We start from the raw sequence: 115,343 nt of genomic DNA on the forward strand, positions 1-115,343 counted from the left end.
GGCCGTGGCGGCAGGCGGCGATCGTTTCAGCCGGCATTCACGGCAACGAAACCGCGCCGATAGAGATGCTGCTGGAGATCGCGCATGCGCTGAGCCAGGGCCAGCAGCCGCTCTCGCAGGCGCTGCTGATCGTCTTCGGCAACCTGCCGGCGATCCGCGCCTCCCGCCGCTATCTGCATAACGACCTCAACCGCCTGTTCGGCGGGCGTCATCTGCGCGCGGCGCCGGGCAACGAGTCCCGGCGCGCGGCGGAGCTGGAGGCGGCGGTCCGGGCGTTCTATACGGCGGCCGATGCCCACGGCCGCGTCGGCAGAGTGCATCTCGATCTGCATACCGCCATCCGCGGCTCGCGCTACCGCCAGTTTGCGCTTCTCCCCGCGCGGGAGGGAGAGTACAGCGCCGGGTTTTATCAGCTGCTCTCTGCCAGCGGTATGGACGCGGTGGTGCGTCATACCGAACCCGGCGGGACCTTTACCCACTTTACCGCCGAGGCGTTCGCCGCCGAAAGCGCGACGCTGGAGCTGGGCAAAGTGATGCCCTTTGGTGAGAACGATTTGCGCCTGTTTGCCCCCGCCGGGGCGGCGCTGCGGGCGACGATCGGCGGCGGCGCGCTGCCGTCGCGCCTCAAGGAGCCGATGCGCCATTTTGTGGTTCAGGAGAGCATCATCAAGGGCGACGATCGCTTCATCTTGCACCTCGATCCGCAAACTGAAAACTTCACCGCGCTTGCCGTCGGGCACGTTATTGCGCGTCAGGCGGAGAAAACGTGGGTTATCGATGCGCAGGCTCCCTACATCCTGTTTCCAAATGCGGGAGTGGCAAACGGGCAACGCGCCGGTTTGCTGCTGAAGTCTGCCGCGCCATGCCTTTCTTTGCCTCTCTGAAGGAATCGACATGACTCAACATCAACGTGAGGGGCAGGAGCATCCTGCCATCGACGGGGAGTGCCCGTCGCAGCTCAAACGCGGCCTTGGCGCCCGGCACATTCAGATGATTGCGCTGGGCGGCGCCATCGGGACCGGCCTGTTTATGGGGGCGGGACGAAATATTGCGGTGGCGGGGACCTCGATCCTGCTGATCTATCTGCTGGTGGGCTTTTTTACCTATATGGTGATGCGGGCGATGGGCGAAGTGCTGCTCACCCGCCTGGATTACCGCTCTTTCGCCGATTTCGTCGGCGATTATCTGGGGCCGCAGGCGAGCTTTTACCTCGGCTGGACCTACTGGCTGAGCTGGGTGGTGACCTGTATTGCCGACGTGGTGGTGTGCGGCAGCTATATGCAGTACTGGTTTCCCGAAATGTCGGCGTGGATGCCGGCCCTGAGCACCCTCGGCATTCTGTTCCTGTTCAATTTGCTGTCGGTGAAGATGTTCGGCGAGGCTGAATTCTGGTTTGCGCTGATCAAGGTGATTACGATTATCGCGCTGATTGTGACCGGCGCGTGGATGATCGCCATCGGCTGGACTTCGCCGGACGGCGTGAAGGCCTCGCTGCACCATATCACCGACCCGGCGGTCTTTATGCCTCACGGCGTCACCGGCTTCCTCGCCGGTTTCCAGATAGCGATTTTCTCCTTCACCGGGATTGAGCTGCTCGGGACGATGACCGCGGAAACCCGCGATCCGCAGAAGATCTTACCTAAGGCGATCAACGCGCTGCCGCTGCGGATTATCATTTTTTATCTGCTGTCGATGGTGGTGATTATTGCCGTGGCCTCGTGGCCGGGCGTGTCGCCCGACGCCAGCCCGTTCGTCACCCTGTTCGCCAAAGCCGGCCTGCCCGCCGCCGCGGCGGTGATTAACTTCGTGGCCCTGACCTCGGCGATGTCGTCGGCCAACAGCGGGGTCTACTCCAGCACCCGCATGCTATACGGCCTGTCGGTTGAGAAACACGCCCACGGGCAGTTTCGCATCCTGTCGCGCCATACCCGCATTCCGGTGCGCAGCCTGCTGTTCTCCTGCTTCTGCATGCTCAGCGGCACGCTGCTGCTGTTCCTCGTGCCGAACGTGATGACTCTGTTCACCATCGTCTCGACGCTGGCGGCCATTATGGTGGTCTTCAGCTGGGGAATGATCCTCGTGGCCTACCTGGTGTATCGGCAAAAGCGCCCGGACCTGCATGAAAGCTCGGCCTTTAAGATGCCGGCGGGCGTGGCGATGAGCTGGCTAAGCCTGCTGTTTTTTGCCTTCTCCATTTTTATTATGATCTTCGACCCCGATACCCTGAAGGCGCTGATCGCCACGCCGCTGTGGTTCATCGCCCTGTGGCTGTGCTGGAAAATAAAGCAGAAGCGAGAAGGGCAAACGCGGCTGGAGAAACTTAACGCCTGACAGGATACAATCGGCCCAATCTGCTGCGCGGCGATAAAGAGGGACGTTGTCGCTGCGCAAACTGAAAAGGAGAAGGTATGTCAGATAATTTCCCGGCGCTCTCCGCCGATACGCTGGCGGCAGCGAACCTCGTCGGCGCCTGGCTGGCGCAGGACGATTTTACAACGCTGGCGCAGAAGCCGCCGTTTGAGGTGGTGGTGCTGGCGGGCAACGCGGTGATCCCGACCATTGATGCCGCCTGCCGGTTGGCGGCTGACGCCGAGGTTCCGCTGCTGATAAGCGGCGGGATTGGGCACTCAACTTCATTTCTCTATGAGGCGGTACGCAACGATCCGCGCTATGGTTCGCTGCCGGTAGAGGGACGCGCCGAAGCGCTTATCCTTGCCGATATCGCCCATCAGTACTGGCACATACCGCGCGAGCGGATCGTGACGGAAGCGCGCTCCACCAACTGCGGCGAGAACGCGCGCTTTACCCGCGACGTGCTCGAGGCCGAGGGGCTGGCGCACCGCGCGGGCGTGGTTATCCAGGACCCGACCATGCAGCGGCGAACGATGGCGACCTTCGCCCGCGTCTGGCAGGGGGCAGATCCGCTGCCGCGCTGGTACAGCACCCCGGGCTTCGTGCCGCAACTGCGCAATACGCCGGAGCAGGGCCTGGCGTTCAGCGGGGCGGCGCACGGGCTGTGGCCGGTGGGGCGCTATCTGGCGCTGATCCTTGGCGAGCTGCCGCGCCTGCAGAATGGCCCGCAGGGATACGGTCCGCTGGGTAAAGATTTTATTGCCCACGTTGATATGCCTCCGCGGATTATCAGCGCGTGGCGCCAGCTGCGTGACGACAGCCTCCTGGCCCACGCCCTCGGCGATCGGACCTTAGGCTGATGATTTTTGCCCGTTTGCGCCAGGTTTGTCGCAAACGGGCAGTTTGTGTTGCCTGAATGTAACGTTTCCCCCCGCTTTCGGGGCCGTTTTTATGAAGTAATTCACATAATCAGGCGTGCGGACTGCTCTTATTGCCTCTTATGGATAGATTTTTAACAAATAAATCACTTGTTAAAAACAATAAATCTACAGGAGCAGGCTATGACAGCACCCGTTCAACACCCGATGTATATTGATGGTCAGTTTGTTGCCGGGCGCGGCGACGCCTGGATTGACGTGCTTAATCCTGCCACCGAAGCGCTGCTCTCCCGCATTCCCGACGGCAGCGCCGAAGACGCGCGGCGGGCCATTGCCGCCGCGGATCGCGCGCAGCCGGCCTGGGAGGCGCTGCCGGCTATCGAGCGCGCCGGCTGGCTGCGTAAAATCGCCATCGGGGTCCGCGAACGCGCCGGCGAGATTGCGGCGCTTATCGTAGCTGAAGGCGGGAAGACTCAGCAGCTGGCGGCAGTGGAGGTCTCCTTTACCGCCGATTATCTCGACTATATGGCCGAGTGGGCGCGGCGCTACGAAGGTGAAATCGTGCAAAGCGACCGTCCCGGCGAAAATATCCTCGTTTTCAAACGCGCCCTCGGCGTGACCACCGGCATCCTGCCGTGGAACTTCCCGTTCTTCCTGATTGCCCGCAAGCTCGCCCCGGCGCTGCTGACCGGCAATACGATTGTGATTAAACCGAGCGAGTTCACGCCCAATAACGCCGTCGCCTTCGCGCAGATTGTCGATGACATCGGCCTGCCGAAGGGGGTGTTTAACCTGGTGTTAGGCCGCGGGGAGACCGTCGGCCAGGAGCTGGCGGCGAACCCGAAAGTGGCGATGGTCAGCATGACCGGCAGCGTAGGCGCGGGTGAAAAAATCATGGCCGCCGCGGCGAAAAATATCACCAAAGTGTGCCTCGAGCTGGGCGGTAAGGCGCCGGCGATTGTGATGGATGACGCCGATCTTGAGCTGGCGGTCAAGGCGGTGGTCGATTCGCGGGTGATCAACAGCGGACAGGTATGCAACTGCGTTGAGCGCGTTTACGTGCAGAAAGGGATCTACGATCGCTTCGTTAACCGCCTCGGCGAAGCGCTGAAAGCGGTACAGTTCGGCGACCCGGCCCTGCGCGATGATATTGCGATGGGGCCGCTGATTAACGCCGCCGCGCTGGAGCGGGTCGAGCAGAAGGTGGCCAAAGCGCTGGCTCAGGGCGCGCGCCTTGCCTTAGGCGGCAAAGCGGTCGCCGGCAGCGGCTATTTTTATCCGCCGACGCTGCTGCTGGACGTGCGCCAGGAGATGGATATCGTCCACGAAGAAACCTTTGGCCCGGTACTGCCGGTGGTGGCGTTTGACACGCTTGAGGAGGCGCTGGCGATGGCCAACGACAGCGACTACGGGCTGACGTCGTCAATCTATACGCGCGACCTGAACGTGGCGATGAAGGCGATTAAGGGGCTGAAGTTCGGCGAAACCTACGTTAACCGCGAGAACTTTGAAGCCATGCAGGGCTTTCATGCGGGCTGGCGCAAATCCGGTATCGGCGGGGCCGACGGCCGCCACGGTCTGAACGAATACCTGCAGACCCAGGTGGTCTATTTGCAGGCCTGAGCCGCGGATGAAAAAGCGGATAGCCAAGGGCTATCCGCTGCGGTTACAACCTATTTAGCAAACTTATCCAGCACGCGGATGAGCTGGGTGACGAAGCCGTATTCGTTGTCGTACCACGCCACGGTTTTGACCAGCTGAACGTCGCCTGCCTCGGCGATTTCAAGCTGGGTGGCGTCGTAAATCGAGCCAAAGTGGCTGCCAATCACGTCGGAAGAGACGATCTCCTCTTCGGTATAGCCGAAGGATTCATTATTCGCCGCCGCGTTCTTCATCGCCTGATTGACCTCTTCGGCGGTCACCTTTTTCTCAAGAATCGAGACCAGTTCGGTGACCGATCCGGTTTTGGTCGGCACGCGCTGGGCGTGGCCTTTCAGCCTGCCGCTGAGCTCAGGAATGACCAGACCAATCGCCTTCGCCGCCCCGGTAGTGTGCGGGATGATGTTTTCCGCCGCCGCGCGCGAGGCGCGTAGATCTTTGCCGCGCGGGCCGTCGACCAGCGACTGGGTGCCGGTGTAGGCGTGAATGGTGGTCATCGTGCCGAGCCTGATCCCGAACGCATCGTGGAGCACTTTGGCCATCGGCGCCAGGCAGTTGGTGGTGCAGGAGGCGACGGAGATAATGGTGTCGTCTGCGGTGAGGGTGTCGTCATTGACGTTGTAGACGATGGTTTTCATCTCCCCGGCGGGGGCGGAGATCAGAACCTTTTTCGCCCCGGCGCTCAGGTGAGCCTGGGCTTTCTCCGTCGAGGTATAGAAACCGGTGCACTCCACGATAAGCTCCGCGCCTGTGCTTTTCCACGGAATGTGCCGGGCCTCTTTCTCGGCGTAGACGGTGATGGTCTTACCGTTAACGATCAGCGCGTCGTCGGTGTAGTCTACGCTCCACGGGAAGGGACCGTAGTTAGAGTCATGTTTTAACAGATAGGCCAGCACTTTAGGCGAGGTGAGATCGTTAATTGCCACCACTTCCAGCGGGCTGTTAACTTCCAACAAACGGCGTAATACCAGACGTCCGATACGACCAAATCCATTAATTCCAAGCTTGCTCATGGAAAATCTCCTGGTGAGTCGGTTAGAGGGTAAAACTCATACAGGCATACTCCAGTCGGCCGGCCTGGGCAACCAGCAAAATCGGCCTCGTGGCTAAGCTTTTGAAAAAACGCTACAGAAAAATTAATGCATTCGTTCATCATCTGGCGGCAGGAAGTCGGGCCGATAAAACGGGACGCGTTCTGTTTCCGCTGTTATAAAAACGGCTTTCTTTTATGGCGCTCAGGAACGCCTTGCCCAATCGTCCACCCCGGCGGTTTAGGAGTTAAATGATGTCAAAAAAACGCAGGATCGGCCGGCTGATCGCGGCAGGAAAAACGCCCCCCGCGCGGTTAACTCTTCAGGCAGAGATTGAGGCGCTGAAGATACCGCCCCGCACCAGAGCGGAAGCAAAGCGGCAGCTGGCAATAAAGCTTCGTCTGCTGAAGAGCGGGGCGCTGAACGAACAATCATTAAGAGAGCTGGAGAAAAGGGCGGCACAGGATTTATCATTAGCCAACGCGCGCAGATTTGAAGCGGGCGTTGTCGATGCGGTTACTACAGAAAAAATCTCCTTAGCGCATAAAAAATGGCGCGGCCGGACGGCAGATTAGCGCGGTACGATCTTTCTGCCGCGGGCGAATTTATGGATAAAAGGTGTTAGCAATGAATCTATCGGGTAGCTGTTTTCTGGCTGTATTGACGCTGGGTAGCGCCTCGTTTGCGGTGACGGCGAAAACAACGTCGGTTAAGTGCTCCTACCCGACCTATAGTGACCAAAGCGGCAATCATGTCGCTAAAAACCCGATGGTGTTGACGTTTATCATCGATAGCGGAACAAGCAAGGCCTATATGGCCGGAAACGCCGGTTCGACCGAGGTAGCCATCGTGCCAAACGGCGTAGACGGCATGTCTTTTATTGAAACGTCAGAGGTCGGTAACGTCACCGTTACTACAATGACGAGGAGCGGTGATTCGGTGCATAGCCGCAATACGGTTATGCCGGGAGGCATTTTCGCCTCTCAGCATTATGGAACCTGCGTGGCGCAGTAACTTTCGCCAGTTCAGATGCGGGAAAATCCCCCGGCGTCGTCGATAACCACGGTGTTACGACCGGAACGTTTGGCTTCATAGAGCGCCAAATCAGCTTTGCGAAGGACGGTGTAAACATCGTTTTCGTTATCGCTGAACCCGGCAACGCCGAGGGAAATGGTCACTTTCCCGGCGTGGGGGAAATCGGCATTTTCGATCCCCACCCGGATGCGTTCAGCCGCCGCCGCCGCCGCTGTCAGGCCGGTATCCGGCAGGAACACCACAAACTCCTCACCGCCAAACCGACAGGCAACCTGCCCGTCGGCGCAGAGGTTGCGCAGCTTCTCACTGAATGTGACCAGCACCGCATCGCCGCCGTCATGCCCGTGCAGATCGTTAATCTTTTTAAAATGGTCTATATCAATCGCGATGATGCAGCGCTCGGCGGAATGGAGGGATTGTTTCAGCAGGGTGCTGAAACCTTTGCGGTTATAGAGTCCGGTCAGCGGGTCCGTCATCGTTTCATCGCTGAGGGCGTTTACCCGCCTGGCCATTATTTGCAGATGCAGGCTGAAAGCCTCTTTAAGACGTTCCGCTTCCTTGTACCAGACGTTAATATTGGCCAGCTTTTTGAGCGTGGACTCATTGTTTTCCGCGCGCGTGAATTCTGCGAGTTTCTCCAGCGGAGCCGAAATGATGGCAGCAAAAATCGTTACGGTCGTCACCGTGAGGATGATGATCGCGAGCGTGAACCAGAACGCGTTCACTACCGTCTGCATTAATATACGGGATACGCTTTCCGATGCCCCCGAGATGATAACCTTCCAGTCGGCCTGCTTCAGGCTGGCGTAGCCAACCAGGTTGCCGCCGCTTTTACCATCGCCAAAAAAGTGCCCGTTTTGCGTTTTGATAATCTGTTCCTGCAGGCCGGGAGCAGATTTAAATCCGCCGCCCACTCGTGTCGGATCGCGATTAAAGATTATTTTACCTTCATTATTAATGACGCTGACGTCCGTTGTATTTTCGTAAAAATGCATGCTTAGAATATCGCTGAGCATGCTCTCTTTTTGCAGATAGATGCTGCCGCCGATATAACCGAGATAGTCGCCGCCGGGGCTAAATAATGGCTGCGAGACAAACACGACGTAATTACCCGCCGCCGATATAAAAGGTTCAGAGATAAAGAGCTTTTTTGAGGCTATGGCCTGCCGGCTGGCGCCAGAGTGCAGCTTTATCCCCACCAGCTTCAGGCTCTCCGGAGAGGCGGCAGCAATAACGGCGTTGGAATTAACAATTACCACCGAGTTGAAAAAGCCGGACTGCAGGCGCAGCCGGTCAGCTTCATTTTGCAGCTGGCCGCGGTCGTTAAGGGCTTTTATCTGCCCGGCGCTGTAGGCCAGCTCCCGCTGCGCCGTCACCAGGTAGCGGTCGGTGGTATCCGCCAGTTTACGGGCGTAGGCGAGGTTGTTCTCGAGTAACCGATCCTCAATGTTGCCCTTCTGGAAAAGCGTCAGGGCGCTGAGCAGCAGCATTGATGTCAGCAGGATCCCTCCGACGGACAACATCAGCATGAGAGTGCGCAGATGCAGTTTTTTCCTTGGCATAAGTTTTCACGTATTTTAAAAATTTTCTGCATTTTATCAGCTTTTTAGCGCAGAACATAAGCAGCTTCTGCTGCTCTATCGCTTGATCGCAAGTTCCGGCTAGCGGGCGGCGGCCGGGATTATGGCGCGCCGTGCTACTGGGCGTCGATCGATTTTGTCCATGCCATATCAGCGATACCGAATCGACGACGCCCTTAGAGACTTACCGTGGGGAACGATACGTTACCCGGCTCCAGTAGCCTGAGCCGGTACCCGCAATTTTTATCCAGCCCAGACGCGTTAATTCCAGCGCAATAAAGTTGTTTAAGAGGCCGTGGCCCATGCTGACAACGTGCCCGTGCTGCGCCGCCGTGTCGATCAGCTCCCGCGCCATTTTTGCTGCTCGCGCCCGGACTTCAGCTTTTGATTCAGATCCCGCCGCAAGATCAAAAAACCAGAGCAGGCGGAACAGCATCAGCCAGATACCCGCGGGGAATTTTATTAGCGCTACGTTGATAACGGGCAGCGGCGCTTCGCTGAGGTCGCGGAGTATGGCATCCGGGTTCACCCCCAGCGCAGATAGAGACGAAAGCGCGCGCGGCAGGGGGCTGCAGACAAAATAATCGCCGGCCTCGCAGGCGGATTTTGTCTTCGGAGAGGGCATTTCAGCTACCGTGGCAGCGTTATAATCCGCTATCCAGGCAGGCATTTCGCTGGCTTTAAGCCACAACAAACCCCGGTTCTTTACGCCGTCAGGCTTCCCGTGCCGTATTAAGGTAATGTCCATATTGGCATCGTCTGGTAATGAAATGAGTGGAGGCAATATAACATTGATGATAGTTTTCATATGCCGGTTTCTATCGTAATAAATTATTCTTTTAATATGCTCGGCTGAATAAAAAGACATCAGATGAAATACCTTATCTTCTTCTTTGCCGCGATCGTCATTTTTTGTGCTTTCTTCGTTATTCGCCTGTCAGATTTTGATCTTTCTGGTTATGGAAAACAGAGAGAAATATCATTTCAGCACCATCAGGATATTTTACACGGGACGTTAATTCTTCCTCCTGGTAAAGTTAATCCACCGGTGGTGCTTATCGTTCACGGCGACGGTGCCCAGGATCGCTGGTCCGCAGACGGGTATATTCCGCTTGTTAAGTTCCTGGTGGCCCAGGGAATAGCCGTTTTTTCATGGGATAAACCCGGCGTAGGAACAAGCACCGGGAACTGGCTGGCGCAGACAATGGCGGATCGCGCAGAAGAAGCGGCAATGGCATTACAAAAAATGAAACAACAGCCTGAGTTGAAAGACAGTCGTGCGGGATTTCTCGGATTTTCGCAGGCCGGATGGGTCGTGCCGCAGGCTAGCCAGCTGGCTCTCCCCGATTTTGCCGTGCTGGTCGGTGCGGCGATAAACTGGCGAAATCAGGGCGTATACTATCTGGAGCAACGGCTCAAATTTGCCGGGCGTTCGGCCGTTGAAATTGACCAGACTAAAAAACTTGAAGAAGAGACCTTTGACAGACAGTTTACGGAGGAAGCTGCTGCACATCCTTGCCTGTCTCGCTGTACCCGGCAGGACTTCGAGCGCAGAAATTCCCGCGCGGATGCAACCAAAGAGATCTCCGGGATGCATACTCCCGCGTTAATCATGATGGGAGAGAACGATCGAAATGTGGACCCGAATGAAACAGTCGAGGTCTGGGCCAGGAAGTTACCAGAGAGCACTCCCCGGTGCATCCAACTGGTTGCCGGTGCGACTCACGGGCTCCTGCGCAGTAGATGGTTTGATTACCAGCTTCCCTCACAGCTGCCGCTGTGGAAACAAGGCCTGTTTCTGTTGTTGGGGCAATATGCGTATTCACCCGCAGCACTCACTGCTGTTTCGCACTGGGTCCTTAACCAGAAATGCGGTTAATGAACTTCACGCTGACGGCTGACTAAATGGTTAACACTTTATGTAAGGGGGATTTGTGCGCACTCGCCCATCATCTCGATTAATAGTTCTTTCGCCTGAAAATCACGTCTTGCTCTTTTGCTTCTGCCATACAGATGACGCTTTGAGCGGCAGGACATATTGGGCAACGCCGGGTGGAGGGCTTGAACACAATGAATCCTTCGAGCAGGCTGCTTTACGCGAATTACTTGAAGAAACGGGTCTGATAAGAACAGCTGCAGGACCGCAGATCGCATCCAGATCCTTCACCATGATGCTAGCTGATGGGGAGACGGTTGTTGCTGATGAGCGTTTCTTCATTATTAATACAAATACATCAGATATCGACCACTCAAGGTGGAGTAGCAACGAAAAAAAAGTCATTCGCGATCACTACTGGTGGACAATAGAAGAGCTCAGACATACCGATGAAATCATCTTCCCACTCGATTTGATCATCAACATTCTTGAAAGCAGGTTAACCGACTCCCCGGTATTTAACGTGTCGAAATGACCTTGATGTTCGCTTCTGGCATGCAATGAACATCTGAACTTAGCCCATCACTCCCATAGCAAATGTCGCTTTTACATATTGCGAGCGGATGCTTAGGGCAAACGGCACGTCCCTGACTTTTTTCACCACTAAGCGCCCGGCTGAACTGGACCACAGGGCGATCGGTGACACCAGGCGACGGGGACGCGCCTACGGGCGAGCTGATATTTCCTTAACTGCTCGCCAGCTCGAACAGCCGACGCGTCGCGGGAGTCAATCCTGACATATGAATGCAGGCGTGCACCATGCCCGGCAGTCGCTCGCAGCGTACCGCTACGCCAGCTTCCTGCAGCCGAAGCGCATACCGTTCGGCCTCATCGCGCAGCGGATCGTATTCGCAGCTCAGGATGGTTGCCGGCGGCAAACCGCACAGTGAAGTCGCGTGCAGCGGTTCGGCATGAGGATGACGGCGTTCTCCCAGATAGCTGTGCCAGCAAAATGCCATCGCATCACGCGTTAAATAATAGCCCTCAGCAAACTCGCGATAGCTCCCGGTTGCCATATCGCGACTTAACGCCGGATACAGCAGCAGCTGATGCTCAATGCGAGGACCGCCGCGATCCCGCGCCAGTAGCGCGGTTGCCGCCGCGAGATTCCCGCCGGCGCTATCGCCGCCCACCGCCAGGCGGTTGCTATCGATGCCCAAACGCTGCGCCTGTGCGTAAACCCAGCATAGCGCCTGATAAACATCCTCTAACGGTCGCGGAAATGGGTGCTCTGGCGCCAGCCGGTAATCCACTGACACTATTATCCGCCCGGTGGCATTGGCCAATGCCTGACAAGGCCGATCGTACAGCGCCAGCGATCCCAGACACCAACCGCCGCCGTGAGCAAACAGCATCGCTGGCTGCGCGGTTTCAGTATTTAAGCCAACGGGCGTATAGGCGCGAAGGGCAATACCGTAGCCATCATCAACGATGGCGACATAATCTTTGAAGCCATCGTTGATTTCCATCTCTCCCTGTAGCTGAAGCAAATCGGCTTCAGCGGCCGCGCGCATCTCGCCCAGCGACGCTGGCGGCAATGCGCTCCTTTGCGATGAAGCGGCGAGGAAGCCGGCAATATGCGGATCAAGCGGCATAGTGAGTCTCCTCTGAAAGAAAGGGGACGATCAGCCCGATAAAATCCTCATGACACTCTTCGGTAATAAAATGACCACACCCGGCCACCGTCTCGCCGCGCAGATCGTGAGCATTGCCGTGCAGCGTTGCCAGCGGCGCATCAGCCGTTGCATATTCTGCTCCCACCGTAAGCACCGGCATTGTTAAAGGCACTTGCTTGCGGAGCTGGTTCTGCCGAATGGTCTCCGGGATCGCGCGATAGTAATCGAAGCCCGCGCGCAGCCCGCCCGGAGCAGAATAGGCGGCGATATAAACCTCTGCGGCTACCCGATCGCGGCGATGAGACCAGCGGTTGAAAATATAGCTGAGATATTGTGATTCACGGCCGTAGGTCAGGGTTTCCGGTAAATCGGCCAGCTGATTGAACATGAAGTGCCAAAGGAAAATATTCTCTTCCGGCGCGACAAAAATCGACGGGGCAGGGGCCAGCCCCGGGATCACCGCTTCTGTCAGCACAAGTCGCTCAATCGCCTGCGGAAAATCGCTCGCTATGGCGTAGCCAATCCACATGCCAATATCGTGGCCCACCAGGCTGTAGCGCGTATGCCCCAGCTGCGCCATGACTGCGTGCAGCACGGCGCCAACGCTTCCGGTATCGTAGCCGCCATGGGGCTTATCGGAATCGCCGATGCCGGGAGGGTCAACGGCGATCGCCTGAAAACCGGCGTCGGCAAGCGCGCGGATGACGTAGCGCCAGGTATACCAGGTCTGGGGCCAGCCGGGTATCAGCAGTACCGGCTGCCCTTTTCCCGCCACGGCGCAGTGGATGCGCTGCCCGTTGACCTTAGGATAGACGTGTTGCACCTCAAGATCCGCGTAGAGGATCTCGCCGTATTGTTGTTCCATGAGGGATTCCTTGAAATATTCTGGCCTAGCGTATGCCGAGTAATTTTTTGATTTGATGAGGATTTACCGGCGCGCCGGCGAAGTCGTCGAACACCTTATCGGTGATATGAATAATGTGGTTGCTGATGAACTCTGCCCCCTCCCGGGCACCGTCCAGCGGATTCTTCAGGCAGCACTCCCACTCCAGCGTTGCCCAGCCGGCGTAATCGTATTGCGCAAGCTTCGCGAAAATGGCTTTGAAATCAACCTGACCGTCACCCAATGAGCGGAAGCGGCCCGCGCGATCGATCCATGATTGATAGCCGCCGTAGATCCCCTGACGGCCGGTGGGATTAAATTCGGCGTCTTTAACGTGGAACATATTGATGACGTCCTTATAAATATCAATAAATTCCAGGTAGTTGAGCTGCTGTAGCACCATATGACTCGGGTCAAAAAGTACCCGGCAGCGGGGATGTTCGCCCACCCGCTGGTGGAACATTTCGAACGTCACGCCATCGTGTAGATCTTCGCTCGGATGGATTTCATAGCACAGATTAATACCCTGCTCATCGCAGGCGTTGAGTACCGGCAGCCAGCGCCTGGCAAGCTCGTCGAAGGCGGTTTCGATTAGCCCGGCCGGACGCTGCGGGAACGGAAACAGATAAGGCCAGGCCAGCGAGCCGGAAAAGGTGCCCAGTTCGCTGAGGCCAAGGCGCGCGGAGGCTTTGACGGCCATCAGCAGCTGTTGCCGTGCCCACTCGCCGCGGGCTTGCGGATTGCCGTGTACCTCGGACGGCGCAAAGCTGTCACATAAGCTGTCGTAGGCCGGATGTACCGCCATTAGCTGGCCGAAGATATGGCTGGTTAGTTCGCTGACTACCAAACCGTGTTCCGCCAGCATACCGGTAAGATCGTCGCAGTAGGTCTGGCTTTCCGCCGCGGTTGCCACGTCGAAGAGACGCCGATCCCATGCCGGGATTTGCAATGCCTTAAAACCGGTTTCTGCGGCCCATTGGGTAATCGCAGCCAGGCTGTTGAACGGGGCGACCTCGTCGCTAAACTGAGCGAGATGGAGGCCTGGACCTTTGAGGGTTTTCATCGTAAACTCCTATTGTTTGTCGATTGACAAACAATAGGAGTAAAAACGGATTACCGCAAGCAAAATTATAAATGCGTTGGTAATCTCAACGATTTAAGCGATCCTTGATCGCTAAATATCGGACCAACTGGAGCAACGTAATGGCAGGCAGACCGCGCGAATTCGATCGTGAACTGGCGCTTTTGAAAGCGCGTAATCTATTCTGGCGACAGGGCTATGAAGGGACGTCAATGTCGGATTTGGTGGCGGAACTGGGCATCGCTTCCGCGCGTATTTACAAGGCATTCGGTTCAAAAGAACAGCTTTTCCGGGAAGCGATCGCTGACTACGAAAATCAGGAAGGGGGCTTCGCGGATCGCGCCTTTGCCGCCGAGGGCAACGTGCGGGAGGCAATCAAAACGCTGCTGATGGATGCTGTGCGCCTCTACTGCCAACCGGACCTGCCGCAAGGATGTATGGTGGTTGCCTCCGCTGCCAGCGTCAGCGTGGAAAATGACGACATCAAAACCTGGCTGGCTCAGCATCGTCTCCAGCGCACGCAGCAGATTATCGACCGGCTGCGTCAGGCGGTGCATAGCGGCGAGCTGCCTGCCACTACCGATGCTGACAGCCTTGGCGATTATTTCGCCGCCTTTTTGCACGGCCTGTCGGTTCAGGCTCGCGATGGTGTTGCCGAATCGCGATTGCTGGCGGCGGCTAATGTGGCGCTAACCGCACTACCATATACAGATTAAGTTATTTTCGTTGGCAATGGCGTGAAGCAGGCGAACGGCAAAGTTTCCCTCGCGTAGCTGCGCACGCGGATGGATATCTGCGGCCGTGAGTAGATGATCAACATCATTGGTCTTATTTTTGCTGATGTTAATCTCTCCTGTCTGAAGGTTGATATCTTCTCAAGCCGAAGCACCCCATGCCGCAAACCGGTGTGTACCGCGACAATCCATATCAATGCGTGCCTACGAGAATGTTTGGTAATCAGATGTGCCAGGAGGGGAGAAGGGGTTTTTGGGTTACCTTTAAATTTTTAACATTCTCATGGGGAGAGCGTGTATTGAACGGGCTTTGACTGGCTAAATCAGCATCCGAGAGAAAGACCGCGCAGCGTGCGCGGCAGTCCGGCCGCCCGCGAGCGTAAAATTGAACTGGATCTCTACTCATAATTCCCCAGAATGACAGTGAAAGCGCTTTCTGCTCCCCTGGCAGTCCCCATTATGCTAAGTTTTAGGGGCCATCTGTCTTACGAGAGTCTTAACTCAGGAGATAATTCTAAGGAGAGTAAATATGGCCATGTTTGGGAAAGTAACACTTAGCATGTTCTGTCTTGTTTTTGCGAAATTTGCATTCTGTGCAGAAAAAGGGCTCAATTACGAATCAAATAATAAGACATTCACCTTAAAAGAAGAGTGTATTTCATCTTTGGTGATGAATAATTATATGTTTGATTCAAAAGAATATTACTCGCTGAGCGTGCGTTTAAAAAATAGTCGAAATTGTTCTCTGGCGTTAAATGGCATAATAGAAGAAAATATCGGGAATCACTTGCGCATATATTTCAACTCTGATTTGCTGATTGATAGTTATATTGCGGGGAAGCTTAATACTGAAAATGGCTTCAAAATGCCTTTGGACAGTAAGAAGTTGGGCGATAAAATTCTTTCATTTTATCACAAGAATAGTTAAGTGAATGTATCTATGAAATTACAGTCGCCCTGATTTGGGGTGACGGTATGCTTAATCATCTTTTGCGGAAATCTACCGTTACCGTAACGGGAACTGAGTGAGATTTTACTCGTACAGAAGAATGCCCGGCCCAGGTAGCCGTTAACGAGAAATAACCAGGTCCACGGTCCAGATGGTCTTAATCTGATTATGCTCTGGATACTTACATGTGTTCAAACATAAAAATCTTCCCGAAACTCGTGAGTTTGATGGCGAAAATAGGTCGTATTTTAGGGGGGATTGGGGGGCGAAAAGTATCTTAGGGGCGCTTTTGAGGGCGTTAAAAACGCCGCAAACGACCAACAATCTCCTTCAGCCTTACAGCTTAACTTCTTGTATTGCCACTAAATGCATGATTCCTCGCGATTGTTTCTTATAAGTACGTAAAAGTTAATGAATTTTTAATAAAAGGCCGTTATGTTGTCGGCATCACACTTTTGTTAAGGGTTTTCCCATGCGCGATAAATACTCCGGCCTGCAGATAGGCATCCACTGGCTGGTATTTTTATTAGTGGTTGGCGCCTATGCCGCTATGGAGCTGCGGGGCTTTTTCCCTCGCAGCGACCGGCCGCTGATTAACATGATTCATGTATCCTGCGGTATTTCCATCTGCGTACTGATGGTGGTACGACTGCTGGTGCGCCTGAAATCTCCCGTGCCGCCGATTGTGCCGAAGCCATCGCCGATGATGACCGGTTTCGCGCACCTGGGGCATCTGGTTATCTATCTGCTGTTTATCGCCTTACCGATCGTCGGCATGGTCATGATGTATAACCGCGGCAACCCGTGGTATGCGTTTGGCCTGACGATGCCCTTTGCGGCGCAAAGTAATTTTGAGCTGGTGGATACGCTGAAGGGCGTACACAGCCTGCTGGCGAATACCGGCTACTTTGTCGTTGGCCTGCATGCGCTGGCCGCGCTGATGCATCACTATTTGTGGAAAGACAATACGCTGCTGCGCATGATGCCGCGCAAGCGCTAGCTGTGATTAGCTTTCTACGTTCAGACCCCGCCCTGTGCGGGGTTTTTTATTTCTTTTACCGCGGACTGTGATACATCTGATCGCACCAACGGGAAGAGGGGATAAAGATGAGAGTCAGACTTGCCGCGCCGGATGAAGCGCCAGCACTATGGGAAATCCGCAATCAGGCGATACGCCACGGCTGTCGTGAAAGCTATGACGCCGAGGTTCTGCAGGCCTGGACGCCGGATCTGATGCCGGAAGGCTATCGCCATGCGGTGCGCGACAACCCCTTTTATGTGATCGAAGAGGCGAACGGGCGCGCGGCAGCGACCGGCTATCTCGACCTTCGCGCCGGCAGCGTCGAGGCGATTTTTACCCGCCCGGAGTGCTTCGGTAAAGGTTACGCCGGGCTTATCGTGACGACGATAATCGCTGAAGCGCGTCGCCGGGGGCTGACGCGAATCACGCTGGAAGCCACGCCCAACGCCGCCGGTTTCTATCTGCGCCACGGCTTTGTGGCGCTCGGTGAAAAATGGCTGCCATCAAAGCTGGCCAATGCCGATTTACGCTGTGTGGATATGATGCTGGAGCTGAGCTGAGCCCAAAACTGCGCCGCTGTGCTACGGTTAAAGCGGCGTTTCAATTTGCCATACTGCTTAATTAAATATAGTATACCCCCCTATATGATATGGAGGGCGTCACCGTGCCACATTCACCTGAAGATAAAAAACGCGCCCTGAGCCGCGTGCGCCGTATTCGCGGGCAGGTCGAGGCGCTTGAGCGCGCGCTGGAGTCCGGCGAGTCCTGTATGACAATTCTGCAGCAGATCGCCTCAATTCGCGGCGCAACCAACGGTTTGATGGGGGAGATGGTGGAAATTCATCTCCAGGATGAGCTGGTAAGCGGCGAAACCACCCCCGACCAAAGAGCGATACGAATGGCGGAAGTCGGCCATCTGCTACGATCCTACTTAAAATAAATCATGACGAAGGAAGAGACCCTTATGAAATCACGTGCAGCAGTCGCGTTTGGCCCGGGCCAGCCGCTGAAAATCGTTGAGATTGACGTCGCGCCGCCGAAAAAAGGCGAAGTGCTGGTCAAGATCACCCACACCGGCGTCTGCCATACCGATGCCTTTACCCTCTCCGGGGACGATCCGGAAGGCGTGTTCCCGGCGGTGCTGGGGCATGAAGGCGGCGGCATTGTTGTTGAAGTCGGCGAAGGCGTGACCAGCCTGCAGCCGGGCGATCACGTTATTCCGCTGTACACCGCCGAGTGCGGCGAGTGCAAATTCTGTAAATCCGGCAAAACCAACCTCTGCCAGGCGGTTCGCGCCACCCAGGGCAAAGGCCTGATGCCGGATGGCACCACCCGTTTCTCCTACAACGGCGAGCCGATTTATCACTATATGGGCACCAGCACCTTCAGCGAATACACCGTTTGCGCGGAGATTTCGCTGGCGAAAGTTAACCCCCAGGCTCCGCTGGAGAAAGTCTGCCTGCTGGGCTGCGGCGTGACGACCGGGATCGGTGCGGTTCACAACACCGCGAAGGTGAAAGAGGGCGATACGGTAGCGGTATTCGGCCTCGGCGGAATCGGTCTGGCGGTTATTCAGGGCGCGGTACAGGCGAAAGCCGGGCGCATTCTGGCGGTCGATACCAATCCGGAAAAATTCACGCTCGCCAAAGAGATGGGCGCGACCGACTTTGTCAATCCGCGTGATTACGAAAAGCCGGTGCAGGACGTCATTGTTGAGCTCACCGACGGCGGCGTGGACTTCAGCTTTGAGTGTATCGGCAACGTCAACGTCATGCGTTCGGCGCTGGAGTGCTGTCATAAAGGCTGGGGCGAGAGCGTGATTATCGGCGTTGCCGGTGCGGGCCAGGAGATTAAAACCCGGCCGTTCCAGCTGGTAACCGGCCGCGTATGGCGCGGTTCCGCATTCGGCGGCGTCAAAGGGCGCACCCAGCTGCCGGGCATGGTTGAAGACGCGATGGCGGGGAAAATTCGCCTCGATCCGTTTATCACCCACCGCCTGCCGCTGGATCAGATCAACGAAGCGTTTGACCTGATGCACGAAGGTAAATCAATCCGTACCGTTATTCATTTCGGCGACCAGTAATCACCGGCAGCAGGCACAACGTGCCTGCGAGTGCCGACGCCGATCGTCAGAGGCGCTTCGCTGAGGCAAAAAAATACCTGCCGGTGGCTTCACCGGCAGGTATGAGTGTGACAAGACTCCGTGCTTACTGCTGGTCAGGCAGCGCGTAGGCGATGATATAGTCGCCGCGATCCGGAGACTGACGTGCGCCTCCGGCGTTGATGATGATGTACTGCTTGCCGGTTTTCGGCGAAACGTAGGTCATCGGACCGGACTGGCTGCCGACCGGCAGACGAGATTTCCAGATTTCCTTACCGCTGGCGGTATCAAACGCCCGCAGGTAGAAGTCCTGGGTGCCGGCGAAGAACAGCAGGCCGGACTGAGTAGACAGCGATGCGCCGAGCGTCGGCATGCCGATTGGAATTGGCATATGCATCCGAATCCCCAGCGGGCCGGTATCCTCAACGGTACCGACCGGCACCTGCCACACCAGCTTCCCGCTTTTCAGATCCACTGCCGACATCGTACCGAACGGCGGCTTCTGGCATGGAATGCCCAGCGGCGACAGGAAGCGTTCGCGCATTGCGCCAAACGGCGTGCCTTCCATCGGCACGATACCCATCTCAATCCCGCTGGCATTTTTGGCGACTTTGGCGCGCGGCACCATATAGTTTGCCAGGCCGAGACGCATATCGTTGACGAACATCAGACCGTTATTCGGGTCGACCGACACGCTGCCCCAGTTCATGCCGCCCAGCGAACCCGGATACTGCAATGAACGGTCTTCGCCCGGCGGGGTGAAAATGCCCTGATGGCGCATGGATTTAAAGGCGATACGGCAGATCAGCAGATCGACCGGCGTGGCGCCCCACATATCCGACTCTTTCAGCGTTTCGTTACCGATCATCGGCATGCCGACGGAGTAGGGCTGGGTCGGCGAGTAGCGCTCGCCTTCGACGTTGCCCTGCGGAACCGGGCGCTCCTCCACTTTGGCAACCGGCTCACCGGTTTCGCGGTTGAGCATAAAGATCATGCCCTGCTTGCTGGTCTGTACCAGTACCGGGGTGGTAGCGCCTTTACCATCCGGCAGGTCGTACAGCAGCGGCTGCGACGGCAGGTCAAAGTCCCACAGGTCGTGATGGGTCGTCTGATAGTGCCAGCGCACCTGGCCGGTGGTGGCATCGACGGCAACGATTGACGAGCTGTACTTATCGTCAAGCGCGGTCCGCTCGCCGCCAAAGAAGTCCGGCGTGGCGTTGCCGGTCGGCAGGTAGATCAGGTTCAGCTTCGCATCATAGGACATCGCTGACCAGACGTTAGGCGTACCGCGCGTGTAGGTTTGACCTTCCGGCGGCAGACCGGTCAGGTTTGGATTACCCGGATCCCACGCCCACGCCAGCTTACCGCTGTGGACATCATAGGCGCGTACCACGCCCGGAGGCTCGCCGGTGGAGAAGTTATCCGCCACGCGGCCGCCGACCACCACCACGTTCCCGGCCACCAGAGGCGTCGAGGTCTGCTGGTAGTAGCCCGCTTTGATCTCACCCATTCCAACGCTCAGGTCGACGACACCGTGTTCACCAAATTCTTCACACGGTTTGCCGCTATCGGCGTCGATGGCGATCAGGCGCGCGTCGGTTGTCGGCAGGAACAGACGACGGGAGCAGGCGGCGGGCTGAACGTCAGCCGCCGGAGCGGGCTGAGCCTCGCCGTCCGCGTAATAGCCGAGCCCGCGGCAGCGCTGCCAGTTTGGCGCGGTGGCCTTTGAGTCGTAGCGCCATTTTTCCTTGCCGCTATCAACGTCCAGCGCCAGCACCTTGCTGTAAGGGGTGCAGACATACAGCGTATCGCCGATTTGCAGGGGGGTATTCTGATCTTCGGCGCCGGAGCCGTTGCTCTGCGGAATATCCCCGGTATGGGCGACCCACGCCACCTGCAGCTGATTAACATTGTGCTTGTTAATCTGATCCAGCGCGGCGAAGCGATCGCCGTGGGTAGTATTGCCCCAGTGCTCCCAGTTTTTCTGCTGTTCGCCGGCGGCAACCGGCTTAACCGGTACCTCTTCGGTGGCGCTCACCAGCGGCTGCGCCTTGAACATCCAGCCGAAGCTGACGGCCAGCACGACCGCCAGCGCCGCCGCGAGGCCAAAGGCCGGGCCTTTTTTCGTCGCGTTAACCGAGAAGAACGGCCAGACGAGGGCCGAAAGGAGCGCCAGCGCGCCGAAGACAAACAGGCGCGAGAACAGCGGCCAGAAGGTCCATCCGGCATCGCTGATGGCCCAAACAATGGACGCGACAAACGCCAGCGCGTACAGTAGGATGCCGCTGCGGCGGTTGCGGAAGATGAGTACGGAGGCGATAACCATCGCCAGCCCCATCAGGCTGAAATAGAGGCTGCCGCCGAGCGTGGCGAGCTTTATGCCAGGAATACCGATGGCCAGGCCGATTATCAGCATCAGCCCGGCGAGAAGCCACTTCAGGATCCGGGGGAATCCTCGTGGCGCGTGACCCGTTGTCATGTTGTCTCCTTAACCACCCGTTCTCAGGGGTGAACCAAATGAATCAAAAATTTAATGTTTATCTTTTGAGTGAAGCGATAAATGGCTTCATGAAAGAGGGTTGATCGCTGATTTTGATTTCATATGAACCATATGGTGAAATCGTGGCAATAATAAATCTGTTACCGAAGTTTGCGCAATTGTTAATAAATAATTTCGCACTTATTGATTATGCTGCTAAGCAAACGGCGCTATCTGCGGTCGGTCGCCGCTGGCCTGCCGGGGGGAAACGTAGAGAGGACAGGGCGATGTCTGGTGGGGAGGAATAACCGATTTGCCCGGACAGGCGGCGATCTGTCCGGGACCAGGCTCAGGCCGGCATCGATTTTCGAATCGCGCTGAGCAGGATCTGCGCGCCGGAGGTGAGGGTGGCATCGACCCGGGTCAGAATACCGATCGGTTCACCGGCGCCCTGAGTTGGTACCGGCAGCGCGCTAAGCAGGCCGCGCCGCAGGTCGTCCTTCACCGCCCCGGAGGGGACGAACCAGATATAGTCATAATCGACGGTCAGCTGGCGCGACAGCGACGCCGAGAGCGTCTCTATACAGCCAGCGGGAATTTTACATCCCTGGCTTTGCAGCAGCGTTTCGGCATTCTGGCGGGGGATCGTCCCTTTAGGCGAAACGACGACCGGCCAGTCCATCACCCGGCTGAGCGTCACCGTCTCCTGCAGCAGCGGGTGCCCGGGGCGAACCACCAGCTTCAGGGATTCCAGAAACAGCAGCTCATAGTTCAGACCGCTCATCAGCTCCGGGTCGGACATGCGCCCGATGCCGATATCAATCTCCCCCGATTTAAGCCCCGCCAGCAGCATGGTGTTATTCATAGTGGCGACCTGCAGGGTGATATCTTTCTGCTGCTGGTGAAACTGGCCGATGACCGTCGGCAGAATGCCGAGGGCGGCGGTAGGCAGCGCGCCGATGCGCACCACGTCGGGATTCATTCCCTCTTTGCGGTTGAGCGCCTGGCCCGCGGTATTAAGCGCGTCGAGGACCTTTACCGCGTGGGTGAGAAACTGCTCTCCGACCAGCGTCAGCTGTGCGCCAAGCCGCCCGCGCTCAAAAAGCCGCGTTCCGGTCAGCTGCTCCAGCTCGTTCAGCGTTTTTGATAAAGCGGGTTGGCTAAGATTAAGTGTTTCAGCCGCACGCCCCAGCGTTCCCTGTTGAGCGACGGCCACGAAGGTGTGTAGATGGCGCAAGCGAATGCGCTGACTAAAGAGAACGTTTTTTTCCATAATTGATACTAAAAACAGAGCGGTATGAGTGACAAGCGATATTGTTTAAATTTGATAACCCAATGGCAAAATATTATTAACATTTACTCTTGTTATATTACAAATTCTTTTAGCCGACGCTAAAAAGACGATGCCCCGGGCTGTGCCGGGGCAAACGGGGGAAAAATGACCTCAAAGATCGAAAAAGACGGTTTCGTTCTCGCCCTGCAGATGAATATCGAAACGATAGACGATTTCGCCGCCGCGCGCTTCGCGCCGGGCGATTAGCGTCTGGCGGCGCACCTCCCACTCGATCAGGTTGAGCACCGGATCGGTTTGGTTGGCCTCCTGCTCGTCGGCAAAGTACATCCGCGTATTCAGGCCGATATTGATCCCACGCGCCACCACCCATAAGTTGACGTGCGGCGCCATCACCCGCCCGTCGCGGCCGACAACCGCGCCCGGCTTAATGGTTTCAAAGCGCCAGACGCCGGAGGCGAAGTCGGAGCAGCTGCGGCCCCAGCCGCGAAACGCCGGATCGCGCTTTTTGCCGGTCTGCCGGTCGTCGGGATGCGCGTAGCGCCCGGCGGCGTTGGCCTGCCAGATCTCCAGCAGCACGTCGCGCACCGGAGTGCCGGAACCGTCAATAACCCGGCCCTCAATGGTAATACGCTCGCCCTCGGTATCCGCAGTGGCGAGCTGCGGGCCAAAGTTATTTTCGAAAATGTGGAAGCCCGCGGCCTCTGGCGCAAGCCCGATATGAACATAGGGGCCGGCGGTTTGCGAGGCGGTTTCTGGTAAATAGTCTTTCATCGGGCGGCCCCCTGAGTGCGGTTTTCAAACAGCGTCGCGCGATGGCCGCGCAGCACCAGATCGAAGCGGTACGCCAGACAGTCCAGCGGCACGGCGGCATGGGTATCCAGTTCGGCAATCAAGGTGCGAACGGCATCGTCGTTATTGATGGTTTTGACGATCGGGCACTGCTTAATCAGCGGGTCGCCCTCGAAATACATCTGGGTGATCAGGCGCTGCGCCCACGCATCCCCGGAGAGGGAAAAGTGAATATGCGCCGGGCGCCAGTCGCTGACCTGATTGCGCCACGGATAGGGCCCCGGCTTGATGGTGCGAAAACAGTAGTAGCCGTTTTCGTCGGTCAGTACCCGGCCGCAGCCGCCAAAGTTGGGGTCAATGGGCGCCAGATACTGATCTTTTTTATGCCGGTAGCGGCCGCCGGCGTTGGCCTGCCAGACCTCCACCAGGGTGTTCTTCATCGGGCGGCCAAAGCCGTCGCGAACGTAGCCGTGCACGATAATACGCTCGCCGATCGGCAGGCCTTCTTTGGCATAGTTAAGGATAAGGTCGTTATCCAGCGGCCCGAGGTCATCGTGGCTGAACACCGGGCCGGTAATTTCAGAAAGCGAGTTCTGCAGGGAGATCAGCGCATTGCGCGGCGAGCGCAGGACGCTGGTTTTGTAGCCTGGGGCGTAAGCGGGAGGATGGCTGTTATAGTCGCGATGAAGCACCTCGCGCGGGGACCATTTATCGTTCATAGGGTACGTACTCCGTTTTATTCGGTACAGGGCATCTTGTTTTAATTTCGCCAGAAACAGTGTGTGTAAATGCTTTGTTAATTTAAAGTGAAATTAAAGGGTCTGTTTCATAACCCAGGGTTATGTCCTGCGCCGGGCAAAGGGCAGGGGCAGGTTATCCGCATCACAGTTTGTAAATTCTTCCTGCTGGCGCGAGAGGCCTTCTCTACACTCCAGGAAGTATTCACTGGAGGTAAGACATCATGGCGAACACCATCACGGCTGATGAAATTCGGGAACATTTTTCACAGGCTATGTCGGCGATGTATCAGCAGGAAGTTCCGCAGTACGGGACGCTGCTCGAGCTGGTAGCGGACGTCAATCTGGCGGTGCTGGAGCACAATCCCAGGCTGCACGAGCAGCTGGCGAACGCCGATGAGCTGGCCCGGCTGAACGTTGAGCGCCACGGCGCAATCCGCGTCGGCACCGCGGAAGAGCTGGCGACGCTGCGCCGTATGTTTGCCATCATGGGGATGTTCCCCGTGAGCTATTACGATCTCTCCCAGGCCGGGGTGCCGGTCCATTCCACCGCCTTTCGCCCCGTGGATGACGCCGCGCTGGCGCGTAACCCGTTCCGTATTTTTACCTCGCTGCTGCGCCTGGAGCTGATCGCCAGCGACGAACTGCGTCAGCGGGCGGCGGAGATTCTGGCTAAGCGCGATATTTTTACCCCGCGCTGTCGGGCGCTGATTGCGCAGCACGAAGAGAGCGGCGCTTTCACGCCCGCTGAAGCGCGGGAGTTTGTGCGCGAGGCGCTGGAGACGTTCCGCTGGCATAGCCACGCCACGGTAGATGATGAAACCTATCACGCCCTGCAGAATGAACATCGGCTGATTGCCGACGTGGTCTGTTTCCCGGGCTGCCACATTAATCATCTGACGCCGCGCACGCTGGATATCGACCGGGTTCAGGCCCTGATGCCGGAGTGCGGCATCGTGCCGAAGGCGCTGATTGAAGGCCCGCCGCGCCGCGATGTGCCGATCCTGCTGCGCCAGACCAGCTTTAAAGCGCTGGAGGAGCCGGTGATTTTTGCCGGGGAGCATCGGGGCACCCACAGCGCGCGTTTTGGCGAAATCGAACAGCGCGGGATCGCGCTGACGCCGAAGGGGCGGGCGCTGTACGATCGCCTGCTGAACGAGGCCGGAGTCGGAAAGGACAACCTCCAGCATCAGCGCCACCTGCAGGATGTGTTCAGCCAGTTTCCGGACAGCGAGTTTCTGCTGCGCCAGCAGGGGCTGGCGTGGTTCCGCTATCGGCTGACGCCGGCGGGGGAAGCCCACCGCCATGCCTTCGGTCCCGGCGACGATCCGCAGCCGCTGATTGAGCGCGGCTGGCTGATTGCCCAACCGATTATTTATGAAGACTTTTTGCCGGTGAGCGCGGCGGGGATTTTCCAGTCTAATTTGGGTAACGAAACGCAGGCCCGCAGCCACGGCAACGCCAGCCGCGACGCCTTTGAAGCGGCGCTCGGCTGCCCGGTACTCGACGAGTTTGCGCTCTATCAGCAGGCGGAGGATCGCAGTAAACGGCGTTGCGGTCTGCTCTGAAACCGGTACTCTGCTGGCATAAACCGTAAAAGGAAGCAGGTCATGCAGAATCCGTCTACGCCTCTGGTGAAAACCCGGCAGGGCACTTTATCCGGGATCTCTGAGCAGGGGATTCATATCTGGCGCGGCATCCCCTACGCCGCGCCGCCGGTTGGCGAACTGCGCTGGCGCGCCCCGCGCCCGCCGGAGCGCTGGCAGGGCGTTCGCCGGGCCGACGCCTTCTCCGCCGCCAGCTGGCAGGACATTGAGTACTGCCGCGAGCTGGGAGGCGGCGATCCCGGCCGTTTCTCGGAAGACTGCTTATATCTCAACGTCTGGTCGCCCGCCGTCCGCACCCAGCCGCTGCCGGTAATGGTCTGGCTGCACGGCGGGGGCTTTACCATCGGCGCGGGCAGCCTGCCGCCGTACGATGGGCAGGCGCTGGCGGGCAGGGAGGTTGTGGTGGTGACGGTGAACTACCGGCTGGGGCATCTCGGCTTCTTCGCGCATCCGGCGCTGGAGGGCGAGGAGGGCGAGCCGGTGTATAACTTTGCGCTACTCGATCAAATTGCCGCCCTGCAGTGGGTGCAGGAGAACATCCACGTCTTCGGTGGGGATGCGGCAAACGTCACCCTGTTTGGTGAGTCAGCCGGCGCGCGAAGCGTGCTATCGCTGATGGTCTCGCCAAAGGCCAAGGGGCTGTTCCATAAAGCGATTATCCAAAGCGGCTATACGCTGCCGGACCTCCCGCGCGCCAGGGCGCTGGAGAAGGGGCGGCGGCTGGCGGAGCATTTTTCGCTGCCGGACGCCAGCGCGGAGCAGCTGCGGGCGATCCCCGCCGAGGCCTTCTGGCCGCTTACCGCGCCGCTGAGTATCGGCCCGGCGCCAATCGTCGGCGATGCGGTGCTGCCGCAGCCGATGCTGGAGACCTTCTTCGCCGGTCGTCAGCATCCGCTGCCGGTCATGATCGGCTCGAACAGCGACGAGGCCAGCGTGATGGCGGTCTTCGGCGTTGATATTGCCGGGCAGATCCAGAAGCTGCGCCGCGAGCGGCGCTTCGGCCTCGGGCTGATTAAACTGCTCTATCCCGGCGTTAAGGGCGACGCGGCGCTCGGCCGCGAAGTGTGCCGGGATATGGCGTTCACCACTCTTGGCTATGTGGTGATGCAGGCCCAGCAGCGGGTCGGACAGCCCTGCTGGCGCTATTGGTTCGACTACGTGCCGCAGGCCGCGGATGAAGCCTATCCGCACGGCGCGTGGCACGGGGACGAGGTTCCCTACGTCTTCGATACCCTCGCGCTCGCCGAGCCGGTACGCGGCTATGCCGATGATGGCGATAGGGCCTTTGCGGGGCAGATCGCCGACTACTGGGCCAGCTTCGCCCGCCTTGCCGGCAGCGGCTGCAGCGAGCTGCCGGGCCCGGTGCGCTGGCTGGCCTGCCGGCGCGGTCGCGACCGGCTGCTGCGTATCGGGCTGCATAAAAGGGTGGGGTTCAGGCTGGAGAACCGCTTTATGCGCGCGCGGCTGGCGCTGTTCCGCCGGGTGATGCGCCATCATGTGACTCTGGATTAACCAGCTCCTCGCGAAACCGCGCCAGGCCATCGGCTTTGCTCTGCGATGCCCGCACCAGCAGACGGTAGCTGGCGCCGGTTTTCACGCTGAGGGCGAAAGGGCGCAGCAGGCGGCCAACCCGCAGATCTTCCGCCACCAGCGTCGCATCGGCGATGGCGATCCCCAGCCCCTGCATGGCGGCGGTGATCGCCAGATCCATGGTATCGAAGTGCTGGTTTTTGCGCATCGCCAGCGGCGCATCGGGGGAGAACTGCGTCAGCCACAGCGACCAGTCGGTTTTATCCCGCGTCGGGTGTAAAAAAGTCGCGCCGTCGAGGCGGGCGTCGCACGGGGTGCTGCCGCTGATGACCGGCGTCAGCGCCTCTTCGAACAGCAGATCGCCGGCGCTTTGATGGGTGCCAAAAACGATCGCCGCATCGTAGGGCTCCGTTTTGAAGTTAACGCTATGTTCGGTGGTGGTGGTCAGGGCGATCTGCAGCTCCGGGTGGCGCTGCTCTATCGCCACCAGCTTTGGCACCAGCCAGCGGATGGCGCAGGTCGGCGCCTTCAGGCGCACCACCGTTTGCTGCTGGCGGGCCTGTTCGGCGACGGTCACCAGGCGGCCAAACGCCGACTGGAGCTCCGGGTAGAGGGCGCTGCCCTGGGGCGACAGGCGCAGCCCGCGCGCGTGGCGTTCAAAAAGCGGAAAACCGAACCAACCCTCCAGCGCCGCAATCTGGCGGCTCACCGCGCCCTGGGTCAGGCACAGCTCCCGCGCGGCGTGGGTCAGGTTGAGGTGTCTGGCGGTGACCAGAAAGGTCTCTACGGTATTAAAAGGCAGGGCGCTTCGCGACATGTCGTCTCCAGCTATGCATTTTGATCATAGGCAGTATGCCACGCTTCGTTCCGGGAATGGGACAATGCGTTGCACTTTCGCCGACTAATCAGCGGCCCGCGGTTAAACTACTATCAGCCTTATTGCGCAAGCATCTGCCAGAGCGCCCGCTCTGGCAGGGATCGCCTGATGTTGATATGAGGAAAAGATCATGGCTAAACCGTACGTCCGTCTGGATAAGAGTAATGCAGCAGTGCTGCTGGTCGACCATCAAACCGGGCTGCTATCGCTGGTGCGCGATATCGACCCGGATAAATTCAAGAACAACGTCCTCGCCCTTGGCGACCTGGCAAAATACTTCGGCCTGCCCACGATCCTGACCACCAGTTTTGAAAATGGCCCCAACGGCCCGCTGGTGCCTGAGCTGAAAGCGCAGTTCCCGGATGCGCCCTATATCGCCCGCCCGGGCAATATTAACGCCTGGGATAACGAAGATTTCGTCAACGCGGTGAAAGCGACCGGCAAGAAGCAGCTGATTATCGCCGGGGTGGTCACCGAGGTATGCGTGGCGTTTCCGGCGCTGTCGGCCATCGAAGAGGGCTTTGATGTCTTCGTGATAACCGACGCCTCGGGGACTTTTAATCCGATTACCCGCGATGCCGCATGGGATCGCATGTCGCAGGCCGGCGTGCAGCTGATGTCGTGGTTTGGCGCAGCCTGTGAGCTGCATCGCGACTGGAGAAATGATATTGAAGGGCTGGGGACGCTGTTCTCTAATCACATCCCGGATTATCGCAACCTGATGACCAGCTTTAACACCTTAACCAACAAGTAGTTCCTGCCACGGCCGGCCAGCGGCTGGCCGTTCTTCACCCTCAGCCATGATCAAAGCTCATGGCTACTATGACAACAATTCGTTTGTCGCCGTCAGCACCTTTAGATTGAATGGTTATGCAAATATAATGAGAAAGGATTAACCATGCGTCTCAGTTCTCCGGTGACCACCCGCTCCAAACTACCCGATGTCGGCACGACCATTTTTAGCGTAATCGGCCAGCTCTCCGCGCAGCATAATGCGATCAACCTTTCTCAGGGGGCGCCCAATTTTGCCTGCGATAGCCGGCTGGTTGAGGGGGTGACGCGGGCGATGGCCGCAGGGCATAACCAGTATGCGCCGATGACCGGGCTGCGCGTGCTGAAAGAGCGCATCGCCGAGAAAATCGCCGCGCTCTACGGCACCCGCTACCACGTTGACGACGAAGTGCTGATTACCGCCAGCGCCAGCCAGGGGCTCTACTCCGCCATCGGCGGGCTGGTGCATCCCGGCGATGAGGTTATCTATTTCGAGCCGGCGTTCGACAGCTACGGGCCGATCGTCCGCCTGCAGGGCGCCACGCCGGTGGCGATCAAGCTGACGGTGCCCGATTTTGCCATCGACTGGGACGAAGTCGCCGCCGCCATCACGCCGCGGACGCGGATGATCGTGATCAACACGCCACACAATCCCAGCGGCCAGGTGCTCTCCGCCGACGATTTAGCCCGCCTGGCGGCGCTGACCCGCAATACCGATATCGTTATTTTGTCGGATGAGGTGTATGAGCACGTGGTCTTCGACGGGGCGCAGCACCACGGGATGGCCACCCATCCGCAGCTGGCGGAGCGCAGCGTAATCGTCTCTTCCTTCGGTAAAACCTATCACGTGACCGGCTGGCGGGTGGGCTACTGCGTCGCGCCGGCGGCGCTGATGGATGAAATCTGCAAGGTCCACCAGTTTCTGATGTTTTCGGCCGATACGCCGATGCAGTACGCGTTTGCTGAGCAGATGACCGACCCGCAATCCTGGCTGGGGCTGGCGGCGTTTTATCAGCAAAAGCGCGATCTGCTTCAGCGGCAGCTGGCGGATTCGCCGTTCCGCCTGTTGCCGAGCGCCGGCTCCTTCTTCATGCTGGCGGACTATAGCCACTTCAGCGACGAAAGCGACAGCGAGATGGTGAAGAGGCTGATCGTCGACTACGGCGTCGCCACTATTCCGCTGTCGGCGTTTTACGCAGATGGTACTGATAACAAACTGATTCGCCTCTCTTTTGCTAAAGATGAAGCCACGTTACGGGCCGGCGCGCAGGCGCTGTGTCACGTTAAGCCGCGTTGAGGAGCCACACGATGAAAATAAAATCCCTTACCCTCGCTTTGGGGATGATTTGCACCTTCTCTTCGCTTGCCGCCAGCGAATTACGCTACGGCGTGGAAGCGGAATATCCGCCGTTTGAAAGCCGCAATACGGCCGGGGAGCTGGAAGGTTTCGATATTGATCTCGGAAATGCCATTTGCCAGGCGGCCCAGCTGCAGTGCAGCTGGGTGGAGACCTCGTTTGATGCACTGATCCCGGGGCTGGTGGCGAAGAAATTCGACGCGATTAACTCGGCGATGAACATTACCGAACAGCGGCGCAAGAGCATCGACTTTACCCAGCCGATCTACCGCATCCCGTCGCAGCTGGTAGGGAAAGCCGACAGCGGCATGCAGGCCACTCCTGAAGGGCTGAAGGGGAAAACCATCGGCGTGCTGCAGGGGTCGATTCAGGAAACCTATGCCAAAGAGCATTGGGAAAAACACGGCGTCAGCGTAGTCTCCTATAAAGACCAGAATATGGCGTGGGCCGACCTGCTAAACGGGCGCATCGACGCTTCGCTGGTGATGTCCGCCGCCGGGCAGGCCGGTTTCCTCAGCAAGCCGCAGGGCAAAGGCTTTGGCTTTATCGGCAAACCGGTTGCTGACGATACGATCCTCGGCAGCGGGATTGGCTACGGTCTGCGCAAGGGCGATGAGGCGACGAAAAAGCAGCTCGATGCGGCGATTGATAAAGTGCGCGCCGACGGCACCATCGCCCGGCTGGCGGCGAAATACTTCCCGGGCATCGACGTCAGCGTGAAATAGTGCGTCATTCTCCCGCCGGTTTATCCGGCGGAGAATTCAGTCTGGTCCGGTGGACATATTTTTTTCACGTTTTTTCTGTCGCCAACAATTGGATTATTAATCGTTTTTGTCTAGAGTGAGCGAAATTCACGACGCATCTGTTTGTCGCGTTGCCTTTCAATTGGCACAACAGAAGGACGCTTTCTCAGGCATGAACCGCAGACGTTTTCTTAAATCTTCCATGGCAGTTGCCGCCGTATGCGGGACGTCAGGAGTCGCCTCTCTTTTCTCAAAAGCCGCGCTTGCTGAAGAATCAGGCATCGCCGATGGGCTGACGCGCCGCTTTGACTTCTCCGTGTTACAAGGGATGGCCCACGATCTCTCCCGTCAGCCCTGGGGCGGCGCTCCGCGCGACCTGCCGCCGACGCTGGCGAATCTGACGCCGCAGGCCTATAACAGCATCCAGTACGATGCCGGGCACTCGCTGTGGAACAACATCGAAGATCGCCAGCTGGATATCCAGTTCTTCCACGTCGGAATGGGCTTTCGCCGCCGGGTGCGCATGTTCTCCCTCGATACGCAGAGCCACCAGGCGCGTGAAATTCACTTCCGTCCGGAGCTGTTTAACTACAACGATGCCGGCGTAGACACCAAACAGCTGGTAGGGCAGACCGACCTCGGCTTCGCCGGGTTCCGCGCCTTCAAAGCGCCGGAGCTGGCGCGTCGCGATATCGTGGCGTTCCTCGGCGCAAGCTACTTCCGCGCGGTGGACAGCACTTACCAGTACGGGCTCTCCGCCCGCGGTCTGGCGGTGGATACCTTTACCGACACGCCGGAAGAGTTCCCGGACTTTACCTCGTTCTGGTTTGAAACCGTCAAGCCGGGCGCCACCGTCTTTACCGTTTACGCGCTGCTCGACAGCCCGAGCGTAACCGGCGCATACAAGTTTGTGATCAACTGCCAGGAGACGCAGGTGATCATGGATGTGGAGAACCACATCTACGCCCGCAAGGATATCAAGCAGCTCGGCATCGCGCCGATGACCAGCATGTTCAGCTGCGGCAACAACGAGCGGCGGACCTGCGATACCATCCACCCGCAAATTCACGACTCCGATCGTCTCGCCATGTGGCGCGGCAACGGCGAGTGGGTATGCCGCCCGCTGAACAACCCGCAGAAGCTGCAGTTCAACGCCTTCCAGGATAAAAACCCGCGCGGTTTCGGCCTGCTGCAGCTCGACCGCGATTTCTCGCACTATCAGGACATTATGGGCTGGTACAACAAGCGCCCAAGCCTGTGGGTCGAGCCGCGTAATCAGTGGGGCAAGGGGGCGGTAAGCCTGATGGAGATCCCGACCACCGGCGAGACGCTGGATAATATCGTCTGCTTCTGGCAGCCGGAAAAAGCGATCAAGGCGGGCGATGAGCTGGACTTCAGCTACCGCCTCTACTGGAGCGCGCAGCCGCCGGTCCGTTCGCCGCTGGCCCGCGTGCTGGCCACCCGCACCGGTATGGGCGGCTTCCCGGAAGGCTGGGCGCCGGGCGAGCACTATCCGGACAAGTGGGCCCGCCGCTTCGCGATTGATTTTGTCGGTGGAGACCTGAAGGCCGCGGCGCCGAGAGGCATCGAGCCGGTGATCACCCTCTCTAACGGCGAGGCGAAGCAGGTCGAAATCCTCTACGTCGAACCGTTTGACGGCTACCGCATCCTGTTCGACTGGTATCCGACTAACGACTCCACCGACCCGGTAGAGATGCGCATGTTCCTGCGCTGTCAGGGCGATGCGATCAGCGAAACCTGGCTGTATCAGTATTTCCCGCCCGCTGCGGACGAGCGTCGCTACGTCGATGACCGGGTGATGAAGTAACCGTCCTGCAGGCCAACCTGCCCGAACGCGCGCAGGTCGGCCTGCGCGCAGTGAGTGAGAGAGTGCGATGACCACAGAAAATACCCCCGCCGCGGAAGAGATCGTCGTGAACGACCGGCTGGTGCTGCGCGCCGTCGATGAACGTTACGTCACCGTCCTGCACCAGCTGGTGGAAAAAAACAAACGCTGGCTCCAGCACTCGCTGAGCTGGCCGACAGAGGTGCGCGGCGAAGATGAAACCCGGCGGCACGTGCAGGGCAACGTCATGCTGCATCAGCGCGGCTACGCCAAAATGTTCCTGCTGTTCCTGCAGGATGAGATGGTCGGCGTCCTGTCGTTTAACCAGATTGAACCGATCAATAAGACGGCCTATATCGGCTACTGGATTGACGAAAGCCATCAGGGGCAGGGGCTGCTCTCACAGGCGCTGCAGGCCTTTATAGATTACTATGCGCGCAGCGGCGTTGTTCGCCGCTTCGTGATTAAGTGCCGGGTGGCCAACCACAAAAGTAATCAGGTGGCCCTGCGCAATGGATTCACCCTCGAAGGCTGTCTGCAGCAGGCTGAATACCTGAACGGCTCCTATGACGACCAGAATATCTACGGGCGGATTATCGATTGTCACCCCGGCCAGGATTCACGGTGACAGAAATCCGGCCAACGGCGTGCGGGTAATATGCTCGTCGCCGTTGATCACCTTGCGGCCGCGCAGATGAATCGCATCTCCGCTGCTGGCTTCAATCAGCGCATGATCGGTAATTTCCACCTGATGCTCGATCACCACGTCGCCGCTGATGCAGGCGTGGCCCTGAATTAGCACTTCATCATCCAGCAGAATGGGGCCGCCGCAGAGCCGGGCGTGGCCGCCCACCATCACCCGATGCTTGAGCAGGCAGTTGCCCTCAACCACGGCGTTTTCCGCCACCTGCGAGCTGTAGCGTAGGGTCGGGATGGCATCCTCTTCGCGCCCGGCGATAAGCCGCGCATGGTCATACACTCGCGCATTATCGCAAACCCAGACGTCGTTAATCTCATTGCCCTCCAGCCGGGCGTGGTCGAAAATCTCCGCCCGATGCTCAACAAAGGCCCGTTCGACGAAGGCGTCGCCGTAAATTTGCGCCTGATGGACGATCCGCGAGGCGCTGACCGTGGCCCGCTGGTAAATTTGCAGGATTTTATCACCGTCGCCGGTGAGGCCCTGAGCGGCGATAATCAGGCAGCGGGGAAGGATCCGCGCCTCGTCGGCCAGCCGGCAGTGGCCGCGTATCTCAGAACCGGTCACGGTGACGTTGTCACTAATATGGGCGTGGTGACTGACGCGGGCGTCCTCCAGCCGGGCATTGCCGCCGATGAGGGCGCAGTGGCTGACGGTGCAGGTGCCGCTGAGCCGCGCGTTGCCTTCAACCCGCGCTCCGGCGAAAACGGCGCTGTTGGCGTCGTAGATCCAGCACTCTCCCTCCTGGCTCAGGGCCGCCTCGTCGTCCAGCCAGCCGCCCTCGCTGCCGCTTTTGACGTCGGCGAAATCACGTAAGGCCACAATTTGCCGCAGATTTACGCTATGTTTAACCCCGTCCTGCTGGTAGTGAAACTGGCGAACCTGCGAGCCCAGGCAATATTTATTCATCAGCGGCTCCCTTTACTTTTGCTTAACACAAACATAGCAAAAATCTCCGTAGCGCGTTTTTGAAGGTTCTTTTAAAATGCACCTTAAAGATAAATTGAAAAATTAAATAAAATGAATAAAAAAGAGTCGGAGCAGCGGGTGCTGAATCTACCTGCGGGCTATTTCGGGATGGTTCTGGGCATTATTGGAATGGGTTTCGCGTGGCGCTATGCCAGCACTATCTGGCCGCTAAGCCGCAGCGTTGGCGATGGTCTGGTGCTGCTGGCGGCCGCAATATGGGCGCTGCTGGCGGCCGCTTTTATCACCCGCGCGGTGCGCTTTCCGGGGAGCGTGCGTCAGGAGATGCGCCACCCGGTCGCCAGCAGCTTCGTCAGCCTGTTTCCGGCGACCACCATGCTGGTCTCTATCGGCTTCGTGCCGTGGTGCCGCCCGCTCTCGCTGGGGCTGTTTATCGTCGGCGTGGCGCTGCAGCTCTCCTATTCGGCCTGGCAAAGCGCCGGGCTGTGGCGCGGCAGACACCCCAGCGACGCGACGACGCCGGGTCTGTATCTGCCGACGGTGGCCAATAACTTCATCAGCGCTATGGCCTGCGGCGCGCTGGGCTTTAACGATGCCGGGCTGGTTTTCCTTGGCGCCGGGATTTTCTCCTGGCTGAGCCTGGAGCCGGTCATTTTGCAGCGGCTGCGCAGCGACGGCGAGCTGCCTGCCGCTCTGCGCACTTCGCTGGGCATTCAGCTGGCGCCCGCGCTGGTTGCCTGTAGCGCCTGGCTGAGCGTCAACGGCGGGGAGGCGGACACCTTCGCTAAGCTGCTGTTCGGCTACGGCCTGCTGCAGCTGCTGTTTATGCTGCGTCTGATGCCGTGGTATCTGCAGCAGTCGTTCAACGCCTCGTTCTGGAGCTTCTCGTTCGGTATCTCGGCGCTGGCGACGACCGGGCTGCATCTTGGGCATAGCCAGCCGAACGGCTTTTTCCACTTTTTGGCTATCCCGCTGTTCGTCTTTACCAATCTGATTATCGGGCTGCTGTTGATTCGCACTTTCCTGCTGCTGGTGCGCGGTAAGCTGCTGATCCGCGTTGAGCGCGCCACTCTGTTAAAAAATAAGGATTAAGCATGACTATCCGTGACGAAAACTACTTTACTGAAAAATATGGTATGACCCGCACCCACTCCGAAGTGGTGCACGCCGCGACGCTGATGCAGCCGGGCAAAACGCTGGATCTCGGCTGCGGTAACGGGCGCAACAGCCTCTATCTGGCGGCCAACGGTTTTGAGGTTACCGCCTGGGATAAAAATCCGGCGAGCATCGATAATCTGGAGTCCATCCGGGCGCAGGAGGGGATTGATAACCTGCAGTCGGCGATCAAGGACCTCAATACTCTGAGCTTCGACGGCGAGTACGATTTTATTCTCTCCACCGTGGTGATGATGTTCCTCGAAGCGAAAACCATCCCCGGCCTGATCGCCAATATGCAGCGCTGCACCAGGCCGGGCGGCTATAACCTGATCGTGGCGGCGATGGATACCGAAGATTATCCGTGTACCGTTGGCTTCCCGTTCGCCTTTAAACCGGAAGAACTGCGCAACTATTACGCCGGCTGGACGTTCCTCAGGTACAACGAAGAGGTCGGTGAGCTGCACCGCACCGACGCCAACGGTAATCGTATCAAGCTGCGCTTCGCCACCATGCTGGCGCGGAAACCGGCCTAGCGCGCCGCCAGCAGGCAGAGCTGGAACGCGGTGTGGTAAGAGGCCTCAAAGGCGCGTAGCGGCAGAAACTCGAATTTTGAGTGGAAGTTGTGCGCGCCGGTAAAGAAGTTCGGCGTCAGCAGGCCTTTGGCCGACAGCGCGGCGCCGTCGGTGCCGCCGCGCATCGGCGTCGGCCTGGGCGTAATCCCCAGGCTCTCCATCGCGGTAAACAGCAGGTCGATGGCCCGGCGGTCCTCCCCCAGCGCATTGCTGATATTGCTGTAGGTATCGCTCACCTGGAAGTCAACTTTTGCCGTTGGATACCGCGCGGCGATTTTGGCCGCCACCTCGCCGATCTGCTGCTTGCGGCGGTTAAAGCCGTCGAGGTCAAAATCGCGAATGCTGGCCTGCAGCAGGGCGCTGCTTTGGTCCCCCTGAATACCGTTAAACCACACGTAGCCTTCGCGTCCGGCGGTGTGTTCGGGGGTCTGCTGGCGATCGAAGTGGCTGATGTACTCGGTGGCCATCAGCAGGGGATTGACCAGCACGCCTTTCGCCGACATCGGATGCGCGGTGACGCCGGTAAAGCGGATTTCCGCCGCCGCGGCGTTGAAGTTCTCATAGACAATCTCCCCCAGCTCGCAGCAGTCGATGGTCCACGCGAAATCGACGGCGAAACGGTTAAGGTCGAGCGCCTTGGCGCCGCGCAGGCCGACTTCTTCATCCGGGACGAACGCCACCACGATATCGCCGTGGCGGTCCTGCGGCGTCAGGCTTTCCAGCACCGTCATCACCACCGTCACCGCCGACTTGTTATCGGCCCCCAGCACGCTGGTGCCGTCGCTGAAAATAATCTCTTCCCCAGGATAGGCGAGGATCTCCGGATGTTCGGCAACCCGCAGCCAGATCTCTTTTTCCGCATTCAGGCACAGGTCTTCACCGTTGAAGCGCAGGATCTGCGGGTGAATATCCGGCGACAGCCCGACGTCTACGGTATCGATATGGGTGATAAAACCGATCCTCGGCGCCCCGGGAACGTTGCCTCTCTTCACCGCGGTGACGGTCGCATGCTCATCAATTTCGATATCGTCCAGGCCCAGCTGACGCAGCTCCTGCGCCAGCTCGCGGGCCATCTCGTGCTGTCCTGCGGTGGTCGGTAGCGTGGTGGCACGAGGGTCGCTTTGGCTGCTGATCGCGAGGTAGCGGAAGAAGCGCTGGGTGAGCCGTTCGGCGAGTGGAGATGACATAGTCGTTCCTTATTTATTATTTTTTCAGGTGTTTGCAATCAGGCTTTAGTGTTATGTATGGATAAGAAAACAACAAGCTATTCATTAGCTGACAAATTAAAAAGGAAACCCAATGCAACGCAAACTCACAACGCTTGCCCTGGCATTCGCCGCTTTGACGGTTAGTTCCACCGTCGCGGGCAAAACCCTGGTTTACTGCTCCGAAGGATCGCCGGAGAACTTCAATCCTCAACTCTACACCTCCGGTACCAGCGTCGACGCCAGCGCGGTCCCGGTGTATAACCGGCTGGTGGACTTTAAGGTGGGCACCACCGAGCTGCAGCCGAGCCTCGCCGAAAGCTGGGAGGTCAGCGAAGATGGCAAAACCTACACCTTCCATTTGCGCAAGGGCGTGAAGTTTCAAAGCAACAAGTATTTTACCCCCACGCGCGACTTTAATGCCGATGACGTTATCTTCTCCTTTATGCGGCAAAAGGACGCGAAGCATCCTTACCATAACGTCTCCAACGGCAACTATTCCAATTTTGAAAGCCTCGAATTTGGTCAGCTGATTACGGCGATTGACAAGCCTGATGAATATACGGTGCGCTTTACCTTAGCCCATCCTGAAGCGCCGTTTGTTGCCGATCTTGGCTGGTATTTCGCCTCTATTCTGTCGGCGGAGTATGCCGATGCGATGCTTAAAGCGGGCACTCCGGAGCGCGTCGACAACGATCCAATCGGCACCGGGCCGTTTAAGCTCGCCCAGTATCAAAAAGATTCGCGCATTCTTTATACCGCCTTCCCGGAATATTGGCAGGGCAAAGCGAAGATCGACCGCCTGATATTTAGCATTACTCCGGACGCCTCGGTGCGTTACGCCAAACTGGAAAAGAACGAGTGCCAGGTTATGCCGTTCCCTAACCCGGCGGATCTGCCGAGAATGAAGGAAAATAATAATATTAATTTGCTGAGTAAGGCGGGTCTGAATACCGGATTCCTTGCTTTCAATACCCAAAAGCCGCCGCTGGATAATGTCAAAGTGCGCCAGGCGCTGGCGCTGGCGATTAATAAACCGGCGATTATCGAAGCCGTATTCCACGGCACCGGTACGGTGGCGAAAAATCTGCTGCCGCCGGGCGTCTGGAGCGCGGACGCGGAGCTGAAAGATTATGACTATGACCCGCAAAAAGCCAAAGCGCTGCTGCAGGAAGCGGGGATGGCCAACGGCCTGACTATCGACCTGTGGGCGATGCCGGTCCAGCGCCCGTATAACCCCAACGCTAAGCGCATGGCGGAGATGATTCAGGCGGACTGGGCGAAAATCGGCGTGCAGACCAAAATCACGACCTACGAGTGGGGGGAATACCTCAAGCGCGTTAAGGACGGCGAGCATCAGGCGGCCCTGATGGGCTGGACTACCGCCACCGGCGATCCGGATAACTTCTTCGGGCCGCTGTTTACCTGCCAGTCGGCCAACGGCGGCTCCAACTCGGCGAAGTGGTGCTATCAGCCGTTCGATAAGCTGATTAGCGAGGCGAAATCGATAAGCGATCGTCCCCAGCGCGAGGCGCTCTACAAGCAGGCGCAGCAGATGATGCACGATCAAATGCCGGCGGTCATGATTGCCCACTCGACTATTTTTGAACCGGTGCGCAAAGATGTTTCCGGCTATGAGATTGACCCTTTTGGTAAGCATATTTTTTATCAGGTTGATATAAAATAAACTCCGCCCGGCCTGGAAACAGGCCGGGCGTTTTTTATTGAAACTGTGAGATGGATTGGTTTCACACCGCTGACTTCTTGCTAAAGCCCGTTTAAAGCAACATGGTGCCCATCTGGAATGCCGGGAACTGCGGGTGAAACGATGTCAGCCAAAGAAAATCTTTATCGCAAACTGAATACCCTTTATCGCGATGGCGTATCAGGATTTACCACGCGTGATTGTGAATCCTTTACGTCCGCGAGCCGCAGCGTTATTAGTCTTTATCTCAATCAGCTTTGCGATGAAGGTTATTTGCGCAAAGAGGCCACGCGCCCCGTGCGCTTCTGGCTAACGGACCGCATACCTTCCGTCGCCGATGATGAGCCGCAGAGCCCCGGCGTATTCCAGTCGCTGATTGGCGCCAACGGTAGCCTGAAACATGCCGTTGAGCTGTGCCTCGCCGCGGTCAGCTATCCCGACGGCGGCCTGCCGGTATTGATTACGGGGGAAAGCGGCGTCGGCAAAAGTTACCTGGCGCAATTGCTGCACCAGCACGCGGGAACGGTGGGGATTATCTCATCGCAGGTAAAACTAATAGAACTAAACTGTGCCGATTACGCTAATAACCCGGAACTCTTGTCCGGGACCCTGTTTGGTTATATCAAAGGTGCCTTTACCGGCGCGGAAAAAAACAAATCCGGCCTGCTCGATGAGGCCGACGGCGGTTTTCTTTTTCTCGATGAAATACATCGTCTGTCGGCGGAGAACCAGGAAAAGCTCTTTTTATTTATGGATAAAGGCTATTTTTATCGTTTGGGGGATAACCGCCAGCCCCATCATGCGAAGGTTCGCTTTTTATTTGCGACGACTGAAAATAGTGAAAACGTACTGCTGACCACCTTCCTGCGGCGTATTCCCGTTACCGTTGAGCTACCCGGCTGGAACGCGCGCCCCTATATGGAACGGCTGGCGCTTATCTCACATTTTTTTGCCCGGGAAGCCCGGCGTTTTAAGCAGCGGGTCCATGTTGACGGTGCGCTGATCCGTCAGCTGCTCGCCACCCCGGCAAAAGGTAATATCGGTGAGCTAAAGAATCGCATCAAAGTTCTTTGCGCCTCGGCATGGGCGCAGCGCGGAGCGGAGGAGATAACTATCCGCAGCGCATCCGGCGTTCGCGGCGAGCACGATACGGTAACGTTTAGCGAGGGAGATGACGGGACGCTACCCGTAGATCTTCTGGCAACCTCCTGGATCACCCGCGATGAACAGCTGCTGGAGAATTTTTGTCGCGCCGCCAACGTGCCGCTGTTCGTCAATAAGCTGGAGGAGCATGCGAGCCTGCCCGGAGGCAATCTGTACCACGGGATCGTCTGGCAGCTGGTGCGGGATACGCTGCAGGAGTTTAGCGAGTTAACCGGTATTTCCGTTCCGGCAACGGCGGAGAAAGCGGTCTTTCATAGCCTGCAGTGGTGCCTGAGCAGGGAGGTCGATCCCGACAGCGTCGGGCGGCTCATCGGCGTGACCGGATATGTTCCTCAGCGGGCCCGGCTGCTGGCGGATGAATGTATTACCCTGTTTGCCAAACAGTTTCCCCGCACGCAGCTCGCCCTGATGAAACCACTGCTCAGCGCTATTTTTTATCATCAGATCGAGTCCGCGCCGCTGATTCAGGGCATCGTTGTCGCGCACGGGCGCGCGACGGCCTCAAGTATTGCCGGTACCGCCAACCGTCTGTTAGGCGGGTTCTACCTTAAGGCGTTTGATATGCCGCTGTCGGTGAATACCCGAGGCATTATTTCCCATCTGACCACCTGGATTAATCAGCTGGAAGAGCAGCACGGCATGATTATTCTGGTCGATATGGGATCGCTGCAGGATATTTATAGCGAAATAAAGCTGCATATTCAGGGCGACCTGCTGGTGATGAACAACGTCAGCACCTCAATGGCGCTGGATATTGCGGGAAAAATTCAGCATCAGCTGTCGATGAAGGCCGTTGTCGATAGTATTAAAGGCGCATGGGAGGTGGAGGCTCGCTACTATTCCGGCCTGCTGCAGGGCAATAAGATTATTATCTCCTGTATTTCCGGTGAGGGCGTATCGCGCCAGCTGCAAGAAATCACCCGCCGCTATATTGCTGATGAAACGCTGGAAATTGTGACCATGGAGTATGACGATCTGAAGTGGAAACTCTCGAAAGCCGATAGCGCCTTGTACGGCACGCGTTTACTGATCACCACCACCGAGCTTAATGCCGGCTATATTCCGCAGGTTAATACCCGACAGCTGATAAATGATAAGCCGGAACTGCTATGGAGGAACTATTTTTCAGATTTGCTCACCGCGGATGAGCTGCAAAAGATGATTGATGACATCGTCATTCTTTTTACCCTCGAAGGGGTGGTGAGTCATCTTACTTTTCTCAACCCGAATATCATCATTGAGGAAGTGGAGCAGGTTGTTAAGTATTTCGAGCTGAGCTACAGCATTCATTTTGAAAGCTATCTGAGAATCAATCTTTTTATGCATCTGGCGGCGTTAATTGAACGCCTGCTGACTCATGACGGCCTGACCCACCGCGATGCGTTTGAACTTAACGAACGCCAGCAGCGCTTTATGGCCCTGGTTCCGGATGCATTCCGCACGCTGATTAATAAATATCGTATCTCGCTGACAACCACTGAAGCGTTGATGATTTATGAACTGATGGAGCCGTGGATCGCGCTGCCCGAAGAGGAAGTGTTGAAAACAGGGCTGAATAGTGTTTAACGAAAAATTAACCTTAAACACTACCATTAACTTGTTGATAATATTATTTAAATAAACATGGCACGTTAATTGTATTAGTCATTGCACTGACTCTCAACTGGAGATAATGCAAATGGCATCAACACAGTGGATCGCGCTTGGTCCCAAAGTGGTTATTGTTACCGGCGGCTGTTCAGGAATCGGCGAATGGATCGCCAAAGGGCTTGCCGGCAACGGCGCTCAGGTGGTGGTGGCGGATATTCAGCAGCCGGCGGCGGTTGTTAGCGGCGTTGATTACCGTCAGTGCGATATTACCGACCGGCCATCCGTATGCCGGCTGATCGCCGATGTCGTTGCGCGCTACGGGCGTCTTGATGGGCTGGTGAATAATGCCGCGGTTAATCGCGCGCGTCTGCTCGTCGATTATTACGGCAGCCAGCCTGAATATGAGTTAAGCGATGATGATTTTGACTTTATGGTCAGAATTAACCAAAAAGGCCCTTTTATTTTTACCCAGGAAGCGGCGCGGATCATGATCGGGCAAAAATCCGGGGCGATCGTCAATATCGTTTCTGAAGCCGGCATCGAGGGTTCAAAGGGACAAAGCTGCTATGCCGCAACCAAAGCCGCGCTGCACGGCTTTACGCTCTCGTGGGCAAAAGAGCTTGGGGCCTTTGGCATTCGGGTCGTTGGCGTCGCGCCGGGCATCAATGAACCCACGCCGATGGGGAACGCTGTGCACCGTAAAGCGCTGGCCTATACCCGCGGCATGGCGTTCGCCAGTATAGACGAAGACTACAGCCACAAAATTCCCCTCGGACGACCCGGTCGTCTGGAAGAGATCGCCGATCTGGTGAGCTGGTTACTGTCGGACAGGGCCAGCTATATCACCGGAACGACGATTAATATCACCGGAGGGAAATCCCGCGGTTAATTATCTCTATCAGGATTTCTTTATGGATCAAAAGATTGCAGCACCCTGGATTCTGGTGATTTCTCACGGCGGCTTTGGCCGCGAGTTAGTTAAAAGCTGTGAAATGATTTTAGGCAAAATGGACAATGTTTACTGCTTTTCCCTTGAGCCGGGAATGGCGCCGGAGCAGCTCATGGATGATATTTCAGCATTACTTTCTGCTGCCCCGGAAAATATTATTATCTTCACCGATATCTATGCCGGTACGCCATCTAACGTAGCGGCTATTTTTGCCAAGCTCAGAGGCTATCCGGTTATTTGCGGCATGAATTTACCGATGTTAATTGAAGCGGAAATGCAGCGTGAAGAAGTGACTTTGTCAGAGCTTGTCTCGCGAATTATTGAAGCAGGAAACGGCAGTATCAAGAACATCACCTCTATAACTAATGGTAATGAATATGAATAATATAAAACTGGTCCGGGTCGACTTTCGACTGATCCACGGTCAGGTCATTACAAAATGGCGTAACATCATCGCAGCAACTGAAATTGTTATTGTTGATAATAAACTCTCGCAGGATAGCTTTCTGGCGGATATTTATGTGATGGCGGCGCCTCCGGGTGTTGATGTTCACGTGCTGTCAGAAGAGAGTTTCCTTTCGAGGCTTCACGATGGTTATTTTAGCAATGGCAAAAATAATGTGCTGTTGCTTTTTAAATCGATTGGCAACGTTAAGAGGCTGGTTGAGCGCGAGGTGCTATTTAGCTCCGTGCAGATTGGCGGACTTGGCGGTGGCGTGAACCGGCGCAGCGTCGTAAGCGGTATTTCGATCGATGAGCAGGATTTACAAGACCTGAAATATATACGGCAAGGTGGGGCAGAGGTTTATTTCCAGGTGACTCCGGAAGAAGTCAAATTAAGCCTGGATAAAGCCATTGCCCGGCTGGAGGGTTAATCATGGTTGAAGTCGCAATTTTTACCGGCATCTGGTACTGGATTTGTAAAACGGACGTTGGCTATGCCATCACCCACGCGATCCGCCAGCCGCTGTTCGCCTCGGTACTTATCGGCCTGATTATGGGGGATGTCACCCAGGCGGTTATTATCGGCGCCGCGATCCAAATTCTTTACATCGGCCTGGTGGCCGCGGGCTCGAACCTCCCCGCGGATGACTGCCTGGCGGGGCTGGTGGCTATTCCGCTGGCGCTGAATACGGGGCTGTCGCCGACGCTGGCGATCGCTATCGCCGTCCCGGTCGGCGTCATGGGGGTCTTTTTAGACCAGTTCCGCAAAACGGTCAATGCGGTATTTGTGCATATGGCCGACAGGTATGCCGAAGAGGGAAACGTCAGACAGATAAAAATGTGCGCTATCGTCTGGCCGACGGTCCTCGGTTTCTTTATTCGTTTCCCGGTTCCCTTTTTGGCCAACATGTATGGGAAAGACAGCATTACCGCTTTCCTGAATAGCGTTCCGGAGTGGTTGATTCACGGATTTAGCGTCGCCGGTGGGCTGCTGCCCGCGCTGGGATTTGCCCTGACCATTTTTGTGATTGGTAAAGCTGCGCTCCTGCCCTGGTTTTTTATTGGTTACTTTCTGGTGCAGTTTAGCGGTATTCCGGTATTTGGCGCCGCTATTTTTGGTCTCAGCGCCGTTCTGCTTATCTCCTATTATCAAAACCAAAAAGGTGCCTGAGGATGAACGCTATGGACTCCAAAAAAATCACTGAAAAAGACGTTAAGAACAGCTGGCTTTATTACTACATCGTTGCTGAGATGGGCATCTCATACGAACGCCTGCAGGCCCTGGGATTCGTCACCGCAATTTTGCCGGTTTTGCAAAAACTGTATCCGGAAAAGGAAGATCTGAAGCAGGCGATTAAGCGTCACCTGGTGTTCTACAATACTGAAGCCGTCTACGGCGCACCGATTAACGGTATTGTGATCGCGATGGAGGAGCAGAAGGCCAGGGGGGCCGATATTGATGATGACACTATTACCGGTATTAAAACCGGGCTGATGGGGCCGATGGCGGGAATAGGCGATTCAATTGACTGGGCAACCTTAAAGCCGATTATTTTTGGCCTTGCCGTCACCCTGTCAACCAACGGCAGTATTCTTGGTGCATTTTTCTTACTGATGCTGCCGCTGATCCAGATAATCGTCGGGCGCAATCTCGCCGCCTACGGTTACCGGGCGGGCCAGGCGTCAATTCGCGAAATACTGCAGTCGGGGCATATTCGCACCTTGATAAACGGCGCCAGTACCCTCGGGCTGTTTATGATGGGCGCGCTCTCGTCGACTTATGTGAAGTTAAGCACGCCGCTTCAGTTTAGCTTTGGCGACCAAAATAAGCCGTTTATTTTGCAGCAGGTGATTGACAACATTGTCCCCGGTATTTTACCGCTGCTGGCCGTATTCGGTATTTACTGGTGGCTGCTAAAACGCAATCAAAACTTTACGATTATTATGGTCCTGATTATTGCCGTCTCTATTTTTGGCGCCTTATTCGGCATATTCTGACAGGAGGTAAAGATGCGAGCTTTACATTTTGGCGCCGGCAGCATCGGGCGCGGGTTTATTGGCGATCTGCTGGCAGGATCTGGCTATGACATTACGTTCGTTGAGCGTAATGTCGAGCTTAACGCGCAAATAAACGCACAGCATGGCTACAATTTGTATCTTATAGAGAAAGAATACCAAAAAAAATTTATTCCTACCCTGCGCGCATTATCTCCGGAGAGCGACTTCCCGGCGGTTGTTCAGGCTATGGTTGATGCGGACCTGATTACGACCGCGGTGTGGGCGGATAATCTGCCGAAAATTGCCCCGCTGATACTGGCGGGGCTGCTCGCCAGGCGACGCGCCGGCCGCCCGCGCATCAACGTGCTGGCCTGTGAGAACGCGCTCCTCAACGGCGAGATCCTGCGTCGCGAAATTCAGCGCTGCGCCGGTAGCGAGATGGCTGAAATTGATGAGCTGGCCGCTTTTCCCAATACCGCGGTAGACCGCATGGTCCTGACCACCCGGCGGGAAGGGCTTGATGTCGTTGATATCGGCGTCGATTATGAACTGGTTATTGATAAAAAAGGCCTCGTCGATGAGGGCGCGTTGCCTGTTAATGATGCTATTTATACCCACGATCTGCGTAAATATCTTGAGCGTAAACTCTATATTATTAACGGCGGGCACGCGTGGGCCGGATATATCGGACATCTCAAAGGCTATCAGACGATGCAGGAAATCTTTAGCAATGATGGACTGCGGGGCGAAATACAGCAGAGCATGCGCGAAACGGCGCAATTGCTGCACCTGAAGTATGCTTTTCCGCTTGTCGAACTGGAGGAGTATATCCGCTTTGTTATCAAGCGTTTTAGCACTCCCGGCATCACGGACACCGTTCGCCGGGTATGCCGTTCGCCGATCCGCAAGCTGTCGCCTGAGGATCGACTAACCGCCCCCTGCGTGCAGTGCGAGGCCGCGGGGCTTCCCGCAGATTATTTAGTTAAGGGCCTTGCGGCCGCTCTGCACTATTTCGATCCGCAAGATGAGCAAAGCGTTACTTTGCAAAAATATATCGCTGAACATAATGCGAGTCAGGCAATAACGCACTTTACCGGAGTTCTACAAAATACTCGGCTACATGATGCGATTTTATTTCAATATGCAGCGCTAATGCCGCACTGATATTCTGATTTTTTGAGGTGTTTATGTCTTTTACCAACAAAGACGGGCTTGCTATTGCCAAAAATATGATTGCCGTTATTCAGCAAAATAAAACCTGGCTGAGCGAAATAGACGGCGCCGCGGGCGATGGCGACCACGGCATCAATATGAATAAGGGGTTCACGCTGGCCGGACAGGCGCTAACGCCGGCAATGACCATGACCGAGGCTTTTCAGACTATCGGCGAGAAGTTGCTGAACGACATTGGCGGCTCAATGGGGCCTCTGTATGGCTGCTGGTTTGCCGGGCTCAGTCGCGGCGGCGCAGAGGAGGTGATTGACGCCGTCGTACTTCAGCGGATGTTCACTGGCGCGCTGGCCGATCTGCGTGAGCTCACCCCGGCAGGGCCCGGCGATAAAACGCTGCTCGACGTGCTGATCCCCGCCACCGATGCGCTTAGCTCGCTACTGGCTCGCGGGGAAGGCGAGATACGCGCTCTCGAATCAATGCGGCAAACGGCCAAGGACAGTTTTGCCGCGACGAGCGGCCTGGTTTCCCGGGTCGGCCGCGCCAGCCGTCTCGGAGAACGCAGCCGGGGCTGCCCCGATGCGGGAGCCGGCTCATCGATGCTGCTGCTGAGCGCTTTTGCCGACACAGCGATTGTATTAATCAATAAAGGGGAAAACTGATGCAACGATTTATAGATGACCCTGATGACGTCGTGGACGACATGCTGGCGGGCTTTCTGCTTGCGCACGGGAGCGAGGTGCAGCTGAGCGCTGAAAACCATCGCGTGGTGCACCGTCGTCCTGCTGCCGATATTGCCCCCCGCGTGGGGCTGGTCACCGGCGGCGGCAGCGGGCATGAACCGGCATTCTTGGGCTACCTCGGCGCCGGTATGCTGGATGCCGTTGCCGTTGGCGAGGTGTTCTCATCCCCGGTGGCCAACGCTTTCCTTGATGCGATGCGAATTGCCGATCGCGGCAGGGGCGTGGCCTGCCTGTTTGGCAACTATGCCGGCGACTCGATGAACGTCCAGATGGCGCTGAAACAGGCCCGGGAACTGGGCCACAGCGTCGCCATCGTCAAAGCGCGGGATGATATTGCCTCCGCGCCGCCGGAGCGGGCGGAGCAGCGGCACGGTATCGCCGGCGGCATCTTTATGTGGAAGGCGGCCGGCGCGGTGGCCGCGGCGGGCGGCTCGCTGGAAGAGACCGTCGCTGCCGCCAGCCTGGCGGCGAACAACACGCGCAGCGTCTGCGTCGGGCTGGCTCCATGCGCAATTCCGGCCGTGGGTAAGCCTAACTTTGCCATTGCCGACGGCACCTATGAGTTTGGTATCGGCCACCACGGCGAAGCCGGGAGCCACGTTTCCCCCTTAGCCAAAGCAGAAGAGATCGCCGCCGTGATGGTGGAGGCGTTGCTGGATGATTTTTCCCTGGCGGAGGAGCAAAGGGAGTTCGCCGTCATGGTCTCAGGCCTTGGCGCCACGCCGTTGATGGAACAGTATCTGATGGCGGGCCGTATCGGCCATCTGCTGACTCTGCGCGGCCATCGTCTGTGGCGCAGCTACGTTGGCAACTATGTCACCTCGCTTGAAATGAACGGCCTGTGCCTGACGCTTTTACTGCTCGATGACTCCCTCAAAACCTACCTTGACGCTCCGGCTACGGCCGTGGGCCTGGCATCTTTATAATCAAAAGGACGATACGATGAAACTGCAATTAGCTTTGGATGAATTACCTCTTGCTGAGGCGCTGGCGCTGGCGGAAAAACTCCGTGAGCACGTGGATATCATTGAAATCGGTACGCCGTTTGTTATTGCCCAGGGCATGGCGGCGGTTGAGCGCTTTCACGAACGCTTTCCCGAGAAGGAGCTGCTGTCCGACGAGAAAATTATGGATGGCGGCTACTTCGAAAGTAAGCTGGCTTTTGATGCGGGGGCAAATTACGTAACGACGCTCGGCGTCACCGATATTCTCACGGTGAAGGCCTGCCTGAGGGCGGCGGAAGAGGCCGGCCGCGATGTGGTGGTTGATATGATTTGCGTTGACGATCTGCCAACGCGTATTCGCGAGCTGGAGGACGCTGGCGTCCGACATCTTGCTGTCCATACCGGCGCCGATCAGCAGGCGGCGGGAAGAGAGCCGCTTGAAGACCTGCGGGTTATCAAACGGCACGCCAGGTATTCGCGCATCTCCGTCGCCGGCGGCATCAACAGCCGGACGATTGCGGACTATGTGGCGCTAAAACCGGACGTGGTGATTGTCGGCTCGGCCATTACCCGCGCCGAGGATCCGCTGGAAGAAGCGCGCCTGATTAAAGCGGCGATGGTTAACGCCTAAGGAGATGATGATGAAAAGCTGCGATAACCTGCTCGCTATTATCTCAGAGCTGGCCGACGACGCCCGCCAGGTGGACGGCGATGCGGTGACGCGCCTTGGCGAGATGATCCTCACGGCCGAACGTATCTTTGTCGCCGGCGCCGGGCGTTCCGGATTTGCCGCGCGGGCTTTTTCTAACCGATTAATGCATCTTGGTTTTAGCGTCTGGTTTGTCGGTGAACCGACCACCCCGTCAATTCAGCAAGGTGATTTATTGATTGTCGGGTCGGGGTCGGGAGAAACCGGCAGCCTGGTGACGATGGCGCAGAAAGCCAGCGGGCAGGGCGCGCGAATTGCGACGCTAACCATTTATCCGGACCACACGATAGGCCGGCTGGCGGATGTGGCGATCCGTATTCCCGGCATTACGGCCAAAAGTGCGGAGTCATCGACAAAGGCGGCGACCATTCAACCCACCGGTTCTTCTTTTGAACAATTAAGCTGGCTTATATATGACAGTATAATTATTTATCTCAAAGATAAAACGGCGCAAAGCGATGCCCAGATGTTTAGCCGTCACGCGAATCTGGAATAAATCCGTCAGCTGATGCGCGGCTGCGATCGTGAATAGTATTTTTCTCAAGCCGGAAATAAATCCGCCCACCGTGGCGGATTTATTTTTGCCAACGCCTGGCGTTTCACCCTTTTTGTCACAACACTTACCCTGGTGTTTTGCTATAAACCGTGCCGACAACTGCATTTACAGGGATTCATCATGCGTACTCATTTTATATTTAAAGCCGCTGCTCTTGCTGGCCTGTTAGCCTTAACCGGCTGCGCTGCCAAAATTGCCCAACCGGATCGGTATTCAGGTTTTTTAAAAGATTATTCCAACTTAAAAGAGACGACCTCAGCATCAGGTAAAGCGGAACTGCGCTGGATTTCACCGGATTACAATCCGAAAAACTACGATAACGTGGTCTATAACCCCATCACCTATTACCCAATCCCTAAACCCTCTACCCAGGTTGGGGCCCAGGCGCTGAGCGATATTCTTACCTACGCCAATAAGCAGATGAAGCAGGCGATTGCCGAGCGTAAAACGCTGGCGACAACCGCAGGTCCGCGCAGCCTGATATTCCGCGGCGCCATTACCGGCGTGGATTCCAGCAAAGAGGGGCTGCAGTTCTATGAAGTGGTGCCGGTGGCGCTGGTGGTTGCGGGTACCGAAATGGCAACCGGGCACCGTACGATGGATACCAACCTCTACTTTGAAGGTGAGCTGATCGATGCCGGGACGAACAAGCCGGTGATCAAGATCGTGCGTAAAGGCGAGGGGAAAAAACTGGCCAACGAAAATACGCCGATGACCATTGATACCCTGAAGCAGGTTATCGACGATATGGCTATCGATGCGGTGAAATTCGACCCGACGCAGAAATAATCCCCCCGCGCCGTCCGCCGGCGCGGCTGAACGTCTCCCCGGCGGCATCGCTGCCGGGGAGTGCTGCTGACTCCCGCCAGTTACGCCAGCCTGCGGCGCAGGAACAACTGCTCCGGTCGGGCGAACATCACCAGATTACCCACCAGAATCAACGCCAGCCCGGCGACCGCGTTGCCGTGCCAGACGTAGCCTTCATAAAAGGTGGAGATCGTCAGCGCAACCAGCGGGAACAGCAGGGTGCTGTAGGCGGCCTTGCCGGCGCCGATTCGCCCGACCAGCGTGAAGTAGGCGCCGAAGGCGATAACGGAGCCGAACAGGGCCAGATAGAGCAGCGCGCCCATATAGCTCAGCGTCCACTGGGGCGAGAAATCATCGCCGCGTATCAGGGCGATTGCGCCCATCACCAGGGTTCCGTAGAGCATCGCCCAGCTGTTGGTGGTTAGCGTTTCCAGACCCCGGCGCTGGTGGCGGATGCTGAGCATATTCCCCAGCGAAAAGCCGTAGGTCCCCAGCGCGCTAAGGCCAATCCCCCACAGCAGAGAGGCGTTCAGGCCGTTGCGCGTCAGATCGTCCCAGAACAGCGTCACGATCCCTGCCAGCCCCAGCGCGGCGGCGAGCCAGAAACGACCCGGCGGCTGCTGGCGGAAGAAAATAAAGCCATTGATGGCGTTAAACAGCACCGCCATAGAAAAAATCACCGATTCAAGCCCGGTGTTGATATGCGCCGCAGCGGTATAAAAGCACCAGAAATTAAAACAGAACACGCAGCAGCCCTGCAGGACGCAGAACAGGTGATCGCGCAACGCCAGCGGACGCAGGCGGCGGGTGACCAGCAGAATCGCCAGCATGGTAAGGCTGGCGACGGCGAAGCGCCAAAAAATCGATACCGGCGCGGCAACCGGACCCTGCTGGAGAAAAATGGCAATCCACGTCGTGCCCCAGATAACGACGACCAGCCCATAGAGTAATGCGTTCAAAATATCTCTCCCGTAAGAACACTCGCGGGCAGTGTGGCGGCTTTTCGCCCGCGCCGCTGTCACCATCTTGTTACGGACTTGCAAATTCTTGCGCTTATTTTGTTTTAAGGGGCCGGGAGGTCTGGTATCCGCCGTCGACTCTCCATAGACTACGGGTTTGCGGAATCTGATTTGTGAAGGCTATGGCTTACGGGACTTTCGAAACATTACGTCGACAAAAAGCCGTGCTGCGGGAAACGGTGGAGCTGAACTCCGGCATTCAACTGGCGGCGTGGTACAACAACCTCGATACGGTGACGGTACGCAGCGACCACCACACGCTGAGCCTGTACGTTGCCGACGGTTACGAAAGCTATCAGAAAACGCCGCAGGGCTGGAAAAACGGCGGCGGGCCGGACCGCTTCTGCCTGATGCCAAAGGGCGCTGAAAGTACCTGGGATATCCGGGGAGACCTCTCTTTTGTCCACCTGTACTGCACCGATGCGCATCTCAGACGCATCGGAGAACAGATCTGGGACCGCAGCCCGGCATCGTTTAGCCTGCAGGAACAAACCTTTTCCCAGGATGATAAAATCACCGCGGTCTATCGCCAGTTTCTCCTCGACTACGACTGGCAGCAGCAGGCCAACCAGCTGACCTTAAGCTCCGCCAGCACGCTGCTGCTGACCCACCTGATCCAGCACTATTCGAACGTCCAGTGGCGCCTACCGACGGTCACCGGCGGCCTGGCGCCGCACGTTCTGCGCACGCTGCTGGCGTGGATTGAGGAGAATCTTGACCAGCCGCTGACGCTGGCCGAGCTGGCGCAGGAGACGGCGCTCAGCGAATATCACTTTGCGCGGATGTTCCGCCAGTCGATGAAAATGGCGCCGCATCAGTACGTGATGCAGCGCCGTATGGTTCGCGCGCAGGAGCTTATCTGCCACAGCGCCCGTTCGCTGACCGACATTGCGCTGGCCTGCGGTTTTAGCTCCGCCAGCCATTTCAGCAACCGCGTTAAAAGCGCCACCGGGCTGACGCCGTCGCAGCTACGCACGGCGCAGCGCTGACAGCAGAGCGTAGCTCGCCCCGCCCAGCAGCAGGCCCCAGAAGGCCGAACCAATTCCCGCCAGGGTGATACCGCTGGCGGTGACCAGAAAGGTCACCACCGCCGCATCGCGCTCGCTCTCATGATTCAGAGCCTGAAACAGACTCCCGCCGATGGTACCCAGCAGCGCCAGCCCGGCGAGCATCTGGATCCACGCCGTCGGCAGCGCCGACATCAGCGCGGTAATCGAACCGCCGAAAAGACCGGCAAGCAGATAAAAACCGCCCGCCGCCGCCGCCGCAAGCCAGCGGCGCTGAGGATCGGGATGGGCGTCCGGACTTTGACAAATCGCGGCGGTGATCGCGGCAATGCAAATGGAATAAACGCCAAACGGCGACAGCAGCAGCGCCAGGCCGCCGGTCGCCACGATAAGCGGCGACGCCGGCACCGGATAGCCGGAGGCCTGCAGCGTGGCGAAGCCGGGGGCGTTTTGCGACGCCATAGTGACGAGGAAAAACGGCAGCCCGACGCTGAGCAGCAGAGAAGGGGTAAAGTGCGGCGTGATGAACGTCGGCGCAACGAACGAGAGGCTGAGATGTTCCCCGCTTACCTCGCCGCTGGCCCAGGCGATGGCGCCTCCCACCAGCAGCGCGGCAACGACCGCGAAGCGCGGGAGCAGGGCCTTGCAGATAAGCCAGGCGCCGAGCATGCCGCCGCAGAGGGCAAGATTACCCTGCAGGCTGGAGAAGGCCTGCAGGCCAAAACGCAGTAAAATCCCGGCCAGCATCGCCGCCGCCAGCGAGTGGGGGACGATTTTCATCAGGCGGGCAAACAGGCCGGTCACGCCGCAGAGCACGATTAAGGCGTTGGCAAAAACGAATACTCCCACCGCCTGCTCCAGCGTCACGCCCTGCAGCCCGCTTACCAGCAGCGCCGCGCCGGGAGTGGACCACGCGGTGAGGATTGGCACCTTACGCCACAGCGTCAGCGCGAGGGTGCTGACGCCCATACCTAATCCCAGCGCCGTCATCCAGCCGGCGATTTGCGCCGCATCGGCCCCCGCGGCGGCGGCGGCTTGCCAGATAATGGCCGCAGAGCTGGCGTAGCCGACCAGCACCGCGATAAAGCCGGCGAGCAGCGTCGGCAGCGGAAGGGAAAACGAGCGCATGGTAACCTCTTGTGCGTTATAACATCCGATAAAATGTACCACCGTGCGCTATAGCGCACAAGGGGGCAATCGGTAGCGCCTGCCGTCAGCGGAAAATGTGATCGCTATCGACTCCCGATGGCGATAGCAGATTGCTCTATGTTGCCAGCAGCTAATTTCATCCGCTTCTTAAGATTGTGCGTTATGTTTCCGGTAACAAAGAGGAGCGAGAAATGGAAAAGTTTTGGTACGGCGTAGCTTATTATCGTGAATATTTAGCAGAGGAGCGTTTGCAGGAAGATATTGCCCTAATGAAAGAGGCGGGTATTAATTACGTGCGGATTGCGGAAAGTACCTGGAGTACCTTTGAGCCACAGGAAGGGGAGTTTGATTTCAGTTCAGTGACCACGGTTCTCGACGCCATGCATGAAAATAATATTTCGGTAATTATCGGCACCCCGACCTACGCCATTCCCGCATGGCTGGCGAAAAAACACCCGGAGGTAATGGCGACAACTCCCCAGGGGAAAAATAGCTATGGTCACCGCCAAAAAATGGATATTACCCATCCGGCCTATTTATGGTATGCCGAACGGATTATTCGCCAGCTATTAAAGACGACGGCCGCCCATCCGGCGGTGATCGGTTTTCAGATTGATAACGAAACGAAATATTATGACAGCTGCTCTGAAAACGTGCAGATTGAATTTATCAAGCATCTTAAAAAACGCTTTAATAATAACCTGGCGGAGATGAATCGCGCGTTCGGCCTTGATTACTGGAGCAACCGCATTGACGCCTGGGAGGATTTCCCGTCGCTGACCGGGACGATTAACGCCAGCCTGGGCTGCGCATTCAGGACCTTTCAACGTTCGCTGGTCACCCGCTTCCTTGGCTGGCAGGCCGGGCTGGTGCGTGAATATAAAAACGATCGGCAGTTTATTACCCACAACTTTGACTTTGACTGGCGCAACTGGTCGTTCGGGGTCCGCGCGGAGGTCGACCATTTTAAAACCTCTGCGGTTGTGGATATTACCGGGGTTGATGTGTATCACCCCAGCCAGTTTAACTTAACGGGAGCGGAAATCGCCTTTGCCGGCGATATTGCGCGGGTGACCAAAGATCGCCGCTATCTGGTTCTGGAGACCCAGGCCCAGGCCTTCAAGGAGTGGACGCCGTTCCCGGGACAGCTGCGGCTGCAGGCCTGGAGCCACGTCGCCAGCGGCGCCGGCCTGATTGGCTACTGGCACTGGCATTCGCTGCATAACGCTTACGAAACCTACTGGAAGGGGATTTTAAGCCACGATCTGCAGCCCAACCCGGTTTACCATGAGGTCTGCCAGACCGGCGCTGAACTGCGTGATTTCGCGGCGCAGGCGATGGCATATTCGCGCAAAAGCCGCATCGCCCTGGTGGTGAGCAACGAATGCCTGACGGCAATCGACTGGCATCCGTGGCGCGGGCATCAGTTCTCCCGCGATGCGCAGCACCAGTACAATGACATCTTCCGTCTGTACTATGACACGTTGTACCGGATGAATATTGAAGTGGATATTCTGGCCGTCGACGATCCGCGAATCTTTCAATACGAGATGCTGATCTTTCCGCTGCTTTATACGGTGAGCGATGAAAAGCTGCTGCAGATTAATGATTATATCAGGCAGGGCGGTCATGCTATTTTCTCATTTAAATCCGGATTCGCGGATGAAAATATGAAAGTGCGCTCCTGCGTGCAGCCGGGAATTATCTCGGCGGCCGTCGGCGCCCGCTATCAGCTTTTTGTTGAGCCGCAGCGCACCGGGCTGACATCGAGCTGCCTGCCGTTATCGGGCCTCGATACCACAGTACATGACTGGATCGAGCTGCTGGAGCCGGAAGCAGACTCGACGGTATTAGCCCGCTACGAACATCCTTACTGGCATAAATATGCTGCCGTAACCTTTAATCGGTTTTATCAGGGGAGCGCAACCTATATCGGCTGTCATTTATCTGGCGAGGTTTTAGCCGCAATATTCCGTCACGTAGCGACTGAAACCGCCTTCTCTGGAATATTTGATGACCATATTACCTTCCCGGTAATTATGCGCCGTGGTTTTGATGAACATAACAATCAGCTGATTTATTACTTTAACTATAGCGCCGAGCCGCAGCGCGTTAAATTTAGTCAGCCTGCCGGTCGCATGCTTTTTAGCGGTGAAACGATCCACGCCGGCGATGAGATCGATTTAGGCGATTGGGATGTGCAAATTATTCTACTGGAGAACAAACCATGAGTACCTTATCAATTGCGCGGGAGCAGTCCACTGACGATCGGCCTGGCTTTCGCGAGCGCCTGGCATTTGGTTTAGGGGATTACGGAACGAATCTTACCTATACGATGATGGTGACCTTTCTGGCATGGTTTTATACCGATATCGTCGGGATTTCCGCGGCGCTGATTGGCTCTTTAATGTTTTTTGCCCGGGTGGTGGATGGCGTAATCTGCGTGTTTGTCGGTATTCGTATTGATAAAACGGAGACCCGGCTGGGCAAAGCGCGGCCGTGGGTGCTTTGGACCGCCGTGCCTTTCGGCCTGTCGGCATTCCTGATGGCCACCGTACCCGACATTGGCGACAACGGTAAAATAATCTACGTGTGCGTGACCTACCTGCTGGCGAATATTTTTTTCACTGCCAACAATATCGCCTACGGCTCGCTGCTGGCGCTAATCACCCGCGATACCTGGCAACGCGGCGTCCTTAGCGTCTTTCGCAAAGGGCTCTCTACCTGCGGATCGCTGACCGTCGGCGTCTTTACCCTGCCGATGGTGGCGGCTCTCGGCAATAGCCAGACGGCGTGGATCGTGGTCTTTGCGATATTTGGTTTCTTCACCGCCCTGTGCCTGCTGCTGACCGGCGCCTGGACCCGCGAGCGAATTAAACCGGTGAATAAGGAAAACCGGCATCATATTCAAACGCGGGAAGTGGTGCGTTCGATAATCGGCAACCGCTACTGGCTAATGATCTTCTTTTATCTGCTGATAACCTTCACCAGCCTGACGGCGCTATCCACGATCAGCGTCTATTACTCGCGTTATATCCTGCAGGACGTGTCGCTGATGTCGTGGATCAGCCTCGCGCAATATACCCCCGGGCTGATCACGCTGCTGGTTATTCCCTGGCTTATTAAGCGCCTCGGCAAGCGCAATCTGGCGCTGCTGGGGCTATCGGTGTGCAGCATCGCCTATCTGCTACCGTTATTCGATAAGACCAACTCGCTATTTATCATCCTGGCAACCGCCGTGCGCAGCGTCGGGTTCTGCGGCATCGGCGCGACGATGTTCGCTTTCCTCGCCGATACCATCGATTACGGCGAGTGGAAAACCGGCCTGCGAATTGAAGGCATCCTGTTTAGCGCCGGGACCCTCGGGCAGACGCTGGGAATGGGGCTGGGCAGCGCGAGCGTCGGCTGGATGCTGGGGGCGGCGGGGTTTATCAGCGGCGGCAATGCGGTGCAGTCGCCGCAGGTGGTGTCGATGATTGAATTTTTATTTATCGCGTTCCCCTTTGGCCTGGCGCTTATCAATATGGCGATCATGTATTTCTATCGCCTGGACACGCTCTACGAGCGGGTAGCGACGGACCTTTCGCAGGGGAAACTGGCGGAGTAATCTGCGGGCGCAATCTCGCGGTTGCGCCCTGTTTTAATGCAGGCAGAATAAGCGACATGGGTTAGACAGCGATGTGGTTGCCGACAATGAAGACAGAGACGATGGATGATGATCTGATTATCTATTCGCCATTAATGCGCAGTTTTACCTTTAACGCCTGGCTGGTGGCGGGCTATACGCCAATATTCCCGGGCAACAGGCTGGATACCTTCATTCAGCGCGAGCGGGGCATGAAGGGGTACATTATTAATATCACTCTCCGTGGCGCAGGGGTGATTCATCGTAATAACGAAACCTTCATCTGCCGTCCCAACGATGTCGTGCTGTTTCCTCCTGGCTGCCCCCATCATTATGGTCGCGAGGCGAAAAGCGATTGCTGGGAGCACCTGTGGATCTATTTTATGCCGCGCCCATACTGGATTGACTGGCTGAAATGGGATCGTCAATGGCACGACGTAGGGATAACCCGGAGCAGCGACGACGATTTTATTCAGCGCTTAAAGAGCGATTTTAAAGAGGTGATCCGCCTTTACTCCTCGGCGGACCGGCTGGATGCGATTCTGGCGGTAAACTGTCTGGAAAAGATTTTACTCCACTGTTTCAAGCTGCAGCCGGGTAGCAACTGCCTCTCGCTCGATCCGCGTATCATCGCCATCTGTCAGTACCTTGATGAGCATCTTGAGGAGAAGATCACCATCAATACGCTGGCCGCGCGGGCATTTCTGTCACCGTCACGGCTCGCGCACCTGTTCCGCCAGGAGACGGGAATGACGATTTTCGCCTGGCGAGAAAAACAGCGCATGAATCGCGCGTCGCTGCTTTTACAACACGCGCAGCTGACGATTGCGCACATCGCTCAGCTGGTGGGATACGACGACGCGCTCTATTTTTCCCGCCTGTTCAATCAGCAGTTTGGCGTGGGGCCCCGGGAGTACCGCAAACGCTTTTCGCAATTAAACACCCTGTAGAATCATATTAATACGCGTATAATTTCCGCTGAGAAAATCAGGAGGTGGAATGAATATTGCGCAACATCTTGCAGCGACCCTGAAAACGCTGCGTCAACAGCGCGGCTGGAGCCTGTCGCGGCTGGCGGAGGAGACCGGCGTGTCGAAGGCGATGCTCGGTCAGATTGAGCGCAACGAATCCAGCCCGACCGTAGCGACGCTGTGGAAAATCGCCACCGGGCTGAACGTGGCCTTCTCGACGTTTATCGTTGCCGATGATTCCGTTGCGCCGGCCGCCTTCGACCCGCAGCAGCAGGCGATGGTGGTAACGCCCGTTTTTCCGTGGGACCCGCAGCTGCGTTTTGACCATTTTTCCATCACCCTTGCTCCCGGCGCGCTCAGCGAGTCAACGCCGCATGAAAAGGGGGTGATTGAGCACGTGGTGGTTATCAGCGGAGTGCTGGAGCTGTGCCTTGAGGGGCAGTGGCTGACCCTGCAGCCGGGGGAAGGGCGGCGCTTTGCCGGCGACCTGGCGCATGCCTACCGCAACAGCGGCGCGCAGACCGCCCATTTTCATTCGCTGATCCATTACCCAAAAGAAAAAGCCGCCGGCTGTTAACCCGCGGCCAATCAAGATGACTGATAAAACAATCCACAACGTGACGAGGAAAATCCGGAATACGCAGTGACTTTACCCTGTGGGGTTTTTGCTGGGAAATAGCTTTTCCTTCAATGCTTTGCCAGAATCTGAAAATTCACGCCGCGGCCGCGGTGGAAATTGTTTTCGTCTCTGCCCACTTCTGACTACAATAGCCGCCATTTCGCCCCCTATAACGGATAACAACGATCGTATGCGCCTGCAAAACCATCATCTTGAACTTCTTAGCCCCGCCCGCGATGCCGGGATCGCCCGTGAAGCTATTTTACATGGCGCGGACGCGGTCTATATCGGCGGACCGGGCTTTGGCGCGCGCCACAACGCCAGCAACAGCCTCAGCGATATCGCCGGGCTGGTGCCTTTCGCCCACCGCTACGGGGCGAAGGTTTTTGTGACGCTGAATACCATCCTTCACGATGATGAGCTTGAGCCCGCGCAGCGCCTGATTACCGACCTGTATGAAACCGGCGTTGATGCGCTGATCGTGCAGGATATGGGGGTGATGCAGCTGGATATCCCGCCGATTGAGCTGCACGCCAGCACCCAGTGCGATATCCGTAGCGTCGAAAAGGCAAAGTTTCTTTCCGACGTCGGCTTCAGCCAGATAGTGCTGGCGCGCGAGCTGAATCTGCAGCAGATCAAGGCGATCTACGAACACACCGATGCGACGATTGAGTTCTTTATTCACGGCGCGCTGTGCGTGGCCTACTCCGGACAGTGCAATATCTCCCACGCGCAGACCGGCCGCAGCGCCAACCGCGGCGACTGCTCTCAGGCGTGCCGTTTGCCGTATACCCTGAAAGATGACCAGGGCCGGGTGGTGGCCTATGAGAAACACCTCCTGTCGATGAAAGATAACGATCAGACCGCCAACCTGGCCCAGCTGATCGATGCCGGCGTGCGATCCTTCAAAATTGAGGGCCGCTACAAAGACATGAGCTACGTGAAGAACATTACCGCCCACTATCGCCAGATGCTGGACGCGATTATTGAAGACCGCAGCGATCTCGCGCGCGCCTCCGCCGGACGCACCGAACATTTCTTTGTGCCCTCTACGGATAAAACCTTCCATCGCGGCAGCACCGATTATTTCGTCAACGCGCGTAAAGGCGATATCGGCGCGTTCGATTCGCCGAAGTTTATCGGCCTGCCGGTGGGCGAAGTGCTGAAGGTGGGTAAAGACCATCTTGACGTTGAGGTGAGCGAAGCGCTGACCAACGGCGATGGCCTGAATGTGATGATTAAGCGTGAGATTGTCGGTTTTCGCGCCAATACGGTAGAGAAAACCGGTGAAAACCGCTACCGCGTATGGCCCAACGAAATGCCGGCGGATCTCTATAAAGCGCGTCCGCATCAGGCGTTGAACCGCAATCTCGATCACAACTGGCAGCAGGCGCTGCAAAAGACCTCCAGCGAGCGGCGGATTGCGGTGGATATCACCCTCAGCGGCTGGCAGGAACAGCTGGTGCTGACGATGACCTGCGAGGACGGCGTCAGCGTGACCCACACCCTCGGCGGCGAGTTCGCCGAAGCGACCCAGGCCGATAAAGCACTGTCCAACCTGCGCGACGGGGTAGCGAAATTAGGCCAGACCATTTATTTCGCCCGCGATGTTGAGATAGCGCTGCCCGGCGCGCTGTTTGTGCCCAACGGCCTGCTCAATCAGCTGCGTCGTGAAACGGTAGAGATGCTGGATCAGGCGCGGCTGGATGCCGCGCCTCGCGGCCGGCGCAAGGCGGTTTCCGTGCCGCCGCCGGTCTATCCGGAAACCCATCTCTCGTTTCTGGCTAACGTCTACAACCACAAGGCGCGCGAGTTCTATCAGCGCTACGGCGTGAAGCTGATTGATGCCGCCTATGAAGCGCACGAAGAGAAAGGCGACGTGCCGGTGATGATCACCAAGCACTGCCTGCGCTTTGCCTTCAATCTGTGTCCGAAGCAGGCAAAAGGCTCGATTAAGAGCTGGAAAGCCACGCCGATGCAGCTTATTCACGGCGACGAGGTGCTGACGCTGAAGTTCGACTGTCGTCCCTGCGAAATGCACGTGGTGGGCAAAATGAAGAACCATATTCTGAAAATGCCGCTTCCGGGAAGCATCGTGGCCTCCGTCAGCCCGGACGAGCTGCTGAAAACCTTGCCCAAACGCAAAGGGGCCTGATCGGCGGCGGGCGGAAGCGTCCACTAACCGGCAGCCCACCTGCCGGTTAGTGGACGGTTAAGATAACAAGTTAGGCTTTTAGCCCGGCGGCGGTCATTAGCAGGCGAAAACCCATGCTCACCGCCGCCAGCGCCAGCACGCTCCCGCCCCACAGCGCCACCATCCAGACTATCTGCTTAAGCCATAATCGATTCATCAATGATACCCCTCACCGTGTTGAACTTTGCCGCGGAATACGTAGTAACTCCAGAAGGTATAGCCGAGGATCACCGGAATAATCAGCGCCGCGCCCACCAGCATAAATCCCTGGCTCTGCGGCGGCGCGGCGGCCTGCCACAGGGTGATGGCGGGGGGAATAATATGCGGCCAGATACTGATCCCCAGTCCGCTAAAGCCGAGGAACACCAGCCCAAGCGTCAGCAGGAAAGGCCGCGCGTGATGGGCGCGGCTGCCTAACGCCCGCCACAGCCAGACGCTGAGTGCCAGCACCAGCAGCGGCACCGGCAGCAGGAAAAAGAGGTTCGGTAAGCTGAACCAGCGCGCGGCGATAGCGGGCTGCGCCAGCGGGGTCCACAGGCTGATAGCGGCAATCACCGCCAGCAGCGCCAGCAGCAGGGCCCGCGACGCGCCGCGCATTTTTTCCTGCAGCGGCTCCTCGCTTTTCATCACCAGCCAGCTGGCGCCCAGCAGGGCGTAGGCGATGCTCAGGCCCAGGCCGCAAAACAGGGTGAACGGCGTAAGCCAGTCGAGCATACCGCCGCTAAAGGTGCGGCCGCTGACCGGGAAACCGTTAATGACCGCGCCAACCACCACTCCCTGGGCGAAGGTGGCCAGCAGGGAGCCGCCAAGGAAAGCAACGTCCCAGAAAGGTCGGTGCGACGGCGTGGCCTGGAAGCGAAATTCGAAGGCCACTCCGCGAAAGATCAGACCGACCAGCATCAGCGTCAGTGGGATAGCCAGCGCATCGATAATCACCGCGTAGGCCAGCGGAAAGGCGCCGAACAGCGCCGCGCCGCCCAGTACCAGCCAGGTCTCATTTCCGTCCCACACCGGGGCCACGCTGTTAACCATCACGTCGCGATCCTCGGCGTCACGGATGGTGCAGAATAAAATGCCAATCCCTAAATCGAAGCCGTCCATAACGATATACATCAGGGTGGCGAAAACGATGATGGCAAACCAGATTACCGACAGGTCGATAGCCATTAGTGGGACTCCTTTTGCTCAAAATTGCCGGTGGCGGCGGAAAGCGGGCGCGCCGGGGTGCCGGTGACCGGCGGATTGACCTCCTGTGGGCCTTTGCGGATCAGGCGCAGCATGTAGCTATAGCCCACGCCAAAGACCGAGCTGTAGACCACGAAAAACGTCAGCAGGCTGATGGTCATGTGCAGGTCGCCGTGGGCGGAAACGGCATCGGCGGTGCGCTGCACGCCATAGACGACCCACGGCTGGCGGCCAACCTCGGTGGTAACCCAGCCGGCGAGGATGGCAATCAGCCCCGATGGCCCCATCCAGAGCGCGAAGCGCAGGAAGGGCTTCGAGTGGTACAGCCGCCGGCGGTAGCGCAGCCACAGCGCCAGCGCCCCGAGCAGGATCATCAGCATGCCGAGGCCGGCCATCAGGCGAAATGACCAGAACACAATGGTCGAATTGGGGCGGTCCTCTGGCGCAAACTCCTTCAGCGCCGGAACCTGTTTATCGAGGCTATGGGTGAGGATCAGGCTGCCGAGCGCCGGAATTTCGAGGCCATAGCGGGTGCGCTCCTGCTGCATATCCGGCAAGCCGAACAGCAGCAGAGGCGTCGGTTCCCCTGGCCGGTTTTCCCAGTGGCCCTCGATGGCGGCAATTTTTGCCGGCTGATGCTCAAGCGTATTCAGGCCGTGCATATCGCCAATCATCGCCTGGATGGGGGCGACGATCAGCGTCATCCACAGCGCCATCGAAAACATGGCGCGAATGGCCGGGGTTTGGTTGCCGCGCAGCAGATGCCATGCCGCCGAGGCGCCGACGAACAGCGCGCTGCTAAGAAAGGCCGCGACCGACATATGCAGCAGGCGGTAGGGGAATGACGGGTTGAAGATCACCGCAAACCAGTCGACGGGCACCACCTGGCCGTTGACCACCTCAAATCCCTGCGGCGTCTGCATCCAGCTGTTGGAGGCGAGGATCCAGAAGGTCGAAATAATGGTCCCGGTTGCCACCATGCAGGTGGCGAAGAAGTGCATGCCGGGGCTGACGCGGTTCCAGCCAAACAGCATCACGCCGAGGAATCCGGCTTCGAGGAAGAAGGCCGTCAGCACCTCATAGGTCAGCAGCGGCCCGGTAATGCTACCGGCGAATTCGGAAAACCCGCTCCAGTTGGTGCCGAACTGATAGGCCATCACCAGCCCGGAGACGACGCCCATGCCGAAGTTCACGGCGAAAATTTTCGACCAGAAGTGGTACAGCGAGCGCCAGACGGGATTTTTGGTTTTTAACCACAGCCCTTCCAGCACCGCCAGATAGCTGGCAAGCCCGATGGTGATGGCGGGAAAGATAATATGAAACGATACGGTAAAAGCGAATTGAATTCGCGCCAGGTGGAATGCATCAAGACCGAACATGCAGTGCTCCGCAAAAAAAATTGATTCCGCGCAATTTTAGGCGTCGCTTGCTTTCGGTTGCAGAGGCAGAAAGGCTCTTTTTTCCTATAACAGTCAGGTTACTGTTATGGATTTTTCGCCGCCAGGGAGCATTATCGCCACGATGCGGAGGGGGAGACGTGCTACAAGATCGGCCGCAGGCGTATGCATAACAGTTTTTATAAACTGCCATTTTTTATCACCTGTTATACTATAGGCCTATACGTTCATCTGCGGACTTACCTATGAAAAAGTACCAACAGCTGGCACAGCAGCTGACCGAACAGATTGCGCTCGGCGTCTGGCAGCCCGGCGACCGCTTACCCTCCCTGCGCGAGCAGGTGGTCAGCAGCGGAATGAGTTTTATGACGGTCAGTCACGCCTACCAGCTGCTGGAGAGCCAGGGGCGAATTATCGCCCGCCCGCAGTCGGGCTACTACGTCGCGCCAAAACCGGTTAAGTCGCGCCAGCCTGAGCCGCCGGCGCAGGTGACCCGGCATGAATCGGTGGATATCAATACCTACATTTTTGAGGTGCTGCAGGCCAGCCGTCAGGCCTCCATGCTGCCTTTTGCTTCCGCTTTTCCCGACCCGCGCCTGTTCCCTCTGCAGCAGCTAAACCGCTCCCTGGCCCAGGTCAGTAAAACCGCGACGGCGATGAGCGTGATTGAAAACCTGCCGCCGGGCAACGACGAACTGCGCCACGCCATTGCCCGCCGCTACGCGCTGCAGGGAATGAATATTTCGCCGGACGAGATCGTGATTACCGCCGGCGCGCTGGAGGCGCTCAACCTGAGCCTGCAGGCGGTTACGGAGCCGGGCGACTGGGTGGTGGTGGAAAATCCCTGCTTCTACGGCGCGCTGCAGGCGCTGGAAAGGCTGCGGCTGAAGGCGCTGTCGGTGGCGACGGACGTCAAAGAGGGGATCGACCTGGCGGCGCTGGAGCAGGCGCTACAGAGCTATCCGGTGAAGGCCTGCTGGCTAATGACTAACGGCCAGAATCCGCTCGGCTTTACCCTCAGCGCGGGGAAAAAGGCGCGGCTGGTTGAGCTACTGACGCGCTACAACGTGGTGCTGATCGAAGATGACGTCTACAGCGAGCTCTATTTTGGCCGCGAGAAACCGCTGCCCGCCAAATTCTGGGATCGCCAGGATATGACGCTACACTGCAGCTCTTTTTCCAAATGCCTGGTGCCCGGCTTTCGCATCGGCTGGGTGGCCGCCGGCAAGCACGCCCGGCGAATTCAGCAGCTGCAGCTGATGAGCACGCTGTCGACCAGTTCGCCGATGCAGCTGGCGCTGGTGGACTACCTGTCGACCCGGCGCTACGACGCCCATCTGCGCCGCCTGCGTCGCCAGCTGGCTGAGCGCAAGCAGCAGGCCTGGCAAGCGCTGCTGCGCCATCTGCCCGCCGAAGTCAAAATCCACCATAGCGACAGCGGCTACTTTCTCTGGCTGGAGCTGCCGGCGGGAGCCGATGCCGGGGAGCTGAGCGCGCGGGCCCTGCGCGACAACATCAGCATTGCGCCGGGGAAAATGTTCTCCACCACCGCCAGCTGGACCTCATTCTTCCGCTTTAATACCGCCTGGGGCTGGGGGGAAAGAGAAGAGCAGGGGGTTAAGCGCCTCGGCGAGCTTATTCGCGAGCTGCTGGCTGAGCCGTAGACTTATTTTTTCTGCGGGTAAACGGCGGGTGGAAAATAACTAAATATTATTATCAAACGATACCGGCCATTATTTTTCCGGTATCCATCATAGGAAATTCGCATACCCGCTTCCTGTCTCTAACTCCTTGTCTATAATCCATATTGTTGTTCAGCTGTTGTTGTTTTTTGCGGAATGCGCCCCTTGTCACAACCTGAATAAATTTCCCGTGAGGGGCATAGCACGCCGTCTACTGTTATTAAGGGAGATATTTTTACGGCACGGCTGCCGCTAATTTTGTTGTGACAGGAGTAACACCCGATGAGCAAAAAAATTGCCCGTGGCAGCCTGTGTGTGCTGGGTATGGCCTTCCTGACCGCGCAGGCCGCCGAGCCGCCGACCTCGTTGGATAAAGGCGAGGGCCGGCTCGATATCATCGCCTGGCCGGGATATATCGAACGCGGTCAGACGGATAAAAACTATGACTGGGTCACCCAGTTTGAAAAAGAGAGCGGATGCCAGGTGAATGTGAAAACCGCCGCCACCTCAGATGAGATGGTCAGCCTGATGGCGAAAGGGGGCTATGACCTGGTGACCGCTTCCGGCGACGCGTCGCTGCGCCTGATTATGGGGAAACGCGTGCAGCCGATTAACCCGGCGCTGATCGCCAACTGGAAGACGCTCGATCCGCGGGTGGAGAAAGGCGCCTGGTTCAACGTGGGCGGTAAAGTCTACGGTACGCCATACCAGTGGGGGCCAAACCTGCTGATGTACAACACCAAAGTGTTCCCGACCCCGCCGGATAGCTGGAACGTGGTGTTTGTAAAACAAAATCTTAGCGACGGTAAAAGCAACCAGGGACGGGTTCAGGCCTACGACGGCCCGATCTATATCGCCGACGCGGCGCTGTTTGTCAAAGCCACCCAGCCGCAGCTCGGTATTACCGACCCCTACCAGCTTACCGAGGCCCAGTATCAGGCGGTCCTGAAGGTGCTGCGCGACCAGCGGGGGCTGATTCACCGCTACTGGCATGACACCACCGTGCAGATGAGCGATTTTAAAAACGAAGGCGTGGTGGCTTCCAGCGCGTGGCCGTATCAGGCCAACGGGCTCAAAGGCGAAGGCCAGCCCATCGCCACCGTCTTCCCGAAAGAGGGAGTGACCGGCTGGGCGGATACCACCATGCTGCACAGTGACGCTAAGCATCCGGTCTGCGCCTACAAATGGATGAACTGGTCGCTGACGCCGAAGGTTCAGGGCGATGTGGCGGCGTGGTTCGGCTCGCTGCCGGTGGTGCCGCAGGGCTGTAAAGCCAGCCCGCTGCTGGGAGACAAAGGCTGCGAAACCAACGGCTATAACCAGTTCGCCAAAATCGCCTTCTGGAAGACCCCGATTGCGGAAGGCGGCAAGTTCGTCCCTTACAGCCGCTGGACCCAGGACTATATCGCGATTATGGGCGGCCGTTGACCGGCCGGAGGCATGAAATGACGTATGCGGTAGAGTTTCATAATGTCTCGCGGCTGTATGGCGACGTGCGCGCGGTGGATGGCGTAAGCATTGCCATCCGCGACGGCGAGTTTTTCTCAATGCTGGGGCCGTCCGGCTCCGGCAAAACCACCTGCCTGCGGCTGATTGCCGGTTTTGAACAGCTTTCCGGCGGGGAGATTACCATTTTTGGCCGGCAGGCCAGCGAGCTGCCGCCGTGGCAGCGCGACGTCAATACCGTCTTCCAGGACTACGCGCTGTTTCCCCATATGTCGATCCTCGATAACGTCGCCTACGGGCTGATGGTGAAGGGAATCGCTAAAAAAGAGCGCCACCGCCGCGCCCAGCAGGCGCTGGAGAAGGTGGCCCTTGACTTTGTCCATGCGCGCAAACCGTCCCAGCTTTCCGGCGGCCAGCGGCAGCGGGTAGCGATTGCCCGCGCGCTGGTGAACGAGCCGCGGGTGCTGCTGCTGGATGAGCCGCTGGGGGCGCTGGATTTAAAGCTGCGCGAGCAGATGCAGCTGGAGCTGAAAAAGCTGCAGCAGGCGCTGGGGATCACCTTTATTTTTGTCACCCACGACCAGAGCGAAGCGCTGTCGATGTCCGACCGGGTGGCGGTGTTCAATCACGGGCGCATCGAGCAGGTCGACGCGCCGCACGATCTCTACCTGCGCCCGAAAACGGCCTTCGTTGCCGGGTTTGTCGGCACGGCCAACGTCTTTGACGCCGAGCTTTCCGCCCGGCTGTGCGGTATGCCGGGCAGCTGGTCGCTGCGTCCGGAACATATCCGGCTGCACGGCGGCGGAGAGGTTCAGGTCGAGGGCGTGGTGCAGGCGGTGCAGTATCAGGGCGCGGCAACGCGAATCGAGCTAAGGCTGGCCGACGGCGACCGGCTGCTGGTGAGCCAGGCGAATAGCGACGGCGGCGCGGCGCTGAGCGCCCCGCAGGCGGGACAGCGGGTGCTGGCGTCCTGGTCGCGGGCGGCGATGGTCCCTCTGGATAACGGTGGCTGATATGGCAACGCTTATCGCGAACGCTCCCTCCGGCCGCCTGTCGGGGCTTTTCTGGCGCCGGCCGTCGCTGGGGCTGTTTCTGCTGCTGCTCGGCCCGCTGATGTGGTTTGGCATCGTCTATCTGGGCTCGCTGCTGACGCTGCTGTGGCAAAGCTTCTATACCTTCGACGACTTCACCATGTCGGTCACTACCGACCTGACGCTGGCTAATCTCAAGGCGCTATTCAACCCGGCCAACTACGACATTATTATCCGTACTCTGGTGATGGCGCTGACGGTCACGCTGGCCAGCGCTGTTCTGGCCCTGCCGATGGCGTGGTATATGGCCCGCTACACCAGCGGCAAAATGAAGGCATTTTTCTATATTGCCGTGATGCTGCCGATGTGGGCCAGCTATATCGTTAAGGCCTACGCCTGGACGCTGCTGCTGGCAAAAGATGGCGTGGCGCAGTGGTTTCTGCGCCATCTTGGGGTGGAAGGCGCGCTGAATCTGCTGCTGGCGATCCCGGCGGTGGGCGGCAATACGCTGTCGACTTCGGGGCTGGGCCGCTTCCTGGTCTTTGTCTATATCTGGCTGCCGTTTATGATCCTGCCGGTGCAGGCGGCGCTGGAGCGCATACCGGCGTCGCTGCTGCAGGCGTCGGCCGATCTCGGCGCCCGGCCGCGGCAAACCTTTCGCTATGTGGTGCTGCCGCTGGCTATCCCCGGCATTGCCGCCGGGTCGATTTTTACCTTCTCGCTGACGTTGGGCGATTTTATCGTGCCGCAGCTGGTGGGGCCGCCGGGCTTTTTTATCGGCAATATGGTCTATTCCCAGCAGGGGGCGATTGGCAATATGCCGATGGCGGCAGCGTTTACCCTCGTGCCAATAGTCCTGATTGCCCTGTATCTGGCGTTTGTTAAACGCCTGGGAGCGTTTGATGCACTCTGAACGCGCACCGCTGTTTCTGAAAGTCGCGACCTGGGGCGGGGTGATCTTCCTGCATTTCCCGCTGCTGATCATTGCCCTGTACGCCTTTAACACCGAAGACGCCGCCTTTAGCTTTCCGCCGCAGGGCCTGACGCTGCGCTGGTTTAGCGAAGCGGCCGGGCGGGGCGACATTATCGAATCGGTGACACTGTCACTGAAGATTGCCGCGCTATCGACCGCTATCGCGCTGGTACTTGGCACGCTGGCTGCAGGGGCTCTGTGGCGCAGCGCCTTTTTTGGCAAGAACGCCGTGTCGCTGCTGCTGCTGTTGCCCATCGCGCTGCCGGGGATCATTACCGGCCTGGCGCTGCTGACGGCGTTTAAGGCGATTAACCTCGAACCGGGTCTCTTCACCATCGTGGTGGGGCACGCCACTTTCTGCGTGGTGGTGGTATTTAACAACGTTATCGCCCGCTTTCGCCGGACCTCCTGGAGCCTGGTGGAGGCGTCGATGGATTTAGGGGCGACGGGCTGGCAGACCTTCCGCTACGTGGTGTTACCCAACCTGGGGTCGGCGCTGCTGGCCGGGGGAATGCTGGCGTTCGCGCTGTCGTTTGATGAAATTATCGTCACCACCTTTACCGCCGGGCACGAGCGCACGCTTCCGCTGTGGCTGCTGAATCAGCTGGGACGCCCGCGCGATGTACCGATAACCAACGTTGTCGCTCTGCTGGTGATGCTGGTGACGACCATTCCGATTTTAGGGGCCTGGTGGCTAACCCGTGACGGCGACATAAGCGCTGAAAACGGCAAATAACTGACGTGTACAGGATAATACTATGCAACATAACCTTTTGATCAACGGCGAATTAGTGGCGGGTGAAGGCGAACTGGTGCCGGTATTCAATCCTGCTAATGGCGAAGCGCTGCTGGAGATTGCGGAGGCGACGGCGGCCCAGGTGGATGCGGCGGTTGAGGCGGCGGATCTGGCCTTTGTCGGCTGGAGCCAGACTACGCCGAAAACCCGCGCGGAGTGCCTGCTCAAGCTGGCGGAGGTGATTACCGAGCATGCGGAAACCCTCGCCAAACTGGAGTCATTGAACTGCGGCAAACCGCTGCACTGCGTGATTAACGACGAGCTGCCCGCGGTGGCGGATGTGTTTCGCTTCTTTGCCGGCGCCGCGCGCTGCCTGCCGGGGATGGCGGCCGGTGAGTACCTGGAAGGGCACACCTCGATGATCCGCCGTGACCCGGTTGGGGTGGTGGCCTCCATCGCGCCGTGGAACTATCCGCTGATGATGGCGGCCTGGAAGCTGGCTCCGGCGCTGGCGGCGGGGAACTGCGTGGTGATTAAGCCTTCAGAGATCACGCCGCTGACGGCGCTGAAGCTGGCCGAGCTGGCAAAAGATATTTTCCCGGCTGGAGTCATCAACGTACTGTTTGGCCGAGGTAAAACCGTGGGCGATCCGCTGACCGGCCATCATAAGGTGCGGATGGTATCGCTGACCGGGTCGATAGCCACCGGGGCGCATATTATTGGCCATACGGCCTCCTCGATTAAGCGTACGCATATGGAGCTGGGCGGCAAGGCGCCGGTGATCGTCTTTGACGATGCGGATATTGATGCGGTCGTTGAGGGCGTGCGGACCTTCGGCTTCTATAACGCCGGCCAGGACTGTACCGCCGCCTGCCGCATCTACGCCCAGCAGGGCATTTACGACCAGCTGGTGGAGAAACTGGGGGCGGCGGTTGCCAGCCTGAAAATCGGCCCGCCGGAAGATGCCGCGACGGAGCTGGGGCCGGTTAGCTCGCAGGCGCATCTGGAGCGGGTGAGCGCCGCCGTTGATGCCGCGCGCGCGCTGGCGCACATCAAAGTGGTGACCGGCGGCAGCAAGGCGCCAGGGAAGGGGTACTACTACCAGCCGACGCTGCTGGCCGGGGCGAAGCAGGAGGATGATATTGTCCAGCGCGAGGTGTTTGGTCCGGTAGTGAGCGTCACCGCGTTCAGCGATGAGGAGCAGGCGCTGGCCTGGGCCAATGATTCGCAGTACGGTCTGGCCTCGTCGGTGTGGACCCGGGACGTTGGCAGAGCGCACCGTCTTAGCGCCCGCCTGCAGTACGGCTGCACCTGGGTGAATACCCACTTTATGCTGGTGAGCGAAATGCCGCACGGCGGGCAAAAGCTGTCGGGCTACGGGAAGGATATGTCGATGTATGGCCTGGAGGATTACACCGTCGTGCGCCACGTGATGATAAAACACTAAACGCAGCATGCCGCCGACGGAGCGCGTTCAGGCCCGTCGGCGGCGGTATCTGGCAATCAGTGGCGTCATAGATGAATATCCCAGCCGAGGCGCATCCTTCCGCCGACTTTTTTATCGCCGCTTCTACGTTCCAGTAAGTGTTTCCTGCCGGGCCGGGAGAATCTATCACCGGTACCAGAACGGGTTTAGAGGAGGGGGATCTGTTCTGAGAATTGCAGCGGCCGTGAATCATTCGGCGGCACATGCTCATAGAGATGGCGACAGCAGCGGGATTGACTATGCAGCGCAATAATCACCCTGCAATCAGGTTAGCCTGCTAATAATCATCGATGGCAGGAATTGCTAAGACAGAAGGCGGCTGATATGAGAATATTCTTATGCCCCTTCAAGAGCTAAGCCATGATGAGTGCCGGAGATAAGCGCCGGATGGGGCTCGCAAATATCCCCGCCCCTGCACTAACTAATAGTGCAGGGGCTTTTTTTGCCCATGCAGCAGGCGGCAGCGTTAACGCGGAAATAACAGAAGCGGGCAGCATGGGCAGGGAAGGGGGCGGTCTACACCATCGGTTTCGACAGAGGTTACATCGCTGTAACGCCCTGACGCAGCTAAGCGCGCGAGCTAATACGCACAAGATGAGAATGGTAAATAAATTTTTCGCTATTGCCGATACTATTCAGGTAGATAAATGCATTAGCCTAGCGTTTATTCTTTTTACTCGGTAAGCTTGACTGGCGGCGTTCACGCACGTAAGAAATAAGGTTATAAACTGCGATAACCAGTAATATTAACGCCACAATAAGCACGGCAATCCCGGACATATTCCACCTCAAATTTAAAATGAGCAACAGAAAAAGTATTCATAACCAATGTTTATGAATGTAAATTCATCCTTGAGATAACGCAAATAGTATTTGTTCTCTTTCAAATGAAGTGCCGCCAGCCTGGGAGAGTAAGGATCGGCCTAAGGCCGCACCAAGCATGGGGTTGTCGGCATGATTACCGTTCTGCCAGCAGCACGAGATTTAAGAAGTATCGCATTTTCCGCTAATAGAACTCTTCGTCATACATTATTGTTAGTTATCTGTAGACGTGAGTTTATGCTGATTTTTTAAGCATAATCTGATACTTCCTGACGGCAGATGGTGGATTTGTAGCAGCGGAGGATCGTTTTCCTGAAGAAGTAAGGTTAATTTATTTTCTTCGCGCCGGCATAAACTATATCCATTCTGTTTATGGTGCTATTTGCCAGGCCATGCTCGGGCCCGGACTCCCTTTTCAAGAGTCCCGGCAGTATTGCCGAAATGTATTTCAGATTTATTTCGTCGCACTCACTTTATTAATTAAAGTTAATGTTTAATTAATGTTAATGGTTAGATAAAATTTGTATCTATTGAATGTGGGAGGTCGTTTGGCGTTTGACTTTGGCGGGGCGGCCATGCGAACATTTGTCATAATTTGTTACTGTGAAGTTGATTTTGTTTTGAAAAACATAGCATTTTTTCTGCTGGTGGCTACCGCTACCGCCATTCTCTATGGAAATTTGCCCGCTCAGCGCGTTCTGGATTGTGAAAAGCAGGGGGCGAGTGAAGCCGTTTGTCTCTCCGCTGAATGGGATAGCGAAAAGGTCAATCCGTTGCCGGAGTATAACCCTGATAACCTCAAGGCTACTGCCGTGTTGCAGGCTACGTCCCAGGTGGACACGACCCGTACGGTCGCTATTAAATCGTAAAAAAGCAGCCCTTTAAGGCTGCTTTTTTAGGTTTCTTTGCTGAGAAAAAATCAGTAAAACCAACCAAAACGAACGGATAGCAGGCTAATAAGCGCAAATGCTGCGCCGACATTAATCAGAATTACGGTTTTGCTGGAAACATCCATAACGCCACCTTTATGAGTAAGCCTCTACAGGTATAGTACGAGGTCAAAGGATGTGCTATCAGACAAGGATGAATCGGGCGTTTTCTGTTGGCTACGCGCAGTATTTTACTTTGTCATGTATTAATCTCTGGCCCGCTTTCCGCTGCTGAAAGAGGCGCGTCGTAAAGGCGTTTCAGGGAAGGACTAAGAATGACCCTATATCAAAAGATGCTGATTTTTTATGCGGTGATGGGATTTATCTGCGCAGTTATCAGCTGGTTTTTAACCAAAGAAAGTCGCCTGATTCGCCTGCTGGCGGCGCTGCTGATCGGCGCAACCTGGCCGTTTAGCTTTCCGACCGCGCTCCTTATTTCTCTATTCTGAGACATTCTGAGACGAAGAAAGCGTTGGCATCCGTTAATAATGACTGTATAAAAACACAGTTCAATTAACGGGAGCTTATCTATGAACGGTTTCTTCTCCTCTCTGGCCGGCGCCACCGTGCGCTGGCTCGATCTGCCCGGTAGCGGCGATCCGATCGTGTTTATCCACGGTCTGGGATGCGCCTCCTCGTACGATTATCCTCGAGTGGCTGCCGATCCCGCGCTGAGCGGGCGCCGGGTCGTGCTTATCGATCTACCTGGCTACGGCTATAGCGATAAACCCGTTGAGTTTGGTTACAGTACCACGGAACAGGCGCAGGTGGTGGTAGAACTCCTTGACCACCTGCAGCTGTCGCGCTGCTATTTGTACGGCCATAGCATGGGCGGCAGTATTGCCATTGAAGCGGCTGTACAGTTAGGCGAACGCGTGCTTGCGCTGCTGGTGGCCGAGCCCAATCTGTACGCCGGCGGTGGGGTATACAGCCGGGCGATTGCCGCGCAGACGGAAGCGAAGTTTGTCGCCGGAGGCTATGCCGACATGCTGGCGGCGGAATCTTCGCCCTGGGCTGGGTGCCTGCAGAACAGCGCCTCCTGGGCCGTCTGGAGAGGGGCCGCCAGCCTGGTCTGCGGCGTAACGCCATCATGGTTTACCCTTTTTTGCCAGCTCACCTGTCCGAAGACGCTTATCTATGGCGAGCTGTCGCTTCCGGCACAGGAAGCCGAGGACGCCGTCGCGGAAGGGATTATGCTGCGGGTTGTGCCCGACGCCGGGCACTCGATGGCCTGGGAAAATCCTGCCGCGCTGGCGGCCGCGATCGCCAGCCGCTGCTGAGGCGAACAACGCGCGCTGCCCTTAGGGTTAAAAAGGCAGTTCGCGAGGCTGCATTTGCATTGTTATCCAGCGTAGTTCGGTAAATTCGGCAACGCCTGCGCGCCCGCCGAAGCGCCCGTAGCCGGAGGATTTGCAGCCGCCGAACGGCATCTGGGCCTCATCGTGAACGGTGGGGCCGTTAATGTGGCAAATCCCCGTTTGTAAGCGCTGCGCGACGTTCCATGCCCGGGCGCTGTCGCGGCTGTATACCGCCGACGAAAGCCCATATTCGCTCTCATTCGCGACGGCCAGCGCCTCCTCTTCTCCGCCGACGCGGATAATCGCCTTCACCGGTCCAAACGACTCCTCGCTCCAGATGCGCATGTCGCGCGTGACGCCATCCAGCAGGGTGGCGGCCATCTGCACGGACGTGGCCTTGCCGCCGCTTAACAGCCGGGCGCCTTTTGCCAGCGCATCGTCAATCAGCGCATTGCAGCGCGTGACGGTCTTCATATCGACAACCGGCCCGATCAAACCTGCGGGTAGGCTCGCCGCGCGGCGGCTGATAAGCGCGACAAACTCATCGGCAATCGCGTGGTCGACGATAATACGTTCGGTTGACATACAGATCTGCCCGGCGTTGGCGAAAGCGCCAAATATGGCGCCCGCCGCCGCTTGTTCAGGATCGGCGTCATCGAGCACCAGCAGCGGGGCTTTCCCGCCCAGTTCGAGCACCGCAGGCTTCAGATGCTGACCGCAGGTGCGGGCAATGATCCTGCCCACCGGCGTTGAGCCGGTAAAATTGATCCGACGCACCGCGGGATGGGCGATCAGCGATTCGACTAACGCCGGCGCCTCCGCAGGCGCGCAGGTCAGATAATTGATAACGCCGTCCGGGAATCCGGCAGCGGCGAGGGCCTCAATAATTAATCCCTGAGAGGCGGGCGACAGCTCGGCGCCCTTGAGGATCACCGTATTGCCACAGGCCAGGGGGGTGGCAATCGCCCGCGTCGCCAGAATCAGCGGCGCGTTCCACGGCGCCATTCCGAGGACGACGCCGGCGCCCTGACGCACGGCCATCGCCAGATTCCCCACCACGTTCGACGGCACTATCTGCCCCTCAATCTGGGTCGTGAGCGCGGCGGCTTCGCGCAGAATATCGGCGGCCAGATGGACGTTAAAACCGGACCAGTGGGCCGTTGCGCCGGTTTCCGCCGCCATAGTGGCGATAAACCGGGCTTCGCGCAGCAGCATCTGTTCGGCGGCGTTCAGCAGCAGGCGACGGCGTTCGCCAGGGGAGGTATCGCGCCACTGTGGAAATGCGGCCGCCGCGGCCTCAACGCTGCGTCGGGCGTCGGCGAGGCTTGCGGCGGAAGCGGTGGAGGCCGCCGCTTCGTTCAGCGGATGGCTGCGGGTAAAGGTGGCGCCGTCGTCAGCGTCGTGCCACTGGCCGTTGGTGTACAGGCTACAGGTTAAGCTCATCGGTGGAACCTCATCTTTTGCTGTTTTTCCGAGTGTACCGGGCAGGGAGACGACGGGGGGCCGGGAGGGCGGTTATCGCACGATTTTTTTCAGGCTTTTTAGGCAGTTCACAACTTCAGCCGATTAAATGGTGCAAAAAGGCGGCGAGTGTTGAATAAATCGGCAAAAACGGCGTTTTCAGCATAACCTGATACCGATTGATTATTTGCCGGTTGATTCCTGCTGTGCTGTTATTAGAGGGCATATAACAAATTTATAAGGTTTATAACCATGTCTACAGGGAAAACACGTCTTGCTTTGGCGCTCGGCGCACTGCTGCTGCCAGCCGCTGCGTCCTGGGCGGCCGGTAACGATACGCTGGTCTACTGCTCCGAAGCCTCTCCGGAATCCTTCAACCCGCAGATTGCCAGTTCCGGTCCCTCGTTTGTGGCCAGCTCGCAGGTGCTCTACAACCGCCTGATTACGTTCGACCCGCAGAAAAACACGCCGGTTCCTTCGCTGGCTACCGACTGGACCGTCTCGCCGGATGGCAAAACCTGGACCTTTACCCTGCGTAAAGGCGTGCAGTTCAACAGCAACAAATACTTCAAGCCGACCCGCGATTTCAACGCCGATGACGTGCTCTTCTCGGTGCTGCGCCAGCAGGATGCAAAACATCCGTACCATAACGTTTCCCAGGGCAGCTACGAGTACTTCCACGACGTCGGGCTGGATAAGCTGATCAAAGAGGTTAAAAAGCTTGACGATTATCACGTCCAGTTCGTACTGGCGGAGCCGAATGCGGCGTTCCTCGCCGACTGGGGGATGGATTTCGCCTCAATTCTCTCTGCGGAGTATGGCGACGCGATGCTGAAAAAAGGCACGCCGGAGTATGTCGATACTTGGCCTATTGGTACCGGCCCGTACGCGCTGCAGCAGTATAAGGTGGATTCACAGATCCGCTATATTGCCAACCCGCATTACTGGGAAGGCGAGGTGCCGACAAAGCATCTGATCTTCTCGATCACGCCAAACGTTGAGACGCGGCTGGCGAAGCTGCAAACCAATGAGTGCCAGATTATTCCGGCGCCTTCACCGGTACAGTTCCCGGTGATCAAAGGCAATAAGGATCTGGCGCTGCACTCGGTCGAAGCGCTGAACGTCGGCTATCTGGCGTTTAACACCGAGAAAAAACCGTTCGATAATCTGCTGGTGCGTCAGGCGCTGAACTACGCGACCGACAAGCAGGCGATCGTTAAAGCGGTGTTCCTGGATTCCGGCTCCGTGGCGAAATCGCCGCTGCCGGCCAATATGCTCGGCTATAAGAAAGATCTCCCGGACTACGACTACGATCCGCAGAAGGCCAAAGCGCTGCTCAAGCAGGCGGGGCTGGAAAATGGCGCAGAGGTAACCCTGTGGTCGATGCCGGTTCAGCGGCCTTATAACCCGAACTCCCGCCGCATCGCGGAGATGATTCAGAGCGACTGGAGCAAGGTCGGCGTTAAGGCCAAAATCGTCACCTATGAGTGGGGCGAATATCTCGCCGGGATGCGCAAAGGCGAACACGATAGCGCTCTGTTCGGCTGGATGTCGGATAACGGCGATCCGGACAACTTTGCCGGGACGCTTTTGAGCTGTGATAACATCAAAACCGGCTCTAACGTCGCCCGCTGGTGCGACAAGTCCTACGACGCGCTGGTGAAGAAAGCGCTTCTGGTCAGCGATCCGCAGGCGCGGGCGAAGCTGTACGGCCAGGCGCAGGAGATTTTTTATCAGCAGGCGCCGTGGATCACCCTGGCGACGGGAAAAACCTTCTATGCCACGCGCAGCAACGTCAGCGGCTATAGCGTGAGCCTGATGGGCAGCGATTTTTCAAAGGTAAAACTGAATTAAGCCGAAAGGAGAGCAGGATGGCACATCTGGATGAGGTTATCGCCCGCGTGGACGCGGCGATTGCCGAAGGGGTGATTACCCACATGAACGAGCTGCTGATCGAACTTAGCGATGACGCCGGGCTGGATCGCGACGATCGCTATATCCAGCAGCAGCGTTTACGCACCACGATTGCTCATCATGGACGCCAGCACCAGGAAGAGCAGGAAGGGCGGCGTGAGCAGTTGACCAAGGGTGGATCTATCCTCTGATATCCGCGTCAGAACTGGCGTCTGGCAACCAGCCAGGCGCCTGCCACCAGCATTGCCGCTCCGCAAAGCGGCCCCACCAGTGCGCGAAACGGCACTCCGTGGGCGCGCACTAAATCGATGATCAGGCCGCCGACCAGCTGGCTGGCGATGAGCACCGCAATGGTGGTCGCCGCGCCGACGTTCTGGTATCCGCTGATGCTGGCAAAGACAAAAAATGACCCCAGCAAACCCGGAATCAGCGTCCACCACTTCACGCTTTCCGCCAGCTCATGAACGCCCGCCGCGCCGTGACGCAGGAGCAAAATAGTGACGAAGATTACAATCCCGACCAGCGAATTAAGCAGCATCGCAATCAGGATTGTGGAGGCAGACTGGGTGATTCGCACCATCAGCGTATTCTGCACCACCAGCCCGATCCCGGCGGCGATAAGGCAGGCCAGCGTCAGCGACTGGTTCATGCGTCGGGATCCGGATCGCGGCGATCGTCGAGCTGGAGCTGCATAAAGGTCAGATCCAGCCAGCGGCCGAATTTGGTGCCGACCTGCGGCATCTGGCCGGTGGTCACAAAACCGAGGGTTTCATGGAGATGCAGCGAGGCGTGGTTCTGCGCCTCAATTCCGGCGACCATCACGTGTTTCTTCAGGCGGCGGGCCTCTTTAATCAGCGCCACGAGCAGGGTACGGCCAAGCCCTTTTCCCTGGTGATCGGGGTGCACGTAGACCGAATGCTCGACGGTATGGCGAAAGCCGTCGAATGTGCGCCAGTCGCCAAAGGATGAATACCCGGTCACCACGCCGTCCTCTTCACTCACCAGCACCGGGAAACCGGCTATCTGGCGCGCTTCAAACCAGGCAATGCGGTTATCGGTGTCGACGGTTTTATCATTCCAGATAGCGGCGGTGTGCAGCACCGCATGGTTGTAGATCCCGGCAATCGCCGCACAATCCTCTTTACAGGCATAGCGGATGGTCATAGCAAACCTCAAGTTTCGTACACTATAGTAGTACGATATTATTACAATAATGTACGCAATGCTGTCATCTGTTTTAGGCAAAATTTTTTACTAAGGTACGCCAGGGCGCTACGACAAGCGGATGGAGGGAATCAGAGCCGTAGAAACAGCTTCACTTTCACCACCTTGTTACGCCGCATTTCATACACTATAGTACTACGCTATGAATACTATCGAAGACAACATCAATCAGCGCATCAGCGCCCGCATTCGCATCGAACGGGAGTCCCGAGGCTGGTCTCTGAGCGAGCTGGCGGAACGGGCCGGCGCATCGCGGGCGATGATCCACAAAATCGAACGCGGTGAGAGCAGCCCGACGGCGTCGATGCTGGGGCGTCTGTCCGGCGCCTTTGGCATCAGTATGTCGACGCTGATCGCCCGCGCGGAGATGCAGGAAGGCAAGCTGCTGCGTTTTGCCAACCAGCCGGTGTGGCGCGATCCGCAGAGCCACTATCTGCGCCGTCACGTCTCGCCGCGCAGCGACCTGCCTATCGATCTGGTGCAGGTGGAGCTTCCCGCCGGTAGCGATGTCCCGATGCCCGCAGCCTCCTATGCCCTGGCGCGCCAGCTGATCTGGCTGCAGCAGGGCGAGCTGGTCTTTGTTGAGGGCGCCACGCGTCATGAAATGCAGGCGGGAGATTGCCTGGAGCTGGGGCCGCCGAACGACTGCCGTTTTATCAATGAATCCGCCACTTCCTGCATCTATCTGGTCGTGAGGCTGAATCAATCTGCCTCATAATGCCAATGCGCGCGCTGATAATTGCGGCTAGCCTCAGTACAGGTCTTTAAAAGAGGAGTTTGCTATGGCTTTTAATTCGCAACGTCACCGTCGCTGGGTGCTGGCTTCTCGTCCACACGGCGAGCCGACCGGAGAAAACTTTCGTCTGGAAGAGGGCGATGTGCCGTCTCCGGGTCCGGGACAGGTGCTGTTACGCACCGTGTTTCTCTCTTTAGATCCCTATATGCGCGGCCGCATGAGCGATGCTCCGTCCTACTCGCCGCCGGTCGCCATCGGCGCGGTTATGGTGGGCGGCACGGTGAGCCGGGTTGTCGCGTCAAATCATGCTGACTTTACCCCCGGAGAGTGGGTGCTGGGCTACGGCGGCTGGCAGGATTATGAGCTGTCCGACGGCAGCGGGCTGGTGAAGCTAGGCGCACAGCCGGAGCATCCATCCTGGGCGCTCGGCCTGCTAGGCATGCCTGGTTTTACCGCCTATATGGGGCTGCTGGATATTGGGCAGCCGAAGGCCGGCGAGACGCTGGTGGTCGCTGCCGCCACCGGGCCGGTGGGCGCAACGGTAGGGCAGATTGCTAAGCTCAAAGGCTGCCGCACCGTCGGTATTGCCGGCGGCAGTGAGAAATGCCGCTACGCGGTCGAGACGCTGGGCTTTGACGTCTGCCTCGATCACCGCGCGCCTGATTTTGCCGAACAGCTGGCGCAGGCCTGCCCGCAGGGCATTGACGTTTACTATGAAAACGTTGGCGGCAAGGTGTTCGATGCGGTGCTGCCGCTGCTTAATACCTCGGCGCGGGTGCCGGTGTGCGGCCTGGTCAGCGGCTACAACGCGACCGCGTTGCCCGACGGCCCGGACCGTCTGCCGCTGCTGATGGGCACGCTGCTGAAAAAACGGATTCGGATGCAGGGCTTTATTATCGGCCAGGATTACGGCCACCGTATCGCCGAGTTCCAGCAGGAGATGGGGCGCTGGGTGCAGGAAGGTAAAATTAAGTACCGCGAGCAGCAAATCGACGGCCTGGAGAGCGCCCCGCGCGCGCTGATCGGCCTGCTGAAGGGCGAGAACTTCGGTAAAGTCGTGGTCCGGGTTTCGCCAGACGAGTAATACATCATGCCCCGGCGGCGTCGAGCGCCGGGGCGGCGATCTGCAAGCGCCAGCCCTGGCGCGCCCTATCCGGGGTTTTCCTTAACTCATCTCTTTGTTAAATATCCTGTCTTATCTTTCTTCCGCGAACGTGAATACGTTACTTCAGTGGCTAACCGTAACGCGCCATGCCTGTTTTTCAGATGAGTACGGATGCACAATATTGAATTTTTAATGGACATTTAATTACAAAATATTACATTTAATGTCGCAACATTTCAAAAAATGGAGTTTTTGATGCTGACATTATTGCCTGCCGCTCGCCGTCTTTGGTTTTTTGTTGCACCGTTACTCATACCTTTTGCTCTGTCAGCGGCACCTTTGAGTCCGGCCGACCAGAGCGCTATTGAGCAACAGCAGAAGGCTCTGCTGGACCATACTCAGCAGCAACGAGAGGCGCTCCGAAACAGCACGCCCATACAGCTTTCAGCGGATAAGAGTTTGTCGGCTGAAAAAGGTCCATGTTTTGCTCTTAAGCAAATCCGCCTGCTGGGCAGCACGGTTTTGCCTCGCGATGCGCTGAAGACGCTGACATCAGTGCCGGCAAAAGGATGTATGTCCCTGCAGGACATTCAGTTACGCGTCCGCGATATCACTCAGGCCTATCTCTCCCGCGGTTTCATTACCTCTCACGCCTGGCTGCCGGAACAGGATATTTCTGGTGGGCTTCTGCTGATTGAAGTCACTGAAGGAAAAGTAGAAACCATCACCCTTGCCGGCAGTCAGGATAACGCCCTCAGGATGGCGTTCCCGCAGGCCGAAGGTCGGATTCTGAATCTGCGGGACCTTGAGCAGGGACTTGATCAGCTTAATCGTCTGCGTTCCAGGGCCCTGACCATAGATATTCTTCCCGGGAGTGGAGAGGGGTTTTCCCGGGTAGAGCTGATCGGGACTGACCATCATTTGCCGGTGAGCCTGAGCTTAGGGGCTGATAATAGCGGGCAAAAAAGTACCGGCAGCAGACAGATGAATGCTCAGCTGACCGTAGATAATCCGCTCAGCCTGGCGGATCAATGGATGCTATCCGCAGGCAGGGACAGCGAGTTTCATCATGACCGCCGTAGCCGTAACCTTCAGGCCGGAGTCACAGTACCTTACGGATACTGGCTGTTCAGCGCACAATACGGCTGGTCTGATTTTTATCAAACGTTATCCGTTGGCGATTCGAGCTCTCGCTGGCGGTACGACGGGACCGTCCAGACTCAGCGTCTGGCGGTTAGCCGAACGCTATGGCGTGACGGGAAACAGCGGATGGCGGCGGATATGGCCTTTTCTCGCCGGGAAACGGAGAATCGCCTGGGAGACGTACGTCTCGGCGTCAGCAGTCCAACGCTGACCAGCGTAGCCGCTGGGCTCAGCTACAGTCGTAGTCTCGGTAATGGCTACCTGACGGTCGGCCCGTCGCTTTCACATGGCCTGAGCCTCGCCGGAGCCACCCGCGACGACCCCGCTCATCCTGAGCTACCGCGCAGTGAATTCCGCCGCTTTAGCCTGAGCACCAGCTGGTTTTATCCCCTCACGCCCTCTTTGTACTGGCTGACGTCCGCATATGGACAAACCACGCCCGATCGCCTTTATGCCAGCGAGCAGTTGTCCGTTGGCGGGCAGTACTCGGTCAGAGGATTTAAAGAACAATATCTCAGCGGCAACCGCGGCGGCTACTGGCGTAATGAACTGACATGGCAATGGATGACCATTCCCGGCATCGGCACGTTGTCAGCAACGGGGGCGCTGGATGCCGGACATGTGGTGAGCCAGAAAGGGATAACCGATGGCGGCACGCTGACGGGGACCTCCCTCGGACTGGAGCTGGCAGGCCGCTGGCTCAGCCAATCTTTGACCTTTGCCATGCCGCTATCGTATCCCGACCGACTTAACCCGGATAAACAGGTGGTTTACTGGCAGGCCACCGTTTCACTTTAACTGCCGGCACATAGCAGGGGCCCTTTGGCTCCAGAATAAAAGGATGTTCAGATATGGATAAGCTTGCCCATCCGCTGGCCAGGGGCGCCAGCTGGCTGTTGATCTACCTTACCGCCGTTCAGCCTTTACATCCCGCAATTGCCGCCGGCATCGTTGCAGCCAACGGGAATACTCAGGTTGTCATCAAGCCCGGCAACGTACCGGTGGTGAACATCGCCACGCCAAACGGTGTCGGCATTTCGCATAACACCTATCAGGATTTCAACGTGGGGGGCCCCGGTGCCGTGTTAAATAACGCGACGCAGGGCGGAAAAACCCAGCTGGGCGTCACCATTGACAACGGTAACAGCAGATTAAAAGGCAAACCGGCTGAACTCATTATCAACGAGGTGACCAGCGGCAACCGCTCAGAGTTAAAAGGCAAGCTGGAAGTTTTTGGTAATAAAGCTGGCGTAATGATAGCCAACCCGAACGGTATTACCTGCGATGGTTGCGGATTTATTAACGCGCCTTCGGTTACCCTGACCACCGGCAAGCCGCAGTTCGATAAACAAGGGGCGCTGGATGCATTAGCCGTTAAGAAAGGCTCAGTGATTATCGGCAGCAATGGCCTCGACGGAAATAGCGCGGAGTATGTTGATATTATCAGCCGGGCAACTGAGCTGAATGGAAAAATTAACGCGAAAACCCTCACCATGACCCTGGGGGCGAACCAGGTCAGTTTTAACGATGGCACGGTAAAACCTGTTGCCGGGGAGGGGGCGAAACCTCAGCTGGCTGTTGATACGAAGGCGCTGGGCGGTATGTACGCCGGGAAAATTCGTCTTGTCGCCACCGAAGACGGGGTGGGGGTTAATCTGAACAGCGTTACCTCAACCCAGCGGGATATATCCCTGACGGCGGCCGGAAAAATCACCCTCAGCAACGTCAAAGCGCAGACAGACCTGAACGTCAGCGGCCGGGAGATCGTCACACCAGCCGGAAGCAGCGTACGGGCAGAGCGCGATATGACGCTGGCGGCCACAACAGTGGATAACCGCAGCGGTACCACGGCTCACGGGGATATGCGGGTGTTTGCCTCCACGGTGCGTAACACCGGCGAGGGCGCGGCCCTGCACAGCAACAACAATCTGTGGATACAGAAGGATGCGCAGGGTAATAAAGCGACTCTGGTGGAGAATCGCTCTGCACGTATTCAGACCAATACCGGTGACCTGGTCATCCGTACGGAACGGCTGGAAAACACTATCAGCAAGGTAGACACGCTTATCAGGACCGAACGACCCACGACAGCACAGGTATCCAATTCCCGCCTGGGCTGGCACCCTGTATTTGTGGGAAATCTTGGCCAGGGGATCGGGCATGTAGTGGGAGAGATGGAGGCAGGTGAGCCAGATAAGTGGTTTGGAAGTGTTGATTTCAAAAATATGACTTTCCTCCAGACAGAAAAGCAACACTATACCGTGCAGACGGAAGGTGCCCGAGCGGTTATCAGTGCAGGAAATAATCTTTATCTCAATGCCGGCGACCTGATTAACCGCCTAGGGGATATATCAGCAGGCAGAGATGCGGTGCTTACCGGCCGCAGCCTTGTCAGTGAAAATCGTTTCGAAGGTACTCTGGGTAAGTTTCTTACCTATGAACAAAATCCCTATGTTGACAGTCTTACCCCTGAGCCTGAGGGCGGTGCCACAGGTGGCGGAGCGTTTCATCGTAAGGAAGTGCTAAAATTCCGCCATAACGGAGAGACAACAGACTGGACCCCAGGCAGACTACTGGTTTCCCGTATCAGCGCTGGTGGTAATCTCGTTGCTGATTTTTCAGCGCGCATTGAGAGTAATGAACCTTCTCCCACAAACGTGCCGTATTCCGGCGTTATAACGCGCCCAGACACCATCACCGCCAAAAATATCCTGCTGCATGCAGGTAGCATTATTACCACTGATGTTATGAAAGCGACGGGTGATATTACACTCCAGTCCGATACCTTCACTAAAGTGGCACTGGCGCTACTTACTGCAGGCAAGGATATTTCTATTTTAGCTGGCGCTAATATCGACTCATGGCAAAGTGAACTTAAGGGGCAGAATATCACTCTCGTCAGCCGTACTGGCGACGTGAACTCGCACACCAGTGAACAGCCGAACTATTTCCATGCCGATGGCGCCCGTTGGCTAGGGAGTATTGAAGCCAGTAAGGAACTGTCAATTTCTGCTGGTGGCAATATTCTGCTGAGGAATACGCGTCTTCCGGTTCAGAGTCAGAACATTTCTCTGGTTGCCGGCGGATATGTCTCGCTGGATAAAAATGAAGCGATGCTGGACCATATGCGCCCGGGCTATAACCTGACCCGGGAACGCAAACAGGAGCTGTTTAACCGAATGCTACCCGCGGATTCATTGCGCGCCTCGGGTGATATTACGCTTAGCGGAAAACATCTGTACCTCAATGGCGCCAGCCTTGACGCTGGGGGCAATATTAGTCTCACGTCAGGCGCAAATACTGACCTGAATATGCGGTCCTTCAGCGACCGTTACAGCGATTTATTCCCGGACAACCGGATACCCGAGTTACGCAGCCGCCTGAAAGCCGGGGGTAACCTGCTCATTAGCTCAGCGGCAGATATCGGCCTACAGGGGGCAGATATTTCGGCCGGGAAAACGGCGACCTTGCAGGCGGGGAGGCTTATCTGGCTTGGAGCATACGGCTATGGCGTGACGGACAGCGGCAATGACAATAATCGAGATGAGCTTAATGTACTGACCCGTCTGCACGGCGCGAAGAGCATCACCCTGGCGGCAAACGGCGGTATTCAGGCTAACGGCAGCACCCTGACATCGAACGGCAATATCACGCTGACCTCCGGCGGGAATATGCAGTTTCAGTCCGCTCGGGGGACCGTTTATCGGGAGTCAGGGAACACCTGGACGGAAACCGTTAGCCAGACCGGTGTGACGCTTAATGCGGGTGGCGCCCTGACGGTGATTTCGGGCGGCAGTATTCTGTTCCAGGCATCGCGACTGTTGGCGAAAGGCGCGATGGACGTGGCGGCGAAAGGCGGCTGGCTATATGCCCAGGCTATGGAAGAGTCCAGTCATTATGAGAAGCAAACCACCAAACGGAAATGGTGGGGACAGAAAACGACGGTTAAGCAGACAAAGCATACGACCACCAATCGGGTGACTGAGTTTACCGCCGGAGGCAATCTTAACCTGCTGAGTCGCGATGACAGTACCTATGAAGCCAGTAAAATCGAGGCGGGGAAAAATGCGACGCTGACCAGTACCAACGGGAAAGTTAATTTCCTGGCGGTGAAGAATACGACCTTCGAGCAGACCGTCAGCACCTCGAAAGGCTTTTATATTAAACAGGCAAATAAGGGCTACAGCGAAGGAAAATGGGTCCTGCCTTCCGTTTATGCCGGCGGTAAGCTGACGGTGGATGCGGCAAGCGGCATCAGTGCTGATGTTAAAACCAAAAATGGTCAGGCGCTGCAGGGAGCCATTACCGCCCTCGGCGTTCAGCCGGGCACCGAATGGCTAAAAGGGTTGAACACCCGTAATGACGTACAGTGGAATGAGGTCAAGGATGCCTACGACAGCTGGAACTATAAAAGCCAGAGCCTGAATCCGGCCGTTGCCGCGGTGATTGCGATAGCCGCGGCCGCGGTAACTGCAGGCACCAGTCTTGCGACGATAGCAGGCACGACCGCTGTTTCGGCAACCGGCGTTACGGGAGCAACGGCTTCCGCGGCAGTGTATGGCTCAGCCTATGCGGGTATGACATCCCTGGTTTCTCAGGCGGCGGTTGCGCTCGTTGAAAATCAGGGAAATCTGTCAAAAACTCTTAAAAGCCTTGGAAGCAGTAGCTCCGTTAAATCTCTGGCAACCTCCATGGTTATCGGCGGTGCTCTGGCGGGCTTTGATAAAGTCATGAATATTGATGTTTCGCCCGATAAAGCAAAATTACCGGTTTTGGTGAGAAATGAAGACTGGGGGAAAGTTGTCCAGCGCGTGGCCGGTCAGTCGGTTATCAGCTCCAGCCTGAACACCACCATCAATGGTGGCAGCTTTAAGGACAACCTGACTAACGCCCTGCTGGCTAATATTGGTAATCAGGTTCAGGCCGAAGGCGCGGGGCTAATTGGGGATAACGGTGAAGTGTTAGGCGTGGCCGGGAAATCGGTCAGCCATGCGGTGCTGGCCGGCATCAGCGCGGAAATCGGGCGGGGTGACGGTAAAGGCGCGGCCGCTGGCGCCCTGGCGGCGGAACTGGCTGGGGTAATTATGTATCCCAGGCTGTTTGCTCCAAAATATGATGCAGATGTAACGGGACAGATTGCTGATTTGCTCAATGCCATGCAGCAAAAAGAAAATAATGAACAGATTGCCAGAGTTATTGGTTCATTAGCTGGTGCAGTTGTGACAAACAGCTCTACAGGAGCATATAGTGGCGCAGATGCCGCTCAACTGGTTTATCGCTATAATTTTGATGAACACTTGATTGAGCCAATGGTCGCGGCTGTTGCAGCTGATTATGAGGCAGCCAAAAACGGAGATAAAGCGGCACAGCAGCGTATAGATAACAGAACCTCAGTATCTTTTCTGCTTATTGATATGATGCCGGTGCTAGGGACTATCAGTTCATTTGCTGAGGCTGAAACAAAACTTGACTACACGCTGGCGGCCGTAACTCTATTGCCAGGGGCTGGCTCGGCAATCAAAAATGCTTCAAAAATAGCGCGCCTTTTGCGTAATGAAGGTAAAATTGGTGAGGCCATTCAGGCTCTTAACAGCGTCAGTGATGAGATTGCTTTACTCCGCAGACCTACGTGGCGACAGTCTGAAATTGATGCAGGGAAAAATTTAGGGAGTGAATGGCGTGAGCAGCTCAGTTACAAGAATGGGAGTATAGTTCCTCATGGTACTTCTGGTAGTGTCAGGCCTGACTTTGTTCTCGGGAAACTAAGCTCAATAGAGGTAAAAAATTATAATATTACCACGAATCTTAATGGCTTGATTAACAAGGTTTCGGAGCAGGCCATAGCGCGTCAGGTGCACTTACCTCAGGGAATGGTGCAGGAGGTGGTTATTGATGTCAGAGGGCAGGTATTGACTTCTGATATTAGATTTAAAGTAATCCAGGATATTGCCAGTAAATCTAATGGTATCATTAAATCTGCAAATATAAGGTTTATAGAATGATGAAGAAAATAGGGGTTTTAGGTGCTGCAACCATTTATGGATTAGGTTCTTCAGATGATGTCGAACTTTTTTTTAATGTAGTATTTAAGGTTCTTGAAAACGGTGCCTGGGGGACTGAGTATCCTGTGATAATGTTAAAGCTTTATAAACGTTCGTTAAATTATGAAGATATAAAAAAAGCCAAAATAGAAATGGACGAGATCCAATCAAGACTTTCCAGGCTTCCCTTGGATAATGAGTTTTATTCCGCCCTGGATATCGATAAGGATAAAATATCATGGAATGTCAATGCTAATGATTTGGCGTCTTTTTTTGGTAGATTTTTCACAGGATTCAATATCGCATATGAAATGACTCTCAAATTTCATGATGAACTTGGCGAATTTGTTCCCATGCTATTGGGGCGAGCTGAGGTACCCTACGCAATTGAAGACAGCAAGAGACCCGTTGAGGAATTTGACCGGCTGACGGATGAAGATCTTCCTTTCTGGAAGAGGTGATTACTCAGTGTAACCTTTTCCCGCAGTCTGCTGCGGGGAAAGGTTGTTTTGGAATCCAGAGACCGGCCTTAACCTTTAATTTAATATTTTCAGCCGATTACGAGTTGTATTGTCAGTCCATTCCTCCGAGTTTTAAATTCAGCCATAAAACGCCAGCCGCTCGGCTAGCAGGTCGACAAAACCCTCCCGGTCGACATCCAGCAACACCGTGGTATTCGGCTGCTTGCCGGTGAGGAAGTAATAATCGACCACCGTCATGCCCTGGGTGTATTTCCCCTGGGTTTCCACGCCTACCCAGCGCTCAGCGCAGGTGAACAGCTCCGGCTTCAGCAGCCAGGCGATGGTGCAGGGGTCATGCAGCGGGGCGCCGGTGAATCCCCATTTAGCATCCTTGTGATACTCCATAAAGAAGTCGAGCAGCTCGGCAACGATGGTGGCGACCGGGTTGCTGACCCGGCGGAAACGTTCGATATCCATATCATGAATCTGCGCCCGATGCGTGACGTCCAGCCCGGCCATCACCACCGGAATACCCGACTGGAAGACGATCTCCGCCGCTTCCGGGTCGACGTAGATATTAAACTCGGCGGCGGGCTGCCAGTTGCCGAGCACCATTGCGCCGCCCATCATCACGATGCGCGCGATCTTGTCGTGCAGTTCCGGGTGGCTATTCAGCAGCAGGGCGACGTTGGTTTGCGGGCCGGTGGCGACAATCGTCACCGGCTGCGCGCTTTCGCGCAGCGTTTTCGCCATCAGCTCGACGGCGGTACAGTTCTGCGGGGCAAAATCAGGCTCCGGCAGCGCCGGGCCGTCGAGCCCGCTTTCGCCGTGAACGTTGTCAGCGATGATCAGCTCCCGCATCAGCGGCTTACGCGCGCCGCCGGCCACCGGAATATCCTGGCGTTGCAGCAGCGTCAGCATGCGCAGCACGTTACGCAGGGTTTTCTCCTGCGTCTGGTTGCCGGCGGAGGAGGTGATGGCTTTGACGTCAAATTCAGGTGAGGCGAGGGCGAGAACGATAGCGATGGCGTCATCATGACCCGGGTCGCAATCAAGGATGATTGGCAGTGCCATAGCGGCTCCTTTTTATGGGCGATATTTGTGATAAGGGTAACGCCCGGGAGCACAACAGACGAGAGAGGATAAAACAAACCGTGATGCACGCCGCATTATGAAGGCAGGAGGGAAGAATATTTTCCCGACTGCGGGCGGGTTTCCCGCCCGGTCCGCGCTTGCCTGGGCGACGCAGGACGATGAGGCCGTGGCCGGAATGGGGACATTAACGCCGCCGCCCGGCGGACTCCCCGGGCGGCGGCTGCGGCGTGTTACTCAAATCGCCAGGCGAGGTTGAGGCCAACGCCGTAGTTACGTCCCGGCGCCGGCTCGTAGTAGCGGCCGTTGGACTCGTTGACGATCACCGACCCGGCGTAGCTGCGATCAAACAGGTTGTCGATACGGCCGAAAACGTCCATATCCATGTTGCCATAGCTCCACTTGTAGCCGCTGGTGAGCCCAACGACGGTCCACGACGGCGCCTTAGCGGTGTTCTCATCGTTAGCCATGATATTGCTCATATAGCGGATATCGCTGCCCGCGTACCAGCCGCGATCCGGCTGATAGCCAAACGAGGCGTAGCCCATGTTGCGGGCGATCCCCGGGATGCGGTTACCGTTGCAGCTGGCGTCATCGCAGACGTTGGTTCGGTAGGTCGCGTCCAGCCAGGTCCAGGCCGCCTTCAGGCGCCAGTTTTCAGCGAACTGCTGATCCAGCCCCAGCTCCATCCCCTGACGGCGGGTTTTGCCGGCGTTTTTATAGCTGGTGCGTCCGCCGCTGCTGGCGTCAACGACAATCTCGTTATCGGTATTGGTCTGGAACAGCGCGGCGGTGAACAGGCCGTTACCGACCCGCATTTTACTGCCGATTTCAAACGTCTCGTTGGTTGAGGGCTGCAGGCCAAAGTTCAGGCCGCCCTGGTTGCCAGAGCGATAGGAGAGCTCGTTGATGGTCGGCGTTTCAAAGCCGCGACCGGCGGAAGCGTAGACGTTCCACGCATCGGTCAGCGCATACTTCAGTGAACCCGCCGGCAGCCATTTGTGGTAGCTGGCGTCGCCGCTGTCATCCCCGTTGCCCGGAGTAATGTAGTAATCGTTTGAATCGAACCACACCGAGCTGTAGCGCATCCCGGCATCGAGGGTGAGCTTCTCCGTCAGCTGCCACTGGGTCTGCAGGTAAGGGTCGATATTCCACATCAGGTTACGTTCATTACGGCGCAGGTTGCCCTCTTCGCCGTACTGCGGCGCGCCGTTGACCATGACGAAGTTTTCAAACCCTTTGCGGCGCTCGCTCATGGTTTCGTAATCAAGCCCGGTGGTAAAGGTCACCGGCACCAGCAGCTCGCCGCGGTGGGTCCAGCGGGTATTGATGCCCTGATAGTGGCGGGTGAGGTCAATCACGCCCCCCGCGTGGCTCGGGTTAAGCTGCGGCGCGCGCGGAATCGACTGATACTGCGTGGTTTCACGCTCGCCGGCGTACATCATCACGCTCAGGTCGTCGCGCTCGCTCAGCTGGCGCTCGTAGCGTAAACCGGCCTGGGTCTGCCTGGTCGATTTGCGGGTGTTGTACTGATCGCCGCGCGGCGACTGGCGCGGGTTATTTTGCCACTCATCGTAGCTCAGGCCGCCGGCATCGTTGGCTTTGATATCCACGCTGTTGAACAGCAGCGTCAGCTTACTGACGTCGTTGATGCGCACGCCGAGCTTCGCGTTGGCGAGGTTTTTCCGCGCCCCGCTGTGGTCGCGATAGCCGTGGGTGGTGAAGCGGTTGGTCGAGACGGTGTAATCGACGTCCCCGGCGTGGGTACCGTCGCCGACGGCGCCGGTGGCCTTCATGCCGTAGTGCCAGGTACCGAAACTGCCGTAATAGCTGCTGGCTTCGATGGTCGGCGGCTGGCTGCCGCTCTGGCTGGTGACGTTAATCACCCCGCCGGAGGAGTTGCCGTACAGCGCGGAGAAGGGCCCGCGCAGAACCTCCAGCGAGTCTACGCTGCCGATATCGATATTGGAGGTTTGCCCCTGGCCGTCGGGCATGGTGGCCGGAATGCCGTCCACATAAATACGCAGTCCGCGCACCCCGTAGGTGGAACGAGAGCCGAAGCCGCGAATCGAGAGCTGCAGGTCCTGAGCGTAGTTCTGCCGGTTTTGCACCTGCAGGCCGGGCACCGCACCCAGCGACTCGGAAAGGTTGACCCGCGGCGCGGCCTGGCGCATTTCGTCGCCGTTGACCACGCTGACGGCGGCGGGAGTATCGAGTTCGGAGACCGTCGTCGGGGAAGCGGTAACGACCATCGTCTGCTCGCCTTCAGGGCTGGACTGAGCCATAGCGACCAGCGGGAAGAGGAGGGCGGGAAGCGCAACCGTGCGCACGGAAAGGATTTTCATGGAAACACTCGCAAAACGAACCAAACGGAACATATCTCCATATGTTAACTCTTTTGTAATTTTTTGAAAATTATTAACGGAAGTTTAGTTAAATAATGGCAACTATTGGCTATTTTTTTCGCCCGCGAGCGCAATTAACGCTCCACTTTGCGTTAAATAATGATTACTATTCGCATTTATAAAATAGCGTAAAGCCATGACTTTACGCCACGGAAGCACTGTCGAGCAGGCACATATTTGTTTTATCAAAGGGAGTCGTCATGTCATTACGTCATCTGTCCACGCCGCGTCTGCGCCGTTCACTGTTGTTAACTTCACTGCTGCTGGCGGGGAGCTTCAGCGCTCACGCGGCAGAAGAAATGCTGCGCAAGGCGGTTGGAAAGGGCGCATACGAGATGGCTTATAGCCAGCAGGAAAATGCGCTATGGGTCGCGACTTCGCAAAGTCGTTCGCTGGATAAAGGCGGGATCGTCTATCGCCTCGACCCGACGACGCTGGAGGTGACTCAGGTTATCCATAACGACCTCAAGCCGTTCGGCGCGACGATCAACAACGCTACCCAGACGCTGTGGTTTGGCAACACCACCGACAGCACCGTCACCGCGATTGACGCCAAAACCGGCGCCGTGAAAGGCCGTCTGGTGCTTGACGACCGCAAGCGCAGCGAAACCGTGCGTCCGCTGGCGCCGCGCGAGCTGGCGGTGAATGAGAAGACCAACACCGTTTATATTACCGGCCTGGGTAAAGAGAGCGTTATCTGGGTGGTTGATGGCGACAAGCTGACCCTGAAAGATACCATTGCCAATACCGGCGCGATGGCGACCGGGCTGGCGGTTGATGCTGACGCGAAGCGCATCTACACCACCAACGCCGATGGAGAACTGCTGACTATCGACAGCGACAGCAACAAGATTCTGAGCCGTAAAAAGCTGCAGGATGACGGTAAAGAGCACTTCTATCTGAACCTGAGCCTCGATACCGCAGGCCATCGCGCCTTCATCACCGACAGCAAACAGCCGGAAGTGCTGGTGGTCGATCTGCGCGACGGCAAAGTGCTGCAGAAAATCGCCGCCCCGGAATCGCTGGCGGTGCTGTTCAACCCAACGCGTAATGAAGCCTACGTGACGCATCGTAAGGCCGGTGAAGTCAGCGTGATCGATGGCAAAACCTATAAGGTTGTTAAAACTATCAAAACGCCAACCTATCCTAACAGCCTGGCGCTCTCCGCCGACGGTAAAACGCTGTACGTCAGCGTGAAGCAGGAATCAACCCGTCAGAAAGAAGCCACTCAGCCGGATGACGTTATCCGCATCGCGCTGTAAAGATTTACAGGAGGGGGAGACCCCTCCTGCTCGCCTGAATCACCCTCTGTTACAAACACCTGTTAGCCGTATTAACCTAATGGCTTTACAATCAGCGCTTTCCCGCCTGCTGCGGGAGATGGGTAATCATTCTGGAGACGATATGAATAAGCCATTTATGGTTCTGTGCGCCGGCGCGATGCTGGCTTTACTGGCGGGCTGTACGTCAAACTATGTGATGACAACGAAAAGTGGGCAGACCATTGTGACCCACGGCAAGCCACAGCTGGATAAAGACACCGGCATGACCAGCTACACCGACGAATCGGGCAACCAGCGTCAAATTAACAGCAGCGACGTTTCGCAGCTGGTTAAAGATAACTAAGATCGGGCCGGTAGTTGAAAAATGCGGTTTGACCGGCTTCGGCCAAACCGCAGTAGCCCTATTTTTGCGCCGTCTGAGCACCCGGCGCGGTGCGATGAATCGCCTCAACGCGACGGCGAACGCCAAACCAGCCGGCGACCAGCAGCACCGCAATCAGCGGAATTGAACCGATGGTGTAGGTGCCGTTCGGATAATCGAAGGCCATCAGCACCAGCACGCTGAGCAGGAACAGCAGGGTCAGCCAGGAGGTAAACGGCGCGCCCGGCATTTTGAAGCTTACGTCCGCAGCTCTTCCTTCCTTAATCGCTTTACGCAGCCGCATCTGGCAAACCACGATAAAGCCCCACGACGCAATAATCCCCAGCGAAGCCACGTTGAGGACGATCTCAAAGACCTGCGACGGCACCAGATAGTTGAGGAATACGCCGATGACGTATACCGCCAGCGTCGCCAGAATCCCGGCGTAAGGCACCTGATGGCGGCTCATCTTCGACATAAACTGCGGTGCGGAACCGCCCATCGACATCGAACGCAGAATGCGCCCGGTGCAGTAGAGGCCCGAGTTCAGGCTGGAGAGCGCCGCGGTTAAGACCACGATATTCATCACGCTGCCAATGTACGGCACGCCGAGTTTGGAGAAGAAGGTGACGAACGGGCTTTGCCCCGCCTGATAGGCATTCCACGGCAGCAGCAGCACCAGCAGCAGCACGGAGCCGACGTAGAACAGGCCGATACGCCAGATCACGCTGTTGATTGCGCGCGGCACCATAGTCTGCGGCTCTTTACACTCCCCTGCGGCGGTGCCGACCAGTTCGATGGAGGCGAAGGCGAACACCACCCCCTGCACCAGCACCAGCGCCGGCATCAGGCCGTGCGGGAACAGGCCGCCGTTATCGGTAATCAGGTGGAAGCCGGTGGCGTTGCCGTCCAGCGGTTTTCCGCTGCCGAGAAAAATGGTCCCGACCACGAGGAATGCCACAATCGCCAGCACTTTGACTAAGGCAAACCAGAACTCCATTTCGGCAAACCACTTCACGCCGATCATATTCATGGTGCCGACGATCGCCAGCGCGCCGAGGGCGAACACCCACTGCGGAACGTCGCCGAATGCGCCCCAGTAGTGCATATACAGCGCCACGGCGGTGATGTCGACAATGCCGGTCATCGCCCAGTTGATAAAGTACATCCAGCCGGCAACGTAGGCCGCTTTTTCACCGAGGAATTCGCGCGCGTAGGAGACAAAGCTGCCGCTGGAGGGCCGGTGCAGCACCAGTTCGCCCAGCGCGCGGAGGATAAAGAACGAGAACAGGCCGCAGACCAGGTAAACCAGGGCCAGCGCGGGTCCCGCCATCTGCAGGCGCGCGCCGGCGCCGAGGAACAGACCGGTACCAATCGCGCCGCCGATGGCGATCATCTGGACCTGACGGTTGCCCATTGCCTTGTGATAACCCGATTCCTGCGAGTTGAGCCAGTGACGTTTTGCGGCCTGATGTTCGGCCGCGGCGTTGTGTTTTGTATTCATTGATGTACCCATTTTCCTGTCAATGTCCATGAGTGGTTCCTCGCACCGCCGATTGGCAGCACGTTATGCTGGCTTTCTCATCATTCTGACGTAGGAGATAAGCAGAGCATGGCGCAGCATCCTACACGCAACGTGATAGTGACGCACGTAAAACATGTTTGCACCGCACTTGCTTATATATCAATGGGTTCAACGCCGCAGCGCGTCCACGAGCAGAGAAAAGGCGGCGGGGTGCTGGCGACGGCTGGGGTAATAAAGATGGTAGCCGGTGAAGGAGGGGGTCCACGCCTCAAGAAGCCTTATCAGCCGTCCGTCGGCGATCGCCTCGGCGACGGAATCCTCCGGGACATAGGCCAGCCCGAGGCCGGATTCGGCGGCATCTATGCGCTGAGGCAGGCTGTTAAGAGTGATTTGTCCGTCAACGCGTACCCGCACTTCTCGCCCCTCCTGCTCAAACTCCCAGGCATAAATGCCGCCGAGGGTCGGTAAACGCATATTAATGCAGCGGTGCCGTTCGAGCTCATAGGGGGTTTGCGGCGTGCCGAAGCGCGCGAGGTAGTCCGCCGAACCGACGACGGCCATGCGCATATCGGGGGCGATCCGTACCGCAATCATATCCTTGGCCACCTGTTCGCCGAGACGGATCCCGGCATCAAAGCGTCCATCGACGATATCAGTCAGGCCATTATCAACGGTAATTTCGATATTAATGTCGGGATATTGCCGCATAAAGGGTTTCAACGTCGGCCAGAGCACGGCGCTGACCGCGTGCTCGCCCGCGGTCAGGCGGATATTGCCGGCCGGATGCTCGCGGGTGTCGCGCAGCGCGCTGAGCTCCTGCTCAATTTCCTGCAGATGCGGGCCGAGGCGCTGAAGCAGCCTCTCTCCCGCCTCGGTAGGCGCGACGCTGCGGGTGGTGCGGGTCAGCAGGCGAACGTCGAGCCGGGCCTCCAGATTACGCATGGCGTGGCTCAACGCCGACTGAGAAACGCCAAGCTGGGCGGCGGCGCGGGTAAAGCTGCGCTCGCGGGCCACCACCATAAACGACAGCAGGTCGTTAATATTGTCTTTAAGCATCGTTTTTCCGGATTAATGAATTTGGCTCATGGTTCCTTTCTTATTTTGCAGTCTAATCGCGGCCCCGCGCTTGCGCTATCTTTAGTGCAACACATAAGAGGAGAGCAGCATGAATATTAGCCACAGCGGTTCACAGCCATCAAGAAAAGGCCCCGCGGACTGGTTTACCGGCGACGTGCGCATCGACGCGCCTTTTCAGGCCACCGAGCCGGCGAAAGTGGGCGGCGCGACGGTGACCTTCGAGCCCGGCGCGCGCACCGCCTGGCATACGCATCCGTTGGGTCAGACGCTGATCGTTGTCCAGGGACGCGGCTGGCTGCAGGAGTGGGGTAAAGAGCCGCAGGCGCTGAACCCGGGGGATATCGCGTGGATCCCGCCGGGTGTGAAGCACTGGCACGGCGCCAGCAGCACTAACGCGCTGGTGCATATTGCTATCGCCGAAGCGGAAAACGGCAGCGCGGTCACCTGGCAGGAGCACGTCAGCGACGAGCAGTATCAGGGTTGCTAAAACGGCACTTATCGCCGTTCAGCTCATGCGCCGCGCCGCTATTTTCCTCACCCGGCGCGGCCGTTTGTCGGCTATTATTCTCAGCCCCACACCAAGACATGGCTGAGCGCAGACGATGAAAATCAACGTAGTAGGGACCAGCGGCGTCGGCAAATCGACCCTCGCCCGGCGGCTTGCCCGCCAGCTGGCGCTTCCCTGTATCGAAATGGACCGGCTCTACTGGCTGGCGCAGTGGCAGGGAACGCCGGACGATGAGTTCTTCGTAAAGATCGCCGCCGCCACCGACGCCCCCGGCTGGGTGCTGGACGGCAATTACAACCGCAGTCGCCCGGTCAAGTGGCGCGAGGTCGATCTGGTGGTCTGGCTGGACTACGGTTTCTGCCGGACGCTGAGGCAAGCCGTCTGCCGGGCGGTCTTCCGCGCCAGCCGCCATCAGGAGCTGTGGCCGGGGACCGGCAACCGTGAGAGCTTCCGTCGCTCCTTTTTTAGCCGCGAATCCATTATCTGGTGGACCATCAAAACCTGGAAACAAAATCGCCAGCGTTATCAGTCTGATATGAGCGACCCGGCGTATCGGCACATTCGCTTTGTGCGCCTGCGCAACCCGCGGCAGACGGAGGATTTTATCCGCCGGCTGACCACGCAGCCTGCTCAGCATTAAGCCTGTATATCTATTTTCCGGCAGAGTACATGTAAATAAATTGTTTCTCAGCCGCCGCCCCAGATTCTAATAATGCAGACATGTTAGTTAATACGAGTCTGCGAAATGTCTTATCGAATCAGTATTCTGGATAAAAGTCCGCTTGCGGCTGGGGAAACGGCCGCTCAGGCCCTGAACCGAACTTTAACCCTTGCGCAACAGGCGGAGGCCTGGGGATATCATCGATTCTGGATCGCCGAACACCATAATACCGATCAATTAGCCAGCCCGTCGCCGGAGCTGGCAATCGCCTGGATCCTCGGCCAGACCCGGCAGATTCGCGTCGGGTCCGGCGGGGTGATGCTCCAGCACTACAGCCCCTATAAAGTTGCAGAAAACTTCAACCTGCTGGCCTCTATTGCGCCGGGCCGGGTGGATCTTGGCGTCGGGAAAGCTCCCGGCGGCCTGCCGCTCTCTACCCGCGCGCTGCAGCAGGGGCTGAATCAGGAAGATAAAGGCACCTTTGCCGACCAGCTGGCGCAGCTTGATAACTGGCTGTCGCTTACCGATGCTGAAGGAGAAGAGAGCGTGCGGGCAACGCCGATCCCGCCGCGGCGGGCGGACGGTTTCCTGCTCGGCGCCAGCCTTGAGAGCGCCCGGCTCGCCGCCCAGCTGGACTGGAACTTTGTTTTTGCCGCCCACCTTAACGGCGATAAAGCGCTGCTTCGCGAGGTGCTGACCCGCTGGCGGGCGCTGAGCCGCCGGGATGCCATTATCGCCGTCCAGGCGATCGTCGCCGAGGATAGCGCAGCGGCGAGCGAACTGGCGAAACAGGTTGAGATCTGGGGCGTCGAGCTGGAAAACGGCCAGCGGGTGACCGTCGGCAGCGAGGCCCAGGGCATCGCCTTTGCCCGCCAGGCGGGCAGCGCGCCGACGCGTATCGCCCGCCGCGAATCGTCGCTGCTGGCCGGTACCGCTGATGAGGTAAAAGCGCAGCTGGACGAGCTGCACGCGGAGTGGGGAATCGACGAATTTATTATCGACACCCCGGTCGCCGAGGGAGAGGCCCGGCTGAATTCATTGCGCCTGCTGGCTCAGGCCCATCAGGGTGCGGAGGTGCTGCTATGAGCTTTGCTGAACAGCTGATCCGCTGGCGGCGCGAGCTGCACCAGTACCCGGAGCTCTCCCTGCAGGAGGTGGCCACCACCGCGCGTATCCGCGACTGGCTGCAAAGCGGCGGCCTGCGTCCGCTGCCCTACGATCTGAAAACCGGCCTGGTTGTGGAGGTCGGCAGCGGCGAGAAAGTGGTTGCCCTGCGGGCGGATATTGATGCGCTGCCGATTGAAGAAGCGACCGGGCTGTCCTATCGCTCGCAAAACGAAGGCGTGATGCACGCCTGCGGCCACGACATCCACACCAGCGTGATGCTGGGCGCAGCGCTGCTGCTCAAAGATCGCGAAGCGCAGCTGCCGGGTCGGGTGCGGATCCTGTTCCAGCCGGCGGAAGAGAATTTTGGCGGCGCCAAAACGCTGATCCGCGCCGGCGCTCTGGAAGGGGTGACGGCCATTTTCGGGATGCATAATGAACCGGGGCTGCCGGTGGGGGAATTCGCGACCCGCGGCGGCGCCTTTTATGCCAACGTCGATCGCTTCGTCTTTAAGGTCACCGGCAAAGGCGCGCACGCCGCTCGGCCCCACGAAGGCAAAGACGCCATTCTGCTCGCCAGCCAGCTGGTCACCCTGCTGCAGAGCGTCGCCAGCCGGGAGGTTAACACCCTCGATTCGGTGGTGCTGAGCGTGACGCGCATCCAGGGCGGCAACACCTGGAACGTTCTGCCGGAGAGCGTGGAGCTGGAGGGAACATTGCGCACCCACCGCAGCGAAGTGCAGCAGCGGGTGAAGGCGCGGGTGAGCGAAATCGCCGCCGGTTTTGCCAGCGCCTTCGGCGTGCAGATCGACGTTTTCTGGTACTCCGGGCCGACGGCATTGGTCAACGATGAGCGCTGGGCGGCGTTTGCCAGCGACGTTGCCGACCACGTCGGCTATCGTACTCATCACGCGGACCTGCATATGGGCGGCGAAGATTTTGCCGTCTACCTGCAGCATATTCCCGGCGCGTTTGTCAGCATTGGCAGCGCCAGCGAATTCGGTCTCCACCATCCCGGCTTTAATCCGGATGAGAATTTAATCGCCCCGGCGGCGCGCTATTTTGCGACCCTGGCGGAACGAGCTTTACAACAAATTTAAATTTTAATTATCGGCAAGGGAAGGGTGAACTATGTCTGAAAAACGACAGCTGCGGCTTGGCACGATATTACACGGCGCCTCGGGGAATATGTCCGCCTGGCGTCACCCGCTAGCGCAGGCGGATGCCAGTATTAATTTTGAATTTGTTAAACAAACGGCGTTAAAAGCGGAAGAGGGTAAGCTCGACTTTATATTTGTCGCCGATGGCCTGTATATTAATGAAAAATCAATCCCGCATTTTTTAAACCGCTTTGAGCCGCTGACGGTGCTCTCAACGCTGGCGGCGGTGACCCGCAACCTGGGCCTGGTTGGCACGCTCTCAACCTCCTACAGCGAGCCTTTTACCACCGCGCGCCAGTTCGCCAGCCTCGATCATCTCAGCCAGGGCCGGGCCGGCTGGAACGTCGTCACCTCGCCGCTGGAGGGCTCGGCAAAAAACTTCTCCCGCGCTCAGCACCCCGACCATGCGCTGCGCTATCGCATCGCGGATGAATATTTAAAGGTGGTCAAAGGCCTGTGGGATTCATGGGAAGAGGACGCCTTCGTACGCAATAAGGCCAGCGGCCAGTTCTTTGATAAAAATAAACTGCATACCCTCGATCATCATGGCGACTTTTTTAAGGTTGCCGGTCCGCTGAATATTGCCCGGACCCCGCAGGGGCGCCCCATTATATTTCAGGCGGGCGCCTCTGATGATGGTAAAAAGCTGGCGGCGAGCCATGCCGACGCCATTTTTACCCATCAGGAATCTCTTGAGGAGGCGCAGGCGTTTTATCGCGATGTTAAAGGCCAGCTCGCGGCGTACGGTCGGCAGGACGATTTGCTGCATATTTTCCAGGGCGTCAGCGTCATCGTGGGTGATAGCGCCGAAGACGTGGAGCAGCAGTATCAGGCCACCGCCGCGCTGGTGTCGATCGAGGATGCCCTTAACTACCTCGGACGCTATTTCGAGCATCACGACTTTGCGCAGTATCCGCTTGATGAGCCGTTCCCGGATATTGGCGATCTCGGGCAAAACAGCTTCCGCAGCACCACGGATGAGATTAAGCGCAACGCCCGCGAGCGCGGCCTGACCCTGCGCCAGGTGGCGCTGGAAGCCGCCAGCCCGCGTCCGCGCTTTTCCGGAACGCCGCAGCAGGTCGCCGACGGTCTGCAGGAGTGGTTTGAACAGCGCGCCGCCGACGGTTTTATTATCCAGGGCGGCACGCCGGACGCCTTCCCGCGCTTTGTTGACCAGGTCGTGCCGGTTCTGCAGCAGAGAGGGCTGTTCCGCGAGGCGTATCCCGGCACCACGCTGCGCGCAAGCTTAGGGCTGGCTGAGCCGGTCAATCAATTCCAACAACAATAATAAGAGAACACCCGCTATGCAGAAAAAGTCACTCATCCTTGCGCTGGCGCTGGCCGCAAGCGCCTCGTCATGGGCGCAGAACGTCAATATCAACGGCACCGGGGTGAGCCTCGAAGCCAATAAGGCGCCGGTTCATACGGCAAAAAATCCGCAGGCTATTGCCCTGTTACCGAAGGATCTGCACCTCGCGGTGCCGGGAAAATTCACCGTCGCGGTCGCGGCGCTGAACTCGCCGCCGCTCACCGTCTTCTCTGACGATAACAAAACCCTGCTCGGCAGCGAGGTGGATATCGCTCGCCTGGTGGCCGATAGCCTCGGCCTGCAGCTGAACGTGATCCCGACCTCGTGGGAAGACTGGCCTCTCGGCGTGGTCTCCGGCAAATATGATGCCGCGATCAGCAATATTACGGTGACCAAAGAGCGCAAAGAGAAGTTTGATTTCGCCACCTACCGCAAGGATTCGCTGGGTTTCTACGTCAAAAGCAGCAGCCCGCTGAGTAAAATTGACCAGGCGGAGGACATTGCCGGCCTGCGCATTATCGTCGGCTCCGGCACCAACCAGGAAGCCATTCTGCTGGCGTGGAACGCGGAAAACCTGAAGAAGGGGCTGAAGCCTTTTACCCCGGTCTATACCAAAGATGACGCCGCTCAGACCCTGGCGATCCAGTCCGGCCGCGCCGACGCCTTCTTTGGCCCCAACGTGATTGGCGCATGGAAAGCGGCGCTAACCGGAAAAACCAAACTGGTTGGCAGCGTCGACGGCGGCTGGCCGAAGGCGGCCCATATCGCCGTCACGGTGAAAAAGGGCAGCGGCCTGGTCACCCCGGTGCAGACGGCGCTGAACGGCGTCATCCACAGCGGCGATTACGCCAGGGTGCTTAACCGCTGGGGGGAAGGCGTCGAGAGCATTCCGCAGTCAGAGATTAACCCGGCCGGACTGGGCGATTAAAGGAGTCAGTATGAGCGACGTATTCCGCGATGTTTCACCCGAAGCCCTTGAGCTGCAGCCGATCATTGACGGCCTGTTTGCCGAGTACGCTTCGCGCTACGGCGACTATTTTTCCCGCGATGCCGAAGTTGAGCTAACCGAATGGTATCTGGCGCCGCAGGGGCTGTTTATCGTGCTCGAGCGCGAGGGGGAGATTATCGCCACCGGCGCCTATAAGCCGAAGGACGCCAATACCGCCGAAATTAAACGCATCTGGACCCATCACGCGCTGCGGCAGCAGGGGCTGGCGGGGAAGGTGGTGCAGGAGCTGGAGCGCCGGGCGGTGCTGGCGGGCTACAGCCATATCTACCTGACCACCGGCTTTCGCCAGCCGGAGGCGGTGAAGCTCTATCTAAGCCAGGGCTATGAGCCGCAGTTCGACCTCGAACGCAACCCGGAAGAGTACAGCCAGCCGCCCTATGACGGACGGCTGCGGTTTAGTAAAGCGCTGGCGGTCAGCGCGCTAAGCCAGAGCGCCTGAGGAGCAACGATGAAAACATCAGAAACGATAAAAGTTATCCCGGCGCGCTATCCGCTGCGCGCCGTCGGCGCGGTGCTGGCGCTGCTGGTACTGGCCGTCGTCGTGCAGTCGGTGGCCTTTAACCCGCGCTGGGAGTGGGCGGTCTTCGCGCGCTGGTTCTTTGACCCGGTGATCCTTGAAGGGCTCGGGCAAACGCTGCTGCTGACCCTGCTCGGCACCGTGCTGAGCGTGATTTTCGGCGGCCTGCTGGCGCTGGCCCGGCTCTCCTCTTCATGGCTGCTGAGCAGCCTTTCCTGGGGATATATCTGGCTGTTCCGCTCGCTGCCGCTGATCGTGGTCCTGATTATTCTCTACAACTTCTCCTATCTGTACGACACGCTGTCGCTCGGCATTCCGTTTACCGGCATCAGCTGGGGCAGCTATCAAACCATCAACGTGCTGGGGCAGTTTTCCACGGCGGTGGTCGGGCTGACGCTGGTGCAGAGCGCCTACACCGCTGAAATTATTCGCGGCGGCTTCCTCGGCGTCGATCACGGTCAGTATGAAGCGGCGGCGGCGCTCGGCCTGCCGGCGTGGCGGCGGACGCTGCGCATTATTCTGCCGCAGGCGCTGCGCACCATTTTACCCTCCGGCTTCAATGAAATTATCAGCCTCGCCAAAGGGACGGCGATGGTCTACGTCCTGGCGATGCCGGAGCTGTTTTACACCATCCAGATGATTTACAACCGCACCCAGGAAGTGATCCCCCTGCTGATGGTCGGGGCGGTGTGGTACCTGGCGATCACCAGCGTACTGTCGCTGATCCAATATCTGGTCGAACGCGCTCTGGCGCGCAGCGAGCGCCGCTCGGCGGTGAACAGCCCGCGCCGCAGCCGCCTTGCCGAACCGTCTCGTTCATCGCAGCCGCAGGAGCCCGTCCATGCCCAACTCTCATAACGGCCATATCTCGATTACCGGCGTCAGCAAATATTTTGGTCGCCATAAGGCGCTGGACGATGTCTCTCTTGAGATCGCGCCCGGCACGGTAACGGTGATCCTCGGCCCTTCCGGATCGGGAAAATCCACCCTGCTGCGCGCCATTAACCATCTGGAGCGGGTTGATGAAGGCTTTATCCAAATCGATGGCGACTATATCGGCTATCGCCGCCAGGGCGACAGGCTGTACGAACTGAAGGAAAAAGAGATCCTCCGCCAGCGCGTGAACGTCGGCTACGTATTTCAAAACTTCAACCTGTTCCCACACCTGACGGTGCTGGAAAATCTGATTGAGGCGCCGATTGCCCACAAGCGGGCCAGCCGCAAGGAGGCCATCGAGCAGGCCTACGATCTGCTCGATGTGGTGGGGCTGCGCAACAAAGCCGACGCCTGGTCGCGGCATCTTTCCGGCGGTCAGCAGCAGCGCATTGCCATCGCGCGGGCGCTGGCCCTCAAGCCGAGGGTTATTCTGTTTGACGAACCGACCTCGGCGCTGGACCCGGAGCTGGTGGGCGAAGTGCTTGACGTTATCAAGAAGCTGGCGCGTTCCGGCACCACGCTGGTGGTGGTGACGCATGAGATTGGTTTTGCCCGCGAGGTCGCCGACCAGGTGGTCTTTATGGTCGATGGCAAAATCATTGAACAGGGCAGCAGCGATGAGGTCCTTAACCATCCGCAGCATCAGCGTACGCGGCAATTTTTATCGAAGGTGCTTCCGGCATGAGAAAAGGACTTTTGGCGTTAATGATCGGCATTATCCCGGCGGGGGCGCAGGCGGAAATTGACCTGCGGGCCAACGAGCAGCCGCTTCCGGTGACGGTGGACAAGCAGGCGATTGCGCAGATCCCGGCGAACTATCGCTTCGTTGAACCCGGGACGCTGACGGTGGCTATCTCGGCGCTGAATTCACCGCCGCTGGCGCTGCTGGCGAGCGATAACCGCACGCGTATCGGCAGCGATCCGGATATCGCCCGCCTGCTGGCCGGCAGCCTTGGGCTCAAGCTCCGGCTGGTGCCGACGGCGTGGGAGGACTGGCCGCTGGGCATCACCTCCGGGCGTTATGACGTCGCGCTGGTCAATATCGCGGTGACCGAACAGCGCAAGCAGAAATTCGATTTCGCCACCTACCGCGTCGATTCGCTGGCCTTTTCCGTCAAATCGACCAGCCCGATAGCCAGGGTGAGCGGCGCGGCGGATCTTGCCGGACGCAAGGTGATCGTCGGTTCCGGCACCAATCAGGAGCGTATTCTGCTGGGCTGGAACGCCGAGAACGAAGCGGCGGGGCGCCAGCCGGCGCTGCCGGTGTACCTGACCGATGACGCCTCCGGTAATCTCTATATTCAGTCCGGACGCGCCGATGTGTTCTTTGGCCCGCAGTCGGTGGCGGCCTATAAAGCGGCGCTGACCGGCACGACCAAAGTCGTGGGCCTGGGACCGAAAAAAGCCTGGGTTGCCACCACCACCAAAAAGGGCAGCGGCCTGGTTTACGCGCTGCAGGCGGCGCTCGACGGGGCGATAGCCCGCGGCGAGTACCAGCAGGTGCTGGCGCGCTGGGGAGAACAGGGGGAGGCGGTGACGCAGTCGGTGGTCAATCCGCCGGGGATCGCCTACTAAAAAGCCGCTGTTTCGCAGGAGTGTGTTGCGAAACAGCGGGGGCGAAGTCTCGCCAGGTGCAATAATCAGGCAGCGCGAGGCGTCAGATTGATGCGATCCAGCGGCCCGACAATAAACAGATAGGAGAGCAGGCCGAGTACGCCCATCGAGCCGACGTACAGAATGGCGTAATCAAAGGAGTGGGTATTAGCAATAATGATACCAATGACCAGCGGGGTGATGATGCTTGCGAGATTACCGCACATATTGAAGACCCCGCCGGCGATGCCCAGCATCTCTTTCGGCGACGTATCGCTGAGGATACACCAGCCGAGATTGCCAAAGCCTTTTGCAAAGAAGGCCAGGCTCATAGCGGCGATAACCACCACCTCAGAAGCGGTATAGTTAGCGATAACGATGACGCAGGAGAGCAGCATGCCGCAGATCACCGGTATCTTGCGGGCAGTGGTCAGACTATAGCCGCGCTTAAGGAGCCAGTCGGAAAACAGCCCTCCGAGCAGGCCGCCGATAAACCCGGCAATCGCCGGAATACTGGCGACAAAACCGACTTTCAGTATCGACATCCCCTTCGCCTGGTAGAGGTAGGTCGGGAACCATGTCAGGAAGAACCAGGTAATCGAGGTGACGCAGAACTGGCCGATATAGACGCCGATCATCATGCGGTTTACGCACACGCTTTTGATCTGCGCGAGGGTTAATTTGTGCTGCGTTTTTTGGCTGCCTAATTCCGGTTCGCCGCCGCCCTCGCGAATATATTCAAGCTCCTGCTGGTTTATTTTCGGATGATGCAAAGGGTCCTTGACCTTAATCAGCCAAAATATCCCCAGGACCACCCCGATGGCGCCAATATAATAGAAGACATAATGCCAGCTTAAATTATGCAGGATGATGGTCATTAGCGGCGTGATAATACCCAGGGAGATATACTGCGCCGCCTGATATACCGAGGTGACAAACCCGCGCTCTTTATTCGGGAACCACTGCACGCTGAGGCGGCTGTTGGCGGGGAAGGCCGGGGCTTCTATCGCGCCCATCATCAGACGCAGAATAACCAGCACCACCAGCGGGCTGGCAAACAGAAAGATCGTCCCCTGGAACATAGTCACTACCGACCAGCCGATCAGCGCGCAGCCATATACCAGCCGCGAACCGTATTTATCCAGCAGCCAGCCGCCGGGAATTTGCATTATCACATAAGAAATACCAAAGACGGAAAAAGCCAGACCCATAGCTTCCGGGTCGAATCCTAGTTCCTTACTCATAATCGGTGCGACGACCGATAGCGTCGCGCGGTCGGCATAATTAAATACGGTAGCCAAAAAAAGAAATAATAAGATGCCGTAACGCACGTTGCTGCGTTTTATTGGTGTATTCACTTTTCAACTCCATTGCAGGGTTGGGTATGTGGGTACAGCGAGTCAGGGGCGGGAGGGGCGACAAGGGTGTTCCCGCCGGTCGTTAATAACATATCCCCGGTCATGAGCTGACCGGACTACGGGATGGTGGAGGAATCGATTATCCGCCAGCCCGGACCCGGCGCGTTCGCTCCCGGTCCGGGAAAATAGCCTGCACAAGCATCAGGGGCGTTTGCCAAACTCGCAGCTGTGCTGGGTCCAGCGGCGCGCCTGTTCACTCAGGGTGAAGCCCAGCCCGTGGCGTTCAGAAATCCACATCCGCCCGTCGCGCAGCTCAAGCTGTTCATTAAACAGCGGGTTCAGCCACTCGAAGTGCTCCAGCCACGGCTCTAGCGGGTAGGCGGCGGCGAGGTGCAGATGCACTTCCATCGCAAAATGCGGGGCCAGCTTGCGGCCATGCTTCGCCGCCAGATCCATAATCTTCAGGAAGGGGGAGATACCGCCGACGCGCGGGGCGTCCGGCTGCACGAAGTCGCAGGCGTTGCCGAGGATAAGCTGTTCGTGTTCACGGAAGCTGGTCAGCATCTCGCCGGTAGCAATCGGCGTATCCAGCGCGGCGGCCAGCTGCGCGTGGCCTTCGATATCGTAAGCGTCGAGCGGCTCCTCAATCCAGATCAGGTTAAACTGTTCCATTTTACGCCCCATGCGAATGGCGGTTTCCCGGTCCCACTGCTGGTTGGCGTCAACCATCAGCGGGAAATCCGGGCCCAGCGCTTCACGCACCGCCGTCAGGCGACGGATATCCTCGGCGGTGTTCGGTTGGCCCACCTTCAGCTTGATCCCGCCGATTCCGTTTTCCCGCGAGATGGCGACGTTTTTCAGCACCTGATCCAGCGGCGTATGCAGGAAGCCGCCGGAAGTGTTGTAGCACTGTACCGAATCGCGATGGGAGCCGAGCAGCTTCGCCAGCGGCAGCCCGGCGCGTTTGGCTTTCATATCCCACAGCGCAATATCAAGAGGGGAGATGGCCTGTACCGCCATGCCGCTGCGCCCTACGGAAGCGCCCGCCCACAGCAGTTTGGTGTAGATCTTGTCGATATCATTCGGGTCCTCGCCGAGCAGGTTATCGGCAATCTCTTTGGCATGGGCATAGATCCCCTGACCCCCCGCGCGTTTGGAATAGCTAAAGCCTACCCCTTCGATACCGTCGCGGGAGCGGATTTCAGCGATAATAATCGCGACTTCGGTCAGTGGCTTTTGCCGCCCGGTGAGGACTTTGGCATCGCTGACCGGCGTGGCCAGGGGGAGAAAGGCCAGGGAGAGCTTAACGTGCTCAATGCGGTCGCCGGTTTCGGCGGCGGTTTTCACGCCGGTGGTTTTGGCGTAGGTCACGGAGCTGGAATTGGCGCTGGCGGTCATGGCAAGTTCCTTATAGGTTATAAAATGTTTGCGCTAACATTTTTAAATCAGCTTTGGTTTTTATGCCACAGGACTGCCTTTAATTTGTACAAATGATCACAACTTTAGGTTATTAAGGGTAAAATTATGGAGGCGACATCACGATCCAAAAGAGTTTGTGAAATAGCACAATTATCAATGATAGCGATAACATTTTATCTCTCAGGTTATTGATTCTCATGCGGATGCGCGGGCGGGCGCTGGCAATTGGCCGGGCCATCATCAATAATGCTCGCTGGGAACGACTCAACACAGGGGCTTAGTCGTGAAAAGCAGAAAACCGACGCGCGTGCCGACGCTGGATGATGTTGCCCGCACGGCGGGGTTATCATCCATGACGGTCAGTCGGGCATTGAACACGCCGCAGCTGGTGCGTCCGGCAACGGTGGAAAAGGTGCTACATGCGGTGCAGGCCACGGGCTACATTCCCAATGCGCTGGCCGGCGGACTGGCTTCACGACGCAGCCGGCTGATTGCCGTGGTGGTACCGCAAATCAACAACAATATGTTTGTCGACACCATCCAGGCTCTGAGCGATACCCTTGCGGCGCGCGGCTATCATATGCTGCTGTGCGTGGCGGGCTACAGTCGGGAAACCGAAGCGGAGCTGGTGGCAACCTTGCTCTCCCGTCGCCCGGATGGCGTAGTGCTGACCGGAATTCAGCATGCCCCGGCATTAAAGAAAACTATCCTCAACGCCGCGATCCCGGTGGTGGAAATTTGGGACCTGACCCCGACGCCGCTGGATATGCTGGTGGGCTTTTCACATGAAAAAGTTGGCGAGACGATAGGCGAGTTTTTGCTGCAAAAGGGCTACCGGCGCCCGGGACTATTATGGGCAGGGGACGCGCGAGCAGCGCTGCGTAAGCAGGGGCTGTGCGCCCGGCTGGTCAAAAATGGTATTCGCGATGTGCCTCAGGTGGAAGTGCCGCTTCCGGCCTCGCTGGCGCTGGGGCGCAGCGGCCTGGCCCAGCTGCTTGGCGCTGGCGAGTACGATATTATCGTATGCAGTTCCGATACCCTGGCGCAGGGGGCGATAATGGAGGCCGAAAGTCGTGGCCTGCGCGTGCCGAAGGATTTAGCGGTGATGGGCTTTGGCGATCTGGATTTTGCCGCCAGCAACCGACCGGCGATTACGACCGTGAGCGTCGATCGCCATGCGATTGGCAAACGCGCGGCAACCCTCCTCGCCGACCGCATTGAAGGCGTTGGGGAAGGGAACGCGATTGTGGATCTGGGCTATCATTTGCTGGAGCGAGAGTCGGCGTAGCACGCCGTTAAATAGCGTGCTGCCTGCTTATTTTCCCGGCTTTTACCCGACGCAGACGTTTACCGTGGAGGCTGAGCATGATTACCGTCTATGGCGTACCGGGCTGGGGGTCGGCAATCAGCGAGCTGATGCTGACGCTGGCCGAAATCCCGTACCATTTTGTTAACGTTGAAGGTTTTGATAAACCCGGACCCCAGCGCGACAGCCTGATGCAGATAAACCCGCTGTGTCAGGTACCCACCTTTAAGCTGGCGGACGGCAGCGTGATGAGCGAATCCGCGGCGATGGCCTTAACGATCCTCGACCAGCGGCCGGATCTCGCGCCAGAGCCCGGGACGCCGCAGCGCCACCGGTTCCAGCACCTGCTGATTTGGCTGGTCGCCAACGTCTATCCCACCTTCACCTATGCGGATTACCCCGAGCGCTGGACGGCGGATGCCCCGCAGCAGCTGCGGGAAAACTGCGTGAACTATCGCAAGTCGCTCTACCTGTGGCTGGAGCAGCAGCTTGCCGCTGCTCCCTATGCGCTGGGCGCGCAGATCGGCCTGCTGGACTGTTATATCGCGGTTATGTGTTGCTGGGGGCCGCGGCGGGAATGGTTCGAAGCGCACACGCCGAAATTTGTCGCCGTCGCGGATGCCGTATATCGACGTTCTGAGCTGGAACAGGTGTTGCGGCGCAACGAGCTGATTTAAGGCACAAAATGAAAACCGACGCGCCCGGGCTGTGGTAGTTTTATCGTTCTGACAATAAGGAGTCCGCTATGCCGCATGTTGATATTAAGTGTTTTCCCCGCGAGCTGAATGATGAGCAAAAAGCGGCGCTGGCCGCCGATATCGCCGCCGTACTGGTGCAGCACCTGAACAGTAAGGACAGCTCGGTGAGCGTGGCTCTCAAGCAGGTTGACCCGAGCGACTGGCAGCAGGTGTGGGACAGCGAAATCGCCCCGCAGATGGAGCAGCTGATTAAAAAGCCCGGTTATAGCATGTAGCGGCTTCGGGCTGCCGGAGGAGGCGCTTTGCGCCCGTCCGGGCTACAAAAGCCGGCGGTCTTTGTAGCCCGGACAAGGCGTCGCCCCAGCAGAAGAACGGTTCGGTGCCTTATCCTGGGCTCCCCCCTTAGAACCAGATCTCGGTTTGCACGCCGAAGTTCCAGTTGCCGCCGGCGGTAAAGCCTTTGCTGCCGAAATCATCGTTAATGGCGTAGCGATCCAGCGCCTTATCCCAGTTCATCCACGTAACGAAGAATCGAATCTCCGGCCGCGCTTTAATATCAAACACATCGCCCACCTTAAACGTCGGGGCGAAGGTCAGCTTATAAAAATCGCCGCTCACCGCCTGATACTGATGGACATCGTCGTTGTAGCGATAGGTTCGCCCGTTGGGGTTCAGGTCCATATACTGCCAGGACGCTTCGTACAGGAGCGCGAAATTGCGGGTGATGCCTTGAGAAAGCCGCAGGTTGAAGGTCGCCCAATCGTAGCGGTCGCCATCGCGATAGCGGCTTTCGCTATGCTGGGCGATAACTGACGGGGCCAGCTCCCAGTTTTTGCCCAGCGGCAGAATACCCCAGGAGGCAAAACGCAGGGATTTGGCGTTCTCGGTTAAATCCCCGTCGCTGCCCGGCTGGCGCGCCTCGGCGCCTAAACCGCCGCCATACTGCAGCGCGCTCTCCGAAACGCCCGGCGCCAGGCCATAAAACCCCTGCTTATCGCGATAGGCCAGCATCGCGTAGTAGCCGTTCTTCGCCGTGTTGTCGCTACGCAGAGCGTAGCTGCCGGTGGTGGAGGTGTTATCCTTCAGCGAATCGTTGCCCTGAGCGGTCATCGCGGTAGTCATCAGCTGCCAGTTGTGCCAGAAGTGGTTGGCCGTGAACATCAGGTTCTGAATATCGTTATCTTCATAATTGTCGCTACCCAGATCGCCAAAGTTGCGCGCATAGACCGAATAATCACCGCGCAGATTGCTGCCCCAGCTGACGTCGTTGATGCCGCCGCCGGTACCGCCGAGGAACATAATGTCGCTGTCGGTAAAGTGGATATCGAAATTGTCGCGATCGAAACGCTTGCCCGCCCAGATTGAGGCGTGCTTAAAGGGCCCGGAAAAATCGGCAAAGTTGCCCATTTCGACGTATAGCTGCCGCACGTTCAGATGGTGGCTGTCGTTATCCTGTACCCACGGGTCCGGGTTGGTGGCGCCATCGGCGAGCATGGTTTTGAAGTGCGCCCACGAACCGTCGCTAAAGGTCATTTTCTTGCCAAAGCTGAGCTCCACGTAGTTATCCTTCTCGTTGCCGAGACGGCCGACGTGGGCATCGCCGTTGAGCGAGCTGGCCGGAGAGATCCCCGGGCCGCCGCGGGCGCCTTTGCCGTGGCTATCTACCAGCATGCCGGAACGGGCGTAGGCGTTAAACTCAAAGCCGTCGCCGGGAGAGGTTTTCGCCAGCTGGCTGCTGAGATGCTGGTTCGTGGCCTGCTGTTTTTGCTCGCTGGCGGCGGTCCGCTGGCTGAGGGCCTGCACCTGTTTCTCCGCCGCCGCCGCGCGCTGTTCCGCGGCAGTGGTTCGCTGTTCCGACAGCTGCGCGCGGCGGTTGGCGTCACCCGCTTCCTGCTCCGCATGATTGAGCCGGGCTTCGAGCTGCGCCAGCCGTTGTTCGATAGTCAGCGGCGCTGCACTGATGCCGTAGGCCGAAAAAAGGGCGCAGCAAACCGCTGCGCTAATCACAGAGATACGCATAAGAATCCTTATTTCTTTCAGAGGTAAAGAGGTGAGGACGCCTTACATGGCGTGATGTTCTCCGCAGGCCGACGGGCTTTCCGGCGGCGCGCGGCGGCCGGCGTCAAGATCGGCGCGGATCTGCTCGTAATCATCGTCGAGGCGATAGAAGCGGCCGATCCACAGCATCGAGGCGACAATCAGCAGCGCCGGAATATAGAGATAGCAGGCTTTAATCGCCAGCATCGCGCTCTCGCTCTGCGCCTGATTGGCGACATAGCCGCCCGAAGAGAGCAGCACGCCGGTAATCGCGCCCGCGCCGGCCATAGCAACTTTGCCGAAGAAGCCGTTGATTGAGGTTAAAATCCCCGCGGTGTTGATGCCGGTTTTCCACACGCCGTAATCCACCGGATCTGCCTGCATGGAGAAGTAAATGGCGGTACGCTGGCCCGCGCCAAGGGACAGCACAATCGCCCCGGCAATCAGCCCCCAGCTATTGACGCCGGCGGCCATCATCATGCCCATGCCGACAAGGTTAATGGCGCTGGCAATCAGGTAGACGTGGCGCTTTTTCATCCGGCTGGCGAGTAGCGGCACGGTGAGGGTGCCCAGCAGCGGAACGAAGGTGGAGATCCCGGCGACAATGGCCGTCAGATCGTTATTGCCAACGTAGTAGTGGAAGAAGTAAACCAGCGCGCCGGTCTGGAAGAAGAACGCCCCCCACATCAGGAAGATATTGCTGGCGAACACCCACCACGGACGGTTGGCGCGCAGGCTGACCCAGGCGCGTTTCAAGGTCATTCGCTCCTGGGTAATGCTGATGTTCTCTTTAACGTTACGGAAACTCACCAGCAGGAAGAACGTCGCAATTACGCCGAAAATGACCGCGGTGTAGAAGAAGCCGTGGGCCTGGCTGCCCTTGCCCAGCGCGCCAACCAGCGGCAGAGTCGCAACGGCGACAATCGTTGCGCCGAGGGAGCCCAGCAGAATTCGCACCGCCGAGAGGGTGGTCCGTTCACGCGAATCGCTGGTCAGAAACGGCAGCATCGCGCAGAACGGGATGTTGACCAGGGTATAGAGAAACGACAGGCACAGGTAGGTGATGAAGGCGTAAAGCAGCTTGCCGGTAGTACCGAAATCCGGCACATAGAAGGCCAGAATGCACAGCAGCCCGAAAGGTACCGCCCCAAGCAGCAGATACGGACGGCAGCGCCCCCAGCGGGTGGTGGTGTTATCAATCACCAGCCCCATCAGCACGTCGGCGACGCCGTCCACCAGGCGGGTAACGAGGAACATCAGGCCGACATAGTAGGCGGGAAGGCCCATCACGTCGGTGTAAAAGAACATCAGATACAGAGAGATAAGCTGCCACACGAGGTTGCAGGAGAGGTCGGCGATGCCATAGCCAAGGCGCTGCCGCCACCGGGTAAAGGTTGTTTCTGCCATAAAATATGCTCGCTTATTGTTGTTGTTAAAGTCCGTACTGGCGAATAAACCAGGCCGGGGTACAGCTCCACGCATGGCAGTAACTGTTTATCAGCGTGCTGCCATAAGGGGAAAAGTCAGGATGCGCCGGGTCAAAAATCTCCCAAAAGGTATCGGCGCCGTAATCGACCATCGCGCCCCAGTAGGCTTTGATCTCCGCGACGGCCTCATCGCGTAGCCCGCACTGCAGCAGAGCGGCGACAAAGTGGTGGCGCAGGTAGGGCGTATTCATGGCGATAGCCGGGGGATTTTGTTGCAAATTACGCATGACTTCCCGGCGCTGCCCGGCGCTGCCGGTTTCCGCCAGCACCAGCCAGATCTGCGAGGCCCAGGAAACCTGTCGCCCGGCGCCGCTAACGTAAAAACCCAGCTCCGGGTCCCAAAGCTCGCGCTGGGCCGCTGCTTTTAGCGCCTGCAGGCGCGCGCTGAGCGTGGGGGCCAGCTCGGGTTCAAAACGCCCGGCCAGCCAGATCGCGCGCTGCAGACAGTAAATCAGCACCCCCTGCGCCGCGGCCTGTTTATTCAACGACTCCTGCCAGTCGATAAATACCCACCAGTCGTCGCTATCGCGCACCAGGCCGGCCTCATCGCAGCGGGTCAGCGCCAGCTCAACCTGGCGGCGCGCCGTTGGCCACAGCTGCAAAGCGGTGGCGCTATCGCCGGTGCTTTGCAGATAGCTGTAGAGAACATCGACGAAAAACAGCGAGTAATCAAAGAGAAAAGTATCGTCGGCGATGACATCAGGCTGGACGAACACGTTGGCGGAGACCATGCCGTCTTCCCGGGTATGGCCGGCAAAGAGGTACAGACAGCGGCGAACCAGATCGTGGCGGGTGAAGGTGACGTCGTTAACCAGCGCCTGCAGGCGCAAATCGCCAAGCCACAGGCGGCGGTCCCGTTTAGGTCCGTCTTCAAAAACCTCCTGCATACAGTTTTTCAAGGTCAGTACCGAGACCCGGTCGATAGCCTGCAGCTGCGGGTCCGCCGTGGTACCGGGCAGGCAGGTTTCGCTCGCAGAGGTAACGGCATTCAGCCGAATGTGCCCAATCCGCAGGCGGAATTTCTGCGACACGGCCTTAACCTCCACCTTCAGGTAGCGAAAACAGTAGCGGCGGGGCAGGTTAACCTCTGCGGGCAGCACATCGAGCCATACGTCCTGCTGCTGCAGCCAGCTGCTGCTCAGCCAGCCCTGATATTCGCTGAATGGCTCACAGACTTCGCTGAGGGTTTCACCGAAGGTAAAGTGCAGGTGGGCCGGGGCATCCGGCGGGCTGCCGACGCCAGAGCAGGCGAAATGCAGGTAGCCGACGTAGTGGCTGCCGAAATCAATAATAAAGCTGTCGCCGCTGGTCAGATCGCGCTGATATAGCGCCTCGGGCGTGCTGACCGGCCGCGCCCGCCAACCAAAGATGGCCTGCGGATCGGCGCTAGCAGCGATAACCGCCGCCGGTGCGTGAGTCCGGCTGCTGAGCGTCGGCCTGAGGCTCTCGGCGGTGCGTAAAAAATCCTCGTGGCGGGTCATCGTGACCCCGGAGTTGTGCTGAATAGCCTGTGACATACTGCGTCCTCTACGTTTATTTATCCGCAGCATAAGACGCCGTAACCCACGCCAACCACTCTGGCAATGCCAACGCACCGGTGGAAATGGCACTGATGGTGGGATGGGCTGGTTGGCGATCACAATTCCATAAATCTGGCTCGTGGGCGCCGGTAAAATGCATTATCGTGCCACTGCGCCGTATGCCGTTTTGGACTTCGCTAATGATGACACTGACCGTTGAGTATTATTTCGCCCATCCCCAGGACAAGCTGGCGATGTACGCCAGCGACCCCGAAGATAACAGCCATGAACATAGCCACGAGTTTGCCGAACTGGTCATTGTCGAGCAGGGACATGGTTTACACGTTATTAATGGCCGGCCGCTCTATATTCAGCAGGGGGACGTTTTTTACGTGCAACCGGGCGACGTTCATTATTATGACGAGCTCGGGACGCTCAAGTTAATCAACGTGCTGATTAACCCTTCAGTTGAATTTAATTATTTGCAGAATCTCGATGCGTTATTAAGCAAATTCTCCGCACAGCAGGCTTCCTGCTACGGCTGGCTGGCCCCCGATACCCGCCATATCTGTAAGGGGCTGGTTGAGAAGATATTCTCGGCTGATTTTCAGCGTAGTGAAAACAGCGCTCTGCGCGAGGCCGCCTTTTTTCAGCTGGCGACGACGATATTGCATGCCGAAAGCGAAGCGGAATATAGCAATACTAAATATAAATTACATAAATTACTCACCTGGCTGCAGGACCACTGTTTTGAAGAGCATAACTGGCAGGTGCTGGCCGATAAATTTCATCTGACCACGCGCACTGCCTTCCGCCATATTAAAGAGGCGACCGGTTTAACCCCGGATAATTATATAAAACGCCTGCGTCTGGTCTCTGCGAGGGTAAAACTACGCGAAACCGATATGACTATTACCGAAGTGGCCTATTTATGCGGCTTCGCGAACAGCAACCACTTTACCACCCTTTATAAAAAGGTCTTTGGCTTGACCCCCAGCGAGGACCGGCGCCGGCTGCAGCGCTGAGGCCGCCGCCAGGCGCTCGCTTAGCGTCAAACCGGAGCGTGCGCCGAGCATAAAACAGCCCCAACCGCGAACCGT

General features: G+C 57.7%; 104 protein-coding genes and 1 pseudogene (1 of these 105 cut by a window edge). 73 read left to right on the forward strand and 32 right to left on the reverse strand.

Annotated features, from left to right (window positions below):
- The 4 genes from astE to aldA form a co-directional block, all read left to right on the forward strand.
- Positions 1-884: the 3' portion of a succinylglutamate desuccinylase gene (astE, locus tag GO007_RS07075; protein WP_095097344.1), read on the forward strand. Its footprint begins 112 nt before the window's first position; the window shows 884 of its 996 coding nt (coding positions 113-996); the start codon falls outside the window, past its left edge; its stop codon occupies positions 882-884.
- 10 nt (positions 885-894) lie between these two features.
- The gene (locus tag GO007_RS07080) at positions 895-2,331 is read left to right on the forward strand and encodes an amino acid permease (protein WP_095097347.1); all 1,437 of its coding nucleotides are present in this window, start codon (positions 895-897) and stop codon (positions 2,329-2,331) included.
- A gap of 77 nt (positions 2,332-2,408) precedes the next feature.
- A complete protein-coding gene (locus GO007_RS07085) occupies positions 2,409-3,212 on the forward strand; it encodes a YdcF family protein (protein ID WP_095097350.1) in 804 nt (267 codons plus the stop codon).
- Between the two features lie 201 nt (positions 3,213-3,413).
- Positions 3,414-4,853 carry an aldehyde dehydrogenase gene (gene aldA / locus GO007_RS07090; protein WP_095097353.1) on the forward strand — a complete coding sequence of 480 codons (1,440 nt, stop codon included), beginning with the start codon at positions 3,414-3,416 and terminating at the stop codon, positions 4,851-4,853.
- Positions 4,854-4,903: 50 nt separating this feature from the next.
- Here aldA and gap read toward each other — a convergent pair whose 3' ends face one another.
- Positions 4,904-5,902, reverse strand: a complete 999-nt coding sequence (gene gap / locus GO007_RS07095) for a type I glyceraldehyde-3-phosphate dehydrogenase (protein WP_095097356.1) — start codon at positions 5,900-5,902, stop codon at positions 4,904-4,906.
- Positions 5,903-6,171: 269 nt separating this feature from the next.
- Between gap and GO007_RS07100 the strand changes: the two genes are divergently transcribed.
- Both GO007_RS07100 and GO007_RS07105 read left to right on the forward strand, forming a co-directional pair.
- A complete protein-coding gene (locus GO007_RS07100; protein WP_223261759.1) occupies positions 6,172-6,495 on the forward strand; it encodes a hypothetical protein in 324 nt (107 codons plus the stop codon).
- A 52-nt stretch (positions 6,496-6,547) separates the two neighbouring features.
- Complete coding sequence (locus GO007_RS07105) at positions 6,548-6,934, forward strand: hypothetical protein (protein WP_095097362.1); 387 nt, start codon at positions 6,548-6,550, stop codon at positions 6,932-6,934.
- A gap of 11 nt (positions 6,935-6,945) precedes the next feature.
- On the opposite strand, the gene GO007_RS07110 is transcribed toward GO007_RS07105, so the two are convergent.
- Both GO007_RS07110 and GO007_RS07115 read right to left on the reverse strand, forming a co-directional pair.
- The gene (locus GO007_RS07110; RefSeq protein ID WP_095097365.1) at positions 6,946-8,517 is read right to left on the reverse strand and encodes a sensor domain-containing diguanylate cyclase; all 1,572 of its coding nucleotides are present in this window, start codon (positions 8,515-8,517) and stop codon (positions 6,946-6,948) included.
- Between the two features lie 202 nt (positions 8,518-8,719).
- Positions 8,720-9,403 carry a phosphoglycerate mutase family protein gene (locus GO007_RS07115; RefSeq protein WP_143350145.1) on the reverse strand — a complete coding sequence of 228 codons (684 nt, stop codon included), beginning with the start codon at positions 9,401-9,403 and terminating at the stop codon, positions 8,720-8,722.
- 3 nt (positions 9,404-9,406) lie between these two features.
- On the opposite strand from GO007_RS07115, the gene GO007_RS07120 reads away from it, so the two are divergent.
- Both GO007_RS07120 and GO007_RS07125 read left to right on the forward strand, forming a co-directional pair.
- Positions 9,407-10,414, forward strand: coding sequence for an alpha/beta hydrolase family protein (locus GO007_RS07120; RefSeq protein WP_095097371.1), 1,008 nt, complete (start codon positions 9,407-9,409; stop codon positions 10,412-10,414).
- A 55-nt stretch (positions 10,415-10,469) separates the two neighbouring features.
- On the forward strand, positions 10,470-10,946 hold the full coding sequence (locus tag GO007_RS07125) for an NUDIX hydrolase (protein WP_095097374.1): 477 nt from the start codon (positions 10,470-10,472) through the stop codon (positions 10,944-10,946).
- Between the two features lie 211 nt (positions 10,947-11,157).
- Here the strand turns inward: GO007_RS07125 and GO007_RS07130 are convergent, their stop codons facing one another.
- The 3 genes from GO007_RS07130 to GO007_RS07140 are packed head-to-tail and all read right to left on the reverse strand — an operon-like array spanning position 11,158 to position 14,033.
- Positions 11,158-12,066: an alpha/beta hydrolase gene (locus GO007_RS07130; protein WP_095097377.1), complete on the reverse strand. Its 909-nt coding sequence runs from the start codon at positions 12,064-12,066 to the stop codon at positions 11,158-11,160.
- A complete protein-coding gene (locus GO007_RS07135) occupies positions 12,056-12,952 on the reverse strand; it encodes an alpha/beta fold hydrolase (RefSeq protein ID WP_095097380.1) in 897 nt (298 codons plus the stop codon). Before GO007_RS07135 ends, GO007_RS07130 begins: the two co-directional genes overlap by 11 nt.
- A 25-nt stretch (positions 12,953-12,977) precedes the next feature.
- Positions 12,978-14,033: a sugar phosphate isomerase/epimerase family protein gene (locus tag GO007_RS07140; RefSeq protein WP_095097383.1), complete on the reverse strand. Its 1,056-nt coding sequence runs from the start codon at positions 14,031-14,033 to the stop codon at positions 12,978-12,980.
- Positions 14,034-14,173: 140 nt separating this feature from the next.
- Here GO007_RS07140 and GO007_RS07145 point away from each other — a divergent pair, with 140 nt between their 5' ends.
- The 6 genes from GO007_RS07145 to GO007_RS07170 all read left to right on the forward strand — a co-directional run bounded on the left by GO007_RS07145 (position 14,174) and on the right by GO007_RS07170 (position 18,838).
- Positions 14,174-14,767, forward strand: a complete 594-nt coding sequence (locus tag GO007_RS07145) for a TetR/AcrR family transcriptional regulator (protein WP_095097386.1) — start codon at positions 14,174-14,176, stop codon at positions 14,765-14,767.
- Between the two features lie 547 nt (positions 14,768-15,314).
- The gene (locus tag GO007_RS07150) at positions 15,315-15,713 is read left to right on the forward strand and encodes a hypothetical protein (protein WP_095097389.1); all 399 of its coding nucleotides are present in this window, start codon (positions 15,315-15,317) and stop codon (positions 15,711-15,713) included.
- A gap of 493 nt (positions 15,714-16,206) precedes the next feature.
- Complete coding sequence (gene cybB, locus GO007_RS07155) at positions 16,207-16,734, forward strand: cytochrome b561 (protein ID WP_095097392.1); 528 nt, start codon at positions 16,207-16,209, stop codon at positions 16,732-16,734.
- Between the two features lie 107 nt (positions 16,735-16,841).
- Entirely contained in the window at positions 16,842-17,315 is a 474-nt protein-coding gene (locus GO007_RS07160) for a GNAT family N-acetyltransferase (RefSeq protein WP_095097395.1), read from the forward strand.
- A gap of 104 nt (positions 17,316-17,419) precedes the next feature.
- Positions 17,420-17,695: a metal/formaldehyde-sensitive transcriptional repressor gene (locus GO007_RS07165; protein ID WP_041147608.1), complete on the forward strand. Its 276-nt coding sequence runs from the start codon at positions 17,420-17,422 to the stop codon at positions 17,693-17,695.
- A 24-nt stretch (positions 17,696-17,719) separates the two neighbouring features.
- A complete protein-coding gene (locus GO007_RS07170; RefSeq protein ID WP_095097398.1) occupies positions 17,720-18,838 on the forward strand; it encodes an S-(hydroxymethyl)glutathione dehydrogenase/class III alcohol dehydrogenase in 1,119 nt (372 codons plus the stop codon).
- Positions 18,839-18,962: 124 nt separating this feature from the next.
- Here GO007_RS07170 and GO007_RS07175 read toward each other — a convergent pair whose 3' ends face one another.
- The 4 genes from GO007_RS07175 to pcaH all read right to left on the reverse strand — a co-directional run bounded on the left by GO007_RS07175 (position 18,963) and on the right by pcaH (position 24,137).
- Positions 18,963-21,335: a membrane-bound PQQ-dependent dehydrogenase, glucose/quinate/shikimate family gene (locus GO007_RS07175; protein ID WP_095097401.1), complete on the reverse strand. Its 2,373-nt coding sequence runs from the start codon at positions 21,333-21,335 to the stop codon at positions 18,963-18,965.
- 349 nt (positions 21,336-21,684) lie between these two features.
- Complete coding sequence (locus tag GO007_RS07180) at positions 21,685-22,608, reverse strand: LysR substrate-binding domain-containing protein (protein WP_095097404.1); 924 nt, start codon at positions 22,606-22,608, stop codon at positions 21,685-21,687.
- A 171-nt stretch (positions 22,609-22,779) separates the two neighbouring features.
- Positions 22,780-23,400 (reverse strand): protocatechuate 3,4-dioxygenase subunit alpha, encoded by a 621-nt coding sequence (gene pcaG / locus GO007_RS07185; RefSeq protein WP_095097407.1) that lies wholly within the window; start codon positions 23,398-23,400, stop codon positions 22,780-22,782.
- Positions 23,397-24,137, reverse strand: a complete 741-nt coding sequence (pcaH, locus tag GO007_RS07190; protein ID WP_095097410.1) for a protocatechuate 3,4-dioxygenase subunit beta — start codon at positions 24,135-24,137, stop codon at positions 23,397-23,399. Before pcaH ends, pcaG begins: the two co-directional genes overlap by 4 nt.
- A 242-nt stretch (positions 24,138-24,379) precedes the next feature.
- Between pcaH and hglS the strand changes: the two genes are divergently transcribed.
- Both hglS and GO007_RS07200 read left to right on the forward strand, forming a co-directional pair.
- Positions 24,380-25,723, forward strand: a complete 1,344-nt coding sequence (hglS, locus tag GO007_RS07195; RefSeq protein ID WP_095097413.1) for a 2-oxoadipate dioxygenase/decarboxylase HglS — start codon at positions 24,380-24,382, stop codon at positions 25,721-25,723.
- A gap of 42 nt (positions 25,724-25,765) precedes the next feature.
- On the forward strand, positions 25,766-27,274 hold the full coding sequence (locus tag GO007_RS07200; RefSeq protein ID WP_095097416.1) for a carboxylesterase/lipase family protein: 1,509 nt from the start codon (positions 25,766-25,768) through the stop codon (positions 27,272-27,274).
- On the opposite strand, the gene GO007_RS07205 is transcribed toward GO007_RS07200, so the two are convergent.
- Positions 27,213-28,109: a LysR family transcriptional regulator gene (locus GO007_RS07205; protein WP_095097419.1), complete on the reverse strand. Its 897-nt coding sequence runs from the start codon at positions 28,107-28,109 to the stop codon at positions 27,213-27,215. The two genes, GO007_RS07200 and GO007_RS07205, sit on opposite strands and share 62 nt — an antisense overlap.
- Before the next feature lie 190 nt (positions 28,110-28,299).
- Between GO007_RS07205 and ycaC the strand changes: the two genes are divergently transcribed.
- The 5 genes from ycaC to rimL all read left to right on the forward strand — a co-directional run bounded on the left by ycaC (position 28,300) and on the right by rimL (position 33,514).
- Entirely contained in the window at positions 28,300-28,923 is a 624-nt protein-coding gene (gene ycaC, locus GO007_RS07210) for an isochorismate family cysteine hydrolase YcaC (protein WP_095097421.1), read from the forward strand.
- 144 nt (positions 28,924-29,067) lie between these two features.
- On the forward strand, positions 29,068-30,237 hold the full coding sequence (locus GO007_RS07215) for a pyridoxal phosphate-dependent aminotransferase (RefSeq protein WP_095097424.1): 1,170 nt from the start codon (positions 29,068-29,070) through the stop codon (positions 30,235-30,237).
- 11 nt (positions 30,238-30,248) lie between these two features.
- Positions 30,249-31,022: an ABC transporter substrate-binding protein gene (locus GO007_RS07220; protein WP_095097427.1), complete on the forward strand. Its 774-nt coding sequence runs from the start codon at positions 30,249-30,251 to the stop codon at positions 31,020-31,022.
- 190 nt (positions 31,023-31,212) lie between these two features.
- Positions 31,213-32,868, forward strand: coding sequence for a glucan biosynthesis protein D (locus GO007_RS07225; RefSeq protein WP_095097430.1), 1,656 nt, complete (start codon positions 31,213-31,215; stop codon positions 32,866-32,868).
- Positions 32,869-32,935: 67 nt separating this feature from the next.
- Positions 32,936-33,514, forward strand: a complete 579-nt coding sequence (gene rimL, locus GO007_RS07230; RefSeq protein WP_095097433.1) for a 50S ribosomal protein L7/L12-serine acetyltransferase — start codon at positions 32,936-32,938, stop codon at positions 33,512-33,514.
- Here rimL and ydcK read toward each other — a convergent pair.
- Positions 33,506-34,492 carry a YdcK family protein gene (ydcK, locus tag GO007_RS07235; RefSeq protein ID WP_095097436.1) on the reverse strand — a complete coding sequence of 329 codons (987 nt, stop codon included), beginning with the start codon at positions 34,490-34,492 and terminating at the stop codon, positions 33,506-33,508. The genes rimL and ydcK overlap by 9 nt on opposite strands.
- A gap of 111 nt (positions 34,493-34,603) precedes the next feature.
- On the opposite strand from ydcK, the gene tehA reads away from it, so the two are divergent.
- Positions 34,604-35,602: a dicarboxylate transporter/tellurite-resistance protein TehA gene (gene tehA / locus GO007_RS07240; RefSeq protein WP_095097439.1), complete on the forward strand. Its 999-nt coding sequence runs from the start codon at positions 34,604-34,606 to the stop codon at positions 35,600-35,602.
- Between the two features lie 2 nt (positions 35,603-35,604).
- Complete coding sequence (gene tehB, locus GO007_RS07245) at positions 35,605-36,201, forward strand: tellurite resistance methyltransferase TehB (RefSeq protein ID WP_095097442.1); 597 nt, start codon at positions 35,605-35,607, stop codon at positions 36,199-36,201.
- Here tehB and pepT read toward each other — a convergent pair.
- A complete protein-coding gene (gene pepT, locus GO007_RS07250; RefSeq protein WP_095097445.1) occupies positions 36,198-37,427 on the reverse strand; it encodes a peptidase T in 1,230 nt (409 codons plus the stop codon). The genes tehB and pepT overlap by 4 nt on opposite strands.
- A gap of 112 nt (positions 37,428-37,539) precedes the next feature.
- On the opposite strand from pepT, the gene GO007_RS07255 reads away from it, so the two are divergent.
- From GO007_RS07255 to GO007_RS07315, 13 genes are all read left to right on the forward strand, one after another.
- Positions 37,540-39,132, forward strand: a complete 1,593-nt coding sequence (locus GO007_RS07255; protein ID WP_095097448.1) for an ABC transporter substrate-binding protein — start codon at positions 37,540-37,542, stop codon at positions 39,130-39,132.
- Positions 39,133-39,273: 141 nt separating this feature from the next.
- Positions 39,274-41,880 (forward strand): sigma 54-interacting transcriptional regulator, encoded by a 2,607-nt coding sequence (locus GO007_RS07260; protein ID WP_095097451.1) that lies wholly within the window; start codon positions 39,274-39,276, stop codon positions 41,878-41,880.
- 112 nt (positions 41,881-41,992) lie between these two features.
- A complete protein-coding gene (locus GO007_RS07265; RefSeq protein ID WP_095097453.1) occupies positions 41,993-42,793 on the forward strand; it encodes a sorbitol-6-phosphate dehydrogenase subunit in 801 nt (266 codons plus the stop codon).
- Between the two features lie 22 nt (positions 42,794-42,815).
- Positions 42,816-43,238 (forward strand): PTS sugar transporter subunit IIA, encoded by a 423-nt coding sequence (locus tag GO007_RS07270; protein WP_095097455.1) that lies wholly within the window; start codon positions 42,816-42,818, stop codon positions 43,236-43,238.
- A complete protein-coding gene (locus GO007_RS07275) occupies positions 43,231-43,728 on the forward strand; it encodes a PTS sugar transporter subunit IIB (protein WP_095098129.1) in 498 nt (165 codons plus the stop codon). Before GO007_RS07270 ends, GO007_RS07275 begins: the two co-directional genes overlap by 8 nt.
- A gap of 2 nt (positions 43,729-43,730) precedes the next feature.
- Positions 43,731-44,468, forward strand: a complete 738-nt coding sequence (locus GO007_RS07280; RefSeq protein ID WP_095097458.1) for a PTS mannose/fructose/sorbose/N-acetylgalactosamine transporter subunit IIC — start codon at positions 43,731-43,733, stop codon at positions 44,466-44,468.
- An 11-nt stretch (positions 44,469-44,479) separates the two neighbouring features.
- Positions 44,480-45,295 (forward strand): PTS system mannose/fructose/sorbose family transporter subunit IID, encoded by an 816-nt coding sequence (locus GO007_RS07285; RefSeq protein WP_128878286.1) that lies wholly within the window; start codon positions 44,480-44,482, stop codon positions 45,293-45,295.
- 12 nt (positions 45,296-45,307) lie between these two features.
- Positions 45,308-46,459, forward strand: a complete 1,152-nt coding sequence (locus GO007_RS07290) for a mannitol dehydrogenase family protein (RefSeq protein ID WP_095097464.1) — start codon at positions 45,308-45,310, stop codon at positions 46,457-46,459.
- A gap of 23 nt (positions 46,460-46,482) precedes the next feature.
- On the forward strand, positions 46,483-47,127 hold the full coding sequence (locus tag GO007_RS07295) for a DAK2 domain-containing protein (RefSeq protein WP_095097467.1): 645 nt from the start codon (positions 46,483-46,485) through the stop codon (positions 47,125-47,127).
- Entirely contained in the window at positions 47,127-48,134 is a 1,008-nt protein-coding gene (locus GO007_RS07300; protein ID WP_095097470.1) for a dihydroxyacetone kinase subunit DhaK, read from the forward strand. The genes GO007_RS07295 and GO007_RS07300 overlap by 1 nt, the downstream gene beginning before the upstream one ends.
- Positions 48,135-48,150: 16 nt before the next feature.
- Positions 48,151-48,783: a 3-hexulose-6-phosphate synthase gene (gene hxlA / locus GO007_RS07305; RefSeq protein ID WP_095097473.1), complete on the forward strand. Its 633-nt coding sequence runs from the start codon at positions 48,151-48,153 to the stop codon at positions 48,781-48,783.
- A 10-nt stretch (positions 48,784-48,793) separates the two neighbouring features.
- Positions 48,794-49,357, forward strand: a complete 564-nt coding sequence (gene hxlB, locus GO007_RS07310) for a 6-phospho-3-hexuloisomerase (protein WP_095097476.1) — start codon at positions 48,794-48,796, stop codon at positions 49,355-49,357.
- Between the two features lie 180 nt (positions 49,358-49,537).
- On the forward strand, positions 49,538-50,206 hold the full coding sequence (locus GO007_RS07315) for a DUF3313 domain-containing protein (RefSeq protein ID WP_095097479.1): 669 nt from the start codon (positions 49,538-49,540) through the stop codon (positions 50,204-50,206).
- Positions 50,207-50,286: 80 nt separating this feature from the next.
- On the opposite strand, the gene GO007_RS07320 is transcribed toward GO007_RS07315, so the two are convergent.
- Complete coding sequence (locus GO007_RS07320) at positions 50,287-51,183, reverse strand: DMT family transporter (RefSeq protein ID WP_095097482.1); 897 nt, start codon at positions 51,181-51,183, stop codon at positions 50,287-50,289.
- A 182-nt stretch (positions 51,184-51,365) separates the two neighbouring features.
- Here GO007_RS07320 and GO007_RS07325 point away from each other — a divergent pair, with 182 nt between their 5' ends.
- Entirely contained in the window at positions 51,366-52,232 is an 867-nt protein-coding gene (locus GO007_RS07325; RefSeq protein WP_095097485.1) for a helix-turn-helix domain-containing protein, read from the forward strand.
- Here the strand turns inward: GO007_RS07325 and GO007_RS07330 are convergent.
- Entirely contained in the window at positions 52,212-53,408 is a 1,197-nt protein-coding gene (locus GO007_RS07330; RefSeq protein WP_286141794.1) for a benzoate/H(+) symporter BenE family transporter, read from the reverse strand. The two genes, GO007_RS07325 and GO007_RS07330, sit on opposite strands and share 21 nt — an antisense overlap.
- A 182-nt stretch (positions 53,409-53,590) precedes the next feature.
- Here GO007_RS07330 and GO007_RS07335 point away from each other — a divergent pair, with 182 nt between their 5' ends.
- The 5 genes from GO007_RS07335 (at position 53,591) to GO007_RS07355 (ending at position 60,769) form a co-directional block, all read left to right on the forward strand.
- Positions 53,591-55,630 (forward strand): beta-galactosidase, encoded by a 2,040-nt coding sequence (locus tag GO007_RS07335; protein ID WP_095097491.1) that lies wholly within the window; start codon positions 53,591-53,593, stop codon positions 55,628-55,630.
- The gene (locus GO007_RS07340; RefSeq protein ID WP_095097494.1) at positions 55,627-57,006 is read left to right on the forward strand and encodes an MFS transporter; all 1,380 of its coding nucleotides are present in this window, start codon (positions 55,627-55,629) and stop codon (positions 57,004-57,006) included. Before GO007_RS07335 ends, GO007_RS07340 begins: the two co-directional genes overlap by 4 nt.
- 86 nt (positions 57,007-57,092) lie before the next feature.
- Positions 57,093-57,974: an arabinose operon transcriptional regulator AraC gene (gene araC / locus GO007_RS07345; protein WP_095097497.1), complete on the forward strand. Its 882-nt coding sequence runs from the start codon at positions 57,093-57,095 to the stop codon at positions 57,972-57,974.
- Between the two features lie 49 nt (positions 57,975-58,023).
- Positions 58,024-58,572, forward strand: a complete 549-nt coding sequence (locus tag GO007_RS07350; RefSeq protein WP_095097500.1) for a helix-turn-helix domain-containing protein — start codon at positions 58,024-58,026, stop codon at positions 58,570-58,572.
- Positions 58,573-58,804: 232 nt separating this feature from the next.
- Positions 58,805-60,769, forward strand: coding sequence for a peptidase U32 family protein (locus GO007_RS07355; RefSeq protein ID WP_095097503.1), 1,965 nt, complete (start codon positions 58,805-58,807; stop codon positions 60,767-60,769).
- A gap of 70 nt (positions 60,770-60,839) precedes the next feature.
- Here the strand turns inward: GO007_RS07355 and GO007_RS07360 are convergent, their stop codons facing one another.
- Genes GO007_RS07360 through GO007_RS07370 form a run of 3 tightly spaced genes read right to left on the reverse strand, consistent with a single transcriptional unit; the run spans position 60,840 to position 63,372 of the window.
- Positions 60,840-60,965 (reverse strand): DUF2474 domain-containing protein, encoded by a 126-nt coding sequence (locus GO007_RS07360; protein WP_095097506.1) that lies wholly within the window; start codon positions 60,963-60,965, stop codon positions 60,840-60,842.
- Entirely contained in the window at positions 60,965-61,975 is a 1,011-nt protein-coding gene (cydB, locus tag GO007_RS07365; RefSeq protein ID WP_095097508.1) for a cytochrome d ubiquinol oxidase subunit II, read from the reverse strand. Before cydB ends, GO007_RS07360 begins: the two co-directional genes overlap by 1 nt.
- Complete coding sequence (locus GO007_RS07370) at positions 61,975-63,372, reverse strand: cytochrome ubiquinol oxidase subunit I (protein ID WP_095097511.1); 1,398 nt, start codon at positions 63,370-63,372, stop codon at positions 61,975-61,977. The genes cydB and GO007_RS07370 overlap by 1 nt, the downstream gene beginning before the upstream one ends.
- A gap of 263 nt (positions 63,373-63,635) precedes the next feature.
- On the opposite strand from GO007_RS07370, the gene GO007_RS07375 reads away from it, so the two are divergent.
- From GO007_RS07375 to patD, 6 genes are all read left to right on the forward strand, one after another.
- Entirely contained in the window at positions 63,636-65,054 is a 1,419-nt protein-coding gene (locus GO007_RS07375; RefSeq protein ID WP_095097514.1) for an aminotransferase-like domain-containing protein, read from the forward strand.
- A 300-nt stretch (positions 65,055-65,354) separates the two neighbouring features.
- A complete protein-coding gene (gene ydcS / locus GO007_RS07380; protein WP_095097518.1) occupies positions 65,355-66,500 on the forward strand; it encodes a putative ABC transporter substrate-binding protein YdcS in 1,146 nt (381 codons plus the stop codon).
- Positions 66,501-66,517: 17 nt separating this feature from the next.
- Positions 66,518-67,531, forward strand: a complete 1,014-nt coding sequence (locus tag GO007_RS07385; RefSeq protein WP_095097521.1) for an ABC transporter ATP-binding protein — start codon at positions 66,518-66,520, stop codon at positions 67,529-67,531.
- 1 nt (position 67,532) lies between these two features.
- Positions 67,533-68,462, forward strand: a complete 930-nt coding sequence (locus tag GO007_RS07390; protein ID WP_095097524.1) for an ABC transporter permease — start codon at positions 67,533-67,535, stop codon at positions 68,460-68,462.
- On the forward strand, positions 68,452-69,258 hold the full coding sequence (locus GO007_RS07395; RefSeq protein ID WP_095097527.1) for an ABC transporter permease: 807 nt from the start codon (positions 68,452-68,454) through the stop codon (positions 69,256-69,258). Before GO007_RS07390 ends, GO007_RS07395 begins: the two co-directional genes overlap by 11 nt.
- Before the next feature lie 22 nt (positions 69,259-69,280).
- On the forward strand, positions 69,281-70,705 hold the full coding sequence (patD, locus tag GO007_RS07400) for an aminobutyraldehyde dehydrogenase (RefSeq protein ID WP_095097530.1): 1,425 nt from the start codon (positions 69,281-69,283) through the stop codon (positions 70,703-70,705).
- Positions 70,706-71,401: 696 nt separating this feature from the next.
- Here the strand turns inward: patD and GO007_RS07405 are convergent.
- Positions 71,402-71,524: a small membrane protein gene (locus tag GO007_RS07405; protein ID WP_095097533.1), complete on the reverse strand. Its 123-nt coding sequence runs from the start codon at positions 71,522-71,524 to the stop codon at positions 71,402-71,404.
- Positions 71,525-72,114: 590 nt separating this feature from the next.
- Between GO007_RS07405 and GO007_RS07410 the strand changes: the two genes are divergently transcribed.
- Complete coding sequence (locus GO007_RS07410) at positions 72,115-72,435, forward strand: hypothetical protein (protein WP_223261761.1); 321 nt, start codon at positions 72,115-72,117, stop codon at positions 72,433-72,435.
- Positions 72,436-72,485: 50 nt separating this feature from the next.
- Here the strand turns inward: GO007_RS07410 and yncL are convergent, their stop codons facing one another.
- The gene (gene yncL, locus GO007_RS07415) at positions 72,486-72,581 is read right to left on the reverse strand and encodes a stress response membrane protein YncL (RefSeq protein WP_071844919.1); all 96 of its coding nucleotides are present in this window, start codon (positions 72,579-72,581) and stop codon (positions 72,486-72,488) included.
- A 189-nt stretch (positions 72,582-72,770) separates the two neighbouring features.
- Here yncL and GO007_RS07420 point away from each other — a divergent pair, with 189 nt between their 5' ends.
- Both GO007_RS07420 and GO007_RS07425 read left to right on the forward strand, forming a co-directional pair.
- Positions 72,771-72,944: a GhoT/OrtT family toxin gene (locus tag GO007_RS07420; protein ID WP_095097536.1), complete on the forward strand. Its 174-nt coding sequence runs from the start codon at positions 72,771-72,773 to the stop codon at positions 72,942-72,944.
- 81 nt (positions 72,945-73,025) lie between these two features.
- Positions 73,026-73,775: an alpha/beta fold hydrolase gene (locus GO007_RS07425; RefSeq protein ID WP_095097539.1), complete on the forward strand. Its 750-nt coding sequence runs from the start codon at positions 73,026-73,028 to the stop codon at positions 73,773-73,775.
- A 27-nt stretch (positions 73,776-73,802) separates the two neighbouring features.
- On the opposite strand, the gene GO007_RS07430 is transcribed toward GO007_RS07425, so the two are convergent.
- Entirely contained in the window at positions 73,803-75,236 is a 1,434-nt protein-coding gene (locus GO007_RS07430; RefSeq protein WP_095097542.1) for an aldehyde dehydrogenase, read from the reverse strand.
- 270 nt (positions 75,237-75,506) lie between these two features.
- On the opposite strand from GO007_RS07430, the gene GO007_RS07435 reads away from it, so the two are divergent.
- Complete coding sequence (locus GO007_RS07435; protein WP_095097545.1) at positions 75,507-77,108, forward strand: ABC transporter substrate-binding protein; 1,602 nt, start codon at positions 75,507-75,509, stop codon at positions 77,106-77,108.
- Between the two features lie 17 nt (positions 77,109-77,125).
- Positions 77,126-77,359, forward strand: coding sequence for a YdcY family protein (locus tag GO007_RS07440; protein ID WP_095097548.1), 234 nt, complete (start codon positions 77,126-77,128; stop codon positions 77,357-77,359).
- A gap of 8 nt (positions 77,360-77,367) precedes the next feature.
- Here the strand turns inward: GO007_RS07440 and GO007_RS07445 are convergent, their stop codons facing one another.
- A complete protein-coding gene (locus GO007_RS07445) occupies positions 77,368-77,817 on the reverse strand; it encodes a DMT family transporter (protein ID WP_095097551.1) in 450 nt (149 codons plus the stop codon).
- Positions 77,814-78,332, reverse strand: coding sequence for a GNAT family N-acetyltransferase (locus GO007_RS07450; protein ID WP_095097554.1), 519 nt, complete (start codon positions 78,330-78,332; stop codon positions 77,814-77,816). Before GO007_RS07450 ends, GO007_RS07445 begins: the two co-directional genes overlap by 4 nt.
- A 202-nt stretch (positions 78,333-78,534) precedes the next feature.
- On the opposite strand from GO007_RS07450, the gene GO007_RS07455 reads away from it, so the two are divergent.
- The 5 genes from GO007_RS07455 (at position 78,535) to GO007_RS07475 (ending at position 87,878) form a co-directional block, all read left to right on the forward strand.
- Positions 78,535-79,110, forward strand: coding sequence for a helix-turn-helix domain-containing protein (locus GO007_RS07455; protein WP_095097557.1), 576 nt, complete (start codon positions 78,535-78,537; stop codon positions 79,108-79,110).
- 64 nt (positions 79,111-79,174) lie between these two features.
- Positions 79,175-80,212: an NADP-dependent oxidoreductase gene (locus GO007_RS07460; RefSeq protein WP_095097561.1), complete on the forward strand. Its 1,038-nt coding sequence runs from the start codon at positions 79,175-79,177 to the stop codon at positions 80,210-80,212.
- A gap of 276 nt (positions 80,213-80,488) precedes the next feature.
- A complete protein-coding gene (locus tag GO007_RS07465) occupies positions 80,489-82,174 on the forward strand; it encodes a ShlB/FhaC/HecB family hemolysin secretion/activation protein (RefSeq protein ID WP_095097564.1) in 1,686 nt (561 codons plus the stop codon).
- A 53-nt stretch (positions 82,175-82,227) separates the two neighbouring features.
- Positions 82,228-87,378 carry a DUF637 domain-containing protein gene (locus GO007_RS07470; RefSeq protein ID WP_095097567.1) on the forward strand — a complete coding sequence of 1,717 codons (5,151 nt, stop codon included), beginning with the start codon at positions 82,228-82,230 and terminating at the stop codon, positions 87,376-87,378.
- A complete protein-coding gene (locus GO007_RS07475) occupies positions 87,375-87,878 on the forward strand; it encodes an Imm70 family immunity protein (protein WP_095097570.1) in 504 nt (167 codons plus the stop codon). The genes GO007_RS07470 and GO007_RS07475 overlap by 4 nt, the downstream gene beginning before the upstream one ends.
- A 138-nt stretch (positions 87,879-88,016) precedes the next feature.
- Here the strand turns inward: GO007_RS07475 and rihA are convergent, their stop codons facing one another.
- A complete protein-coding gene (gene rihA / locus GO007_RS07480) occupies positions 88,017-88,952 on the reverse strand; it encodes a pyrimidine-specific ribonucleoside hydrolase RihA (protein ID WP_095097573.1) in 936 nt (311 codons plus the stop codon).
- A gap of 251 nt (positions 88,953-89,203) precedes the next feature.
- Positions 89,204-91,315: a TonB-dependent receptor PqqU gene (gene pqqU / locus GO007_RS07485; protein ID WP_157349091.1), complete on the reverse strand. Its 2,112-nt coding sequence runs from the start codon at positions 91,313-91,315 to the stop codon at positions 89,204-89,206.
- A gap of 260 nt (positions 91,316-91,575) precedes the next feature.
- Here pqqU and yncE point away from each other — a divergent pair, with 260 nt between their 5' ends.
- Positions 91,576-92,637: a 7-bladed beta-propeller protein YncE gene (gene yncE / locus GO007_RS07490; protein ID WP_095097576.1), complete on the forward strand. Its 1,062-nt coding sequence runs from the start codon at positions 91,576-91,578 to the stop codon at positions 92,635-92,637.
- Between the two features lie 142 nt (positions 92,638-92,779).
- On the forward strand, positions 92,780-93,001 hold the full coding sequence (locus GO007_RS07495; protein WP_041145366.1) for a YgdI/YgdR family lipoprotein: 222 nt from the start codon (positions 92,780-92,782) through the stop codon (positions 92,999-93,001).
- Between the two features lie 58 nt (positions 93,002-93,059).
- On the opposite strand, the gene ansP is transcribed toward GO007_RS07495, so the two are convergent.
- Both ansP and GO007_RS07505 read right to left on the reverse strand, forming a co-directional pair.
- On the reverse strand, positions 93,060-94,523 hold the full coding sequence (ansP, locus tag GO007_RS07500; protein WP_095097579.1) for an L-asparagine permease: 1,464 nt from the start codon (positions 94,521-94,523) through the stop codon (positions 93,060-93,062).
- Positions 94,524-94,712: 189 nt separating this feature from the next.
- Complete coding sequence (locus tag GO007_RS07505) at positions 94,713-95,600, reverse strand: LysR family transcriptional regulator (protein WP_095097582.1); 888 nt, start codon at positions 95,598-95,600, stop codon at positions 94,713-94,715.
- 109 nt (positions 95,601-95,709) lie between these two features.
- On the opposite strand from GO007_RS07505, the gene GO007_RS07510 reads away from it, so the two are divergent.
- The 9 genes and pseudogenes from GO007_RS07510 to GO007_RS07555 all read left to right on the forward strand — a co-directional run bounded on the left by GO007_RS07510 (position 95,710) and on the right by GO007_RS07555 (position 104,400).
- Complete coding sequence (locus tag GO007_RS07510; RefSeq protein WP_095097585.1) at positions 95,710-96,108, forward strand: (R)-mandelonitrile lyase; 399 nt, start codon at positions 95,710-95,712, stop codon at positions 96,106-96,108.
- 115 nt (positions 96,109-96,223) lie between these two features.
- Positions 96,224-96,769 carry a P-loop NTPase family protein gene (locus GO007_RS07515; RefSeq protein WP_095097587.1) on the forward strand — a complete coding sequence of 182 codons (546 nt, stop codon included), beginning with the start codon at positions 96,224-96,226 and terminating at the stop codon, positions 96,767-96,769.
- A 105-nt stretch (positions 96,770-96,874) separates the two neighbouring features.
- A complete protein-coding gene (locus GO007_RS07520; RefSeq protein ID WP_095097590.1) occupies positions 96,875-97,876 on the forward strand; it encodes an LLM class flavin-dependent oxidoreductase in 1,002 nt (333 codons plus the stop codon).
- Positions 97,873-98,994 (forward strand): M20 peptidase aminoacylase family protein, encoded by a 1,122-nt coding sequence (locus tag GO007_RS07525; RefSeq protein WP_095097593.1) that lies wholly within the window; start codon positions 97,873-97,875, stop codon positions 98,992-98,994. Before GO007_RS07520 ends, GO007_RS07525 begins: the two co-directional genes overlap by 4 nt.
- A 31-nt stretch (positions 98,995-99,025) precedes the next feature.
- Positions 99,026-101,291: pseudogene (locus GO007_RS29090) on the forward strand (NtaA/DmoA family FMN-dependent monooxygenase).
- A gap of 10 nt (positions 101,292-101,301) precedes the next feature.
- Positions 101,302-101,811 (forward strand): GNAT family N-acetyltransferase, encoded by a 510-nt coding sequence (locus GO007_RS07540; protein WP_095097601.1) that lies wholly within the window; start codon positions 101,302-101,304, stop codon positions 101,809-101,811.
- 9 nt (positions 101,812-101,820) lie between these two features.
- The gene (locus GO007_RS07545) at positions 101,821-102,747 is read left to right on the forward strand and encodes an amino acid ABC transporter permease (protein ID WP_095097604.1); all 927 of its coding nucleotides are present in this window, start codon (positions 101,821-101,823) and stop codon (positions 102,745-102,747) included.
- Positions 102,731-103,510 (forward strand): amino acid ABC transporter ATP-binding protein, encoded by a 780-nt coding sequence (locus GO007_RS07550; protein WP_095097607.1) that lies wholly within the window; start codon positions 102,731-102,733, stop codon positions 103,508-103,510. The genes GO007_RS07545 and GO007_RS07550 overlap by 17 nt, the downstream gene beginning before the upstream one ends.
- Before the next feature lie 20 nt (positions 103,511-103,530).
- Positions 103,531-104,400 (forward strand): transporter substrate-binding domain-containing protein, encoded by an 870-nt coding sequence (locus GO007_RS07555; RefSeq protein WP_095097610.1) that lies wholly within the window; start codon positions 103,531-103,533, stop codon positions 104,398-104,400.
- A 65-nt stretch (positions 104,401-104,465) separates the two neighbouring features.
- Here the strand turns inward: GO007_RS07555 and GO007_RS07560 are convergent, their stop codons facing one another.
- Positions 104,466-105,776, reverse strand: a complete 1,311-nt coding sequence (locus GO007_RS07560; protein ID WP_095097613.1) for an MFS transporter — start codon at positions 105,774-105,776, stop codon at positions 104,466-104,468.
- A gap of 201 nt (positions 105,777-105,977) precedes the next feature.
- Positions 105,978-107,174, reverse strand: a complete 1,197-nt coding sequence (locus tag GO007_RS07565; RefSeq protein ID WP_095097616.1) for an L-talarate/galactarate dehydratase — start codon at positions 107,172-107,174, stop codon at positions 105,978-105,980.
- A 304-nt stretch (positions 107,175-107,478) separates the two neighbouring features.
- Between GO007_RS07565 and GO007_RS07570 the strand changes: the two genes are divergently transcribed.
- The 3 genes from GO007_RS07570 (at position 107,479) to pptA (ending at position 109,474) form a co-directional block, all read left to right on the forward strand.
- On the forward strand, positions 107,479-108,483 hold the full coding sequence (locus GO007_RS07570) for a LacI family DNA-binding transcriptional regulator (protein ID WP_095097619.1): 1,005 nt from the start codon (positions 107,479-107,481) through the stop codon (positions 108,481-108,483).
- 77 nt (positions 108,484-108,560) lie between these two features.
- Positions 108,561-109,178 carry a glutathione S-transferase family protein gene (locus GO007_RS07575; protein WP_095097622.1) on the forward strand — a complete coding sequence of 206 codons (618 nt, stop codon included), beginning with the start codon at positions 108,561-108,563 and terminating at the stop codon, positions 109,176-109,178.
- Positions 109,179-109,246: 68 nt separating this feature from the next.
- Entirely contained in the window at positions 109,247-109,474 is a 228-nt protein-coding gene (pptA, locus tag GO007_RS07580) for a tautomerase PptA (protein WP_095097625.1), read from the forward strand.
- A gap of 127 nt (positions 109,475-109,601) precedes the next feature.
- Here pptA and GO007_RS07585 read toward each other — a convergent pair whose 3' ends face one another.
- From GO007_RS07585 to GO007_RS07595, 3 genes are read right to left on the reverse strand one after another with little or no spacing between them, the layout of a single operon-like run.
- Positions 109,602-111,218, reverse strand: coding sequence for a carbohydrate porin (locus GO007_RS07585; RefSeq protein ID WP_095097628.1), 1,617 nt, complete (start codon positions 111,216-111,218; stop codon positions 109,602-109,604).
- A gap of 42 nt (positions 111,219-111,260) precedes the next feature.
- Entirely contained in the window at positions 111,261-112,643 is a 1,383-nt protein-coding gene (locus GO007_RS07590; RefSeq protein ID WP_095097631.1) for an MFS transporter, read from the reverse strand.
- 25 nt (positions 112,644-112,668) lie between these two features.
- Positions 112,669-114,240, reverse strand: a complete 1,572-nt coding sequence (locus GO007_RS07595) for an alpha-L-rhamnosidase-related protein (protein ID WP_095097634.1) — start codon at positions 114,238-114,240, stop codon at positions 112,669-112,671.
- A 203-nt stretch (positions 114,241-114,443) separates the two neighbouring features.
- Here GO007_RS07595 and GO007_RS07600 point away from each other — a divergent pair, with 203 nt between their 5' ends.
- Positions 114,444-115,268, forward strand: coding sequence for a helix-turn-helix domain-containing protein (locus tag GO007_RS07600; protein WP_095098138.1), 825 nt, complete (start codon positions 114,444-114,446; stop codon positions 115,266-115,268).
- Positions 115,269-115,343: the final 75 nt, after the last annotated feature.

It is taken from the genome of Klebsiella sp. 10-1 (genome assembly GCF_009758445.1).
Classification (GTDB): Bacteria; Pseudomonadota; Gammaproteobacteria; order Enterobacterales; family Enterobacteriaceae; genus Klebsiella; species Klebsiella scottii.

Coding starts and splice junctions, on each gene's coding strand:
- cybB (WP_095097392.1), top strand. CDS start 16,207: ATGCGCGATAAATACTCCGGCCTGCAGATAGGCATCCACTGGCTGGTA.
- araC (WP_095097497.1), top strand. CDS start 57,093: ATGAAGACAGAGACGATGGATGATGATCTGATTATCTATTCGCCATTA.
- ydcS (WP_095097518.1), top strand. CDS start 65,355: ATGAGCAAAAAAATTGCCCGTGGCAGCCTGTGTGTGCTGGGTATGGCC.
- GO007_RS07450 (WP_095097554.1), bottom strand. CDS start 78,332: ATGACCATCCGCTATGCCTGTAAAGAGGATTGTGCGGCGATTGCCGGG.
- GO007_RS07290 (WP_095097464.1), top strand. CDS start 45,308: ATGCGAGCTTTACATTTTGGCGCCGGCAGCATCGGGCGCGGGTTTATT.
- GO007_RS07275 (WP_095098129.1), top strand. CDS start 43,231: ATGAATAATATAAAACTGGTCCGGGTCGACTTTCGACTGATCCACGGT.
- GO007_RS07370 (WP_095097511.1), bottom strand. CDS start 63,372: ATGTTCGGTCTTGATGCATTCCACCTGGCGCGAATTCAATTCGCTTTT.
- GO007_RS07595 (WP_095097634.1), bottom strand. CDS start 114,240: ATGTCACAGGCTATTCAGCACAACTCCGGGGTCACGATGACCCGCCAC.
- GO007_RS07505 (WP_095097582.1), bottom strand. CDS start 95,600: ATGCTTAAAGACAATATTAACGACCTGCTGTCGTTTATGGTGGTGGCC.
- gap (WP_095097356.1), bottom strand. CDS start 5,902: ATGAGCAAGCTTGGAATTAATGGATTTGGTCGTATCGGACGTCTGGTA.
- GO007_RS07515 (WP_095097587.1), top strand. CDS start 96,224: ATGAAAATCAACGTAGTAGGGACCAGCGGCGTCGGCAAATCGACCCTC.
- GO007_RS07255 (WP_095097448.1), top strand. CDS start 37,540: ATGCAACGCAAACTCACAACGCTTGCCCTGGCATTCGCCGCTTTGACG.
- GO007_RS07465 (WP_095097564.1), top strand. CDS start 80,489: ATGCTGACATTATTGCCTGCCGCTCGCCGTCTTTGGTTTTTTGTTGCA.
- ansP (WP_095097579.1), bottom strand. CDS start 94,523: ATGAATACAAAACACAACGCCGCGGCCGAACATCAGGCCGCAAAACGT.
- GO007_RS07590 (WP_095097631.1), bottom strand. CDS start 112,643: ATGGCAGAAACAACCTTTACCCGGTGGCGGCAGCGCCTTGGCTATGGC.
- cydB (WP_095097508.1), bottom strand. CDS start 61,975: ATGGCTATCGACCTGTCGGTAATCTGGTTTGCCATCATCGTTTTCGCC.
- GO007_RS07295 (WP_095097467.1), top strand. CDS start 46,483: ATGTCTTTTACCAACAAAGACGGGCTTGCTATTGCCAAAAATATGATT.
- patD (WP_095097530.1), top strand. CDS start 69,281: ATGCAACATAACCTTTTGATCAACGGCGAATTAGTGGCGGGTGAAGGC.
- pcaH (WP_095097410.1), bottom strand. CDS start 24,137: ATGAACGATAAATGGTCCCCGCGCGAGGTGCTTCATCGCGACTATAAC.
- GO007_RS07445 (WP_095097551.1), bottom strand. CDS start 77,817: ATGAACCAGTCGCTGACGCTGGCCTGCCTTATCGCCGCCGGGATCGGG.
- GO007_RS07430 (WP_095097542.1), bottom strand. CDS start 75,236: ATGAGCTTAACCTGTAGCCTGTACACCAACGGCCAGTGGCACGACGCT.
- yncL (WP_071844919.1), bottom strand. CDS start 72,581: ATGGATGTTTCCAGCAAAACCGTAATTCTGATTAATGTCGGCGCAGCA.
- GO007_RS07315 (WP_095097479.1), top strand. CDS start 49,538: ATGCGTACTCATTTTATATTTAAAGCCGCTGCTCTTGCTGGCCTGTTA.
- GO007_RS07135 (WP_095097380.1), bottom strand. CDS start 12,952: ATGGAACAACAATACGGCGAGATCCTCTACGCGGATCTTGAGGTGCAA.
- ycaC (WP_095097421.1), top strand. CDS start 28,300: ATGGCTAAACCGTACGTCCGTCTGGATAAGAGTAATGCAGCAGTGCTG.
- GO007_RS07540 (WP_095097601.1), top strand. CDS start 101,302: ATGAGCGACGTATTCCGCGATGTTTCACCCGAAGCCCTTGAGCTGCAG.
- hxlA (WP_095097473.1), top strand. CDS start 48,151: ATGAAACTGCAATTAGCTTTGGATGAATTACCTCTTGCTGAGGCGCTG.
- GO007_RS07585 (WP_095097628.1), bottom strand. CDS start 111,218: ATGCGTATCTCTGTGATTAGCGCAGCGGTTTGCTGCGCCCTTTTTTCG.
- GO007_RS07395 (WP_095097527.1), top strand. CDS start 68,452: ATGCACTCTGAACGCGCACCGCTGTTTCTGAAAGTCGCGACCTGGGGC.
- GO007_RS07265 (WP_095097453.1), top strand. CDS start 41,993: ATGGCATCAACACAGTGGATCGCGCTTGGTCCCAAAGTGGTTATTGTT.
- GO007_RS07600 (WP_095098138.1), top strand. CDS start 114,444: ATGATGACACTGACCGTTGAGTATTATTTCGCCCATCCCCAGGACAAG.
- GO007_RS07205 (WP_095097419.1), bottom strand. CDS start 28,109: ATGTCGCGAAGCGCCCTGCCTTTTAATACCGTAGAGACCTTTCTGGTC.
- GO007_RS07215 (WP_095097424.1), top strand. CDS start 29,068: ATGCGTCTCAGTTCTCCGGTGACCACCCGCTCCAAACTACCCGATGTC.
- rihA (WP_095097573.1), bottom strand. CDS start 88,952: ATGGCACTGCCAATCATCCTTGATTGCGACCCGGGTCATGATGACGCC.
- GO007_RS07510 (WP_095097585.1), top strand. CDS start 95,710: ATGAATATTAGCCACAGCGGTTCACAGCCATCAAGAAAAGGCCCCGCG.
- hglS (WP_095097413.1), top strand. CDS start 24,380: ATGGCGAACACCATCACGGCTGATGAAATTCGGGAACATTTTTCACAG.
- GO007_RS07405 (WP_095097533.1), bottom strand. CDS start 71,524: ATGTCCGGGATTGCCGTGCTTATTGTGGCGTTAATATTACTGGTTATC.
- GO007_RS07340 (WP_095097494.1), top strand. CDS start 55,627: ATGAGTACCTTATCAATTGCGCGGGAGCAGTCCACTGACGATCGGCCT.
- GO007_RS07545 (WP_095097604.1), top strand. CDS start 101,821: ATGAAAACATCAGAAACGATAAAAGTTATCCCGGCGCGCTATCCGCTG.
- ydcK (WP_095097436.1), bottom strand. CDS start 34,492: ATGAATAAATATTGCCTGGGCTCGCAGGTTCGCCAGTTTCACTACCAG.
- GO007_RS07085 (WP_095097350.1), top strand. CDS start 2,409: ATGTCAGATAATTTCCCGGCGCTCTCCGCCGATACGCTGGCGGCAGCG.
- GO007_RS07285 (WP_128878286.1), top strand. CDS start 44,480: ATGGACTCCAAAAAAATCACTGAAAAAGACGTTAAGAACAGCTGGCTT.
- GO007_RS07440 (WP_095097548.1), top strand. CDS start 77,126: ATGGCACATCTGGATGAGGTTATCGCCCGCGTGGACGCGGCGATTGCC.
- GO007_RS07575 (WP_095097622.1), top strand. CDS start 108,561: ATGATTACCGTCTATGGCGTACCGGGCTGGGGGTCGGCAATCAGCGAG.
- GO007_RS07300 (WP_095097470.1), top strand. CDS start 47,127: ATGCAACGATTTATAGATGACCCTGATGACGTCGTGGACGACATGCTG.
- GO007_RS07360 (WP_095097506.1), bottom strand. CDS start 60,965: ATGAATCGATTATGGCTTAAGCAGATAGTCTGGATGGTGGCGCTGTGG.
- GO007_RS07525 (WP_095097593.1), top strand. CDS start 97,873: ATGAGCTTTGCTGAACAGCTGATCCGCTGGCGGCGCGAGCTGCACCAG.
- GO007_RS07390 (WP_095097524.1), top strand. CDS start 67,533: ATGGCAACGCTTATCGCGAACGCTCCCTCCGGCCGCCTGTCGGGGCTT.
- GO007_RS07355 (WP_095097503.1), top strand. CDS start 58,805: ATGCGCCTGCAAAACCATCATCTTGAACTTCTTAGCCCCGCCCGCGAT.
- GO007_RS07495 (WP_041145366.1), top strand. CDS start 92,780: ATGAATAAGCCATTTATGGTTCTGTGCGCCGGCGCGATGCTGGCTTTA.
- GO007_RS07455 (WP_095097557.1), top strand. CDS start 78,535: ATGAATACTATCGAAGACAACATCAATCAGCGCATCAGCGCCCGCATT.
- pqqU (WP_157349091.1), bottom strand. CDS start 91,315: ATGAAAATCCTTTCCGTGCGCACGGTTGCGCTTCCCGCCCTCCTCTTC.
- aldA (WP_095097353.1), top strand. CDS start 3,414: ATGACAGCACCCGTTCAACACCCGATGTATATTGATGGTCAGTTTGTT.
- GO007_RS07325 (WP_095097485.1), top strand. CDS start 51,366: ATGGCTTACGGGACTTTCGAAACATTACGTCGACAAAAAGCCGTGCTG.
- pptA (WP_095097625.1), top strand. CDS start 109,247: ATGCCGCATGTTGATATTAAGTGTTTTCCCCGCGAGCTGAATGATGAG.
- GO007_RS07220 (WP_095097427.1), top strand. CDS start 30,249: ATGAAAATAAAATCCCTTACCCTCGCTTTGGGGATGATTTGCACCTTC.
- GO007_RS07140 (WP_095097383.1), bottom strand. CDS start 14,033: ATGAAAACCCTCAAAGGTCCAGGCCTCCATCTCGCTCAGTTTAGCGAC.
- tehA (WP_095097439.1), top strand. CDS start 34,604: ATGAATAAAAAAGAGTCGGAGCAGCGGGTGCTGAATCTACCTGCGGGC.
- GO007_RS07170 (WP_095097398.1), top strand. CDS start 17,720: ATGAAATCACGTGCAGCAGTCGCGTTTGGCCCGGGCCAGCCGCTGAAA.
- GO007_RS07335 (WP_095097491.1), top strand. CDS start 53,591: ATGGAAAAGTTTTGGTACGGCGTAGCTTATTATCGTGAATATTTAGCA.
- GO007_RS07145 (WP_095097386.1), top strand. CDS start 14,174: ATGGCAGGCAGACCGCGCGAATTCGATCGTGAACTGGCGCTTTTGAAA.
- GO007_RS07175 (WP_095097401.1), bottom strand. CDS start 21,335: ATGACAACGGGTCACGCGCCACGAGGATTCCCCCGGATCCTGAAGTGG.
- GO007_RS07565 (WP_095097616.1), bottom strand. CDS start 107,174: ATGACCGCCAGCGCCAATTCCAGCTCCGTGACCTACGCCAAAACCACC.
- GO007_RS07120 (WP_095097371.1), top strand. CDS start 9,407: ATGAAATACCTTATCTTCTTCTTTGCCGCGATCGTCATTTTTTGTGCT.
- GO007_RS07550 (WP_095097607.1), top strand. CDS start 102,731: ATGCCCAACTCTCATAACGGCCATATCTCGATTACCGGCGTCAGCAAA.
- GO007_RS07420 (WP_095097536.1), top strand. CDS start 72,771: ATGACCCTATATCAAAAGATGCTGATTTTTTATGCGGTGATGGGATTT.
- GO007_RS07180 (WP_095097404.1), bottom strand. CDS start 22,608: ATGGAAAAAAACGTTCTCTTTAGTCAGCGCATTCGCTTGCGCCATCTA.
- rimL (WP_095097433.1), top strand. CDS start 32,936: ATGACCACAGAAAATACCCCCGCCGCGGAAGAGATCGTCGTGAACGAC.
- GO007_RS07555 (WP_095097610.1), top strand. CDS start 103,531: ATGATCGGCATTATCCCGGCGGGGGCGCAGGCGGAAATTGACCTGCGG.
- GO007_RS07225 (WP_095097430.1), top strand. CDS start 31,213: ATGAACCGCAGACGTTTTCTTAAATCTTCCATGGCAGTTGCCGCCGTA.
- GO007_RS07425 (WP_095097539.1), top strand. CDS start 73,026: ATGAACGGTTTCTTCTCCTCTCTGGCCGGCGCCACCGTGCGCTGGCTC.
- GO007_RS07470 (WP_095097567.1), top strand. CDS start 82,228: ATGGATAAGCTTGCCCATCCGCTGGCCAGGGGCGCCAGCTGGCTGTTG.
- GO007_RS07520 (WP_095097590.1), top strand. CDS start 96,875: ATGTCTTATCGAATCAGTATTCTGGATAAAAGTCCGCTTGCGGCTGGG.
- GO007_RS07350 (WP_095097500.1), top strand. CDS start 58,024: ATGAATATTGCGCAACATCTTGCAGCGACCCTGAAAACGCTGCGTCAA.
- GO007_RS07160 (WP_095097395.1), top strand. CDS start 16,842: ATGAGAGTCAGACTTGCCGCGCCGGATGAAGCGCCAGCACTATGGGAA.
- GO007_RS07260 (WP_095097451.1), top strand. CDS start 39,274: ATGTCAGCCAAAGAAAATCTTTATCGCAAACTGAATACCCTTTATCGC.
- GO007_RS07280 (WP_095097458.1), top strand. CDS start 43,731: ATGGTTGAAGTCGCAATTTTTACCGGCATCTGGTACTGGATTTGTAAA.
- yncE (WP_095097576.1), top strand. CDS start 91,576: ATGTCATTACGTCATCTGTCCACGCCGCGTCTGCGCCGTTCACTGTTG.
- GO007_RS07475 (WP_095097570.1), top strand. CDS start 87,375: ATGATGAAGAAAATAGGGGTTTTAGGTGCTGCAACCATTTATGGATTA.
- GO007_RS07130 (WP_095097377.1), bottom strand. CDS start 12,066: ATGCCGCTTGATCCGCATATTGCCGGCTTCCTCGCCGCTTCATCGCAA.
- GO007_RS07200 (WP_095097416.1), top strand. CDS start 25,766: ATGCAGAATCCGTCTACGCCTCTGGTGAAAACCCGGCAGGGCACTTTA.
- GO007_RS07080 (WP_095097347.1), top strand. CDS start 895: ATGACTCAACATCAACGTGAGGGGCAGGAGCATCCTGCCATCGACGGG.
- hxlB (WP_095097476.1), top strand. CDS start 48,794: ATGAAAAGCTGCGATAACCTGCTCGCTATTATCTCAGAGCTGGCCGAC.
- GO007_RS07460 (WP_095097561.1), top strand. CDS start 79,175: ATGGCTTTTAATTCGCAACGTCACCGTCGCTGGGTGCTGGCTTCTCGT.
- GO007_RS07115 (WP_143350145.1), bottom strand. CDS start 9,403: ATGTCTTTTTATTCAGCCGAGCATATTAAAAGAATAATTTATTACGAT.
- GO007_RS07150 (WP_095097389.1), top strand. CDS start 15,315: ATGGCCATGTTTGGGAAAGTAACACTTAGCATGTTCTGTCTTGTTTTT.
- GO007_RS07105 (WP_095097362.1), top strand. CDS start 6,548: ATGAATCTATCGGGTAGCTGTTTTCTGGCTGTATTGACGCTGGGTAGC.
- GO007_RS07110 (WP_095097365.1), bottom strand. CDS start 8,517: ATGCCAAGGAAAAAACTGCATCTGCGCACTCTCATGCTGATGTTGTCC.
- GO007_RS07100 (WP_223261759.1), top strand. CDS start 6,172: ATGATGTCAAAAAAACGCAGGATCGGCCGGCTGATCGCGGCAGGAAAA.
- GO007_RS07385 (WP_095097521.1), top strand. CDS start 66,518: ATGACGTATGCGGTAGAGTTTCATAATGTCTCGCGGCTGTATGGCGAC.
- GO007_RS07375 (WP_095097514.1), top strand. CDS start 63,636: ATGAAAAAGTACCAACAGCTGGCACAGCAGCTGACCGAACAGATTGCG.
- GO007_RS07435 (WP_095097545.1), top strand. CDS start 75,507: ATGTCTACAGGGAAAACACGTCTTGCTTTGGCGCTCGGCGCACTGCTG.
- tehB (WP_095097442.1), top strand. CDS start 35,605: ATGACTATCCGTGACGAAAACTACTTTACTGAAAAATATGGTATGACC.
- GO007_RS07270 (WP_095097455.1), top strand. CDS start 42,816: ATGGATCAAAAGATTGCAGCACCCTGGATTCTGGTGATTTCTCACGGC.
- pcaG (WP_095097407.1), bottom strand. CDS start 23,400: ATGAAAGACTATTTACCAGAAACCGCCTCGCAAACCGCCGGCCCCTAT.
- pepT (WP_095097445.1), bottom strand. CDS start 37,427: ATGTCATCTCCACTCGCCGAACGGCTCACCCAGCGCTTCTTCCGCTAC.